The following is an 88,078-nucleotide window of genomic DNA, read 5'->3' as shown; positions in this document are numbered from 1 at the left end:
ATTGTGGATATTCTTTAAGATTTACGGGTGGCGACGCACCTTACAGATACTGTTGCATGAGTTTTGAGAATTAGTATAAAAATGTCCTCACCGTCTGGGCGGTTGCTACAGCATATTCCATGTATTATGCGGTACACACAAGAAGAGAGATCGCCCGTGTAAGGTGCGTCGCCCACGGGGGATCTGCAAGTTTTATCAAATATGAAGCAGATCCGCACCCTACTTATTAACACCACATAATTAAGGCGGATACTGTACTTCATGAACCACCGAATATGCTGTATATAGCCTTTCTCAAAAAGATGAGGTATGACTGAGAGCTTACATAACCAGCCAGACTAAGAGGGCCCAAGCCCAACAACGTACCTCATCTTTCGCTCGAACCGCTATATCTAATTTAAAACCGGGTTTCTGTAGTTGTTAATAGTCATGGAGGCACGGGTTGTCTAGAAACCCGGTTTCTGAGCGGGTGGCTGCTTGCCAAAGCTATGATTTAGAGTAGAAACGGGGTTTTTGAGGTAAAGTGCGTCGGGGACTGGTTAATTGTTAATTATCGATCGAGCGAGTTCTAGGAGCAGGCGCTGTTCGGCGCGGGCGATCGTCCTGCAAGTTTGTTCTACAGCATCGACATTGACTGAAATAGACGAAATCCCCCACCGCACGAAGGATTCAACTGTCTCGGGATACAATGCTGGAGCGTCGCCGCAGATCGAGCAAGGAATGCCCGCGGCCCGGGCCTGAAGGATTAATTGTTCGATCGCCTTCATTACTGCTCGATCGCGCCCGTTAAAACCACCTGCTACCTGTTCGGAGTTGCGGTGAATGCCTAACAGAAATTGAGTGAAATCGTTGGTGCCGATGGCAATTCCTTGAATTCCTGCTTTTACGTAATCTGGCAATAAAAATAACACCGAAGGAACTTCCGCCATAATCCACAGTTGAAACTCCGCAGGCCGCTTTTTCCAAATAGTTTCTAAGCGCTGGCGACAGTAGATAAACTCCTCAACTGAGCGCACGAAAGGCAAAATTAAATTGACATTTGTATGGCCTGACTCGCAGACTTTTTTAAGTACGCACAGTTCCCAATCAAATAATTCCGGTTCAAAGCTATAACTGAAACTGCCGTGAGCGCCTGATTCGCGCAAATCGAGAGAGCGATAAAATATCGGTCGCGGCCAAACTGCAGCAGCAAATAAACTGAGGCAATCCGCCATGCGCGAGACAAATTCCGATTCGCGACCGTCTTGCAGCCAAACTTTGGGGTTTTGACAGTCCAACGCTTCCAATGCCATTAATTCCGATCGCAGCAATCCGATGCCGTCTATTGGCAGATTTTTGAGGCGGTCGATCGAACTTGTTTGGCTGACATTAACTAGCAGTTGAGTCGCCGTTGGTGATCCCCAAACATATTCGGCAGACTCAGACCGTCGAGATTTAGGCCCGGAATTGGACGATCGCTCTGAGGTTGAAAATTGGTGGTTGGCTATTGACATTTTTGCTGCAGCACTGTAACTATCTGCATTTTTTTCTGTTTCCCGAAGTCGGCCGCTGTCTGCTGTCTCGATCGCATCCTGGTGGGCGAGGGCAAAAACTTCTCCGCTATCGCCGTCTACCAACACCGAATCGCCCGAGGCGATCGCCCGAGTGGCCCCGGCAACTCCCACAACGGCGGGAATCCCCAATTCTCTCGCTAAAATGGCGCCGTGGCCTGTTAAGCCTCCTTGTTCCGCAACTACCCCAGCAGCAATTTTCAGCCAAGGCAGCCAATTCGGCTCAATAGTCCGGGCTACCAAAATGCCTCCGGCTAAGAATTCTGCGTTTTCTGGGTGGGAATTACTCATAACTTGGGCAATTGCTTCGGCTTTTCCTGATGCTGCAGCCAAACCTCTTAGTATCGCAGGATTTCTGGCTGGGGCGATCGAGTTTGGGTTCGGGAGGGCGATCGGATTTTCCCGTACCGACGCGATTTTTTCCCCTTTCAAAAGACGAATTTGAGTGAAATAAAACTGCGGTTCGCCGCTGTTTGCTGTCTGGTCGATCGTCCACTCCAAGATTAAATCCGAGTCAAATTCTGCGATCGCTTTTCTGCTCAATTCAATGATTTTTTGCAGTTGCGATTCGTCTAAAACATATTCAGTTTGTGTTTTCTCTTCCAGGGCCAAAACTTCCACGCAACTGCCAGGAAAATCAGGAATTAGAAATGCAGGCTCGGGAATTGGGAAAGCAGCCCAATTGCCAGTCTGTGGTTTTTTTTTCGGTTCTCCCTCGCCAGCTTTGAGATTATAGGCTAATGTTTTGTAACCGAGTCGCTGGAATTTAACCGCGCCTGTTTCCGGCTGCACTTGATAGTAATCGGGGATGATTTCTCCCCTAGCGAGGGACATTCCCAAACCGTAGGTGGCTTGGATTTCCCACGGTGCGCCCGCGTTAGTTTTTACCTCGCCCGAGGCGATCGCTCCTTGAAGCGGCTGCACCAAAACTGCGGGATTGATTTGCTGTACCTGCAGGCCGCACCGCTGCCAGTAAAATAGACTTCGGGCTCTGAACAGTTCTGCCCAAGCTCGTTTGAGTCCGGCCCCAATTGCTTCTGGTTCTGCCCGTACTGCCTGAGATTCCAGGATTCCGGCTGTTTTCGGGTTCCAGGAAGTCAGGGAAGGGCGAAAAATTAAGGCTTTGGAGTCTGAGTTGAGTTGACAAACAGCAGACTCTAGGGTGGAGAGCAGTGAATCTGGCAGTTTACCGGCGAGGATTTGGTGGCGGATGCTGCGGGCGATCGATTGTAGTTGTCTGGGTTCATCGACATTCAAGTGCAGGGAAGAGTGCGGCCAGTCAGCAAACAGCGGTTCTAGGCAGTCGATCGACTCTAAAAACTGCCAGAATGTGGTAGCCGGCACGACAAAACCCGGTACAACGGGATGATTTTTCTGGAGCAAATAGCTCAAGTAAAATGCTTTTTCTCCCACTGCATCTCGGTCTGAAGGTTGAATTTTGTCTAACCAGTAGAGGTTTTTCACGCTGCGAGCCTGTCCGTGGAAACAGATTGAATGTGATAGTTTTTCCCATTAATCACTTACCACAATTTTAGGATGAACAAGCGACAATGGACGGGATTAGTCAAATCTTTTCTCAATTTATTTCTTAAGTCTAACTGCCCTCTTTGTCAGCGACCGGCCGCCGGAGAGTTTTGTCCGTACTGTCACAAGCAACTTCAGCGATGTCAGTTAGCAGATCCCGGTCGATTTTGGCATTCACAGCAGCGTGTTTTTGTGTGGGGTGAGTACGGCGGGGCTCTCAAACGGGCGATCGCTGCTTTGAAATATGACGGCAATCCGCAATTAGCCAAACCTCTCGGCGGCTGGCTGGCCGAAGCTTGGTTGAGTTTTCCCGAATTAGCTACAGACAATTTAACAGTTGTACCGATTCCCATGCACCAAGAAAAGCTCAAAGAGCGCGGTTTTAACCAGGCGGAACTTTTGGCTGAAAGTTTTTGCGAGCTGACTGGTTTGCCTTTGCAGCGGCACGGTTTGGATCGGGTGAAAAATACTCAGCCTTTATTCGCTCTGACAGCACAGCAGCGGCAAGCGGAAATGGAAAATGCTTTAATTTTGGGGAAAGATTTTCGCCGCAGGCTCCCGCGCGATCGAGTGCTGTTAGTTGATGATATTTACACTAGCGGTATTACGGTTAAGTCGGCAACTAAAATATTGAAACAGTCGGGAATTTCGGTTTATGGAACTGTGGCACTTGCAACTCCGAATAAGATTAATCGGTAAGCTGTGACTGGCTTTAATTTTAAACAGGTTTGTAGTGAGGACTAAAGTCATCGCTACAAACTTATAATATCAATTCCGGCTGCGCCGGAATGACATAGAGGACACGGCAGTGCCGTTTCTTGCGCGCCAGATTAATTGTAGGGACTTAGGCACTGCCGTGTCCCGATCTCGGGTAATATTAATTCCGATGCAACCGGAATTGTTATAACAAGATTTTTTGGGAATAAATAACGAACAGCGAAGACGCGAAGTCCGCGAAGGAAGAGAAAGAAGAGAGAGAGTTTAGGCGGAAAGTGGGAATTGGTTGCTGATGTTCCACCGGCTGCCGTCGTGAAGCAGCAAAGTTAATGTTGAAGCGGTAAACTGAAAGTGGAGCGATCGATCTTTAAATTCCAACCAAGCAGCATCAAAATTTGGCTCGGTTAAATCGCTAAATGCTACTGTCATGTGCGGTACAAATGGGCGAAGTGGAGAACGCCGATCGACAATTCCGAAATTTGCTTCGATATAACTCATCAAATCTTTTTGAATTTCCAGCAATGCCGGCGATTTGACAACATCAACGTAAATGACGCGGGGGGCGAAAGCAGCAAAACCGGAGAGAGTAACGGGAATTGACAGCCGGTTTGCAGAAAACTGGTTCAAACTTTCCTCTAATTTGGGAACATCGTCTGCTAAGCATTCAAAAGGAGGTAGCAGGGTGACGTGCGGCGGCGAATTCAAAGCACGGCTGCTGTTGTAGTGTTCCGCAAAATATAGTTTAATCTCAGTAATGTGCTGTTCAATATCGTCCGGCGGCACTAAAGCAATAAAAAATCGCTGTTTTGACTGGTTCATAGGATAACATCGCAGTGAGGAAGAAATGGCGGAGTATGGAAAATCGAGTATTTACTCAAGGCTTGTACCAAAAACTCCATTCCCAATCTACAATCCAAAATCCAAAATCTAAAATCTAAAATTTAAAATGCCTTGGTTTGTCAAAATTGAGCAAGGAATTGTCGAAAAGCCTGTCTTTGACCAATACGTGCCAGCTCACAGAGCTTATGTCCGAGAGTTGATTTCTAAAGGACACCGAGCGAAAACTGGCTACTGGGCGCGGCGGGGCGGCGGTATGTTGCTGTTTGAGGCGGGTTCGATGGATGAGGCGAAGGCGATCGTCGCTGAAGACCCGCTGGTGAAGAACGGTTGCGTTATTTATGAAATTTATCACTGGTGTGTGGTTGAAGAATAAATAACTGTGTTATACTCACAAATGAACTGGACCCACGCGATTCCAACGCCCAAATCTTGTCAGGACCGGAAGGTAGCAGCAACACGGGATGCTTGTAATAGGCGTGGTCTCCGGTTCACCCTGTTTTATGAGGTGTAGTTCCTATGCCTGGTTTCGGAGATATTTTACAGAAAGCAGTGTACCTTGGTGTCGGGCTAGCTTCCTATGCTGGTGAAAAAGCTGGCAGCAAGTTAACTGAATTACGCACTGAAGCCCAAAAGCTAGCAGATGAATTAGTCAAGCGTGGCGAGATGTCAACGGAAGAAGCTCGTCGCTTTGTTGACGATATGGTACAACAGGCTCAGCAGCAGCCCCCTGTAGCATCGGCTGGGAACGAAAAACCCGCTGAACCTCGGCGGATTGAAATTGTTTCTGAGGAAGAAGATGTTTCGGCAAAAGATGCTAAAGAAACCAGCGGCGTAGACAAGCTCCGCGAACAGGTGCAGAATTTACAAGACGAATTGCGGCGGCTGAAGCTGGATTGAGCTAGAAAAAGCTCGCTGAGCAAAGCACGAAGGGAACTCAGGATAATAGTCTTGAGTTCCCTTTTTGAATATCTGTCCTGTTAAACTTGACCGGATATTCGGCAATAGGTAATAGAATTGAAAGTAGGTGCGATCGCTTCGCATGAGGCTGGCTCCACCTATGTGTAAAATATTTTGCAATAGCAAGCTCTCAAATTCATGGAAGATTGGTCTAAAGATTTTTTTGGAGTAATGGAAAATGCTGTTTCTGAAGTAGAGCATTTTTTCAGCGAAATGGGCGAAGAGTTTGTCGAAATGCTGGACGTTTTGGCAAAAATGTCGGAAGACTTTACAGAACAAGTACAAAATAATCTGATTAACGACATTGACGGTTATTTCAATGAATTTGACGGTTTATTTAATGAATTTCTCGAACCGATAATTGAAATTTGCCGGGACTTTGACCCGGAGTTTGATGAGATAGATTTGTCAATGGTGACTTATGTAGACCCTTCGCCGACGCAGCAGCCGGCTTGTCGCGGTTGTAGCAACTATCACGGTCAAGTTTACGGAGGAAATTTGTTGGTTTGTGCGATGCACCCTACTGGTGTGGAATCGGAGAGTTGCGCTGATTGGGAAGCTGACAGCGATATGAATTTTTAATGTCGGAGTTGAGTTTTTGAGGGGTTAATTGTTTATGGTAACGTCAATTCAGTCTCCGTCAAAGATTTCTCTCGAAGAGTTTCTGCTGCTTCCAGAAACTAAGCCGGCTAGCGAGTATGTTGACGGTCAAATTTATCAAAAAGCTATGCCGCAAGGAAAACACAGCACGTTGCAAATCAAATTTTCATCAGCTATTAATCAAGTTGGTAAACCGCAAAAGTTAGCTTTTGCTTTTCCTGAATTGCGCTGCACTTTTGGGGGAGGTGCTGTTGTTCCCGATTTAGCAGTATTTGAGTGGTCGCGCATTCCTCTGAATTCTCAGGGAGAAATTGAAAATAGGTTTGAAATTGTGCCGGATTGGACAATTGAGATTTTATCGCCGGATCAAAATCCAACTCGGGTCATTAATAATATTTTGTTTTGCTTAAATCACAATGCTAAACTGGGTTGGTTGATTGACCCGGCAGAAAAATTAGTTCTGGTTTTTAAACCGCAGCAGCAACCAGAGGCGAAGGAGAATCAGGATATTTTACCTGTGCTCGATGTGCTGTCAGGTTTGCAAATGTCGGCGGATGATTTGTTTGGGTTGTTAAGTTTTAATTAGAAATGAGTTACAGTTGAGTATAGGGAATATTGCATCTAACGGCATTTAAAGGTGAATCGCTCAACGGCTAATAATTCGCAATTTGGGTTTCCGAAAATGCCGCCATCGCTGCAATTACGACAGTATCAGCGAGTGGCGGTTGCTAATTGGTTTGCGAATCAGGGACGCGGTACGCTGAAGATGGCGACGGGTAGCGGCAAGACGATTACTGCGCTGGCGATCGCCACTGAATTATACAATAAAATTAACCTGCAAGTCCTGCTCGTAATTTGCCCTTACTGCCACCTGGTGAATCAGTGGGCGCGCGAATCGGAGAAATTTGGTTTAAAACCTATTTTGGCTTTTGATAGCGCCCGCAGTTGGCAGAATAAGCTGGCTGCGGGTTTGTATGAAGTGCGATCGGGCGAGCGGCTGTTTCTGACGATTATCACTACTAATGCTACCTTAATGGGAGATAGTTTGCGATCGCAACTGCGCTATTTCCCAGAAAAAACCCTGATTATTGGAGACGAAGTTCACAACTTAGGCGCGCCCCGTTTAGGACAAAGTTTGCCGCGCAATATTGGACTGCGGCTCGCCCTTTCCGCCACCCCAGAAAGGCATTTCGACGAACAGGGAACCGAAGCTATTTTAGATTATTTCGGCCCAGTGTTGCAGCCGGAACTCACCTTAGCCGACGCCATCCGCCAAAAAGCATTAGTACATTATTTATACTATCCAATTTTAGTAGAATTGACCGAATCCGAAACCCGCAAATATTCCCGCTTAACTCAAAAGATTGGCTGGGCGCTTTGGGGCGATGAAAAAGTAGAAGAGAACGATGCTTTAACGACTTTATTAATGCAGCGAGCTAGGTTAATTGGAGCGGCGGCTAATAAATTAACAGCTTTGCGAGAATTAATGATCCACCGTCTCGACACAAGCCATACTTTATTTTACTGCGGCGACGGTGCGATCGAAGGAGGTGCGCGCCGAAATAACAACCGCCAACTAACAGAAACCGCGAAGTTATTGGGTTCAGAATTAGGCTACCGAGTTAATACTTATACGGCGGCAACTCCTTTAGCAGAAAGAGAACGATTGCGCCAGCAATTTGAGAGTGGAGAATTGCAAGGTTTGGTAGCAATTCGGTGTTTGGATGAAGGCGTTGATATTCCGGCAATTCGAAATGCTGTAATTTTAGCAAGCAGCAGCAATCCGCGCCAGTTTATTCAGCGCCGGGGACGCATTTTGCGGCCGCATCCGGGGAAGGAAAGGGCAACTTTATTTGACATGATAGTTTTGCCTCCAGATTTGGGTCGTGAAACCTTAGAAGTCGAGCGCAATTTGCTGCGAAAAGAGTTGAAGCGGTTCTTGGAATTTGCCGATTTAGCCGACAATGCTGGAGAAGCCAGGGTGAAATTGCTGCAAATTCAGAGACGGTACGGGCTATTAGATATTTGACATTTATTAAGGTTCGGTTTATGTTTGAGAATATAGAATTATTCGATCGCAGTTTGAGTTGCTAGTTTTAAACTTACGCAACTGGCACACTGAAATCCAATTGTAGGGTGCGTCAGACGAAGTTATAGAGCGATTATTCAGGCTTTTGGTTCTGACGCACCTTACTCTATATGTCAGTTGCGTAAGTCCTATAATTTTTAAATTTTGCGAAAAGATGTGAGGTAAAATTTGATGGAAAATTTGATGGAAAATTTGATAGAAAATCCGAGCGCGACATTTAGATACGGAAACAGCGCAACTCCGACAATAGCAACAGAAATTTTAGCAGAAAAGCGTTCTGCTTATCAAACTCATCAGGAATTGAGCGACGTACAGCAACCAATTACTAGCGCGCCGCCCGAAGTCCGACAAATTATCGAGCGGGTATTGGAACTTGAAAAAGATAAATTGTACATGAGGGCTCCCCGCTATATTAGCGATGACATTTTGAAAATTATTAAGGAAGCAATTGTATGAAGTTAATTTCTATTACTCTCTGCAATTTTCGGCAATTTTACGGCAAAACTCCCGAAATTAAGCTGGCTTGGGGCGAGCTTAATATTACAGTAATTCACGGTAATAACGGTGCTGGAAAAACTGCCTTGATGAATGCCTTTACGTGGGGACTTTACGGAAATCTGAGCGCGGGTTTTACGGAAGAACAATCAGTAAATAAACGCGCTATTGCGGAAGCAAAACTGGGCAAACGAGTACCTTGTTGGGTGGAAATCGTGTTTGAACACGACAGCAAGCGCTACCAAGTAAGGCGCAGTTGCCATGCTTACAAAAGTCAAAATAGTGTCGAACACAGCAAAGGCGAATTGTTTATGCAGGTAGCAAAAGATGACGGCCGCTGGATGCTACCGCCCCAGCATCCTGATGATATTATCGGACGAATTTTGCCGGAAAGTTTGCATCAATATTTCTTTTTTGACGGGGAGCGAATCGAGCAAATTGTCCGCCACGATAAGAAAGCAGAAATTGCTGAAGCTACTAAGGAATTGCTGGGAGTAGAGGTGCTGAATCGCTCGATTAGACATTTGGGAGATGCCAGAAAGTCTCTAGAAACAGATTTAAGAATGATTGGCAGTTCCGAAATTAAGAAACTTTTGAAAGAGAAGCAAAAATCTCAAAAAGAGGCAGAACAATTTTTGCAAAGGAAAATAGAAATTGAGCAAGAATTGATTCATCAAGGCGAGTTAAGAAAAGTAGTTAACGGTGATTTGCTGCTACTGGGCGGTGCCGCCGAATTGCAAAATTTGCGAGACGAATTGGAAAAGCAGCGCCATTTATTTAAGCAACAAATTTCACAAGCTACAGATGCTCTAAAACGCTCAATATCTATGCGCGGTTACGCGGTATTTCTGTCAGATGCGGCGGCTGAATTTGAAGTTATTGTCGGGGGTTTACGAGAATGTGGCTCGTTGCTTTCGGGGATTCAGCGGCCGTTTTTGGAAGAGTTATTAGCGCAGCAGCGGTGTCTCTGCGGTGCGGAATTAGTGGAGGGTTCTGAAGCTCGCCAACAGGTTAGCGGTTGGATGGATAAGGCGGGTGTTGGCGATGTGGAAGAAACAACTATTCGGATTAGCGATCGGGTAAATGAAATTGATAGGCAAGTAGCTGATTTTTGGGAGGAAATTGACCGACAGCAAGGCAATATCAGCCGCGACAGAACCGAACTTTCTCGGGTGGAAAATCAGCTAGACGATATTCACAACAAGCTGCGAAATTTTCCTGACGGCGATGTCAGCCGCTTGCAAAAGCGCTTGGATGAAATTGAGGCAAAAATTGGCGATTTGCACCGGGAAACAGGCTCTAACCAGCAGCAGATTGAGAGTTTGAATGTGCAGGTGTCGGCTTTGGACAAGCAAATCGACAAGCAGCAACTGAACGAGCAAAGGCAAGTATTAGCCCAGCGCCGGATTGCTGCGACTCAGGATGCGATCGATCGCCTAACTGAAGTGCGATCGCGCTTAGAAAAACAGTTTTGTTCTCAGTTAGAAAAGCGGGTACAAGATATTTTCAGTCAAATTTCGTTTACTCCTTATATACCCAAATTGAGCGATAAATACGAACTGACGCTAGTAGAAAATACGTCTGGGAAAGAATCTTTGGTTGCCGCTTCTACAGGAGAAAATCAAATTCTCAGTTTGTCGTTTATAGGCGGAATTATTGACGGCGTGCGGGAGTGGAGTCAAAAGAATACTTTGATGGGCCCGGATAGCAGTACGTTTCCAATTGTGATGGATTCTCCATTTGGCAGTTTGGACGAGATTTATCGCAAGCAAATCGCGAACAAGCTGCCAAAGTTGGCGAATCAATTGGTAGTTTTGGTAACAAAAACTCAGTGGCGCGGAGAAGTTGCTCAAGAGATGGAAAGTTCTATTGGTAGGGAATACGTGCTGGTGTACAATTCTCCGAAAGCTGATTGCGAAGAAGATGCGATCGAACTTGGCGGGACGCGCTATTCTTTAGTTAAGCGCAGTCCAAATGAATTTGAATATACGGAAATTGTAGAGGTGGATTATGACTTCTAATTCGGCAATTACGCAGGTTTTGGAAACGGATATTTGGGTGAAGGCGACGTGGGAAGAGTTTCTGAATTTTGCTGAGGATTCAGCATGGGAAAAGGGCAAGTTTTATTACTATCAAGAACACATGAGGGTAGAACTGTCACCAGTAGTGCCATTGCACGGGTGTCAAAATTCGCTCGTTTCCTATGTAATTATTCTTTTTGCCACCTTAAGAAATATCCGAGTAGTTCAGTTTACTAATACCAGTTTTCGCAAAGCAGGTATTGGCGAGTTTCAACCTGATTTGGCTTACTATATCGGTTCAGATTTAAAAGTGCCTCCTGATGACAGCAATTCAACTGTTGATTTGAATGAATACGATCCGCCTAATTTGGTAATAGAAATTGGGGCATCTTCTTTTAACGATGATTTAGGCAGTAAGCGGTTGCTTTACGAAAATGCAGGAATAGGTGAATATTGGGTGGATCGTGCAAACACGCGGGAGGTTTTTGCATTTGCGATTAATAACGGAGGTAGCGGGAGAATTAAAGAGTCGCGGGTTTTACCGGGGCTGGAAATCCGGTTGGTTGAGGAAGCTTTGAATCGGAGTCAAACGCAAGATGATGGGGAAATTAATCGCTGGTTGATTCAAACTTTTAGTCAAGGTTGAAGGGAGTTTGACGTGAAAAAAGAGTATCATAAGTTGGTGCGCGATCGCATTCCTGAAATTATTCGCCAAAGCGGGAATGAATGCGAGGTTGTAATTTTGTCGGATGCAGAATACCGTCAAGCTTTGCGGCAGAAATTGATTGAGGAAGCGGGGGAAGCGGCGGAGGCCCACGAGGAAGATTTAGTGGCGGAATTGGCGGATTTGTATGAGGTGATAGATGCGGTGATGGCGAGTTTTGGCATTTCGGGCGATCGACTTTTGGCGGAACAAATGAAGCGGCGGGAAGCAAGAGGAGGTTTTGCACAAAAAATTATGTTGTTGCGGACATTCTGAAAATTATCTGCGTTAATCTGTGTTTATCTGCCTCTAATCTGCGGTTACTCTATCAATCAAATTACTCAGTTAAAAATTACATATTAATCCCAATGGCTGCTAACAAAATTAGAATTGCTAAAGATAAAGCGGAGTTAGTCAAATCATTAACTTTATCGGATAACAACACTGGCCCTTTCCAGACTTACGCCGATGTCATCGCTTTCGCCGCATCTTTGGGAAAACAGCGAAAAAAACGATCGCCTTTGGGGGAAATTTCTAAACGAGAACCGGGTGCGATAGATGTTGATATCTTTGTATCGAGGGGTTACGATATGGCGATTAAATTAATTGCGATCGCCGAAACCAAAAATCCTCAAATTCTCTCCCATCTCGACGAAAAATTGGAAGCAGAACGCTTGCAAATTTTTGAAGAATATGCTAATGGCGGACTGGAAATATTGCGAGAAGAGTTGCGGGGTGCGGCGGATTATACCGATCGCCTGTTGTTGGTTTTGATTTCAGAAAGAGACAACCAAAATCGGTCAAATGAAGAATTTGATTTAAGCAAGTTTTTATTTTAATAGGTTCCCAATGAAGCACATTCCGAAAGATATAATCAAGAGATGCTTAAAGGCATCTGCAAAATTTCTTGCTTACAGTTACTCAGGATTTATTATCTGCTATTTCCTTCTCAAACTAATCTTTTGGGATCGACTGTGGATTATTGCCTTAATTAGCACTTTTAGCCCCTTAATTTTCTTCCCAACTTTCTTGCTTCCCATCGTCGGATTGTTAATTATCAAAAAAAGATGGTTCACTATTATTTCTGCGATCGCCTGCATTATCCTAATAAGTTGGCTGCACGTCAAATACTTTTCTCCCGCACCCATCAACATCACAAATTCGCAGCCCAGCATCAAAATTTTATCCCATAACCTCAGTTGGTATAAAACTCAGTCACCTACTTTACTAAAACTGATTCACCAGCAAAAACCCGATATTATCTTTTTACAAGAAATCGTTAAGAAACATACCGAAAGAGCTTTCACCTGGTTAAAAGCAGACTACCCCTATCAAATTGGAACTCACCCTGTAGGAATTCTCAGTAAATACCCAATTGTATCCAGCGAAATACTGCACTTAGCCGACCATCCAGAAACGCAGCAGCGGGCAATTATTAAATTTAACGAACAAGAAGTAGTGATTTATAATATGCAAGCTACCGGGCCGTGGTTGAGCAGAGTTAAAAAATTGCGTTTTCTCAAAATTCCAGTTTACAAATATGACAAACGATCGCCTGAAATTCAAGACTTAGTGCAGCGAGTTGAGCGAGAAACTCTGCCAGTAATTGTCGCGGGGGATTTTAATATGACAGACGAAACTCAAGACTATGACAGGGTGCAGAAAGTCATGCAAGATTCTTTCCGAAAATCGGGATGGGGGTTTGGTTTTACCTGGCCTCACGGTTGGGAACTTAAATTCTTGGTAAAAAACTCGAATTGGAAATTAAACTATCCCCTTTGCCGGATTGATTATATTTGGTATTCAAAGCATTGGGGTGCTAAATCGAGTTCGGTTTTGGAGGCAACCGAGTCCGATCATTTGCCTGTAGGAGCCGAACTTATTTTGTTAAAAGAAGCCAGATTGTGAGAATTGGTCTATACTATTAAAAACCAGAGGCAAACCCCATGCAAATTACCCTCACCCAGGGTGGATTAATTGTCATCCTAGAAATAGGTACGTAGTTGGGCTTTAGCCCTCTTTATATATACGTCTAAAGAGGGCTAAAGCCCAACTACGTACCTTTATTAATTAATATAACAGTTGCGTCCCAGACGCGAGCTTTGAGCGGTGCTTTCTGTCGTTTCAGTTTTCTTCTCCTCACAATAAAACCACCCTGCATGCAAATTACCCTCACCATCCCCGATCACTTAGAACAGCAGCTTCTTCAGAAAGCTAGCCAACTCAACTTGCCGATCGAAACCCTGATTTTGCAATCCCTGGGTCAACTATTTCAAGAAGACGAAGACGAGCTATCTAAAGAAGATATCCTCAACAGCCTCCGAATTGCGCTTCAGGAAGTAGAAGACGGCAAAGTTCACCCGATCGCAGAACTTTGGGATGGTATTGATGTCTGAACCACCCAGCATCCAGGTTCTGTTTGCCGATCGATATCAACCTATCTAAATGGGAAGGTAAACTTGGCTGCGATCGCGCTCTGTAATATTTTTCTAGAGACAAAAATTGCTCAAAGTGATAATAGAAATATGCAATTTTCCTTAAGCTATATGTTAAGATAAGTATTAGGTGGAGTGATTAACCCCAATGCCTACTGCTGCTCAGCTAGAGAGTTTATATCGCATCAGTTATCAACTGACCTACACGATGCTTCAGCCTATACATCTGATTTGTGTTGACGATCGCACTCGTAACGTATACATATTGGCTGGGTACGATGAAGAGCTTGAGTTCCAAATTTTACCCAATGGGGAGTTTGCTGATGAGCCAAGTTAACTATAACGCCATGTCGAATACTGAATTGAAACAGTATTTTCTTAAACATCGTGGAAATCGAGCCGCTTTTCAGGCGTACTTAGACAGAATCAATCAGCATCCGCTGAGGATTATTGCAAGTCCCGGCGATCCAGATTTTGATGATAAAGTTCAAGCTGCAATCCGTCGCAAATTAGAAGCGGCAAGAAGTCGCAGCAGTTAGCCATCTAACAAGTCAAATACAGCCGGCGCTTAAAAGTTCGTGATAAATTGCCGAAGCTATGTGCAGGCGAACAAAGTATTGGGGTGCTAAATCGAGTTTGGTTTTAGAGGCAAAAGAGTCCGATCGTTCGCCTGTAGAAGCCAAACTCATTTTATTGAGAGCGGCCCGATGGTGAGAATTGGTCTATACTATAAAAAGTAGCGGCCATTTGGGGGATGGGGGATTGAGCTTGAAAGATTTAGCGATTCAAGATGAGTACCGGAGCGATCGCTGCGATCTAATCCAAGAATTCTACATTCCCTGTTTAGAAAATGCTACAATCTACAGCCGAGCAGTAGGTTTTTTTTCCAGCACTTCGATGGCAGCCGCTGCGAGAGGACTGACAGCATTGATTCGAGAGGGCGGCAAGATGCAGCTCGTGGCTTCTCCACATTTGTCCCCAGAAGATGCGGAGGCGATCGTGCAAGGAATGCGACAAAAAGAAGAAGTTATTGTCAGTGCTGTTCTGCGAGAATTAGATAAAGAATTTGAGGGAATTGTTAGAGATCGCTGGGCTTGTTTGGCTTGGTTATTGAGTCAAAACATCCTCGAAATAAAATTAGCTGTTACTAAAGAGATTCGCCACCAAGGAATTTATCACGAAAAATTAGGGATATTTGCCGATGCCGAAAACAATATCGTTGCTTTCACGGGTTCGGCCAACGAAAGCTCAACTGCTTTAATTGATAATTTTGAATGCATTGATGTCTTTTGTTCTTGGCATCCGGGAGTTAAAGAACGCGCCTTAAAAAAAGCCGAAAATTTTCAGAAATTGTGGAAAAATGAGACGCAGAATGTGGAAATAATCGAGTTTCCCGAAGCGGCGGCGCGATCGCTGTTGCGGCTGTGTCCCGATCGACCTCCTGCACTCGAACCTGAAATCAAAAAGACCAGAAAATCTAGGAGGTTGGCTGAACAGGGGAGTAGTTACAGTCATAATAACGACATAGTTAATCAAACAGAGTCTCAAACTTCCAGCTTTCATACATTGGATAATTTTCTAAAAGTAGAGTTAAAGTCTCGGCAAGTTGATGCACTCAACGCTTGGCTATTGACCCGCAGTTGCGGAATTTTAGCTATGGCAACTGGGGCTGGAAAAACGATAACAGGGTTAGCGTGTGCAGCCAGCATTGAAAATATTAATGTTATTGTTATTGGCGCTCCAACAAACGAAATCGTACAGCAATGGGTTGATGAATTGGCAAATAGGACAACATTCCGCTCCCCATTAATTGCTACAGGCACTGCAACACTCTGGATGGAATCACTTTTCAGGAAACTCCGTTTGGCAAACAGCCGAGAGTCGTTGTGCGAACTACTTCCTATTATAGTGGTGGGTACCTACAGCGAACTTTCAAAATCCAAGGTAACTACTCTAATTGCTGATGCTGGAGGTTTACCACCTCGTTCTTTGCTAATTGCTGATGAAGTTCACGCTACAGGTGGAGCTATCTACAGACGCATTCTAAGAGATGACTTCCAGTATCGCCTCGGTCTGTCTGCTACTCCAATTCGTGCTTACGATGAAGAAGGAACAGAATTAGTGCTGGAATATTTCGGCGGCATTGTCTATGAATTTACATTAGAACAGGCGATCGAGGCGGGCATTCTGTGCGAGTATGATTACCACGTATATATTACCCCGTTAACTGGTAGTGAATACGCTAAATTTACCAACTTAACAACCAAGATAGGTCGTTTACTCAATAACAAAGAAGAAGATGCGATCGCTCAAGCAAAACGTCTGACTATTCAGCGCTCTCGTATCATCAAATCTGCTGCATCAAAACTCACGGCCCTCGGTCGCATTATCACTGATTATCCACCGCGCAGAGGCATGATTTACTGTGCTGATATCGCACAAGCTACTGAGGTAAGTCATCTGCTGACCCAGCGCGGGTTCCGCATTGCACGATATTCCTCAGATGATGTTAATCGCAAACATCTCTTATCTGAATTTGCCCGCGGCAACTTTGATGCCCTCGTTGCTGTAAAATGCTTAGATGAAGGAATAGATATCCCAGAGGCTGACCTTGCCATTATCCTGGCAAGCGACACATCTGAACGGCAGTTTATCCAGCGACGCGGCAGAGTTCTCCGCGTTGCACCTAAAAAAGCGATCGCAAAAGTTGTCGATGTTGTTGTCGTTCCTCCACTAGGTGATTCGTTAGTCGAACTGATTAAATCTGAAATTAAACGGGTAACTCAGTTTGCCCGTGCTGCACGCAATCGGATGTCACTCATCACAAAACTTGTAGATGAGCTTGCACCCTATGGAATCACCCATTCAGATTTAATGTAGGAAATAAGGGAGAACAAATGGAAGAAAAGCTGCAGGAACTGGTCGCTAAATATAAAATTCCGGAAAAATTACTAAAAGAGGCTATTCAGCAGGAAAAAGAAAAGGTTGTCTTGCAAAAGCGCAGGATGGCTCCTGTTTTAGTAGCAATGATTGAACGGTACGCTGACTTACCAAATTCATCAATTGAGAATGATAATTATGGCCCTTAAGCTTAAAAGTATCCGTCTTAAAAACTGGAAGTGCTATCAAAATGAGGAAATCGAATTCAACCTCGATACCCAACAGCAAATTTGGATAGTTTTCGGTCAGAATGGATTTGGTAAGACATCTATTCTAGAAGCGATCCAATGGTGTCTCTACGGGGGTGATGAACTTAAGTCCTCGGCATTACTTGATAGTTTTAATCGTATTGTCCTGAAGAAAGACCCTAATCTAGAACTCTCAGTACAACTCAAATTTGAGCGCAACGGCGATATTTATGACATTAGTCGTACCGCTAAGAGATCGGTGCGCGGAACAACTGCTTCTGCTCAAACAAATGAAGCCATTGTCCAGAAAAACGGTATTAATCAAGGTGATTCTCGGGAACGCATTGAGGAACTTTTGCCCAGATCGTGTAAGGATTTCTTTTTTTTCGATGGCGTGGAAATAAAACGTTATGCCCAACGCCTCCATACGAAAGAAACCCGGGATGCGATCGAGCGAATTCTGGGCATCCCTGAGTTAAGAAACCTGCGTGAAGATGCAGAACGCGCGCTGCGATTAATTGAAAAAAAGCTGAAGGACGCAGCCTCAGTTAACGAGTCACTCACTCAAGTAACGAGCGAATTAGAAGATGTTCAAGAAAAGATCGAGCTTAAACAAGAGCAATTCCAAAGGGCCAAGGAGGAGTATCAGGCTGCGATCGAGATTTGCAAGGATGCTGAAGAACGAGCAAGTCAGATTGAAGAGTTGCGCGACAAGTTAAAAGATATGAAGAATTTGGAGAGCAACAAATTCCGCAAACAGGAAGATTGGAGCGAAGCAAAAAAGCTAGTTGAAACGGCTTTAGAACAAGCACCTATCCCACTCATGCTTGAATTTGTTCGCGGAGTTGCAGAGGATATGCAAAGCACCACAATGATTACCGCACGACGTTCAGGTTCTGTTTCCCAACTTAGGGAAATACTGGAATCTGAGGCCTGCGTGTGCGGTCGCTGTATCGATGAAAGTTCGCGTCAATATATCCTTCAGGAACTTCAACGATTGGAAACGATCGGTGCCAGTCGGACTAAAGATGCCTTGCAGCAGGACGATTTGCGCGATCGCCTCGTGACCCTTTCCCGCTTTCAAACTCCCAACTTCGACTCACTTTTGTTGAGACGCGATCGCTTGCGCGATGAACTCGATGAAATTGAGCAAGCAGCCTATCGCTTGAAAAAAGAAACACAGGGATTAAATCAGGAAGAAGCGCAAGAAATTTGGAAAAAAGTTGGCGAAGCTAAACAAATAGTTAGAGAAAAGCAAGAGAAAATAGAGCGTTTTAAGCGGGATATCGATAGTTTGTTGCAACAAGAAAACGAGCTGCGTCGGGAGATGGAGGAATTAGCCAGTTGCAACGAAGAAACTGCTAATCTCGCTCGCCAAGTTACTCTTGCTGATGGTCTTCATCAGGCAGCAAAGGAGTTGATAGAGTGGCGCATCACAGAGCGTAAGAAAACAATTGAAGAACAGACATCCAAGATCCATCGCAGCGTTACCAACAAGCCGGAGGAGTACGTAGGAGTAGAAATTAGGGAAGACTATACGCTAGGTATAAAAAATGCAAATGGTGAAATTCTCAATCCAGAAACCTTAAGTGCAGGCGAAAAAGAAGCGCTTGCATTTGCCTTTATTGCTGGATTGAATCTAGAATCAGGTACGGCTGCACCATTAATTATGGATACGCCATTTGGTCATCTTGATACCGACCATCAGAAAAACTTGATTAATGCACTTCCCGATATTCCATCACAGGTCATAGTCCTAGCAACAGACCGCGATTTTCCAGATTACTTGTTACAAGGTGTGCGACCTCACATTGCTGGTATTCTGAAAATCAGGCGTCTGGATGCGACAGAAGATGCTTCTACTTTGGAGGTGGCAGAATGAAACATATAGACCCTCAAGCAACAATTCGCCCGACTCCAGAAGCAAAGGGTTATCTGGACGCACTCAAAAATAACGACGCATTCGGTCGCATGGTAGATGCTTATGTCTTTGCAGCAGCTTACGCCCTCAAAAATAATGTGGAGATTTCCTCAGTTCTACCTCGCGGTCGTCAGGATCTAGTCTATATGCGTATCGTAGACGAAGATGTTCGCCTTGCACTTGAAGCGGGAGTCCATACTGTTCTAAAACGCAATGGTAAGCCGGAACCGAAAGACAGCCGGGAAGTTTTGGACATTGTAACGCAATACGCCGAAGCAGGACTAAAGTTGTTGAAAGAAAGATGGCTTGGAAAAACTGGTCTTCAAATCCAAGATGATATCCGTAAAATTATTAGCCAATAGTTCACGGATGTACTAGAGCTTCCCTGCTAGCTAAGCACCGGCGGCAATCCTACCTCTTGCGGCTGCACAAACCTGCCATTAAAACTAATAGCTTTATCCTCAAAAGTCCTCGCTTCCGCTACCGCCTGCCGCAAATGAGCTCGCTCCATATCGTCCTGAATTCCCCCTACCAAATATACAATTAACTTCGTAGCTAAATCCCTTCCAGAAACTAGCATTCGCTTTTTGTTCGGATCGTACAAAATCCCGTACCACGCAGACTCAGGATTGTCCATGTGGCTAAATCCTTCATCGACATCGTACCTGCGGAGTTTGTCGAAAATAGATTTCAGGGAAAGTTTCTTTCTAAATACAAGAATTCCCAAAGCATTCGCTAAAGCAACTTGACCGACAGGACGGAACAAAATATTTCCCTCGCCCCCTGGCTTTTCAAAACTAAATCGGCGCAATTCTGCCGTTTCTTCGCCGCTTTCAATTCTTTGATAGCTGGGTAAAGTTGCTAAATGATCGAACAATTTTTTAAACTCTTCAATTCCCTCTTTCAGTTCTTCATCTTCGGGACGCATGGGAATTAAACCTTTTCGTTCCGGCTTCCAATGAGGAAATTTGTATTCTAAATACCGTTCGGACATATCTTGCAGCGCTTGCAATGTGGTTAAGACAGTTGATTTTGCTGCGACTGTGGCGCTGTCCCAATTGACGCGGGGGTTTCTGTCATCTTGTTCTTTTAATAAGGGATGGGTGACGGCAATTTTTCGGGCTGCGATCGCAAATCCGTTATCCTCGTTCAATAATGCTAGCTGGCCCTGACTCAGCGTTACCGCCATTAGGTTAACGTGCACAAAGATCGATCGCACGCGCCGTTGTGCTTGCTGCCGCGTTTCCCCCGCAACCGCCGCCGGAATAAACTCAATTCCGATTTTTTCGTGAGCTAATTTATACACTGTTTCGGGGTCAATTTGATACTCTTCTGCTAAATCTTCCAGAGTAATTGCAGCGCCGACAGGTTTTTTATTTTTGTTGTATCTTTGCAAGATTCCGGTTTTAATTAAACTCATTAAACCTTGAACTCCCATCAGCCGATGCTGGCCGTCTAAGGCAAAAATTGAGACTTTTTGAGAGACATTTAAAAGCCCTAAGTTCTCGTTTTTATCAAAGGATGTAAATTCAGCAGCCGATTTAGTTGCTACGCCATTTTTATCCCATTCCTCGGCTAGAGGATTATCTACCCACGGAGGACTGACGACTACTAAAACTGCGGGGAATTTGTGCGATTTTCGGGCTGCTAAATATTGAGTTAGGGCGGCTTGGCGCGACCAATCTAAGGGACGCTGGATAATTTCGTCAATGGTTTCGTCGTCGCGGACGATGTTGTTGGTTTGGAGGTCGAATTTTTGGCGGAAAAGCGGCATCTGGGAGGCGAAACGGACGCGAGAGTCTAACCATTCTAGGGTGACTGAACCGATGTATGCTTCGCTGTTTCCCATCTGGGTTTTTTGTACGAAAATGCGATCGTCCTTTCCTAAATAATTATCTAATAAAAGTGCGATTTCCTGTCTGTCGCTATTTTCTTTTTCTAAAATTTTTATAGCGAGGTCATCCGCTGGGTTGGTGTTCATCGGCGGTTTTTATATAATTAGGCTATTTTTTCAAAAAATATCATATATTAAAGTTTATGTCAACACTTGTTTTTAAAAAAACATTGTGAAATACTTAAGTTATGCCCTCATAGCCCACCTTATTACCATAAAACTTGCAAAAAGTCAATAAATATTAATACTTAATTCCCATGCTCCATGCCCCATGCTCCATGCCCCATGCCCCATTCCCAATGCCCCATTCTAAAATATGTCTACTCCTTCTTTTGAATACATTTTGCCGGTAATTCGGGGCATTCAAGCGGGCCGCGAATATTACGTGTCGATGTGTCCGGTGCGTTTTTTGCCGAAATTGTTTCCCTTTGAATCTGAAGATTTGCCGCCGTCTATGCGGGCGAAACGCGCGCTTAACAAAGCTAGGATTCCCGAAATAGCTGATTATTTTGTCAAGAATCCTACCAATTATACTTGTGGGGCAATTGCTGCTTCGATTGATGCGGATATTACTTTTGAAGCAGTGGGAAATGAGGCCGAAGAACGGAAAATCGGTCGCTTGCGAGTGCCGATGGATGCTAAGTTTACTATTAATGACGGACAGCATCGGCGCGCGGCTTTTGAGATGGCTTTGAGGGAAAATCCGCAGTTGGGATATGAGACGGTGGCGCTGATTTTGTTTCTCGATATTGGGTTGGAAAAATCGCAGCAGATGTTTGCTGATTTGAACGGTTTTCAAGTTCCTTTGGAGGCGTCGCTAAGTCTACTTTACAACCACCGGGACGATCGCGCTTTTGTGGTGAAGGCGGTTGTTAAGCAGGTTGAGGTTTTCCGGTGTTTGACTGAGATGGAGAGGGGGAGTTTGAACGGGCGATCGCACAAATTGTTTGCGCTGAGTGCGATCGATCGTGCTATTATGGCTTTGCTGTCTAATATTGAGGGCAGCGAACAGGCAAAACCCTCTGGTTCTCGCAGCAAAAAAGAACAGAAAGAGGAAGAAGTTGCTCAAAAAATACAACTGGCGGTTAGTTATTGGAATGCGGTTTGCAGTTTTATTCCAGATTGGCAATTAGTTCTGCACAAGCAAGTTGCGGCGGGGGAAATGCGCCGGGATTGCGTACACTGTCACAGTGTTGTGCTTGAGAGTTTGGGGGAAGTTGGGGCGGCTTTGCGATCGGTTTTTCCTGAGAGTTGGGAGGAACGTTTGAGCCTTTTGCAGCAGGTTGATTGGTCGATTTCTAATCCTGATTGGGAGGGTGGGATTTTGTTGAAAGGCGGGATTTCTAAGTCGAGGGCGAGTGTTAGTTGGATGACTGATTATTTGAAGATGAAGTTGGGTTTGGAAACCGCAGATACAGCACAGGCGGGACGCCCGTGCCACGCTAAAAACTAGCTGTGAGTTTAATTAAAATAGCGTCGAAACGGTTCTGCAAGAATCCCCAAGATTTGGTCTAGCTGAGTAATAAAATATTCAGTCAAATCAATTTTTAACAACTGATTTTCTAGAATTAGGAATTTCCAGTTTGTACCCGTTGAAACTGCTCCATAAATTGCGGATTGTTCTTGCCCTTTGCGCGCATTAAATATTTGAGCTGCTGCCATCTGAGCCGCACACTGTCCCAAGCCTATTCTAATATCGTTGTCTTTTGCTTCCACCAATGTCAAGACTGGGGCAGTTACCAATGATTGATTGCTCGATGCGCTGAGGAGAAAGTCACAAGCCCCGGTTAATCCTTTGCTCTCTTCTACGTTAAATGTGTTGCCGGAAAAGTAGCCAATTTTGTTGTTAAAAGTGCGGCGTATTTCGAGTAGAATGGGAGTGAGGATTAATTCCGATCGAGCTTTTTTGGTGCTGATACTTGAGGCTAAGTCTAAAGCTTCGTCTAGAGTTTGTTTGAGGCGTTCTGAAGGTGCGAGGGGGGTGATTTGGCTGAATAAGTGGGGAATGTCTTCAACGGTTAGATCCAGGGTTGAGACGGCTTGGTCGATCGTTTTGAAGTCGCTGTAGGACATATTTGATCTGGGGGAGGGATGGATGTGAGAACCGCAGATGCACGCAGATGAACGCCGATAATATTAGTTAAATCCATCCTAACTCGGCTTTTGCTGCCTCGACCGCCATTTTTACAGCACTAGCACTTGCTGTTATTTTATAGGAGGCTCTTGGATTATTAAGGTTGGAGTTAGATAAAACAACATTTCCCTCCCAAATACGGCTTTGTCTAGACCAATCCAGTTGTGCCACTTCCGATACTTTTTCAGTATCAAAATCTTGGCTGCTATCTGTGTCATAGGTATAGTATAGCAACCGACCTAAAACTTCTAGCCCTACACTTCTACCTAAGATACAGTATTCCTTAAAATGATTCACATCTTCAACTGTCAAATTTTCAACGCTGGTTTCACAAATATGTCTAGTCTGACTACATTCGGAAAAGAAATTGTTAAGACATCTAGCCAGAATACTTGAGGATTCAGCAACGTCATAATCTTTGAGTTCATCAATTGGGCCGTCAGTAAACGCGCAACTAACCAATTTGGCTATGAAATTAGTTGTGTATATAAGTTTCCTTTTACTGTCGGGATTAGTTTTGATTTTATCGGTCTTTCCCTTAAACATTAACACTTTCTCAAGTAAGTTTTTGGTAATACCAACCACACCTTCAAACTCACCGAATGATAAAAGCAATGATTTATCCAGTTGTTTTGTCTGCGCCATATCTCGGAAATCCGTCTGACACTGCTTAAAATCTCCCTCTAAAACCAGCGTAATAGGGAAATTATTATCACCTATTAACTCCCCGTCAGCACTTTCAATTAACTCGTGAATAGCGCGCTTCCGATGCTGTCCATCAGTAATATCTAACTTAACGTTACGAGGAATAACTACTAGACAAATTCCCCGACCTAATTCTATAATTTCAATTTTTTGAGGAGCGACATTTGCTGTCAGTGTCCCCAAAATCCAGCGTTGATCATTTCTAGCGCGTTTAAGAATATATTGTTTTACTTCCTCAGCATGACCCTTTACCTCTGGGCGATTTTTACCAGAATCAGGATCGTTGCCAGTTGAGGGTTTTGCCAGGAGGAGAGTAGGCAAGTCATCAGCCGGGATATTGATTTGCACCATTTTCCGCTGCCCCTGCTGAAAAGTTAGCCCTGGATAGCACCTTTTCTCGTGGTGCTTGGCAAAATAAGGCGATAGAACCTCGTCAAGTCGCTGGCTCGAATCTCTCTCTGGGTAGTTGTTTTCAGACATAATGGGGGTAAAAGCTTATTTAATTATTATAACTTTTTTGATGGTACGTGAACCAGGGATGCTATTGTGCAAAAAGGCCAATAACAAAAAAAACATGGCTCAGTATGCTAGCAAGCATATTGTATCATAAAAATTAAATATTAGCAAGATAGGAGTTTTAGAACATGATAGAAATTCAGCAGATGTCATTATTTGAACCGCGAACTGTTAAGGAGTTACTCGAAGAGATAAAAGAGCTAACTAAAGAAATTCAAGAATTATACTGCTCAGACGCTATACCTTGGTTAATCGGTTGGAGTGGCGGGAAAGATAGCACCGCAGTATTGCAGCTTATCTGGAACGCGATCGCAGCACTTCCGATCGAGAAACGCACAAAAACTATCCATGTAATTACAACTGATACTTTCGCTGAAAATCCAATTATTTCGGCTTGGGTACGTAAATCTTTAACTAAGCTCAAGATACTTGCTCAAGAGCAAAAAATGCCTGTTTCTCCGCATCTGCTTCATCCAGAGGTGAAAGAAACATTCTGGGTATGCTTAATTGGTAAAGGCTATCCAGCGCCTCGCAATGGATTTCGGTGGTGTACAGATAGGATGAAAATTCAGCCGGTAAATCAATTTATCCGAGATTTAGTTCGAGTACATGGTGAAACTATTGTTGTTTTGGGTACTCGCAAGGCTGAAAGCAGTAAACGTGCAGCAACAATGAAAAAGTATGAAGCAGGTAGATTGCGCGATCGCCTCAGTCCTAATGCTCGCTTACCTAACTCTTTAATTTATACCCCTATTGAGGATTGGCGTGATGATGAAGTTTGGCTGTACCTAATGCAGTGGGACAATCCTTGGGGAAATAACAATAAAGATTTATTTGCTATGTATCGAGGTGCAACAGCAGATAATGAATGTCCTTTAGTTGTCGATACTTCTACCCCTAGCTGTGGCGATTCTCGCTTTGGGTGCTGGGTGTGTACAATGGTTGACAAAGATAAATCAATGGAGGCAATGATTCAAAACGATGAAGAAAAAGAATGGATGCAGCCTCTCCTTGATATTCGCAACGAATTAGATATAAAAGACGATCGCCCAAAAAGAGACTTCCGCCGCATTTACGGTAGAGTAGAACTGTTTGAACGCAACATGGGCGACGACACAACCTCCGTCGAACCCATCCCAGGGCCCTACACCAAATTCTGGCGAGAACACTGGCTGAGACGAGTCCTGGAAGCACAAACCCACGTCCGCAAAACCGCACCCCTAGAAATGCGCGATATCACCTTAATTACCCCAGAAGAACTTAGCGAAATCCGCCGCATTTGGCTGGAAGAAAAGCATGAATTTGACGACTCTTTGCCCCGGATTTACGAAGAAGTCACGGGCGAACCTTTTGAAGATTCCCGTCCCGCCGCTGAAAGAAAACTCCTCGGTAGCGACGAATGGGCTGCGATCGAAGAGATTTGCAGCGAGGACAAAATGCACCTCGAATTGATGGCAAAACTCCTGGATACAGAACGCCAATACTACACCAAGCCCCGCCGTACAGGCATTTACGGCGATTTGGACAAATGCTTTGAAACCAGTTCGCGATCGAAGGAAGAAGCAATTGGCAACGCCCACTATCAACGCAATTTAAAAAAAGCGGTGGAAGATATTAAAGCAAATCCGACGGAAAACATTCAGCAATTCAAAGATGCGATCGCCCAAACCAACAGTTCCGCCAAAAACGATACCGTTGATATTGCCAAACTTAAAAAAGAATTGGAAAGCAACAACAATCAAAGTAGGCAGCTATCTTGGGCAGACATCAAATTTTCTACTCCCGATGTAGGAGATAAAAATAGCAAAGATTAGGTCAATAATGTCGATCGGGCGATCGGGCTTTGGGGCATCGGGCTTTGGGGCGATCGGGCTTTGGGTCGATCGGGCTAACCCGAAGATCCGCCGGGGATTGAAATCCCCGTCTCATAGCGAAAGTCGGTTAAAACCGACTGAAGGGTGAAATTCAACGATCGCCAATTTCAGTCCTCTAGATCGCACTTTGGGGCGATCGGGCTAACCCGAAGATCCGCCGGGGATTGAAATCCCCGTCTCACAGCCAAAGTCGGTTAAAACCGACTGAAGAACCAAATCAAACCATCGCCGATTTCAGTCCTCTTCAAGAGGACTTCAGCTATGAGACAGGGATTTCAATCCCTGTCGGACTCTCGGATCATGGGACTCCCCGATCGACCCCGATCTAACTCTCGGATTTGGTCACAAAATGATAAATTAACCTAAAAAATTAGGAGGAAAAATATTTATGGCAATGTGGCGGCTGTACTATCATTTAGTTTGGGCAACAAAAGAGCGACAGCCTCTCATATCTCCCGCAAAAGAAACTGAACTTTACTCTTATATCACCGGCAAAGCAGACACCCTTAATTGCATCCTTCATGCGATCGGCGGCACAGAAAATCACATCCACTTAATAGTTTCCATTCCTCCGACCCAATCGATCGCTGAATTCGTTAAAAATATTAAAGGTAGCAGCAGCCGTTATCTCAATCAAACTTTGCAAAATCCCAATAAATTTTCGTGGCAAGAAGGATACGGAGTATTTTCTTTAGGACAAAAACAACTAGACTCAGCAGTCGCTTATGTGATAAATCAAAAGAAACATCACTTGCAAAAAACCACAAATTCGCATTTAGAACAAATCACGGATCAAGACAATCCACCCACCCGGTGGCACCCGAATTCGGCAGAGAATTAATTGAAAAACATTGGCAGACTCTCGGACTCGCGGGTTCTCCAGCTATTGCGTTTACATACCCGATCCGCCGGGGATTGAAATCCCCGTCTCATAGCAAAAGTCGGTTAAAACCGACTAAAAACCCAGATTTAACAGTCACAAACTTCAGTCCTCTGAAGAGGACTTCAGCTATGAGACAGGGATTTCAATCCCTGTCGGACTATCGGACTCACAGACCGACTAAAAACCCAGATTTAACAGTCACAAACTTCAGTCCTCTTTAAGAGGACTTTAGCTATGAGACAGGGATTTCAATCCCTGTCGTACTGGGGGACTCACAGATCGACCCCGGACAGTCGGATACGCCGATCGCACCCACCAACTTTCATCCCATCTCAACAACATCTACAATGCAATTCCTCGAACTCGTCCTCAAAAACTTCGGCCCCTATGCAGGCACCCAAACCATCAATCTCCGCCCCGAAAAAGATGGAAATCCCTGCCCAGTCATTTTATTTGGCGGCATGAATGGCGGCGGCAAAACCACCCTCATGGACGCCATTCGCCTCGCCCTCTACGGTGGCCGCGCGCAATGTTCTACCAGAGGCAATTTAAGCTACAGCGACTTTCTCAATCAATGCGTCAACCGCCACACTCCCCCATTAGAAGATACCCGCGTCGAACTAACATTTGAACAAGTCCAAGACGACAAATTAACTCAATTCAAAATAGTTAGATACTGGAAAAAATTAGATATCAAAGACAATTTAAGCATTCTCATCTACAGCGAGATTGTAAGCGATTGGTGGTCGGACAAAGCAATTACTAACACTTGGGACGAATACATCGAAACCCTTTTGCCCGTCGGAATATCCAACCTATTTCTGTTTGACGGCGAACAAGTAAAAGAACTCGCCGAACTCGAAACACCGCCAGAGTTTGTCGTCGGGGCGATTAAATCTCTTTTAGGTTTAGAATTAGCAGAACGCCTCGCCGTCGATTTAGAAATATTAGCCGGCCGCAAGCGGAAAGAAATTGCTGGCAAAAAAGACTTGGCTGCTTTAGAGAAAATCGAAGAAACTTTTAAGAAAATTAGTGATGAAATAGACTCAGCTAAGCAAGAACAAGCCAGCTTTAAAAACGAATTAGATAAAGCTCAAAAAAATCAGCAACAAGCATCAGAAAAGTTTATTTATGAAGGCGGGAAAATTGCCGCCGATCGCAGTCAACTAGACAGACAACTAAACGACTACAGAAATCAGGCAGACAAAACCCGTCAAGCCATGATGGAATTGGCGTCAAATACGCTACCACTAGCCTTAATTTCGCCCTTGCTAAGTGAAGCAAAAACGCAAGCAGAAACAGAAGCCACCCAGCAGCAAGCAAAGATTGCCCAAAATGTTATCAAACAAAGAAGCGATCGCCTCCTCAACTATATCGCGGAAATCTCGTTGCATCCCCAACAACTAGATAAAATTCAAGACTTCATCCGCCAAGAAAACCAAGAACTCGAACAGCTAGCGGGAACAGACGCCCCGCCCTGGATGAACGCCGACAACAACAGCATCCAGCAACTAGAAAACCTCCTCAGCTACCAAATCAAAGCCCAGCAAATTCTAGCCCGCGACCAAATAGAAGAAATCAAAAGCATAGAAGCAGAAATCGACTTTACAGACAGACAACTCGCAGCCGCAGCTTCCCCCGAAGCCTACGAAAAACTAGAAGATGAGGTCAGGAAAGCCCAAAAGGCAGTCGCTATCGCAGCCGCAGCCTGTGAATCAGCCAACCGCCGCGTCGATGAATTAGAGAGAGAATTAGCCAAAAACCAAAAAGAACTAGAAAGCTACAGCAGCGAATACATCACCATCAGAAACAGCCAACACGTCATCGCTTCGATCGCCAAAGCCCAAGCCACCCTGAAACTCTTTAAAGAAAAACTCACCGTCAAAAAACTCAACAAACTCGAAATAGAAATTACCGACTGTTTTCGCTACCTGTTGCACAAAACCGACCTCGTGCACAGAGTTGCGATCGACACTCAAACATTTAGCCTCTCCATTTACGATCCAGAAGGCAAACCGGTACCCAAACACCGACTTTCTGCCGGGGAAAAACAATTGCTGGCTATCGCCTTTTTGTGGGGATTGGCTAGAGTATCCGGGAGACAATTGCCAGTCGCGATCGACACTCCCTTGGGCCGCCTCGACTCCTCCCACAGAAACAATCTAGTCGAACGCTATTTCCCCTCTGCCAGCCACCAAGTCATCCTGCTTTCTACCGACACGGAAATTAGAAAAGTAGAATACGAAAAACTCCAAGAATTAGAGGCGATCGCCCACTGCTACCTCCTCAAATACGACTCCGCCAAACACCAAACCACCGTCGAAAAAGGTTACTTCTGGGAATAAAAATTCGCCCTAAAAAATAGCGCAACCCCCTTGACTTTGCTGGGGAGTTGCGGTAGTATATATAGCATAATGGGATGGTTGCGAAAATTTTATTTTTCCCACCATCCCATTATTAAGGATAAATCCTACTACAATCACAATACCAAAAAAAACCGATTTAATCAAGTCGCGCCGTGTAAAAAAATGTTAATTATTTCCAGTTATCTAGAGGCTTTGCTTCCGCAATATTAACACTTTTTACAATATACCAAACAATCTCAAACTCATGGAACCACCAGTCGATCGCATCCGCCTGTCCCAAACAGGCAAAGACCAACTATCAAAACTGAAACGATCGACCAAAATCGATCAGTGGAATATTCTATGCAGGTGGGGATTTTGCCGATCGCTCGCCGAACCCAGCATCCCATCCCCAGTACCAATTCCCAGCGACAGCAACGTCGAATTAAGCTGGGATGTCTTCGGCGGCGACATGGCTGATATCCTGATAATGGCCCTCAAGCAGCGGTGTCACCAAGACAATTTAGGCACAGAAAAAGAAACTCTAGCCAAACAGTTTCGCCTGCACTTGCACCGAGGGATTGGTTATTTAGCAGGCGATCCGAATATTAAGAAAATCGAAGACTTGGTGGCGATCGCCCTATCGCCTGAAAAATTAACAAATTAACTGATTGTTGACAGTTGACAGTTGACAGTTGACAGTTGACAGTTGACAGTTGTTATTGGTTATTAGCAGGCCCAAGCGAGCAACAAATAAATAACAAATAACCAATAACCAATAACCAATGACTTCTTACTTCAGTAAAAGCGGGAAAAAATGCCCCACGGGCCCTTGGCCTTCCCCAATATCCAAAGCATATTTGAGAGCATTAGTAACATAATCCTTAGCCAATGTCACCGCTGTAAACAAATCTTTCCCCAAAGCCAAATTAGCGGCGATCGCAGCACTCAAAGTACAACCAGTCCCGTGAGTATTCCCAGTATCAACATTTTCAGTCTTCAACACATCCAACCGCGTACCGTCAAACCAAACATCAATTCCCCGCAAATCCCCCTTCATCCCGCCGCCCTTCACCAAAACCGCCTTCGCCCCCAAACTGTGAATTCTCTCCGCAGCCGATCGCATATCGTCAACAGAATCAATCTCCAAACCGCTCAAAATAGTCGCCTCAAAGCGATTCGGAGTCACCACAGCAGCCATTGGAATCAAAACATCCTGCAAAAATGCGATCGCCCCGTCATCAATCAATCGAGCGCCCGATCGTGAAACCATCACCGGATCGACAACCAAATTCCCTATTCCCAAAGCTTCCACCTGTGAAACCACCGCCGCCATAATTTCCCGGTTCAACAGCATCCCAGTCTTCACAGCGTGCACCCCAATATCCCCCACTACCGCCTCAATTTGAGCCGCCACAGCCTCAGCAGACAAAGCATCAACTCGCATCACCCCCAAAGTATTTTGAGCCGTCACGCAAGTCAAAGCACTCGTACCGTGCACGCAGTGAAACGCAAAAGTCCGCAAATCCGCCTGAATCCCGGCCCCGCCGCCACTGTCAGATCCAGCCACAGTCAAAGCCACAGGAATCCTCGATTTAATCATCTTTTTTCAACCGCAGATAAACACAGACACATCCCAATAATATCTGTGGCACGGGCGTCCCGCCTGTGCTTCCCCGTGGCACGGGCGTCCCGCCTGTGCTTCCGAAGGGGTTAAAATTCCCAAACAAAATTAGCTATGATTAAACCAAATGTAAAGAATTATTGCAAACAACAGTGAAACTCACCCGCATCGACCTCAACTCTTGGATCTTCCACATCGCCGGTCAAACCATCCTCGTCGATCCCTGGCTGGTCGATCCGCTCGTATTTTACGGTCAACCCTGGCTGTTCACCGCCTACCACAACACCCCCGTCGCCTTCACTCCCAGCAGCTTACCGCCGATCGATCTCATCCTGATTTCCCAAGGATTAGACGACCACTGCCACAGACCAACACTCGAACAGCTCGATCGCACAATTCCCGCGATCGCCTCACCCACCGCCGCCAAAGTCCTCAGCAGTTTAGGCTACACTAATATCACATCTTTAGCTAATTGGCAAGAATTTAATTATCAAGAAAAGTTACAAATAACCGCCGTACCCGGAGCCGAAGTCCAGCCCGGACAAGAAGAAAACGGCTACTTCCTCAAAGACTTAACCAGCGGCGAGACACTTTACTACGAACCGCACTTACCGCCATTAGACAAGGTTAAACAGAAAATAGACACCGTAGACGTAGCGATCGCCCCAGTCATCGGTCAAATCTTCCCCTTCCTCGGACAAGTCATCATCGGCCCTTCGGAAGCCCTGAAGCTTGCCCAAACCGTAAAGCCTAGGTTTTTCGTGCCGACAGCGGCGGGAGACATCCGAGCTACGGGTATTTTACCAAAGTTAGTGCGATCTGTCGGCAGCATCCCCGAATTCCGCGATTTACTAGCAAAATCGGGACTCTCCACCCAAATCCTCGAACCCGAACCAGGCCAAACCTTGGAGATTTTAGATTTTAGATTTTAGATTTTAGATTTTTTAGATTTTGATTTGAGATGCTCGATATTTTAGATTTTTTAGATGGGAGATTGGAGATTCAATGCCAAATCCCCAATCTAAAATCCAAAATCCCCAATCTAAAATCCCAAAATCCCCAATCTAAAATCTAAAATCTAAAATCTAAAATCATCTTGGCGGGCGACGGTTACGCAAAAACTCAGGAATATCCAATCCCAAATCCTGCGGCGGTTTCGTTTTCGGATCGGGCGTCTGTTGAGCAGGAGTTGTCGGTACAGTTGCAGCCCGCCAAGGAGCATTAACATTTTGCGTCCGCCCAGGAGCCGGAGGCGACGGAACTTCTCCCGAAAAACCCGTAGCGATCACAGTAATCTTAATTTCGCCCTGAAGCCGCTCGTCAATCACCGCTCCAAAAATAATATTGGCATTCGGATCGACAACCTCGTAAATAGTCTCAGCCGCCGCATTCACCTCGTGCAGCGTCATGTCAGTACCGCCGGTGATGTTAAACACCACACCTCTAGCGCCCTCAATAGAGGAAGCTTCCAGCAGAGGCGAAGAAATAGCCTGCATCGCAGCCTCCCTAGCCCGCGACTTGCCCGAACCCACGCCGATGCCCATCAAAGCCGAACCCGCATCTGCCATTACTGCCCGCACGTCAGCAAAGTCAACATTCACCAAACCGGGAATAGTAATAATGTCAGAAATACCCTGAACCCCTTGGCGCAGGATATCGTCAGCAACTCGAAAAGCTTCTTGCACCGGCATTTGTTCGGAAATCACCGACAGCAGCTTGTCGTTAGGAATCACGATCAGCGTATCCACCCGGGTTTGCAAAGCCGCAATCCCTTCCTCAGCTTGGCTGGTGCGCCGCCGTCCCTCAAACGTAAAAGGCCGCGTCACTATGCCCACAGTCAAAGCGCCCATTTCCTTAGCCACCTCAGCCACGATCGGAGCCGCGCCCGTGCCCGTACCGCCGCCCATGCCGGCCGTGATAAACACCAAATCCGCGTGATTCAAAGCATTAGCAACCTCGTCGCGAGATTCTTCCGCTGCCTTTTGACCGATCGCCGGATTGCCCCCCGCGCCCAAACCGCGCGTCAACTTCTGTCCGACTTGCAAGCGTTTCGGAGCATTTGAGAGAACCAGAGCTTGGGAATCTGTATTCACGCACCAAAACTCGACGCCAGAAACCTCGCTAGCAATCATCCGGTTAACGGCGTTGCCGCCACCGCCGCCGACGCCAATTACTTTGATTTTGGCAGCACTGCTGGGCATTATGTCTTTGGGATTGACCATAGGATCGATATCAATACTATCTACATTTACATAACCAGACTTGCGTCTAAACGGATTGGCGGAATCTGCAGCCACCGGAAAATTTTTTACTTCTTCCGAAGGGGGACTGTCTTGGTCAGACCCCTGTCTATTATTAAGCTTCATTAGAGTCGGGGATAGTAGATTACAGCTTGTTAACTAAACGCCAATTCACAATCAACTATAGGCTAAGTTGCGCGAAAAACTAACACTGGTAGATGCTTAATGTTAGCAATCTCGGATTTGGTCGGCCTCGCTAGCCCAGACCTCGCTTGACGCCATCAAAGTGCTTGACCCCATCAACGCACTTGTACGCCACGCAGAAGGAAAAAAAAGGGATACGAGCCCTTCCCCAATCGGTATTGAAAGAAAAATCTGATTGTTTTTTCCAGACGGGGAGGGGTATCAAAAAACTCTCCTTATTTCAAGCCCTGCGTATTCCTCGTGAGGGGCAAAAATTCTGCCTGTCGATCGATACCTTCTACCTTCTGTTGACAGACGATCAATTCTGGGCGCGAGTGGGTGCGGGAGTGGAACTCTCCAAACTCGGGGGGAGTTCTGGCAAATGGACGATCGGGGAAGCAGGATTTTTCAAGTCAATGTAGGCTATTTTGCTTGAATCTAGCTGTTTTGGCAATTGTCGCATTCGGTCTAAAACCTTAAGTTGCTCGCTCGTCTTGGAACTGTACGGCCCTAAGTGTACGGTACCGATCTCTGTTTTCAAGATCAAGTTGTTCGGGTCTTGCCAATTAATCTCAAACACTTTCACCGTCAAGCCGCTGAGTCCTTCGTAAAACTTCGGCCAAGAGGCGCGATACTGTTCCAAAGGCCCGATGACTTTTAAAGTGGGCAAAGAACGCTGAGGCTGCGTTCCCGGAATGCTGCCGGGCCCGATCGAACTATTCTGCGATCGCACAGCAGCAGTATAGCTCTCCGACGGCATCCAACCTCCGCGAGCGTCCAGCCACCCCACTTTTTCCTTGTCGCTGTTCGATCTCAACACCGCCGTCGGCTGCGCCACCGCCACCGGCAGCCGTTCTGCCACTTCTACAGTCAAACTCGGCGGAAACAAGTTGCGAGTCACCTTCGCTTTAGCGATCGGCCCCGTTGACTCCAGCTTTTCGGCCAGGGCCTGCGGTTGAATCCCCCACAGCGACTGCGGGTAAGACAGCGGCACCAAAGACCGCACCGCCTTATCCGACAGCCACTGATTGCCCTCCACCTTCACTTGTTCCGATCGGGCAATCAACCAAGCCGGCTGAGCAATCCACCACAGCAAACCCCCGGCCATTGCGCTCGCTGCCAGCATTTGCCACACAACAGCCGCCAATCGAGCGCGCCTCTGCTGCCGCAACTTTTGGCGCCTGCGCCCTAACTCTGTTTGAGAAACCGCTCCAAAACTAGCCATTTACCTATTGAGAATTTAATAATGAACGATTAGCACAAATTCAAAACTGTTTAATCTCGCGCACCGCAGCCCCGTTCTCCCCTACTATTTAAACAGATCCCCGCAAATTTACCCAGACTCCTGCCAAGATCGGTAAAATCACTGATCCCGCTAGGCAATTAAAAATTCTTAATTAAAAATTCCCAATTCCAACACCGGAAAAGCCCATTAGCAGAGCAAGGTTGTTAGGGTATTTAGGGCATTACCCCACAGGGCAAAAGATTACAAATCAAACTAAACTCAATCAAAGAAAGTTTAGACTTTCGATTAACTTTTTTAACTTTTAGTCGGCTTCAATTGTGATCGCACTCGAATTAGACAGATTTTATAAAGCCTGCAACCCGAGCAAAACCCTTGTCGCGGGAGACCCAGGAGATTATCAATACTACATTGATTTTGGTTCCGTGCGCGGCGGCAAAATCATTGAATCTTTACAGCGAACCATTACCCGGATCTCCCCCGACCAGCCAACCTGTCAGCTATTCACAGGACATATTGGGTGCGGCAAATCTACGGAATTGTTTCGACTGAAAGCTGAGCTAGAGCAAGAGGGTTTTTGCGTTGTCTACTTCGAGTCTTCCCAAGACTTAGACATGGGGGATGTAGACATCAGCGATATTTTGCTGAGCATTGCGCGCCAAGTCAGCGAAACTATGGAATCCGCTAAAATCAAACTCAGACCGAGCTATTTTACAAATCTGTTTGCAGAAGTGGCAGAATTTTTGCAGACTCCCATAGATTTGTCAGCGGAAGCGGAATTATCTGTAGGCATTGCTAAAGTTACTGCTAAAACTAAAGACTCTCCCAAACTGCGATCGCAACTCAGGCAATACCTCGAACCCCGCACCAACAGCATCTTGCAGTCCATCAACGAAGAACTCCTCAACAAAGCTAACGCCGAACTCAAGCACCAAGGGAAAAAAGGGCTCGCAGTCATCGTTGACAACCTCGATCGCCTCGACGCCTCCCTCAAACCCAGCGGACGCACCCAGCCAGAATACCTGTTTTTAGACCGCGGCGAACAGTTGAAAAAACTTAATTGCCATGTCGTCTACACAATTCCCCTGACTTTGATTTTTTCCAACGACTTTGGCCGCCTCGCCAGTCGATTTGGAGTCAAACCCAAGGTGATGCCGATGGTACCGGTGCAAATGCGATCGGGCGACGACCACTCCGAAGGAATGGCACTGCTGCGACAGTTAGTATTGGCTAGAGCTTTCCCCACAGTTGCTCCCCTTCAACGCATCGATTTGATTTCCAAAGTCTTTGACTCACCCGAAACTTTAGACCGACTCTGCCGGATTAGCGGCGGTCACGTTCGCAATCTCCTGATGCTTTTGTATAGCTGTTTGCAGCACGAAGACCCCCCCTTCTCTCGCGAATGTCTTGAAAGCGTCATTCAAGAATACCGCGATGACCTTTTAGGAGCTATCAATGACACGGAATGGGAACTGCTGTTTCAAGTCGTAAACCGACAAAGTGTAACTGGCGAAGAAGATTCTCAAATCTTGTTGCGAAGTATGTTTGTCTTTGAATACCGCGATCTAGAAGGTCGCTGGTTTGGCATCAATCCAGCCCTAGCAGAAACCAGAAAATATCAGGAGTGGCAGCAGCGCAGTCACCAAAAATAGTTGGGATTTTATGAGATTGCTTCGCGATTCCCCAATCTTTTCGCGACAAGTGAATTAGAAACTCTTTAACTGAAAATTCACCGCTCAAAACTCCGAACTCCTAGAATCGAATACACCACGCAGTCAGCGGCTTTTGCCGCTGGCTAATTTTTGTTGAATGTTGGCTGCACGCCGCTGATGCTATTGCCCAGAAAAATTTGCCACCACCAAGGACTTTCCCCAATCTCTACTCTCATATCTGCAATACCAGACCCCCTATGTTGGTTTTTATCTGTTGCTCTCAGCCTCCAATAATCCATCTTAGACGACATTTTTTTGCTATTTTACTGAATTGATGCTACAGATATATCTGAGCTGTTTACTAATAGCTAGCTGCCGCTATTATTCATAAATTTAGCGGTCGGCTATTTACGGTCTGCTGCTATTTATATGTAGCCGACAAAAAAAATATTAGGCCGCTTGAAATTTTACTGTCAAGTCTCGCATTCTCTGAGATTGAGAGGTATGATATTTTTACATTGAATTTAATGACTGTGTAAATATTCATAAAAAAAGTACGGAAAAATACGTATTTCTACTGATATAAAGCGCCCGATAGAGACGGGTATCTCTAAGTAGATACGATTTCAGTCACGATCGGCGAGCGTTAGGTAATTGATTTCTGCAAAAGGGGTGCACGCATGACCGATCTAATTAAGCTACAAGAAACTGCCAGCTACAACGAGCGATCGCTCAAAACTCTAGTAAGAGCGATCGCAATGTCTCAACAGCAATTCTCGCTAATTTTGGTGCGCTGCAACTACGAGCAGTTGCGGCAGCAAATAGCGCAGCGGCTGCGAGAAACGTCCGCAGTTCCAATTCAAGATATCGTCCTGCCAGCAGGAGTCAAAACCCTTTACACTACCCTGCGGGCAAACAGGTTCCCGATCGGGTCTTCGCCTGTCGGTGCCGGCTCGGCTTTGATGGTATTCGGTTTAGAAACAGTAGTAGCGATCGACGAACTGATGGCCTCTACCAATCAAGTGCGAGACGAATTTCGCAAAAATTTTTCCTGCCCGGTGGTTTTGTGGGTAACAGATGACATCGTAACCAAAATGATTCGTCTGGCGCCGGATTTCAAAAGTTGGGCCGCCGCCACAATTAAATTTGAAATGGCCGTTGACGAATTAATTAATTTCCTCGCTCGGCGGGCCGATACTATATTTAAAGTAGGCGAACTCAATCAAGAACTCCGCAGCAGCACCGCCGGCACCCTCCCTAGTTTTGGCACCTGCGAAACCGATTGGGAAAAACGCGCCCTAGAGCGCGAAATCAGCCCCGGAGAACGCTTTCTCACTTTTAACTCAGGGCCCCAAAACAGACGACAATCAGATATCCGCTCCTATTCGCCATTGAGTCCGGGCAATACCCTTGATTTGGCGATCGGCTCTTTGTCGCGCCGAGAACTAGAATTAGCTTTAAGAGATTTACAAAATCGCGGTCAAGAATTAGAACCCGCCCTCAAAGCCAGCCTGCAATTCGTTCTCGGTCGAGATTACTATGTCAGCGACCAAACCGAAACTGCCTTAATTCACTACCAAGAAAGTTTAGCATTTTGGCAGCAGCAAACCGGCAACTGGGAACTCGCCAACTGGGAACATTCCGAAAACCGACAAACTCTCTCCTCCTCATTGTCGAATCCTGTCCCCAACATCCTATTTGTAGAAAGAGAAGGCATAGTGCTGTTTCACATAGCCCTGTGTCACCGATTGCAAGCAGCCAGAAATCCGGTAGCCAACCGCCAGCACTGGGAACAAGCTTGGATTAGCCTGGAACAATCTAGAAACGCTTTCTCCCTTGCCTCGCGCCCCGAATTGGTAGCTGAGGTGACAGCACACCTCGGAGAAGTGCTGCAGCGCCTGAAAGCTTGGGGAGAGTTGCAAGCATTAGCTGAAAATTCTTTGCAGTTGCACTTCACTTACGGTACTCCCAGCCAACTAGCTCAAGATTACGGCTTTTTGGCTGAAGTTGCCCTGCAACAGTCGAGGTGGAGTCAAGCCCGCCAGCTAGCCGAGTTGGCTTTAGCAATTTTGGATCAAACGCCTAACGATTTGAGATTGCTGATTGAAGATTTGAGATTGGGGTTTGAGGGAAATTATCCAGAAATTGTGGGTACTAACGAGTCAAGTAACGATCCAAAATCTAAAATCCAACATCCCAAATCCGACAGAAGTTCGTATCTTTTACTGCTAGCCCGAAGTTTGCGGCAGCTTGACCAGTGGGAAGCGGCGGTTCATTCTTTGGAGTTGGCTCAAGCTCAAAGCGAGCCGAAGTACGACCCCCGACTTTACATCGATATTTTGACGGAACTGCAAGCGGTTTATTTCGAGCAGGGAGAGTATCTCAAAGCTTTTCGGATTAAAAAAACCCAGCGGTCGATCGAATATCAATACGGATTTAGAGCTTTTATCGGAGCCAGCCAATTGCAGCAGCAGCGACAAGCCGTCAATCCTTCGGGGCCCTCAGCTCAAAATCAAGCCGCCATCGCAGCGTCTATGACAGCTTACTCGCGCCAAACAGATATCAATAACTTGCTAGAAAGAATTAGCAGGGACGATCGTAAATTAACTATTATTCACGGGCCCAGCGGAGTTGGGAAAAGTTCTCTAGTCAATGCCGGCTTAGTACCAGCTTTGAAAAATATTACTCCGGGCGCGCGCGATACATTGCCCGTAGTAGTCAAGGTTTACACCGACTGGTTGGTGGACTTAGAAAAAGCTTTGAACGGCGCACTGTACGACAAACAAGCCGAAGAGGAAGGGAAATTAATCTCCAAAGGAGTACAGGAAATTCACAAAAAAAGTTGCTCGGTTATCCCCGATCGCAGCTCGGAAATCTCCTCTTTTATTATAGAGCAGTTGCGCGAAAATGCCGCAAATAATTTGTTGACGGTTCTGATATTCGATCAATTTGAAGAGTTTTTCTTTGTTTCGACTTCGGTGGCACAAAGACAACTTTTTTATAATTTTTTGCGCTTGTTTTTGAACCTGCCTTACGTCAAGATAATTCTGTGCTTGCGCGAAGATTATTTGCACTACTTACTGGATTGCGATCGCTTCCCAAACCTTGACGCTATTAACAATAATATTCTCGACAAAAGCATCCGCTACCAACTCCGCAGTTTTTCTATCAAAGATGCGCGGGCTGTCATCGGACACTTAACGGAACGGGCGGAATTTTATTTAGAACCGGCACTGATCGATGCCTTCGTGGAAGATTTAGCAGACGAACTGCAAGAAGTGCGACCGATCGAATTGCAGGTAGTGGGAGCGCAACTGCAAGAAGAAGGTATTACCAGTTTAGCACAATACCAGCAATTGGGGGACAATCCCAAAGCGGAATTAGTGAAGCGATCGCTCGAAAGAGTCATTTCTGACTGCGGGCTGGTTAACGAAGATGCAGCGTGGAAAATCTTGTTTTCCCTGACAGATGAAAGAGGCGTTAGACTGATAAAAACCAAACACGAACTCTCGTTAGTGACAGGCCAGCAGCCAGCAGATGCCCGCGAAACCGAATTATCGGCGATCGGCAGAAACCGAATTTCCCTACAGCGACAGTTCGCAAAAGACCCAGAAAGCCGACAAAAGAAAACCGACAACCTCGACTTAATTTTAGACATTTTAGTCGGTCACGGTTTGCTATTTCTGCTGCGGGAAGCCCCAGAAGACCGCTATCAATTGGTACACGACTATTTAGTGCGGCCGATCCGCCAAAGATTCGGTTTAGAAGCCAGACTTCACAAAGCAGAAGCGGACAAAAAAATGAGTCAAGCACAGCTCTACCGAGCCAATACTTTTCTCAAACAACTGCTGGGAGTAGCAGTAATCGGCGTACTGCTGCTGACCAGTTCCACGATCGCCGCCGTAAACTTTTGGTGGCGCGCTGTCGGTCAAAAACAGCTAGCTGTCGCTCAAACTCAGCGAGCCGAAATCAGTACCCTCACAGCAGCTTCAGAAGCCCTTTATTTCTCAAACAACAAATTTGATGCCATGATGGAAAGTTTGAGAGCCGGGAGACAGTGGAGACAAATCGAACACTCTCAAGAAATGCACACTCTCAAAGACACCGAAATTCTGATTTCTGCTGCCCTCCAGCAGGCAGTTTATGGCGTCAAAGAACGCAACCGCTTGGAGGGACACGGCGATGTAGTTTGGGGTCTCAGTTTCAGTCCTGACGGCCAAACAATAGCTTCTTCAAGCGTAGATAAAACCGTCAAACTTTGGCGTCGCGACGGCAGTTTGCTGGCAACTTTCAAAGGTCACACTAACAGCGTCTCCTCTGTCGCGTTCAGTCCCGACAACAAAACCATCGCCTCGGCAAGTTTAGATAAAACTGTCAAGATTTGGCAAACAGACGGCACTTTGCTAGCAACTTTCAAAGGTCACGCTGATAGCGTTACCAGCGTTGCTTTTAGCCCGGACGGGGAGACGATCGCCAGTGCATCTAGAGACAAAACTATCAAACTTTGGAAAACCGACGGTACGCTGCTGCGAACGATCGAACAACTCGCTCCCGTAAATTGGCTCAGCTTCAGCCGCGACGGCCAAATAATCGCTGTGGCGAGCGATGACGGTACTGTGAAACTGTGGAGTTCTGACGGTAAGTTAATCGCTAATTTGTGGCACAGCGAAAACAGAAAACCCTCGAAAGTTTACACCGTCAGTTTCTCCCCCGACGGTACACTGCTTGCCAGTGCCGGTGAAGACACAACGGTGAAAATCTGGAGCATCGCTGCACTAAAATACCCAGCAACAGAAAATTCAACACGAGCAAATAAAGCTGAACTGCTAACAACTTTGCGGGGACACAGCAAGTGGGTATTTGGTGTCAGTTTCTCTCCCGACGGTCAAACACTGGCTTCTGGAGGTGCAGACGGGACTGTCAAACTCTGGAGTCTGGCTGGTGTTGGCGACAAACGCCCAACCGATGCTAGCAACATTCAACCGGAGAACCGCTTGCTGAGAACTTTTGAGGGACACGCCGATCGAGTTACTCAGGTGAGTTTTAGCCCGGACGGCAAAACCCTCGCTTCGGCAAGTTTTGACAAAACACTCAGGCTGTGGCGGCTCGATGACGTGCCGCTCAAAACCCTCGACGGACACCAAAACCGGGTGCAAAGCGTTACTTTCAGCCCCGACGGCCAAAGGCTCGCTTCTGCTTCTACGGACAAAACTATCAAACTCTGGAGCCGCACGGGAGTTTTGCTCGAAACCTTGGAAGGACACACTCAGAGAGTCGCCAGCGTCAGTTTCAGCCCCGACGGCCAGCTACTTGCTTCTGGGAGTTACGACAAAACGGTGAAAATCTGGAATCTGAAAGAAGATGGGATAAATAATATTCTCTCTTGTCCTTCGGCTCCCCTGTTCCCCTGTTCGCCTTCTGTGCTGTTCACTCTCGACGGCCACGCCGACAGCGTGATGAGCGTGAGTTTTAGCCCCGACAGCGAAATTGTCGCTTCGGCGAGCAAGGACAAGACTGTTAAACTCTGGACGAGAAACGGCAGGTTGATTAAAACTTTGACGGGACACAAAGGCTGGGTGACTGGGGTGACTTTCAGTCCCGACGGAGAAATGCTGGCTTCTGCAAGCGACGACGGTACTGTCAAACTCTGGAATCGGGACGGTGGTTTGCTGAGAACTTTTGAAGGGGCTCACAACAGTTTTGTGTTGGGGGTTGCTTTTAGCCCTGACGGGAAAATGCTGGCTTCGGCTGGTTACGACAATTCGGTGAAGCTGTGGAAGGTGGACGGGACTTTGGTGGCGACGCTGCTGAAGGGTTCTAGCGACAGCGTGACTAGCGTGAGTTTTAGCCCGGATGGTTTGTTGGTTGCTTCGGGCAGTTACGATCGTAAGGTGAAGCTGTGGAGTCGCAGCGGGACTTTGCTGAAAACTTTGACGGGTCACAAGGATAGCGTGATGAGCGTGAGTTTTAGCCCGGATGGGAAGGTTCTGGCTTCTGCAGGCCGGGATAATCGGGTGATTTTGTGGAATTTGGATCTTGACGATTTGCTGGTGAGGGGCTGCGATTGGGTGGGGGATTATTTGAGGACTAATCCTAATGTGAGCGATCGCGATCGGCGCCTCTGCGACGGGGTGGCGGCAAAACCAAATCGATTTTAGATTTTAGATTTTAGATTTTAGATTTTCGATTGGGGAATTCAGTCGATTTTAGATTTTAGATTTTAGATTTTCGATTGGGGAATTCAGTCGATTTTCGATTTTCGATTTTCGATTGGGGGATTCAGTCGATTTTCGATTTTAGATGTTACTCACCCCCTTGAGGAGCTCGATCGCTAATTTCTCCCCCTCTCCCCCTCTTCCCCTCTCCCTCTCCCCCTCTCCCCCTCTCCCCCTCCCCCCTTTCTCAAAAACTATTTTTTCCTTCCCCTTGCTCTCGGCTTCCTGTAAAGTAAATAATTGTAAAGAAATATGAGTTTTCTCTTATCCTCTGGTTAAGACCGCCAGCTAGCATTCACAATTAAGACCCGGATTACAAGTTCCTATGTCACAGTTTTTCTCGCGAAAATTTCTAGCCTCTGTTGCCGCATTTTTTCTGGCTTTGTCGGTGTGGACGATCGCACCTGCGGCCCACGCTTTCAACAATCCCGATTTGTTGCCCTCAACTCAGACGCCGATCATTGATTTAGCTAAAGCCCTCACAGATATTGAAGAAGAGGGTTTGGCAAAAAATTTAAAGGCTTTTGAAGCTGAAACCGGCTGGAAACTGCGAGTGCTGACTCAGTACGATCGCACGCCCGGTTTGGCTGTCAAAAGTTATTGGGGACTAGATAACAAGAGTGTGTTGCTAGTTGCTGACCCCCGAGGCGGCAATTTGCTCAATTTTAATGTGGGCGACTCGCTGTATCCGCTGCTGCCGCGCACTTTTTGGGTGGAACTGCAAACCCGCTACGGTAATCAATTTTTTGTGCGGGACAATGGCGAAGATCGAGCGATTATTGAATCTTTGGAGTCGATCGAAGGCTGTTTGCGCCAGGGCGGGTGCCGCGTGGTTCCGGGTTTGCCGAGGGAACAGTGGGTTCTGACGTTAATTACGTCGGTGGTTGGCGGCGTCATCTGCGGGTTTGCTGCTCAGCCTCGGAAGCCGGGACAAGTTGTGGCTTGGCAGTGGGCGCTGATTTTTTCGCCGCTGTGGGGCATTCTGTTTTTCGCTTTCGGACTTGGGCCGGTGGTGACTAGGACTTCTGACTGGTTGCCTGTGGTTCGGAATGTGTCCGGTTTTGCGATCGGAGCTTTGGTGGCATTCCTAACTCCGGTGCTGGGCAAATCTTCTTCGTCGTCGGAAACTTAGTTGCCAGTCAACACTCAACAGTCAACACTCAACAGTCAACACTCAACAGTCATCAGTCAACAGTCATCAGTTATCAGTCAACGAATTGACTAAAAGCTGGTAAGCTGATACCTGACAACTCAGAGGCGACAGCTATCCAACAAATGGAATGGCACGTAAGCGATGCCCAGAGTCTGGGATTAATCGATAACGAAATTGGCGACCACGGTTTTTCAGCCGCGGAGTACGAAATAGTCCGCCGCGTGATCTATGCGACTGCTGATTTTGAGTACAAGTCTTTAATTAGTTTTTCCGATCAGGCTTTGCAAGCCGGGGCGGCAGCTTTGGCTGCTCGGACTACGATCGTGGTAGATGTGCCGATGGTGCAGGTGGGCATTACGCCCCTGATCCAAAATACCTTTGCGAATCCGGTTTACTGTTCGATGGAGGCTTTGACGCGCCCTCAAAAGGAAAGGACGCGGGCGGCTTGGGGGATTGAAACTTTGGCAAGACGCTATCCTGAAGGGATTTTTGTGGTGGGCCAGGCTCAAACTGCTTTGTCGGCGATCGTGGATTTGATTGAAGCTGAGGAAATTCGACCGGCTTTGGTGATTGGGACTCCTTCTGGGTTTGTGGGGGTTGACGTGGCTAAGTCGCGGCTGCACGATTCGATGATTCCTCACATTCGGATTGAGGGCCGCAAGGGCTCTGCGGTGGTGGCTGTGGCTATTGTTAACGGGTTGGTGGATTTGGCTTGGCAGGCTTACGGCCAAGAGGGGAACAGTTGACGATTTTGTGTGCTATTGGCGCGGATGGGTGGGTGTAAAAAATCGGGTGGTAATAAAGTGGCTGAATCTGTCTCTGAGCAAGGCTTTGATTGCCACTTTCAGGCATCGGTAAGTCCCTAATTGAAGAGTGAATGAGCCAACAGCGCGGCTTGAGTTCGATCGCGCAAATTTAACCGACTCAAAATATTCGTTACATAGTTCTTTACCGTGTTTTCCGACAAAAATAAGGTTTGAGCAATTTCTCGGTTGTTCGCGCCCGAGGCTATTAAACGCAACACTTCTAATTCTCTGGGCGTGAGTTGCTCTAATTCTGGCGGAGAAACAACCGTCGGATTAGTTACAGCAGGAGTCATCAGGGCTTTCTCAAACAATCCCGGGCCGAGTTGCGTGTGTCCTTTATAAACAGCGCGAATCGCTAACGCAAGTTCCTCGGGTTCGGTATCTTTGAGCAAGTAGCCTTTTGCGCCCAGCCGCATTGCTTGGCTGACATATTCATCGTCATCAAATGTGGTTAAAACCAGCACTTTTGTATCGGGATAAGATTTAGATATCGCCCCGGTTGCTGCTACGCCATCCATCACGGGCATCCGAATATCCATCAGCACAATGTCGGGCTGTAGGATGGGAATTTGGGCGATCGCCTCCTGTCCGTTTTCAGCTTCACCAATTACCTGCATATCAGCATAGCATTCCAGGATACTCTTGATTCCTCGGCGAATAATATGCCGATCGTCCACTAGCAAAATCCGAATCATTTAGCAATCCTCATATTAATTAGCGTGGGGAAACAATCTATTAGAACTCTTCAATAATTATTGTGGAACAGGCATCTTGCCTGTTCAAGATTGGCTTTTCTTGGGATGTCTATTTTTAATAAAGTTTTTTAGGGCGGGCAAGATGCCCACCCCACAATAAATTGATTCTTTGTGGAACAGGCATCTTGCCTGTTCATTACAACATCTCGGTTTCAACCGCCGAGTTTTATACCGAGTTCTATATGTTTTGAGAGGGCAAAGAAACCGAAATCCGGCAACCGTTTTCAGACTTGCTGTAAATCGCAAATTGACCGCCGACAGCGGCCACTCGTTCGCGCATTCCCTGGAGTCCGAATCCAGTGGTATTTTGTGCAGGATCGAAGCCTTTGCCGTTGTCAGCAACCGACAAATAAATCTGTCCTGCGTGTTGCTGCAACCCAACTGTCACCATCGTTGCATCAGCGTGTTTGTGAATATTTGTGAGCGATTCTTGCACAATTCTGTAAAGTGTTGTATTGATTTCCTGAGATAGCAGAACTGGTAAGCGAATCGAGTTGGAAACTTCGATCGCAGTCATGCGCTGAAAGTCTTGGAGAAGTTTGTCGATCGCACTTTCGAGCGACAATCCTTGCAAAGGATTCGATCGCAACACCGAAACAGATTTGCGAATTTCTAACAAAGCTTCCGATCCGAGTTGTTTCGCCTGTTTCAGAAACGCCAGCGCTTTCTCATCCTCCGATTTCCAAAACAATAGGGCATTATTGAGCTGAATGGTTTGAGCCGCGAGGGTGTGTCCGAGTCCGTCATGGATTTCGCGGGCAATCCGATTGCGTTCCTGCAAAGTTGCCTGGTCTTCAATTCGCAGTGCATAATGGCGGAGTTGTTCGTGAGTTACGGCTAATTTATCGTGAGCGATTTCTAATTGCTCTCGGCTTTGGCGTTCCGCAATCAACGCATTAATTAACAATAAAGCGAACACTAATGTCAAGCCAAATAATAACACATTGCTAAATCGCCATTCCCAAACAGTTGCAATGACTTTTTCAGGTAAAATAGGTTTTAATAACAGTAGCGAGCTATAGGACAGCAGGGCTAAACCCAATACTGTCACCTGCCCCGGCTGGCGGAAGATCAGACAACTACGCATCAGCAGCACGAGAAAAAGCAAAAAGCTCGATCGGCTCGATAACCCTTCCTGGACAATTGGCAGCAAAATCAAGCCAAATTCTAGGGCTGTAAATAAAATTTTTCTACCTAACCGAACTGTTGGCAAACGCAACCCGATCGCGCCGAAAAGTGCGATCGCGCCAACCCGTAACAGCAGCGACCAGAGCGACTGAAACGGATGCAGCACTTCCATCAAGGCTGCCGTCGCCAGCAGCAGCCACTCCAAATAAAGCAACAAACGAAAGGACGGATAGGTCAAGCGAATCATAGAACTTTTCCCCATCAAAAGCTGGAGCGATTCAAGCAAGGTCGCTGACCTAATTGTAGAAGGTATCTTGGAGTCAAAAAACACGTTACCCCCTTATGTTCAGAAGGAAGTTCGGCAACGCGCAGTGAATCGGGATTTAACGGATGAATGTTGAGGGAATTGGTCATTGAGCAATTCTCCCACTCTCCCATTCTCCCACTCTCCCGCTCTCCCGCTCTTCCCGCGCTCCCTTTTTGCCATAACAGACAAGTTATGTGTAGCATCTTAGCGAATCTGCCAACGATCGCGCTAGAGCCTTTTCGGCTGATTTTGGCATTTGGGACTAGGAAAAAAGTCACAACTGCAAAGTGCTTTTTGACTGGTCAAGTTAGGAGTCTTGGGTCATGCGCTGGCTGATTTTAACCGATAAGATTTGGTGGTGAAGGTTAATTAGGCGCAGTAAATAGAGATTCCCTACAAAAGCGCAAGGATTTTGAGCGCAATAGTGCTATTACCTTGCACTGATTGGGTTGAGAAAAATTCACATGGCTACTTACTACGGCACCCCTGGAAACGACAGCCTTACTGGTGGACAAGAGGCAGACACTCTATATGGCTATATTTTTATAGCCCCAGACTTCCAGTCTGTGGGCAATTTGCGACACAAGGGATGCTCCCAAAGGCTCAGCCGTAACCAGCCGAAGGCGTCGTTTCTGTGAGCTAGTAGCGCCCTGTTTCCAGATACCAATCCAGACAGCCGCGCATCCAGGAGCGCAAACCTGATATGTAGCGTTGGAGCTCGGCATCTACCTCAGCTCCAAAAGATGGTAGCTGCGCCGACAACTCAATAAAGGTTCGCACCTCAGCATCGTGAATTTCAGCAGCGCGTTCGATCGCCTCTAGAAAAGGGATCTGGTATTCGTGCTGTAGAATCAGGACTAGATTGTGAGTCTGCCCTTCCCGGATTTCTTTTTCGACAGAGAAGATGTCGTTTGCCCAGGCGAAAACATTGTTTGCAGCCAACTCTAGCCGCTTCACAATCGGGAGTTCGATTACTTCAGGCGGGAGCGCGATCCGATCGACTATCTGAATAAAGTCAAAATAGGCATAAACCCCAATTTGAAGCGCACGCATTTTCATGTAGGTCACCAGATTTGGCGTAATCCCCTGCGTGTGGTTTAGAGCTTCCCAGCGCACGGCTTGGAGTCCCTCTTCCATATCCCTAGCGAAACGAAGCATCAACTCTGGCGTTGCATTGAGGAACTGGTGTAGCCTCTGCCAGATATCTTGCAATGTGAGCGCTGCTGGCGTATCGCTGTCGGTGAGTGAGGCCCCTTTCAAAATATCGACAAGCCGAGCGTGCTCAAGTTCCAATCGTTCTAGTTGCTTGCTAGTTCCAGCCTCCTCAAATTGATCGTCAGCGATAAAACCCCAGACCAAAAAATCATTAAAAATCTCTAGGGCTTCAAGAGAGGCATGGGGGTGCGTCAGTGCAGCCAGCTCCTGAAAGTTTGCTGCACACAAGATTTGGTAGGCTGATTCATCTGGGAAAAAGTTGAAGAACCGCACCCATTCAATGGTGTGCTGTCCAGCCGCATCGGCATACTGATTCCTGGCTGAAGGAAACGGACAGTAAAGATCGGGGTATTTGATTTCAAGCATCAGCTATATTTAAAAAAACGGACTCTTTATAAAAATCTAGGGAGACTCATGGTGTTCCCAGGGAATGATAACCTGACAGGATTTTGAACTATCAGGATTAAACCTCCCGATTTTTGTACATTAACTTCTCACCGACACTCAAGCGCTCTCAAAAAAAATCGGGGAATTTTTGAGCCGACCTTACGGCGTTGCTGAATACAGATATGAATTCAAGATTTCCCAATTGCTATGGGCCAAGTATGGTGAGTTTTGTAACTTCGGAGAAAAGTTGATTCATACCGTAAATCAGCAACGCCCTTTTCCCCATCAAAAGCTGGAGCGATTCAAGCAAGGTCGCTGACCTAATTGTAGAAGGTATCTTGGAGTCAAAAAACACGTTACCCCCTTATGTTCAGAAGGAAGTTCGGCAACGCGCAGTGAATCGGGATTTAACGGATGAATGTTGAGGGAATTGGTCATTGAGCAATTCTCCCACTCTCCCATTCTCCCACTCTCCCGCTCTCCCGCTCTTCCCGCGCTCCCTTTTTGCCATAACAGACAAGTTATGTGTAGCATCTTAGCGAATCTGCCAACGATCGCGCTAGAGCCTTTTCGGCTGATTTTGGCATTTGGGACTAGGAAAAAAGTCACAACTGCAAAGTGCTTTTTGACTGGTCAAGTTAGGAGTCTTGGGTCATGCGCTGGCTGATTTTAACCGATAAGATTTGGTGGTGAAGGTTAATTAGGCGCAGTAAATCATGAAAAGAACAACGATCGCACCAGCATTTCTCCTCGTCGGTGTACTTTTGGTAGGCGGTTTGTCTGCTTGTACGCAATCCAATGCCTCCGAAGCTACCCAACCTGACACGACGGCGACCAATCCAGTAAGTTCCGACCAAGCGAAGGCGGATTCAGTTTCCACTCAAACTGCTCAACCTGTCGCGGCGACTGCAACTCCAAGTTCAGCGCAACCGAAGGCAACGGATGCAGAACGCGCACAGAAACGCGAGGAACTTCGCAAACAAGTCGAAGCGGTGTTGACGCCCGAGCAGGTACAACAGTTAGAAACTAAAGTCAAGGGAGGTGAAAAAATGCGGAAAGCTTTGTCCGAGCTAAATCTCACCGCCGAACAAAAGACAAAAATTAAAGAAATTCTCAAGACTGCTTATCCTCGGGGGCAAAAGCAGTCTCACACAAATTCGCAATAACGTTCTGATGGGGCAACTTGCAGGGCGAAACTGATACAAAACTTGCGCGGGTTCTCCGGCATAATCCACAAGAAAATTGATGTGTTGTGGAACAGGCATCTTGCCTGTTCTTGAGAATGATAAATGATACAAGATGTTAGTTACAACTGAGATGTTGCTCACCTTTTGCACCATTGTCAATAAGCCTTTTATGAACAGGCAAGATGCCTGTCCCACAAGAAAATTAATCTGCTGTAGAACAGGCCGGAGAGCCTGTTTTTGAGAATAGTGCAAGATGTTAGTTACAAAGGAGGTTTGTGATGATCGAGGAAATTATTAGTGAAAGTCGGAATGGCACTCGCCCTAAAGTTTCTGACGAAAATCTGAAGCTGAACGAGCAACCGACGCACAACGTAGAAATTGTTAGTGAAACTCCAAAAGAAGCTCTCCGTGAAGTTTTTCAGGAAGCTCCAACATTGCCGGAGAGCGAACCGGCGGACAGTGTTGCAGCCAAACAACCGACGGAAAAGGTGCTGGCGAAAGGGCCGATTGCGCTGTTTCTGCTGGGGTTGCTGCTGGTGGGTGGGTTGGGATTTGTGGTTTGGCAGCGATCGACCGCTCCTAAAGCGGAGAAACCGAGCCGCAGCGGTAGACTCCAAGTGACTCCGGTGACAGTGGCAACAGTGACGAAAAAAACGGTTCCGATACAGTTGCAAGCGATCGGCAACGTGCAATCGAGTTCTACTGTCTCGGTGACAGCACAAGCTAGCGGGCGGATTACAGGAGTTTATTTCAAGAAAGGACAAGAAGTTAAGAAAGGACAACTGCTGTTTTCGATCGACGATCGCTCTCAAACTGCCTCGATCCAGCAAGCTCAAGGAATCGTAGCAAAAAGCCAAGCACAGGTGCAACAAGCCACAGCCAACCTTTCTAAAGACCAAGGAGTTGTCGAACAAGCCAGAGCAACCCTGGACAAAGACCGAGGAATTGTCGAGCAAGCCAAAGCGACCCTGGAAAAAGACCAAGGAGCAGTCCAGCAAGCCAGAATGACTCTTGCTAAAGACAAAGGAGTCGTCGAACAAGCCAGAATGACCCTGGAAAAAGACCAAGGTGCAGTCAAGCAAGCGATCGCCACTTTGACCAAGGATCGAGCTCAAGCACAATATGCCGAAGCACAAAGTCAACGGTACGCCGAGCTCTACAAACAAGGAGTAATCAGTCAAGATCAAGCCCAGCAATACGCTACCAGCAGCCGAGCCACCGCAGCAACGGTCGATCTTGACCAGCAAGCGATCGCCAATGCTGAAACTGCGGTAAAGAGCGATCGCATCGGGATCGCCAATGCTGAGGCAGTCGTCAGAGGTGATGAAGTGGCGATCGCCAATGCTGAGACGGCGGTGAAAAGCGATTTGGTAGGGATTGAGAATGCTGAGACGGCGGTGAAAAGCGATTTAGTGGGGATTGAGAATGCTCGGGCTGTCGTGGAGGGCGATCGGGCTGCGATCGAGGGTTCTCAAGCTGGGTTGAGTGCAGACGGCGGTGCCTTGAAAAATGCTCAGGTGCAATCATCCTATACCAAGGTCTATGCGCCGATCGACGGGCGTGCCGGAAATATTCTAGTGACAATCGGCAATGTGGTGCAACCAAGCACCGACAAACCCTTGGTGACAATCTCCACAATTAATCCAATTCAAGTTGCCTTTTCGGTGCCTGAATCCAACCTCCCAGACATCCAAAAATACGCAGACAACGGCAAACTTAAAGTTGATGTCACCTTTGCCGGAAACAATCGTCCGATATCGGGAACCTTGTCATTTGTGAACAATACGGTTGACAATGCCACAGGCTCAATTCAACTGATTGGCGACTTTAATAACGCAGATGGCAAACTTTTCCCCGGTCAATTTGTTAGCACAACTCTAACATTAAGTCAACAACCAAATGCGATTGTTGTTCCCTCACAAGCTGTACAGACAGGGCCGAACGGACAATTCGTGTTTGTCGCCCAAGAAGACGATACAGTGGAAAATGTGCCTGTAGTTGTCAGCAATACAATCAACGGCTTAACTGTCATCCAAAAAGGTGTGGATGCGGGTGATGAAGTTGTCACCGACGGACAAGCAAATCTGGTTGATGGTAGCAAGATTCGCATTAAAACCGCAGCGGATGCTAAAGATAATTCAGATAGCACTAAAGGCAATAACAATTCAGACACATCTGGAGCCAAAGAAACTGGTGTAAAATCTGGCGGCGACTCTAATTCATCGGGAAATCAGTCATGGAAATCGCGCAAAAATCCCTAGGGCGATCGTATCGATTTTAGATTTTAGATTTTAGATTTTAGATTGACCCCACGGATAAATGCGGGGGCTTGAGGATTTTCGATTTGAGATTTTGGATTGATTCCACGGATCGATCGCGTGGCGGGTACCACCTTTGAAATTCTTGGTCAAAAGGCCCGATGCCCGATGCCCCATGCCCGATGCCCGATGCCCAATTCCCAATGCCCAATGCCCAATGCCCAATGCCCAAGAGTACCTCATTTACCAGAGAAAGGTTTATAACTAATGAATCTCTCAGAACCGTTTATTCGCCGTCCAATTATGACCACCTTGGTGATGGCGGCAATTCTGATTTTTGGTTGGATGAGTTATCGCTTACTGCCGATTAGCGATTTGCCAAACGTCGATTATCCCACGATTCAAGTCAGCGCTTCCCGGCCCGGCGCTAGCCCGGAAACGATGGCTGCATCGGTGGCGCGGCCGCTAGAAAAGCAATTTTCCAGCATTGCCGGACTCGATACGCTAACCTCAACGAGTACCAGCGGCAAAACTCAAATTACGCTTCAGTTCAATCTCAGCCACAGTATTGACGATGCGGCGCAAGATGTGGAATCGGCAATTTCCTCGGCATCCGGCCAAATGCCCAACGACTTGCCAAATCCGCCTACCTACAGCAAAGTCAACCCTGCCGACGGGCCGATTCTTTACCTTTATCTCACTTCCCCAACCCTGCCGCTTTCTGAGGTTGATAAATACGCACAAACCTATCTAGCGCAAAAGCTATCGACAATCGGCGGTGTGGCGCAAGTGCAGATTTACGGTTCTCAAAAATATGCTGCTAGAATTCAACTCGATCCGCAACAGTTAGCAACGCGGCAAATTGGCATCGATCGAGTGCAAACGGCGATCGAACAAGGAAACGTCAACTTGCCCACAGGAAGCCTTTCCGGCAGCCATAAAAACTTTACGGTGCAAACAAACGGACAGCTTCAGGATGCAGCAGCATTCCGCCGTTTGATTGTGACTTACAAAAATGGACAGCCTATTTATCTCGAACAATTAGGGCGAGTGATTGACAGCGTAGAAAATACTCAACTTGCTAGTTGGTATAACAACGATCGCGCAATTATCCTCACGATTCAAAGACAGCCGGGCACGAATACTGTAGAAGTTGTAGAGACGATTCAAAAATTACTGCCCAACTTAAAAACTCAGATTCCGAGTTCGATCGAGCTTGGGGTGATGTACGATGCGTCTCAATCGATTCGCGATTCGGTTGACGACGTTCGGTTTACGCTCGTTTTGACGATCGCCCTAGTCATCTTAGTAATCTTCGTATTTTTACGCAATCTTTCTGCAACAGTCATTCCCAGTTTAGCGCTGCCGGTTTCGCTGATCGCAACCTTTGGCATCATGCACTTATTGGACTACTCGCTAGATAACTTGTCGATGATGGCCCTGACGCTATCCGTCGGCTTTGTGGTCGATGATGCGATCGTCATGCTCGAAAACATCGTCCGCCACATAGAAGAAGGAGAAAGCCCGCGAGAAGCGGCGCTAAACGGGTCTAGGGAAATCGGCTTTACGATTTTATCGATGACGCTTTCCTTGGTGGCGGTGTTTATTCCGATGTTATTTATGAGCGAGTTGTTGGGGCGCTTGTTTCATGAATTTGCAGTGACGATTGCAGTTTCAATTATGGTTTCAGGCTTTGTATCTTTGAGCTTGACACCGATGTTGTGCAGCCGTTTTTTGCGCCCGGTAAATCACGCCAATCAAAGCCGGCTTTATCGAGCTTCCGAGTATGTATTCGATGTATTTTTGAATTTGTACGATTGGAGCCTCAAGAAAGTTTTAAAATATCACCGCACCACGATGATTTTGTCATTCGCAATGGTGTTTGTCACAGTTGGACTATTTATCGCGGTTCCCAAAGGCTTTATTCCCAGCCAAGACACCGGACAAATCACGGGCATTACTCAAGCTGCACAAGATGCCTCTTTTGATGAATTAGTGCGCCACCAGCAAGCAGTTGTCAGGGCAATTCGCCAAGATCCGAACGTGGAAGCAGTCAACTCGAATATCGGGGCAGGAGCGAGTGCAAATGGCGGCGGGGCGGCAGTTGCCGGAAATTCGGGAAGCTTGTTTATTCGGCTGAAACCGCGATCGCAGCGGCAGATGGGAGCCGATGAAATTGTGCAGAATTTGCGATCGCAACTAGCAGAGATTCCCGGCATTCAAGTCTTCTTGCAAAATCCTCCGGCAATCCCGCTGGGCACTCAACAAAGCACAGGATTGTATCAACTCGCGCTGCAAAGTTCTGACGTTCTACCGCTGCGGGAGTACGTGCCGCAACTGGTTGACAAAATGAAAGCAATGCCAGAAATTCAGGATGTGAACAGCGATTTGCAGATGACTTCTCAAATCAAAGTTGATATCGATCGCGACAAAGCCTCAGCATTAGGAATTACAGCTCAACAAATCGAAAACACCTTGAGAAATGCCTACGGCGCTTACCAAGTTTCAACGATTTACGGTGCAAGCAACGAGTATCAAGTTATTTTGGAACTAGAACCAAAGTATCAAAAAGACCCCAATGCTTTGATGCAGCTTTACATCGCGACAACAAGCAGTAATTCGAGCGATGATTCTGGCGGTCAAACACAAGTACCGCTAGCAACGTTTGCCAAAATCACTCCGGGAACTGCACCGTTAATTGTCAACCACGTCGGGCGGATGAATGCTGCGACAATTTCCTACAACCTCGCTCCTGGGGTGGCGCTGGGAACGGCAAATAGTGCGATCGACAAAATCGTGAAATCGGTAATTCCTGACAGCATTTCTACCAATTATAAGGGTGCGAGCCAAGTATTTCAAAGTTCGCTGCCGAGTTTGGGTATCCTGTTGGCGATCGCAATTCTCGTCATCTATTTGATTCTCGGTATTTTGTACGAAGATTTCATCCATCCGATTACAATTCTGTCGGGATTGCCTTCGGCGGGATTTGGCGCATTATTAACGCTGATGTTGTTTGGCGTTGAGCTCAACGTTTATTCATTCATCGGTATCATCTTGCTGGTAGGGATTGTTAAGAAAAACGGCATTATGATGGTGGATTTTGCGATCGAAGCCCAGCGCAACGACGGCAAAAAACCAGCGGAAGCAATCTATCAAGCGTGTTTAGTGCGCTTTCGGCCGATTATGATGACTACAATGGCAGCTTTAATGGGAACATTGCCGATCGCCCTAGGAGTTGGTGCGGGTTCGGAATCTCGCCGCCCGTTAGGAATTGCCGTTGTCGGCGGACTTTTGTTTTCACAAGTTTTGACACTGTATCTCACGCCCGTATTTTACATCTACATGGAATCGTGGCGGAAAAAGCTCAATGAGGTGAAGTTTCGGCAAGTTTTTTCATTTAAATGAGGACGGTAAAATAACCGTTCTAAGTTTGTAGTAAATGAGATGTTATACCAATGTCAATAAGTCTTTATGAGCGGGCAGGATGCCCAACTCCTACTCCCCACAAGAAATACAATCTTTGTGGAACAGGCATCTTGCCTGTTCTTGAAAAGCGGGCAGGATGCCCACCCATAAGAAAAGCAATCTTTGTGGAACAGGCATCTTGCCTGTTCTTGAAAATCGCAAGATGCCCATTCCACAAAACTTAATTTTCTTGTGGAACGAGAACGGGCAAGATGCCCATTCCACAAAACTTAATTTTCTTGTGGAACGAGAACGGGCAAGATGCCCGTTCCTAAACAAGGAGCACAGCAAACAGATTAAATAACCTGTGTAGGTTGGGTTGAGGAACGAAACCCAAAGCCCTGGGAATGTTGGGTTTCATGCTTCAACCCAACCTACGGAAATCAATGTTATTTAATTCTCATTCCTTACCCTAAAATATATGAACCTTTCAGAAATCTTTATCCGCCGCCCCGTAATGACCGCACTGGTCACAATCGGCATTCTAATCTTCGGTTTGATGAGTTATTTCCTGCTACCAATTAGCGCGCTGCCTCACGTTGAATATCCATTTGTCAGCGTCTCTGCTAGCTTACCCGGTGCAACCCCCGAAACAATGTCATCCTCAGTCGCCGCGCCGCTAGAAAGACAGTTTACGGAAATAGCTGGTCTCAATTCGTTTAACTCCACCAGTTCCACCGGTAGCGCGAATATTTCCCTACAATTCGACTTCAGCCGCAGTGTGAATTCTGCTGCTAAAGACGTACAAGCTGCGATCGCCGCCGCCGCAGGTTCATTGCCATCAGGAATGCCCAAACCGCCAACCTACCGCAAAGTTAACCCTTCAGTTGCGCCGGTTCTATACCTTTATTTGTACTCAAAAACCCTGCCAATTGCAGATGTAGATGAAGCCGCAGAAGTGACGATCGCACAACCCATTTCTGCGATCGACGGTGTGGCGCAAGTGCAGGTTTACGGGCAGAAACAATATGCAGTGCGGATTCAACTCGATCCGCGAGAATTGACCTCCAGGGGAATCGGATTAGATCAAGTTAGAACCGCAGTTACGCAAGGAAATGTAAACTTGCCAACCGGAAGCCTTTCTGGCGATAACAAAAGCTATTTAATTCAGGTAAACGGTCAATTGAACCGTGCAGCAGAATATCGATCGCTGATCGTTGCTTACAAAAATGGCGCAGCAGTGAGGCTGCAAGATTTAGGAAACGTGATTGACGACGTGCAGAACAACAAAGTCTTGAATTTATATACCGATAAAAACGTTACAAATCAACCTGCAATCTTGCTGGCCGTGCAGCCTCAACCGGATGCAAATACTGTCGAAATTGTCGATTCGATCGTGCAAATGTTACCCGCCCTCAAACAACAAATTCCCCAATCGATCGAAATGGGAATTATGTACGATCGCTCTCAATCAATTCGGGCTTCTGTAGATGATGTGAAGTTCTCCTTAGTTTTGTCGGTGTGTCTGGTTGTCTTAGTAATTTTTCTATTTTTGCGGAACTTCACAGCGACGTTAATTCCAAGTTTAGCTTTGCCTGTGGCGATTATCGGCACGTTTGCGGTGATGTATCAGTTGGGATACTCGTTAGATAACCTGTCTCTGATGGCGCTGACGCTTTCAGTGGGGTTTGTGGTGGATGATGCGATCGTAGTTCTCGAAAATATTGTCCGCCACCAAGAAATGGGAGAAGCACCGCTGGAAGCAGCATTAAAAGGCTCGAAAGAAATTGGTTTTACTATTCTCTCAATGACGCTTTCATTGGTCGCCGTGTTTATTCCGATCATGTTTATGGGCGGGTTGATCGGTCGGTTATTCCACGAATTTGCTGTGACTATTTCTGTGGCAATTTTGGTGTCGGGATTTGTTTCTCTGAGCCTCACGCCGATGTTGTGCAGTCGATTTCTCAAATCGTCCCACCAAAACCAACAAAACCGCTTCTACCACCTTTCTGAGCGGGGATTCGAGCTGCTGCTGCAAGGATATGAATGGACGCTAAAACCTGTTTTGAAATACCGTTTCGTAACGCTGATTGCTTCTGTAATTCTGCTGGTGTTTACGGCTTATCTGTTCGTTCTGGTTCCGAAAGGCTTTATTCCGACTGAAGACACCGGACAACTGATGGCTAACACAAAAGGAGCGCAAGATATTTCGTTTGAAGATATGCTGCTTCACCAACAAAAAGTCGTTGATATTATTCGGAAAGATCCAAACATCGCAGCGTTGAACTCAACCGTAGGTGCGAGCGGCCCGAACGCATCCGCGAACAACGGACGCATCACAATTAGGCTCAAACCGCGATCGCAGCGCCGCCTCAGTGCCGACGAAATCATCCAACAACTCACTCCTAAATTGCGCGGAATTCCCGGCATTCAAGCTTTTTTACGCTCTCCTGCTGCGATTCCGATCGGCGGTCAACAAACAAATTCACAATATCAGTTTACGGTGCAAAGTTTAGACTTGCAAGCGCTGCGTCAAGCGGTGCCGGAATTGTTAGCTAAAATCAAAACGCTACCGGGATTGCGCGGTGTGGATAGCGATTTGCAACTGAGCACGCCTCAGCTTCAAGTTAAAGTCGATCGCGACAAAGCCGCAACCGTCGGAGTTAGCGCTCAACAAGTGCAGAAAACTCTCAGCGCTGCTTACGGTTCGGGACAGGTTTCGACGATTTATACCCCCAACAATCAATTTACTGTTGTGTTAGAACTCAAGCCTGAGTATCAGCGCGATCCGAGTGCTTTGTCGATGCTTTACGTGCGATCGAACACCGGACAAATGATATCGCTAAGTGCGATCGCAAATGTCACCCAAACAGTCGGCCCGCTAACCGTCAATCACCTAACCGGATTGCCCTCTGCTACAATCTCCTTTGACACTCTCCCAGGCACATCGCTGAGTCAAGCAACCGCAGCTATCGAGAAAGTTGCAAAGGATGTTTTGCCGCCGTCAGTGACAACAAGTTTCCAAGGTGCAGCACAGGTTTTCAACCAATCTTTTAACGATCTCGGTTGGTTGTTGCTAGTTTCTATTCTGGTGATTTATTTAATTCTCGGCATTTTGTACGAGGATTTCATTCACCCGCTGACAATTTTGTCAGGTTTGCCGTCAGCCGGATTTGGTGCACTGTTAACGCTGGTAATCTTTCAGGTTGAACTAAATCTCTATTCGTTTATCGGGATTATTCTGCTGGTGGGAATTGTCAAGAAAAACGGTATCATGCTGGTAGATTTTGCGATCGAGAAACAGCGCCAAGAAGGCAGAAGCGCGTTTGAGGCCATTTACGAAGCCTGCATCGTCCGCTTCCGTCCGATTATGATGACCACGATGGCGGCTTTAATTGGGACTTTGCCGATCGCCCTGGGAGTTGGTAGCGGTTCGGAATCGCGCCGCCCGTTGGGAATTGCGATCGTCGGTGGATTGCTGTTTTCGCAAGTTTTAACGCTGTATCTTACTCCGGTATTTTACACTTATATGGAAGCGTGGCGCAAACGGCTAGGTCAACCAAAAATGAAGCTTTCTGAATTTTTCTGGCGTCCGAAAACTCGACCTTCGAGCCGAAATTAATCCCAAATCCGCGTTAAAAACTTCTTTTTTATACTGGGCGGTTTCAACCGAAGAATACAATCTTGAACGTGGATTAGGGACTCTGTTTTATTAATTAATAATCAGCGGGCGATCGCCTTTTTACATCTCTGCTTTGATTCGTGCGATCGCGGTCTTTTTTCCTGCCTTTTTTAATTTGCTGGCTCATCTCGATAAACAAATCCCTGCGTAAATAAGGATAGTCGCTCACCCACACGTCGCGGCTGGGAATGTAAATATCTGAAACTTTGGTAATCCGGCCCAAATCTTCTTGATTTGACATGATTAACATTAAAGCAGCTTGGCCGGGGGCAATTCCTTGGTGGTCTTTCTGCAAGGGAGCTCGGAGTGTAGTAGTAAATCCGGTTTTGTCGCCAACTTCTAAATTAATTCGCGGTTCTAAGTTATCAACAATTACGAGTTGTCCTTTTTGATTGACAGTTTCCTCTTGACTTGTAACTTCATCTGTGATATAAATATCCAAAACTCGTCCTTGCCAAAAACCGCAATACTTATATTTACGGCATTCTGCATTCCGCAAACTCGCCCACAAAATTGGCCCCCACAGCCAATACAAACCTGCAATCAATCCGGTAATTAAAACTAGCGGCCCGACATCGGAACCTGCGAAGTTGTAGAGGATAAGTAGGAAGACTACAGCTACCGCAGATATTAACATTCGCCTCAAAAAATCGGGCGGTTTTCCCCAGATATATTTGTATTGCGCTCCCGTGGCGACGGCAGGAATTAGTTCTTTAAAGGTTTCGCTGGTTAAGGGAATTAGCATAGGAAGTTCTTGGTTAGTGGTTGTTGGTTATTGGTTATTGGTTATTAGTTGGTTATTGGTTATTAGTTGGTTATTGGTTGTTGGTTATTTGTTGTTAGATCGTGTCCGGGTAATCGCTGATAATTATTGTGTAGTGCGAGCGATCGGAGCTCGCGCTCCCTCGCGCTCCGATCGCTCGCACTGTATTCTCAATGCCCAATGCCCAATGCCCAATGCCCAATTCCCAATTCCCAATTACCTAGAGTATCTTTTCCAGGCCGTAAACGAGCGATCGCAATTCAAGCACTTTGCGTATAGACAACAACACTCCCGGCATATAACAAGCTCGATCGCTCGTATCGTGTCGTAAAGTGTAAACTTGACCGGGGCCGCCAAAAATGACCTCTTGGTGGGCAATTAAACCGGGCAAACGAATGCTGTGAATGCGAATCCCTTCATCCGCCAAAGAACCCCGAGCTCCAGGCAATTTTTCAGTTTCCTCAACTTCGGGAGGATTGAAAGTTTTTCCCATTTCTGCTAGCATTTGAGCAGTTTGAATAGCGGTGCCGCTGGGAGCGTCGGCTTTTTGATTGTGGTGCAGCTCGATAATTTCTACGTGTTCAAAATACTGAGATGCCGTGACAGCGGCCTGTTGGAGCAAAACCATGCCGATCGAGAAATTGGGTACGATCAAACAGCCGATGCTGGCTTTGTCAGCGAATTTAGCTAAGTCTTGAATTTGCTCGCTGCTCAAGCCAGTAGTGCCGACTACCGGGCGAATACCGTAAGCTATGGCCGATCGCACGTTTTCATAAACTGACGAAGGGTGCGTAAAATCTACCATCACGCCTAACTGCTTTTCCTGAGATGCTAATACCAGCATTCCTTGCAAGTCGTCAGTGACAGGAACTTCCAGAGTACCGCATCCTGCTAATTCCCCCGCATCGGCGTTCAGGCACTCAGGAGAGCGGTCTACAGCCCCGAATAGCGTCAGGTCATCAGCAGTTGCGATCGCCTTAATTACTTCGCGGCCCATCTTGCCTGCTGCACCGTTGACAATCACCGGAATCGGAAGTTGATTCGTCATAATCTCAAAAATATCCTGAAATTTCGATCGACTAAATTTTAACGCTTGTGGAAATTTGGGGAAACGGGGGAATAAAAGACAGGACTTGTCGGTAAATCTTGAGAAACCCGGTTTCCCATCCCAGAAATACTTTGCCAAATCGAGTAATTAGCTTAAATAAACTCGGTTTCGGCAAAAGTTCTGAAAAAATTACATTCAATCTCATAATAAGCTCAATTCTGTAAGAACAGACTTGTGCGAAGCGAATTTGCACCGATATATTTTTGCTGTGACTGCCCAATTCTCTCGAAATCTTCGTTCTGTACTGTCTGTCGCAACTGGCCTCGATCTGAGTTCTCAAGGCTGGCGGCTCAGGATTTTGCCTGCAATGCTTGCGGGTGCGACTGTAACGCTGCTGAATATGGGAGTTCGGCAGTTGGGAGGGCTGCAAAACTGGGAATTGGGGGGTTTTGACTCGTTAGTGCGCTTGCAGCCAGATTCGGGCCCCGATCCGCGGCTGCTGGTAGTGGGAATTTCTGAGGGCGATATTCAAGCTCTGGGGAGATTTCCGATTTCCGACGAGGCGATCGCTCAAACCTTGACAAAACTGCAAAAGTACCAACCAAAAGTCATCGGTTTGGACTTGTACCGGGATTTACCTCAACCACCGGGACATCAACAATTGCTGGCTCAATTGAAAGCCCCAAATGTGGTGGCGATCGCCAAATTGAGCGATTCAGAAAGTCCGGGAGTGCCGGCGCCTCCGGGGATACCGCCCAATCGGGTTGGTTTTAACGACTTCGTGCTCGATACTGACGGCGTTGTACGCCGCAATTTACTTTCAGTCTCGCAAGCACAGAAGACTCATGCTTTCTCGTTTTCTATGCAAGTGGCTTTGTTGTATCTCAAAGACAGACTGCTGCCGAAAAATAGCCCTATTAATCCCAAACAAATGAACTGGGGAAAAGCAGAATTTGTGCCTTTAACTTCTGACAGCGGCGGCTATGCAAATATTGACGCCAGAGGCTACCAAATTCTGCTCAAATATCGGTCTGCCAAGCAGGTGGCGCGACAAGTCACTATCAGACAGGTATTGAAGGGGGAAGTTGACCCGAGTTGGGTAAAGGACAAGATCGTGCTGATCGGGACGACTGCACCTAGCACCAGAGACGTGTTTCTGACGCCCTACAGTCCCGTTAAAAAGCAAAGTCCGAAAATGCCGGGGGTGCTGCTGCACGCGCAAATGCTCAGCCAAATATTGAGTGCAGTTTTGGATGGGCGATCGCTGTTTTGGATGTGGCCGGAATGGGCGGAAATTTTGTGGAACGTTGCTTGGGCGATGGTTGGCGGGGTTGTGGCTTGGCGGATTCAGCACCCTGGGAGGGCGGGATTGGTTGGGGTTGCGGCGTTGATGGGTCTGTTGGCGATTAGTTTTGGGATTTTTACTGGGGGTGGGTGGGTGCCGCTGGTGTCGCCGGCTTTGGGTTTGGTGGTGACTGGTGGGGGCGTCAGCGCTTACAGGAAGCTTTACGATGCTTTTCACGATTCTCTGACGGGTTTGCCCAACCGGGATTTGTTTGTGGATTGCCTGGGGCGGGCGATCGCCAATACTAGGGGCCGCCGCAGCTATCTGTTTGCGGTGCTGTTTTTGGATTTAGACAGGTTTAAGGTGATTAATGATTCTTTGGGTCATTTGGCGGGGGACGAACTGCTGATGTCGGTGGTGCTGCGGTTGAGGGCAAGTATTGGTCGCGGGGATACTGTGGCGCGGGTGGGGGGTGACGATTTTGCGATTTTGGTGAGGAATGTTGATGTTGGCAGTGCGGTGGATTTGGCCGATCGAATTCACCAAGCTTTAATTGTACCTTTTGAGTTGAAGGGGCAAGAGGTGTTTGTGACGGCGAGCATCGGGATTGCCATCGGGGGCGAACCCGCTGCTACTGTGAGGGAACAGCCGGAACACTTGCTGCGCGACGCCCACACGGCGATGTACCGGGCGAAGGCTTTGGGAACGGGAAGGTATCAGGTGTTTAATGCTTCGATGCACGCTTTGGCGGTGGAGAGGTTGCAGTTGGAGACTGATTTGCGGATGGCCCTCAAGCGTCAGGAGTTTTTGGTGCACTACCAGCCTTTTGTATCTTTGGCAAGCGGGAGGATTATTGGGTTTGAGGCTTTGGTACGCTGGCAGCACCCGCTGCGGGGCTTGATTTCGCCAGTGAAGTTTATTCCGGTGGCTGAGGAAACGGGGGCCATTGTGCCGCTGGGCGAGTGGGTGCTGGAGGAGGCTTGCCGGCAGTTGCGGCTGTGGGAGGAAATGTTTGATTTCGATCGACCTTTGATTATGAGTGTAAATTTATCTGGGAAGCAGTTTGCTCAACCGGATTTGGTCGATCGCCTGAAGGCTATTTTGAGGGCAACGGGTTTGAGTGCCGAGAGTTTGAAGTTGGAGATTACTGAGAGTGTGGTGATGGATGATGTGGAGTCGGCGATCGCGGTTTTGAAGCAGATGAAAGGGTTAAATGTCAAGTTGGGAATTGATGATTTTGGCACTGGTTATTCGTCGTTGAGTTATTTGAGTCGGTTTCCTACGGATACTTTGAAGGTTGATAAGTCGTTTGTGGGGCGGATGGAGCTCGAAAGCGAGGGGGAGAATGTGGCGATCGTGCGGACGATTGTGGCGCTGGCTCACGCTTTGGGTATGGATGTGATTGCTGAGGGTGTGGAGACGGCGGCGCAGTTGGCTAAGTTAAGGTCGATCGGCTGCGAATACGGTCAGGGTTATTTTTTTTCTAAGCCTTTACCGAGGGATGAGGCTACTGCTTTGATGGCTTCTCGACCGCAGTGGTAGTTGTGGGTTATTAGTTATTAGTTATTGGTTATTGGTTATTGGTTGTTGGTTATTGGTTGTTGGTTATTAGTTATTGGTTATTGGTTATTGGTTATTGGTTATTGGTTATTGGTTATTCGTAGGGTGCGTCCGCTCGTTTTTTTTTTCGGGATAATTGATGATTTAAGAGCTGACGCACCATCGATCGCACCATCTTCTCATCTAAGACATTCACTGGTAGCCAGAAACCGGGTTTTTTTCCGAAAAAACTGTATCAATGCCTTGAATCCAGGTAAAAAACCCGGTTTCTTTGATATGGATGCGTCCTGGACATAAAATTTGATAATTTTTGTTATTATGGGGTGTAGTAGTTGACTCAAATAGGTGACTCAACATCATGAATATCTCCTTAACTCCTGAACTAGAGCAGTTTGTTCAGTCAACAGTCAAAAACGGTAGGTACTCATCAGCTTCTGAAGTAGTATGGGCGGCATTACGATTGCTAAAAGAACGGGAAATTTTAGTTGTTTTGAATCCGATTTCCTCCGACGAGAAGCAGAAACCCAGCTATGATTTCTCTGATTTAGTAGGCAGATTAACTTGGCAGGGAGATGCAGTAACAATGCAGAGGAATTTACGCGATGAGTGGTAATCGCTATGTGTTGGATACGATGCGATTGTTGCGCTTCAAGGGAATATTCAACTCATTGAATTACTTAAAGATGCTGATTGGCTTGGAGTTTCAGTCATTAGCCAAATTGAGTTTCTGGTATTTCCTGGGCTGACTCAAGACGATCGTCAGATTTTTGAGCAGTTTCTGCAACGAGTGGAGGTTCTTGGTTTAGTGGCGATGGATGGTGTTTTGATTGATAAGATCGTTGAAATTCGCCAGCAACATCGCTTGAAATTACCGGATGCGGTGATTGCAGCAATGGCAATCCAAAATTCAGCAAGTTTGGTGACGGCAGATCGAGAGTTTGGAAAGGTAACGATTTTAACGGTAATTAATTGGTAGCGATTGCCATCGATCGAGAAAAAGAAGTAAAGGGCGATCGCACTTTTTGACTAATGGTAAAGGGGCGATCGCCCTTTCTTGAGAAAGAGGAATAAAGGGCGATCGCTAATTTGTGCTTACAAAAGGGCGATCGCCCTCCTCATCCCCATTCATGCTATCGCCCTTCCCATCCCAAAAGACCGATCGCCCTTGCCATATAGCCAAAAATAGCCAAAAAGCGATCTCGCTTTTTAACTTATTCCAAAGGGGCGATCGCTTATCTGCGCTTACAAGGAAGGCGAGCGTGCTATAGTTGGCTAAATTTCCCGATCTTGAGCCAGAGGAGGCAGAGGAATCGGCGCGATGAGCTGCTAATCTCAACGATGCTATAATAGATAGGAGTTACGCATGACCTCAATTAGTATGTTTTTATAGGGAAATGAGATGAACGCTAAAGAATTACTCCTTAAGGAAGTAGAGAATATTCCAGAATTTATATTAGAAGAAGTTTGGAATTTCCTGCAATTCCTAAAATTAAAATACAATAAAGATAAGTTAGAAGCAAGCCTGCTCAGTGAATCTTCTTTGGAAAAAGACTGGTTAAAGTTAGAAGAGGATGAAGCATGGCAGAATTTGTAAAAGGTGATGTAATAGTTGTTCCGTTCCCATTTTCAGATTTAACACAAGCCAAGCGCCGACCCGCTTTAGTTATAGCAACTTTGGCCGGAGACGATCTAATTCTTTGTCAGATTACTAGCCAGAAAATCGCCGATCGCTATGCTATTACCCTTCAAAGTAGTGATTTTAGTGAGGGTGGACTTAACCAAACTAGCAACATTAGACCTAATCGCTTGTTTACCGCAGATCGAGAAATTATACTTTATAAAGCCGGTCAGCTTAAAACTGAGAAGTTAAACGAGGCGATCGCTAAGATCGTTGAAATTATTCAGCAGTAATTTTCTATTGTCAAGCGTTCCCTCTGCTTAAAATGCTGTTTGACTAGATTGTGTTGTGCGATCGTCTGCGCGTTGAGAAAAAGAGATAAAGTGCGATCGCACTTTTTGACTAAGGGTAAAGGGGCGATCGGCTTTGGTTGAGAAAAAGGAGTAAAGGGCGATCGCTAATTTGTGCTTACAAAAGGGCGATCGCTCTTTGAGTATGGCTATTTTGATGATAGCGATCAATCTTTCTACTGGCTAAAAAGGCTACGGTAACTCTCCTAAACGGTAAGCTTTGGCTCGCTGTCCGTTCCAATAAATATATCCTCCTTCAAAGTCAGTGCGTTTGCCACCATTCCAGTCATATTCCCGACGAGTGGGGAAGCCTAACCAACCGCCCGAACCGTTGGGAGAGCTATATTGCTCATACTCCCGCTGTAAATCACGCCAAAGGGCAACCGCGCCATACTTTTGAGACCAATGGATACTGCCCCATTCGTAATCTTTCCCTATTCCTGTTGTGCCTGCGGGAGCAGCAGAGGTGGTTCCTGCATTGAAATAGGTATTATTTCTGGGATTTCCCAATAAACCCTTAGTCTGTTGATATTCGTTTTCGATATCTAATTGCCATTTGGGAGTTTGTCGCCAAGATGGCTGTTGACCTGGTTGTAAAGTTTCTGTCTTTGCGTCAGTGGTTCGGAAGGCAATACGACCACCTTCAAAATCCGCAAAAATGGTGTCTCCATCAATGTATTCCCGCTTGATTGGAGCTCCTAACCAGTGATTGTGACCACCAATATTGATGTAGTAAGCACCGACGCTTCCCCAGGTAGCAACTCGATTCCCGTTATTCCAATGGTAGTAAAGCCTTGCTTTACCATTCTCACCAGCAAATTCTTGTAAGGCTAGGGGTGAGCCTTTGCTGCTGGTGCCACCTTTTTCGTCAGAGCGGGGATAGCCGAGATATGCCCAACCACCACCAGGAAGGTTTGCGCCAACAGGACCACCCACATTTTTGTACTCTTTGAGAATTTCTCCCCATACCACGTAAGCTTGACTTTGACCATCTTCGAGCATGATCAAAACTTCATTATTATTTGAGTCGAGGAAGCGTTGTGTCCAGCCATTCCCCCAGCGATAAGCATCACCTTGAGCTTTGAGTCCGCGACCTTGACCATTGACGCGGTTGTAGGCATCTATAAACAGGTTCGGTGCGCGTGAGCCACGACCGATCGGATTTTCTAGTGGTTTTGATATACCACTGACTAGCAAAGAGTACGCTTGTGTGAAGGAATTACCCGAATGATTAACATTAATCGTGTAAGTTCCAGCCATAGGTGCATCAATTAGTACCTGCTCGATATTATCGACGTTGTTACGGGTGGTGCGAACTGCTGGCGCTGAGGGATTATTTGGGTCGAGCGTCCAAGGACGAAATACTTGACCATTTGGTGCGGTTATCGATAAATCAAGATCGTTGACAAGTACACGAGTCTTTTCATCTAACCCATTACCATGTGGAGTTCCTGGTGGATCTGTCCATACGAGCGTAGCTTTTAGCGAGCCACTACCATTAGATGTAATCTGATAGCTTTGTTGAGAACCTGTGTATGTGTTTTCTATTAGACGATCAGTTACTTGATTTTTGGCATTAGTCAAGAACGTCGCAGCAGCAGCCCCATCAACAACGCCCCATCCGTAGGTATAATCTGGTCCTTTGTTGCCAGCATCGAAAGCTGTATGAGTTATTACACCTTTGAGTGTGGCACTACGAGGAGATGTACCGTAGAGGTTTTTGTAGTGTTGAGTTAGTAACGTGGCTGTTCCTGTTACGTTTGGTGTTGCCATAGACGTACCGCTATAAGATGCGTATGCCGTATTGGAACTAGCTAATGTTGAATAGACACCTACTCCATTACCGACGACATCAACCTTGAGTCGCCCATCATCCGTTGGTCCCCAGTTAGAGAAAGATGACATCACAACGTTACTGCTGTTATAGGGGTCGGCTGTAATTGCGTTGATCGCACCAACTACTAAAGTGTTTTTGGCTATTGCGCCCTTCGCAGATAGAGTATCATAACCAGTATTTCCGCCATCTTTACCAGGAGCATTTGTAACACCACTGTTGGGGATTTTATACCAACCTTGTCCTTGCCAATTGGGAATATTCCCTGGATTTGATGAGAAGTAAGTTACATAAGTGTTGTTTTTAGCTATATTGCCAAAAGCGCCCCCGCGATCGTTACCCGCAGCCCATATACTTAGCAAATTAGGGTTGTTCTGGAGTAGCTGATCTAACTCTTTAGAATCTTGACCGTACTTCCCAAAACCTTCAGCTTCAGAAAATCGCGATCGATCTCCAAACCAACTATCAATCTTGCCGTAAACACCAATTCCAGACCAATCCGGTCTAGAATCCCAGCCTATTATGCTGCCATAAGAATGGTTAGATAAAGTCAACCCTGTCTTAGCAGCGGCTTCTAATTCTTGTAAATCGTTGTTCCAATCATAGCTACGGATATTAACTTGATTAGCCATACCGCGAGCTTCAGAATTAACCCCAGTAGCTCCTATTGTTCCGGCAACATGGGTAGCATGATCGCTAAAATTTGAGGCTGCATCGCTAATTGCAACACGAGAGCCAAACTCTTGATGCGTATTGCGGACTTTTGCTTCATCCCATACACCAACAGTTACACCAGAACCATTTAGGTTTAGCCCTAAACCTCCACCTGACCAAAGTTGGTCAGCATTAGTTGTATCAGCAGCGTTCCGATTAGAAAAACCCCCAATCAAATTTAACTTATCTGGACTAGGCCCTCCCAGGAACCAAATATCATCAGTAAGTTTAATAGGCTCTGGTAAAAAGCCCATTTCTGGAGTGATTTTAATTACAGGTTCCTGAACTTCAGGTTCATCATCTTTAGGTGGTTCTACTGGCAATAATTCCGGTTGAGTAGCTTTTGCCAAAGTCAAAGCCGCCGCCATATTCAACAACCCTGCACCCGTCTCTTCATCCCAATTAGGCTCTTTCAAATCAGTGGCAGTATCCTTGATAATTTGAATCACTTGGCGATAGCTCAACTGCGGATTCGCCGCCCAAACTTGCGAAACAGCACCCGTGACTTTCGCAGTCGCCACCGAAGTCCCCGCCATCGCACCTACGCCATCGCCAGTAGTGGACAACACTGGATTTTCCACTGTCCCCCCATCGGCCAAAATATCTAAACCGGCACCGTAGCTAGAATAGTCCGATCGATCGTAAGCTTTAGAAAGTGCAATTTCATCATTAATTCGTTCCGCCGCACCGACAGTAATAATGTTGTCAAATTCCTGGGAAGCTTGACCCAAAACTGACATCACACCGCCATCGTTACCAGCCGCAACTACCAGCAATACGTTATGCTGGCGCGCATATTCGATCGCAGCCCTTTCCTCCGGCGTAAATTCGTAGCGAGTAGTAACGCTACCGTCAGGATTGATTTGAGTTAAATCTAAACTAAGGTTGACAACTGCATTCGGTTGATTCGACTCGATCGCAGCATTGACAAATTCAACCAAAGATTCCGCCCACTGTCCAGAACCGATCGCACGCCCCACCCACAAAGGCGCTTTATCGTTCACTCCATCAATACCCACACCGTTATTTTGAGTTGCGCCAATAATCCCTAAAATGTGCGTACCGTGTTCGTTACCTTCACCTGTGACGAGTAAGGGGTTAAAATCATTAGAAACGCGATCGCGCCCTAAAATAATCCGTGAATAGTCAATATCAGGATTATTACCGCTGAAACCCGTATCAATTACACCCACTAACGGCTGATTTGCTACAGGAAACTCAAACTGTACAGTTTGAATAGGTTCGACTGGTTTAGGTTCGACTTTCACTACCATATCTTCCAGCCGCGAAATCAACGCCCCTGTATTATCCGAAATAGGAGTCGATCCAGTTTGCTCCCTCAACTTCTCAGTCATGGCTTCTAAACGAGCAATCAAAGTGCGATCGATCGCATTTTCGGCAACAACATCAGCACCACCCAAATTACTCAAACGTTGTTTAATGCTTTCCAACCGCGCAATCCAATCAGCATTGACATTATTATTGTTGTGTGCTACTTCGTCATTAACTGGTTGAGTCACCGCAGGAGTCGAATTATCCTCAGTTGGTTTTGCAACTGTTGGAGAAATTGGCAATAACTCTTTTGGTGCAGCATCATTAACACCCGCAGTCTCAGTCTGAGTAACTATCTCTTTTTTCTGCGACTCTACAGCAATATTCGTACCTACAACTGGCACAGTCTCCGCTGCTAGCGGCGGCACAACCGCTGGAGTTTCTTTACTCTCAACCGCCACTGTTGGCTGACTTTCCTTCACCGACTCTATAGGATTTGCGGCTACAACAACTTGAGGAGTTTCAGTTTTCTCTACCTCAGTTACTAAAGCCTGCTTCGATTCCTCTTTCGCCTTGGTTTCCGCTGGCAAAACTTCGGGTTTAGTCTCTACCTTTGTCAGAGTTTCCGCTGGCAAAACTTCCGGCTTTGTTTCTACTTTCGCCTGACTTTCCGCTGGCAAAACTTCCGGCTTTGTTTCTACTTTCTCAGTTGGTATCGTTGCAGCAACTTCCGTCTCAGTAGTAGATTTAGCTGGCAAAGTTGGTGTCGCTGGTGTTTCGGTAACTCGGTCTTTTACCTCAGTTGTCGCTGGGGGAACAGGTGTTTTTTCAACGGGTAAGTTTTCAGTCGAATCCGCCACAGTATCTTTGCCAGCAGTTGGTGTAGTCGCACCTGTTGTCGGATTTGTATCTACCTTGTCGGTGGTTTCAACCTGAGTCGAATCACCAGAATTATTCGCAGTATCTTTGACTTCTTCCTCAGTCGTCACCGCTGGAATAGTAGGCTTTGTATCTACTTTATCGGTGGTTTCAACCTGAGTCAAATCACTAGAATTATTCGCAGTATCTTTGACTTCTTCCTCAGTCGTCACCGCTGGAGTAGTAGGCTTGGCATCTACCTTATCCGTTGATACAACCTTGGTTGCATCAGTAGTATTTGTGTCAGCATTTGCGACAGGCGCTGGAGTTTTTGGAGTCTCTTTATCTGAAGTTGATGGATTCAGAATTTCAGTTTCTAAATCATCAAGTAAATCTGATAATTCAGCATCTACAGTTGGTTTTGGTTCCGGGGTAATGTAAGGTTTGGCATAAGCAATAACGGCCTTACCCAAATCTGTTTTTCGCCAATCTTTATCCGGGTTAATCACAGTATCGAGCAAAGCAGCTCTTCCAGTCGCACCCCGCACCTGGAAAATGATATCATTGTAATCCCTGTCAGTCCCCGAATCTAACCGCATATCCTCCATGACAAAGGTATTACCTTCTCCCGTGACATCGGCAATTTGACCAAAGTGAAATCCCTCTACAGGATTCGCCATTGCCATAGAAAATAAAGGACGTCGATCGCCCCCAACAGTCGGATTATCAAACACAGACTTTACACTACCGTTGGGTATCAACATCACCCCATATTTACCCCCAGCAGTTACTGCAAAACTCTTGACTCCTAAGTAGACTCCTTCGTTGGCATTACTCTCTCCTAACAAACCGGCAAACCGCGCACCTTCTGTAGCATCATCAATGACTACATGACCTTTCACAGAGTTACTTAAAGAACGCGCTGCTACTTCTTTAATGAATGCTTCCGAACCAGGTTCAAATTTATCTAAATCGTCTAAACTGAAAATTGCTAACTCACCTTGGAACATCCCACCATCAAATGTGTAGTCTACACTGATGCGACCAGTTTCATCCGTAGTAAAAACTCCCGATGTAAAGGGAGAAATTAACTTTTTGTCTGTAGTCGGTTCTGGTTCTTTTTTGGTTTCAGTTGTTGCTACGGTAGTAGTTGAATTCTCTTTCTTTGTTTCTTCCCCGTTGCTGGTGTCAGTATTTTTTTCGTCCCCTGGCTTGCTGGCATCTGGGGAAGTAGCAATTAAAGTTTCGCCTGTTTTTGGTTGTTGAGTGGCAATTGTTTCGCCTGCAACTGCATCTGTTTTGGCGGCGACTGTGCTATTTGGATTGTTTGTGGCAGCAATTCCGCTGGGTTCTTCGGCGGTTGAAATTGCCGAATCGGTTGGTTTGTCGGGTGCGATTTCCCCCGCTGATGTAGTCTCTTCACTTGGCAGTTTTTCGCTAGCCAATTCAGTCGCTGTAACAGGTTTCTCCGGTTCAGGTGTGAGAGTTATTTCGGAGGCGGTTGTGACTGGTTTTTCGGTAGTTGTTGATGTTGGTTCGACCGCAGATTCAGTCGCTGCTAGAGGTTTTTCCGGTTCTGATGTGAGAGTTGTTTCGGATGCGATTGTGACTGGTTTCTCGGTAGTTGTTGATGTTGGTTCAACCGCAGATTCAATCGCTGCGACAGGTTTTTTCGGTTCAGATGTGAGAGTTGTTTCGGAGTCGGTTGTGACTGGTTTTTCGGTAGTTGTTGATGTTATTTCTGCGGTGACAGTCTTGTCATCAACAGCAGTTCCTGTAATTACATCTTTGTTTGCAGTGGGTTTTTCCGAAGTTGCGGCGCTGTTTGAAGGAAGTGGAGAATCTGATGTTGCACCGGTGAGGGTGTCTGCGTCGGATGATTGTTGAGTGCTAGTTGGTGCTAAATTCAGCGTGTATTTGATGTCGCCAGTGATTTGCAAAATTTTGACTGAATAGTCTCCGGCTAGTAAGCTGTCAACACTAATTGTTTCTGCATCGGTTCCCGCGTTGGTGGAACTGTAAAGTGTTGCGCCAGTAGAGTTTAATAAAAATACATCGGCATTCCCGCTCAAACCGTCGATCGACAATTGGAAATTTCCCGGACTGTTGATGTTAAATTTGTAAATGTCAAAAATATTTGTAGTGTCAACACTACCTGTGTAGCTTGTGCTGTCAGTCAATGCCCCGATGTTAAGTTCAGTCATGCTACCCCTGAAAAATAGTTGCTTGAAAATGCTCTTAATTATCTATCTGGGGGAACTTGAGGTTTTTATGCGAAGCGCGGTGAATCTTTACATAAGTTTACATTAGGGTTGCCGATCGCCCAAAATTTGCAATCTACCCGCATTTAATTTACTGGTGATTTTGCTTAAAACTCTTGTGGGGTGGGCATCCTGCCCGCCCCAAAGGTGCAATTTAAATACAGAAAAGCTTAGTTGCACTTCACTGCGGAAACAGCAAAGTGCGTGAATGTCAACAGTCACACGCCACCAGTCAAAGATTTCTCGCCCTCACGCACCCTACAACTGCGATCGCCCGCAATCGATCGCCCCAGACAATCCCTTATCCCCTACAATAAACAAGCAATTATTATATTTTGAGTTATCCTGTGAGTCCTACTGCCGAAGTCAGCAATAACCTGAATGCGGGTGCTGTGCCAACCGCTACCGCAGCCCGCCGCGCTGTTTTTCCCTTCACTGCGATTGTTGGCCAGGAGGAGATGAAACTGGCGCTGCTGTTGAATGTCATCGATCCCAAAATTGGCGGGGTGATGATTATGGGCGATCGAGGTACTGGCAAATCTACCACAATCCGCGCCCTCACTGACTTGCTGCCAGAAATTGAGGTGGTGGCTGACGATCCTTTTAACAGTCATCCCACCGATCCGGATTTGATGAGCGACGAGGTGCGCGATCGCACTTTATCTCAAACTGAGATTAAAATCGCCCGCAAAAAAGTCCAAATGGTAGATTTACCCTTGGGCGCGACCGAAGACCGAGTTTGCGGTACGATCGACATTGAAAAAGCTTTGTCGGAAGGCGTAAAAGCTTTTGAACCCGGCCTTTTAGCTAAAGCCAACCGCGGCATTCTTTACGTCGATGAAGTCAATTTGCTCGACGATCATTTAGTCGATGTTTTGCTCGACTCGGCCGCCAGCGGTTGGAATACTGTTGAAAGAGAAGGCATTTCGATCCGTCACCCGGCTAAGTTTATTCTCATCGGTTCCGGGAATCCAGAAGAAGGAGAATTGCGGCCGCAGTTGCTCGACAGATTCGGGATGCACGCAGAAATTCGGACTGTGAAAGACCCCAATTTAAGAGTGGAAATTGTCGAACAGCGATCGAGTTTTGACCAAAATCCGCCGGAGTTTCTCGCGAAATATCAGCACGAACAAGATGATATGCAGCAGAAGTTGGTGGAAGCTCAGGAAAGGTTGAAATCGGTAACTATCGATCGAGATTTGCGAGTAAAAATCTCCCAAGTTTGCGCGGAATTGGACGTAGACGGGCTGCGGGGCGATTTGGTCACAAATCGCGCGGCGAAAGCTTTCACGGCTTTGGAATGCCGCACAGAGGTGACTGTGGACGATATTCGCCGGGTGATGACTCTGTGTTTGCGGCACCGATTGCGGAAAGACCCGCTAGAATCAATAGATTCGGGCTATAAAGTGACTAAAGTGTTCGATCGGGTATTCGGCCTGGAAACCAGTTCTTAGTAACTCACATCTTGCACCATTCTCGCTTAACAGGCTTTCCGGCCTGTTCCACAAAGAGTAAATTTTCTTGTGGAACAGGCCGGAAAGCCTGTTCATAAAAGGCTGATAAGGACTAAAGTCCTTACTACGAACAGAAACACCAACTATTTTAGGAAACAAGTATATTAGTCATCAGAGTGTAGAAATAAAACTAAAAATCAATGACGGTAACTGATGACTAATCGCCCATGAAAAAGATAATTTTAGGATTAGATCCGGGCTTAGCAAGCCTCGGATACGGCGCAATTTCCTGTCAAATTGTCCCCGGAAAAGAAGATGAAAATGTTGTTTCCATGATTGATTGCGGCGTAATTAAAACAACGCCAAAACAGGAAATGGGACAGCGCCTCAAAACAATTTACGAGGATTTGCACGCCGTAATTGAACAGGTAAAACCAGATTTAGCAGTAGCAGAAAAACTGTTCTTTTACAAAATGGGAAATACCATACTGGTAGCGCAAGCGCGGGGCGTTTTGACACTGGTATTGGCGCAGTGTGGAGTGCCGCTGTTCGAGTTTACGCCAGCGCAAATCAAACAAGCTTTAACAGGGCGCGGGAATGCTGATAAATCCGAAGTGCAAGATGCCGTAGCGCGGGAGTTGGAGTTGGGTTATATTCCGAAACCGGATGATGCGGCGGATGCTTTGGCGGTGGCTTTGACTGGTTGGTACGATGATGATATTTGTCCGAAAAAAATCCCATTGGAAACCGTAAAAATTTAATCTAATCTTCAGTCCGCGCAGGCGGACTTTGTTTTTGTAGAAGCGATTTCAATCGCCGATTCCCATTGCCGATTCCTAATTCCCATTCAAACCATCGGCAAATTCAACACAAATCCGGGCAACACATCTTCTCCCGACAAACTAACCGGAAACTGTACAATCTCTACCTCGCTAGCAGCCCGATAAATTTCCACTTGTCCGTCTTGTGGATTAATCAGCCAACCCAAGCGCAAGCCGCTGTTCAGATATTCCTGCATTTTCTCCTGAAGCGGCCTTAGCGAGTCTGTGCGCGATCGTAATTCTATGACAAAATCAGGACAAATTGGCGGGAATTTCTCTTGTTGTTCTTCTGTTAAAGCCGACCATCTTTCTAAACTAACCCAAGCTGCGTCGGGAGAGCGATCGCCATTATTAGGCAACCGAAAAATTGTTGAAGAACTAAACACCCTCCCTAGCTGCGTTTGCTGATTCCATATCCAAACTAAACCAATTAAACCCGCTTCTCGATTGCCGCTGACTCCGCCTACTGGTGACATAATAATGATTTCTCCTTTAGCTGTCCGTTCAAATTGCCAATCTCGATTCATCTGGCACAAACGGTAAAACTGTTCGTCTGTTAGTTCGACAGTATCTAAGTTTAAAGTAACGGTTGTCATTTTTCCTAACTCCCTAGAAATATGAGTTCTGCAAACCTATTTTAGCGCCACTTTTTGTCAATGACAGACGAACTAATCTAATTTAACATCAGTCGTATAGCACTTAAGCTTTTAGACGGGTTTAAGCCCCAGGTGGACTAGAGTGCAAATGCCAGATATCGATCGCATTTAACATCAGTCCTCTGAAAGAGGACTTAAGCTATGAGACGGGGGTTTAAACCCCCGTCGGAGTATTGCGCGAGTGCCAGATATCAGTTAAAACAAAAATTAAATTCGATCGCCCAATCCCAACCTCAAAAAAAAATGCTATAATATCACCTTTAATTGCTAAACTTGTCCAGCCAGCAGAGAACACAGGAAAATAATATGGTGATTATTACCTCACAACAAATTGCCCAATTTCGCTCGCAATTAGCCGAATACCCCGAAGCCCTAAAAGCCCTCGATGAAATCGAAGATTGCGAAGGTAACATCGAAGATGCAGCGATATCTCTAGCAATTCAAGCCGGACAAGAACCGAATATATCAGAAAATTGGTTAGACGGATTGGCCAAAAGATGCCGCGTTGCTATCTGCAAATCAGAGGTTAAAGAAGAGTTGACAAACGGACAATTGAATGCAGCATTTAGAGATTTAGTGGCAGCAAAAACTTGCCCGGAAATATTGGTGACTTCGGTGATTATTTATGTATTTAAAACAGGGGTGAATGATTTTTGCGAGCCTCTCGAATATCAACTGTAAAGCCATCGATGCAGTTAAGATCGCCCCTATTTCATAAAACATCATACTCAATCTGGGTTAAAAAACCCCCTTTATTCTCAGTCCCCGCGGGCGGACTTCGTTTGACTGTTGAGCGATTTCAATCGCCAAATCTTAGGGATTTTTAGCGCGGATTTTGTATAAAACATGATAAAGCGAGGCGATCGCACTTTTGCTCTACCCTTGTGCACTGCTGTACCCAGCAGGCACGAAATCCGGCGACAAAGCCAAAGATTTTCCCAGCAAACGAGCAAGTTGCACTAAAAAATTAGCAGTATCTTTGTCACCTTCGCGGGCCATTGAAGCCGATATCTGGATTAGCATTTGCACAAATCCCGCATCAATTAAATCGGAACAGGAACTCAAAACCTCTGGTTCTTGGCCGTTGGGACAGGTAAGCACTCGCTCGATTAAGTTCAAATAAGCCTCTTGACGTTCTGGATTCATTTTGGGAGGATCTGTACAGTAAATAATTTATTATTACGTTTAAGTCTGTCCTGTCAATCAGGCGATCGAATATGCGATCCCCGTCTTTCCTCTAGAAACTCCATTCAGTCGGGAATAGACAGAAGCTTAAAGAAAATCTTAAGTTTCTAAATGCTAGTTTAGTCGAGGTAAAGTGGGCCTCGGCGCACGCTAGGATTCAAGGTAAGGTGCGCCGAGGCTCACCCTACGATTCAAGGGAATTAAGAATATACAAAATGAAAATAGGAATATTTTTAGGGAATTTAGGAAATCCCGCCATCTACTATCCCAAACTAGCCAAGATTACCGGCGGTGTCACAGCCAGTATTTTGCTGTGCCAATTATTTCAATGGCAATCTGAACTAAAACATTCTGAATGGCTAACAACTAACTGCGATGAGATTGAAGCAGTTACTGGTTTAAATTCCGAAGAACAAGAATTAGCCATAAGTCAACTCAAAAGTCGATCGCTCATCAAAGCAAAATCAATTAATTACCACATATACACCTTAGAACTCTGGGCAGATTTTGACGCATTCGAGGCAGAAATAAATAATCATTTCACAGCCAACCCTGAAGATATCATAACACAAACTCTCCCCAAAAGCCTCAATTATCCTGTAGACATAGTTGCCGATAATTCCCAATCGAATCAGAGCATTAAAACCGACAAATTCTTCGGTCAACCCCGCCAGCAAATAGCCGTTGCTGTCACCCCAAATTACCGATTTAGCGGCCCTTGGAACTCCCAAGAACAACTGCACAACTTTCAGCGAGCTTTAGAAGCATATGCTCAAGAACGCAACTTAGGATTCGGCAATCCTTCGGGATGGGCATTTAAAATTATTGACAGCATGACAAAAGGCTTAACCTCGACTTTTTGGGAGGAATTTATCGCCGGAATCCCTTTAGGAGAAAGTCAGAAAGTCAAGCGGGATTGGGAAATCGAGCCGGAAGTGCCTTATCCTGCATTTGAAGAAGAGCGAATTCAGTATTACGTCCACAAAGGAGAACCGTTAGAAGCAGCAGTCTCCAGAGCTCGTGCTGACTTGAGAAACCCGGTTTTGGGGAAAGATTTGTGGGAGGGATTTTTGCGAAAGTGCGATCGCCTTGCTGATGATGCACTCAAAGCCAAACAGCAGGGCGTTGACACACCATATCTGCCCTCTTCCTTCAACGAAAAACCGCAAATCACCAAGGATAGCGTAATGCGGAAATTAGGGGCGATCGCGCTTCCATTGGCCTTAAATCAATCCACATCTGAAACAATTGCTAAACCGCCAAAACTAGAACAAAAAGAGCCGCCAACCGCCGCCGAAATACCCAGTATTTCCTCTTTGCAAAAAGCTTACAACACTCCTCTCGGTCGAAGTATAATTGAAAAACAAATCGCTGCAAATCCAGACTGGGGCTACGAAATAGTAGACGGTGAAATAGTCGAATCTATCCCTTTTTAGTAACATTCCTAGACGCAACCGGCGCAATTAGTAGGGTGCGTCAGTTGGGAAAACCTATTTTTTCTACTAAACTCAAGACTGACGCACCATACAAGCTAAGCAGATATGAAACGAATTAGCGATATCAATCCGCTGGGGAAAGAGCGACCTAATCCTTCTGAGGAAGAGAGGGAAAAACTGCGGCAGGAAAGGTTGCAGCGAGAAAGAGATGAAGGATATCAAATGTTAGTTGAACTCTGCAATTTAGGCGAATATGACATGGCCCAGCAGTTGGCAAATCGACAGTTTAATTGGGGTTATGAAATATTTGATGGGATTGTGATGGAAAGGATAGATTAGGTTCGCAGTTATCCCATTTGTCACTTTCATGGGCGGGCAAGATGCCCGCCCCACAAAAAAATTTAATATGTCGTGGAACAGGCATCTTGCCTGTTCCTAATAATGGTACAAATTGACTATCATAATCTCTATGTTATAATTATAACTAAAACTTAAATAACTATTTAACTATGACGACAACTATTAATGCCAAAAATATAACGCTCGGTGAAGTCAGTCAAATTTTGAAATTCCAAGAGCAGCTTAATAATGACACGTACACAACCTTTTTGTCCTTAGAATCTTTGACAGAGATAGAACAGTTAGAACTCGCCCAAATTCGCAGCGATTTTCGCGAATACCTCTCAGTGGAAAGAGTCTCTGAAGGACTGGTACAAGCTTTAACTACGTTTCCCTTAATGCGATTGGCTGGCTTCTACCGCGGCCCAATCAAGATGAGTCTAGAACAAGATATTGCTAATATCACTATAGAAGATGAAGACACAACGATTACAGGCAGATTTGACATTTTAGCAATCAATAAAGAGAAACAAATCGCCACTGACATACCATTTTGGATTTTAGTAGTAGAATCTAAAAATAGTCTAATTGCTCCCCGCGCTGGTTGGCCCCAACTCCTAACTTACGCCTGTAAAAGTTTAGAATATCAAGAGTTTGTTTGGGGATTGGCAACTAGCGGAGAGTTTTATCAGTTTGTCAATATCCGCAGAGGAAATCCTCCAACCTATCAGCTAATGCCATTTTTGACTTTGATGGAGCCCGAACCTTCAATTTTGTTGCTGCAAGTTTTAAAGGCTATTTGTAAGCTATAAAAAATGAGGCCGGGAACATTCCCCGCCTCAAATCTTATACCACATCCCCCTTTCTTTATTCTTCAGTCCGCGTAGGCGGACTTCGTTTGTCTAGCTGCGATTTCAATCGCCTTTCATAAAAGGGGAAAGGGTAACTTTTTAGTAGCCTCTGGTGTTCGGCTTGTGCACGATGAAGCTGAGCACTTGGCATTGCTTCACGTTGTCAAAACCCATGACGCGGATGTAGCAACCAGGATTGTCTTGACGGCAAGCTTGAACTTCTGCCATGATTTCTTGGACGCTGCGAGCACCAAACAAAGGCAACTTCCACAAAGTCCAGTAGCGCATTTCAGCAGCAGAGGTTTCGTTGAATTCTACGCCGGGAATGTAGCCTTGATCCAGGATGTACTGGAGTTGCTTGGCAATTTGCGCGTCTGTCAGCGGGGGCAAATAGGACAGAGTTTCGTAACGACGCTCTTTAGGTAAAGTCTTCATTTTTTGTATCTCTAAGGTGTGTGTTCGATCGCACTTGTCGATCGATTAACTCGACAAATTATCCAGATTCGGTTCAGAATCTATTGATGTTTCAGGATTACTGATAGAAACAGACCAATTAAGTTGCGTAATTCGCTCTAAATGCTGGCGTCTGTGTTCCATATTCGCCTGTTGAATGCCAGTACAAACCATTTCTGGCAAAAATTCCGTCACATCGTGAGCCAGATACTCTCGCACAGTCATGATCCGAAATCCTAAATCTTGATTTTCCCTCAGCAATTCTTGAATGTAAGCTTCTCCATCTTGGATTTTGCCCTTAGTGGAAAAGTCGTTCAACCAGATTGCCAGAGGAGGATTGGTTTCGCTCAACTGAGCGACCACAATCCGCACGGATTGATAGGTTAGGTAACTTGCCAGCACCTTAGCGGTGTCTTTCGCAACTTGTTTGAGATCCATTTTTGACCCCAGCTCCCTCAAATTTGAGATTTTGGATTTTAGATTTTGGATGCAAACTTACTGGTAAATCTTCTTCAAAGATAAAGACTTCGCAGCAAGTTTGCGACCTAAAACCTAAAATCTCAAACCCAAAATCATCAAACGGTATCCATTGCCTCGAACTCAAACTTGATTTCTTTCCAGAGTTCGCAAGCAACAGCCAATTCAGGGCTCCATTTGCAAGCTTCGCGAATGATGTCTCCGCCTTCGCGCATCAAGTTGCGGCCTTCGTTACGAGCTTGGACGCAAGCTTCCAAAGCAACGCGGTTAGCTGTTGCACCAGGTGCGTTGCCCCAAGGGTGGCCCAAGGTGCCGCCGCCGAACTGCAAGCAGGAGTCGTCGCCGAAGATTTCAACCAAGGCTGGCATGTGCCAGATGTGGATACCGCCGGAAGCAACTGGCATGACACCAGGCATGGAGGCCCAATCTTGGGTGAAGTAGATACCGCGAGCGCGGTCTTCTTCGATGTGGTCTTCGCGCATCAAGTCTACGAAGCCCATCGTGATGCCTTTTTCGCCTTCGAGTTTGCCCACAACTGTACCGGAGTGCAGGTGGTCGCCGCCGGACATCCGCAAGCACTTGGCAAGTACGCGGAAGTGGATACCGTGGTTCTTTTGACGGTCGATTACGGCGTGCATGGCGCGGTGAATGTGCAACAGAATACCGTTGCGGCGGCACCATTTGGCCAAGGTGGTGTTTGCAGTGAAACCACCTGTCAGGTAGTCGTGCATGATGATGGGGGTTTTGATTTCCTTAGCGAACTCAGCCCGCTCCATCATTTCTTCGCAGGTGGGGGCAGTTACGTTGAGGTAGTGACCCTTGACTTCGCCGGTTTCTGCTTGAGCTTTTTCAATAGCTTCTTGAACGAACAAGAAACGATCGCGCCAGCGCATGAACGGTTGCGAGTTGATGTTTTCGTCGTCTTTGGTGAAGTCCAAACCGCCGCGCAGAACTTCGTAAACGGCACGGCCGTAGTTCTTAGCAGACAGACCCAATTTGGGCTTAATTGTACAACCCAGCAAAGGACGACCGTACTTGTTCAATTTGTCCCGCTCAACGGTAATACCGTGAGGAGGGCCTTGGAAAGTTTTCAGGTAAGCAATGGGAATCCGCAAGTCTTCCAACCGCAGAGCGCGCAGAGCTTTGAAACCGAACACGTTACCGACCAAAGAGGTCAGCAAGTTGGTGACTGAACCTTCTTCAAACAAATCCAAAGGATAGGCAATGAAGCAGATGTACTGGTTGTCTTCACCGCGAACTGGCTCGATGTCGTAGCAGCGGCCTTTGTAGCGGTCGAGGTCGGTCAGGAGGTCAGTCCAAACAGTCGTCCATGTACCAGTCGAAGATTCAGCAGCCACAGCAGCTCCAGCTTCTTCTGGGGGAACTCCCGGCTGCGGTGTGACGCGGAATGCAGCCAAAACATCTGTATCTTTGGGGGTGTAGTCTGGCGTGTAATACGTTAGTTTATAGTCTTGAACTCCGGCTTTATACCCAGCCTTTGATTGAGTTTGGGTTTGCGCGTAAGCCATATCTCGCTTCCTAGTATTCGCTTAATTTTTTTGCCCGATCGCAGGCTTTTAGTAATATATCAATAAAGTGACGCTCTCAAATTTTAATATTCTTTTAATCATCATAAGTATTATTTATTTGGCTTTACATTAGGAAAATATTTGTAACATATCTTATAAAACGCAAGCAGCGAAGGATGCAGGAGGAAAGGCTGGGGATCGAGGAGATTTTGGATTTTAGATTTTAGATTTTAGATTGAGGAAACAGGAAAGATTAGTCATAAATACTTAATTTTATGGTGGAGATCGATTAAATTTGAGATTGTAAATTTTAGGTTGGGGGGAGGAAAAGTTAGTTATAAATACTTAATTTTAGGGTAGGAGATCGAGCTCAACTGCAATCGAGTATGCAATTCTTTAATTGAAAATCCCGTGGGGGCCAAGAAACCGGGTTTATGGGAAAAATTTGGGTGTATTAACGAGAAATATAGCAAGAAACCGGGTTTCTGAGGTTGTAAAGCCCGATCGCGCCAACTCTGGCACAATCGAAAATCCAAAATCCCGTGGGTGGGCGAGAAACCGGGTTTCTACGAAAAATTGGTGCTAAACGAGAAATATAGCAAGAAACCCGGTTTCTGAGGTTGCTGCGATCGCGCCAACTCTCCCAAAATCCACAATCTAAAATCTAAAATCTAAAATCTAAAATCGATTGACTCTCAGACCGCCAACTCAAAAATCGACAGCATAGCACATAATATGGACAGGACTTGTGCCGCAACCTTGTTTCTCAAACCAAATCCGTCGTTACAGCAATTTAACCTCGGTGAAAACCTGGTTTCTGCCTTAGCTGTGCGTAAGTCTACTATGGATATTTAGCCCCATTTTTACTCTGGTTGTGCCTCACCCCCCTTCAAAAGCCGTCCACTGCATCAATCCAGATTGCCCAAGGCCCTACCCTCAGACTTGGGGCAACAATTTTTGTCATAGTTGCGGGGCTCCACTGCGGCTAAAAAATCGCTACGTGCCTCTACAAGGCCTCGGTTCCGGGGGTTTTGCAGCGATTTTCACAGTTTGGGACGCAGAAACTCAAACCGAGCGCGTCCTGAAAGTGTTGCTCGAAACTTCCCCGAAAGCGCTGAAACTGTTCGAGCAAGAAGCTTGGGTTTTGGCACTTTTGCGGCACCCGGGCGTCCCTAGAGTCGAGCCTGACGGTTATTTTCACATCCAAACGCAAAATTTTGCAGGCGGGGATGGAAATGCTGCGGCGAGGCGGCTGCCTTGTTTGGTAATGGAAAAGATTCACGGCAAAACTTTAGAAGAGGTTCTCCACGAGCACCCTGAAGGATGTCCGCAGGAATGGGTGTTTAGTTGGCTGAGTCAAGCTGTGGAAATTTTAGAGGAGTTGCACAGGTGTCAAATTATTCACCGCGACATTAAACCCTCAAATTTGATGCTGCGAGACCCGGAATCGCCACAAGTTTTGCTTAACAAGGGTTTGGGCGGACTGCAATTGGTGGCGATCGACTTTGGGGGAGTTAAACAAATGGGCGGTGTCGAACGGGTAGGGAAAGATTCTCCGAGTTCGACGCGGTTGATTTCGCCCGGGTACAGTCCCCCGGAACAAATTGCGGGAGGCGGTGTGGTGCCGGCGACGGATTTTTATGCGCTGGGGCGGACTTGCATTCATTTGCTGACGGGGAAGTATCCGGCGGAAATTGAAGATCCGATGACGGGGGAGTTGCGGTGGCGCCACATCGTATCTGTGAGTCGGGATTTTGCGAATTTGTTGGACGATATGGTGCGATCGAACGTGCAGCAGCGTCCGGCTTCCGCTGCGGATGTTCGGGCGCGTTTGCAGGAGATTTATGCTAGGAGTAATGGCAAAATCGCGATCGCCCCTGCGGGTCAAGCTATTTTAGAATTCTGCAGGCAAGTAGCGGTGGCGGGGGCGCAAAAAACTGTCAGCCTGACTGGTTTTGTGTTTGGGGCGATCGCCCAAATCGTGGTAGCTTCTCTGGATACTAGCTGGGAAATGGTGCTCGGCGGCATCGGGGGAAGTGCGGGGGCGATCGGCGGTTTGGTTTTGGGCTATGCTTCGCCTATAGGCCCGGAAATTGCCAGTTTTGTTAATTTAGGTTTGCACCAATTAATGCCCAACATGACTTTAGATGTCGGGCCGGAAGTTGTGCTGTTTGCGTTTGCGGGGTTGGGAACTGCGGTAGGTTTGACGGATGCGGGGGGTTTTCGCCAGCACAAACAGTATTGGCTGTCAGCAATGATGGGAGTTCAAGGCTATTTGTTAGCAGGTTTGTGCTGGTTGGAAGCAACAACTTCTAGCGGCGTGCAGGGGGTTATTTTGGGTGCTTTTGCGATCGCCACTTTAACGATCGGAATGGGTTTGCGGAGCCATCAATTAGTTCATGCTTTGGTGGTAGCTGTTTGTGCTACAGGACTGTTTTTGTTTCTGAATGCTTTGAGCATTTTTCCGGGAAGTTTCTTCGGGATTTTGTCACTGTCTAACGCTACCTTCGGCTGGCTGCAAGTTTGGGGTACTGTGGCATTTTTTGGTTTGTTGGGAAGTGCGATCGGGCTTTGTTTGGGAGTCAGTCATTATTTGGTTGTGCCTTTGTTAAGGTGGTTGGGTTGGCGGTAGGAATAAATACCAAATCTGTATGCTAATCAAGTCATTATCACTTAAGTCCGTCTCAAGATTTTCAATGGTTTGTACTTTGGCGATCGCCCTTGTGTTCGGTGGGGCAAATTTAGCCAAAGCCGAATCGCGCGATCGAGCTGTCGATCGATTAACAGATTTATTGTTCTACAAAGTTAATCCTGAACTCAACAATCGCAAACTGCAAGCGGGCGATCGCGACTATATCCGTGAATGGCAAAGATTGCGCGCAGAAATCGATCCGCGAGTTAAGTCAGCACCAGAAGTCTGCAATAGCCCCGGCCCCGGAGATACAGGATGGGAATTCACGGTAATTAACGGTCAAACCTACGAGCAGACCTACGATCGCCTTGCAGATATAATTTTTTATAGCCGTCACCCTCAAATTACGGGACAGCAAATTCATAAAGGCGATCGAGCCAGCAGCAATGAATGGTTGGCAATTCGACGCGAGATGTATATTTCCAATTGTGGACTGTGAAACTCGATCGCATCACATTCAAGCATTGATGGAGGACAAATCTGCATGAATTACAGAAAAATGATGGCTCTGTTGCTGCTAGCATTAATTGGAGTCTGTGCCGGCTCTTCTACGAAAGCTTCAAATACTGCCAAAACAGCACAGGAATCTGTAGCAATCTCGAATGCAGGCGTTGCAAAATTTGAGAATGATTCTTGTGGGGTAGGCGTCCCGCCTGCTTTGAAAATACAGCGGACGGGCGGGACGCCCATCCCACAAAACAATCAAAATCATCCCGCAATTTTGCAACGCCACAATGCGAGTTCTGACTTTTGGACAACCCAAAACGATGTTAGAGTCGATCGACATTCGATCGCAAATGTCAAAGTCTCGCAAATCGAGAGTCCGAGAAAATCGGCGCCTGTATCGTGTTCGCTAGAGGAATACCGAAGCTTTTTCGGGGACTTTGTTAGAGGCTACGACTATCAAAACAAAGAGATACGCAATACCTATACTTGGTCGGATATCCAAATCCGAGATTATCAAAATCCCAGCAAGCTTTTAAAGGTGATCGGTAAGCAAAACTACGATGATTTTAGAATTGGCTTAATCGACTATTCGTACATCTATGTGGACTCTTCGACAAAAAAACTTAGCCTCCGCGAGCAACTGAAGAATAAACTGAAGATAAATGTCAAAAAGATCGATCGCCAAACATTCCGCGTAGATTATGTGAAAGCCGAGTTTGGTATAGATATGGAAGCAGAAGATAACAATGGCGATCTCATCCGCACTTATGGAGAACCCGGTGCTTATATTTTTGAGCATCGCAATGGATGTTGGAATTTGACGCAAGATTTGCGATCGCCAGTTCGATCGGGGACAGCACCCAAATGAGCGATCGGTAAAAAATCCGGTATATCTACGGAGACAAAAAAACTATTGTGGGGCGGGCATCTTACCTGCCCAAAAATCTACAATTTAGGTGCTAGAAAGCTTATAATCATCCATAAGATTAAATAATAGCCTCAGAGTGCCATGTCAAAAATATTACTAGAATCTTTTCGGACAGCCTATGCAAATATGGAGTTATCGCCGCTGATAACTCCGAAAGAAGTGGAAAACTTCCGAGTAGAATACGGGACGGAAGTCCTCGAACAATTAGAGCAATTAGTCGAAGATGACCCTTCCGGTAGGGGTAAAATTATTTTTAGCGGACATCGCGGTTGCGGCAAGTCTACACTGTTGGCGGAGTTTTGCCGCCAGATGGACGATCGCTATTTTACCGTCTTTTTCTCGATTTCCGACTTGATTGAAATGTCGGATGTCAATCATATCAATATCTTGTTTGCGATCGCTGTTCAGTTGATGGATGCAGCCGAAAAACAGGAAATTCCCATCAAAGAATCAATTAAAGAATCATTTTATAACTGGTTTGCCACTAAAACTAAAACTAAAATTGACGAATTGGGCGCAAGCGGATCGGTCGGTTTTAACTTGTTTAAGATGATTACAGGCAAGTTAAAAGCTGATGCGACGATTCGTGAAGAAATTAAACAAGAATTTATTCGCAAAGTTTCTGACTTGGTGGCGACAATTAACGAGATTGCTGCCGTAGTTCAAGAAGGCGCGCAAAAAGACATAATTGTAGTGATTGATGACCTGGATAAGTTGGATTTAGGTGTCGTTCGCCAAGTTTATCAAGAACATATCAAAGCGCTGTTTCTGCCGAATTTTAGGATGATTTTAACAACTCCTATTTCGGCGCTGCGAGATGTCTCTTTAGCCGCTACCGTGGAAACGGAAACTAACGATCAAATCGTGTTCATGCCAGTCACAAAGCTGTTTAAACGCGGCGAAAGCCGAAATGCTGGTGCTGTTGCAATGGCGGAACCGGCGGCGAGATTGAAAGAGATTTTAGCTAAACGTTTGGGAAGCGAATTGATCGAACCGGAAACACTCGATCGCGTTGTCGCATACAGCGGTGGAGTATTGCGAGAATTGATTAGAATTGCTAACGAATGCTGCCGCATTTGTTTGCGGTTGGTGCGGCGGAATCCAGAAGCTGCGGTTGAAATTAATGCTGAGGTGTTTGAGGAAGCGATTAATAAATTGCGGATCGATTTCGATACCCGTTTGGGAACGACTGATTATGAGATGTTGATTGCAACTTACAGAGATTTTAAACCTGCTGACCCGAAAGCACAAGGGTTTTTGGACTTGCTGCACGGGTTGTATGTTTTGGAGTATCGCAATGCTGTTTTGTGGTACGACATTCACCCGATCGTGCTAGAATTGTTAAAGCAGCGGGATGATTTTCCGCGTTAATAATTTCTTTTATACTCGGCGGTTGAAGCGTCGATTCAAACGGCGGTTGAAACCGCTTCTACACAAACAAAGTCCGCCTGCGCGGACTAAGGTAATGTCTGAGTCCAAAGTCGATCCCCCCTAACCCCCCTTAATAAGGGGGGGACAAGAGTATTCTCAAAATCCCCCTTAATAAGGGGGGGACAAGAGTATTCTCAAAGTCCCCCTTATTAAGGGGGATTTAGGGGGATCGAGACTTCGATACAAATGACAATCAATTATGTCGGATCTCAACAGTCAAAACCAAGATAATTATGAAGATTTACTCGTGTCAATTGAAGCGGGTAAAGATATTCTCAACTTGCTAATCGCTGTTTGCGATGATAGCGACTGTCGCGATCGCCTGATTTCCGATTATGAAGCACAACTCGAACCGGATATCCGCCGCTATCGCGTAGAATTGGCGAGAGGTGAACCGAGTTTGCGATCGGCGATCGCCAATTTAGTCGAACAAGAAGCATATTTGCAGCAGCGCGGAAAAGCCGCGATCACCGTGACGGGTGTGGAAAAACTGCGGTTTTTTAAACAATTTGGCGAAAGTCGATCGGAACAACAAGTGTTTTTTGGTTATTTGCAATGGACGCGGGAAGCATTGCGGGAGTTTCCGTTTTCGATTGTCTTGTGGGTGACGCGACAAATTGAAATTCTGATTAGTAATGAGTCTCCTGATTTTTGGAGTTGGCGGAAAGGTGTGTTTCGCTTTGATACGAAAAAAACTGCGGCTGTTCCCAAAACTGAATTTGAACCGTTTCGAGCCCTAGTTGCAGAGGACGATCGCGAACCGCCGAGTTTGATTCCGCTGGAAGATTTGCAGGATTTAATCGCGCAAACGGAACAAAAAAAAGGACTCCAAGACCCCAGTTTGGCAAGTCTTTATGCCAGTATGGGGAAGATTTATGACAGAAGGATTAAGTCGGGAGAGTGCGAAAATTTTCAGCAAGAGTATGAATTGGCGATCGAGTATTTTAAAAAGGCGATCGCCCTTCAACAAGAGTTAGATGTGGAAGCGCAATTATCCAGTAGTTTGAGTTACCTCGCCGCACTTTATCAATCCCAAGGCAGGTAC

At 46.2% G+C, this 88,078-nt stretch carries 73 protein-coding genes, 1 other RNA gene and 1 pseudogene; 52 read left to right on the top strand and 23 right to left on the bottom strand.

The window, feature by feature from the left end; genetic code table 11:
• Positions 1-539: 539 nt before the first annotated feature.
• Complete coding sequence (locus QUA56_RS07515) at positions 540-3,014, bottom strand: putative PEP-binding protein (protein ID WP_333355251.1); 2,475 nt, start codon at positions 3,012-3,014, stop codon at positions 540-542.
• 72 nt (positions 3,015-3,086) lie between these two features.
• Here QUA56_RS07515 and QUA56_RS07510 point away from each other — a divergent pair, with 72 nt between their 5' ends.
• A complete protein-coding gene (locus QUA56_RS07510; RefSeq protein ID WP_333355248.1) occupies positions 3,087-3,773 on the top strand; it encodes a ComF family protein in 687 nt (228 codons plus the stop codon).
• A 282-nt stretch (positions 3,774-4,055) separates the two neighbouring features.
• On the opposite strand, the gene QUA56_RS07505 is transcribed toward QUA56_RS07510, so the two are convergent.
• Positions 4,056-4,610, bottom strand: a complete 555-nt coding sequence (locus tag QUA56_RS07505; protein ID WP_333355245.1) for a 2'-5' RNA ligase family protein — start codon at positions 4,608-4,610, stop codon at positions 4,056-4,058.
• 127 nt (positions 4,611-4,737) lie between these two features.
• On the opposite strand from QUA56_RS07505, the gene QUA56_RS07500 reads away from it, so the two are divergent.
• The 15 genes from QUA56_RS07500 (at position 4,738) to QUA56_RS07430 (ending at position 14,470) form a co-directional block, all read left to right on the top strand.
• The gene (locus tag QUA56_RS07500; RefSeq protein ID WP_015179070.1) at positions 4,738-5,004 is read left to right on the top strand and encodes a YciI family protein; all 267 of its coding nucleotides are present in this window, start codon (positions 4,738-4,740) and stop codon (positions 5,002-5,004) included.
• A 23-nt stretch (positions 5,005-5,027) separates the two neighbouring features.
• Positions 5,028-5,124, top strand: an RNA gene (ffs, locus tag QUA56_RS07495) — signal recognition particle sRNA small type.
• Positions 5,125-5,147: 23 nt separating this feature from the next.
• Positions 5,148-5,528 carry a phasin-related domain-containing protein gene (locus tag QUA56_RS07490; RefSeq protein WP_333355244.1) on the top strand — a complete coding sequence of 127 codons (381 nt, stop codon included), beginning with the start codon at positions 5,148-5,150 and terminating at the stop codon, positions 5,526-5,528.
• 198 nt (positions 5,529-5,726) lie between these two features.
• A complete protein-coding gene (locus tag QUA56_RS07485; RefSeq protein ID WP_333355241.1) occupies positions 5,727-6,170 on the top strand; it encodes a hypothetical protein in 444 nt (147 codons plus the stop codon).
• A 34-nt stretch (positions 6,171-6,204) separates the two neighbouring features.
• On the top strand, positions 6,205-6,774 hold the full coding sequence (locus QUA56_RS07480) for a Uma2 family endonuclease (RefSeq protein WP_333355238.1): 570 nt from the start codon (positions 6,205-6,207) through the stop codon (positions 6,772-6,774).
• Between the two features lie 96 nt (positions 6,775-6,870).
• Entirely contained in the window at positions 6,871-8,217 is a 1,347-nt protein-coding gene (locus tag QUA56_RS07475; protein WP_333355269.1) for a DNA phosphorothioation system restriction enzyme, read from the top strand.
• A gap of 231 nt (positions 8,218-8,448) precedes the next feature.
• A complete protein-coding gene (locus QUA56_RS07470) occupies positions 8,449-8,733 on the top strand; it encodes a hypothetical protein (RefSeq protein ID WP_445242880.1) in 285 nt (94 codons plus the stop codon).
• On the top strand, positions 8,730-10,793 hold the full coding sequence (locus tag QUA56_RS07465; protein ID WP_333355235.1) for an AAA family ATPase: 2,064 nt from the start codon (positions 8,730-8,732) through the stop codon (positions 10,791-10,793). The genes QUA56_RS07470 and QUA56_RS07465 overlap by 4 nt, the downstream gene beginning before the upstream one ends.
• Entirely contained in the window at positions 10,783-11,439 is a 657-nt protein-coding gene (locus QUA56_RS07460) for a Uma2 family endonuclease (protein WP_333355231.1), read from the top strand. Before QUA56_RS07465 ends, QUA56_RS07460 begins: the two co-directional genes overlap by 11 nt.
• 12 nt (positions 11,440-11,451) lie before the next feature.
• Positions 11,452-11,772, top strand: a complete 321-nt coding sequence (locus QUA56_RS07455; protein WP_333355228.1) for a nucleoside triphosphate pyrophosphohydrolase — start codon at positions 11,452-11,454, stop codon at positions 11,770-11,772.
• Between the two features lie 92 nt (positions 11,773-11,864).
• The gene (locus QUA56_RS07450; protein ID WP_333355225.1) at positions 11,865-12,335 is read left to right on the top strand and encodes a DNA phosphorothioation-associated protein 4; all 471 of its coding nucleotides are present in this window, start codon (positions 11,865-11,867) and stop codon (positions 12,333-12,335) included.
• Positions 12,336-12,345: 10 nt separating this feature from the next.
• Entirely contained in the window at positions 12,346-13,404 is a 1,059-nt protein-coding gene (locus tag QUA56_RS07445; RefSeq protein ID WP_333355222.1) for an endonuclease/exonuclease/phosphatase family protein, read from the top strand.
• Between the two features lie 251 nt (positions 13,405-13,655).
• Entirely contained in the window at positions 13,656-13,892 is a 237-nt protein-coding gene (locus QUA56_RS07440; protein WP_242723690.1) for a hypothetical protein, read from the top strand.
• Positions 13,893-14,079: 187 nt separating this feature from the next.
• On the top strand, positions 14,080-14,268 hold the full coding sequence (locus QUA56_RS07435) for a DUF6888 family protein (protein WP_333077086.1): 189 nt from the start codon (positions 14,080-14,082) through the stop codon (positions 14,266-14,268).
• Positions 14,269-14,278: 10 nt separating this feature from the next.
• Positions 14,279-14,470, top strand: a complete 192-nt coding sequence (locus tag QUA56_RS07430) for a DUF6887 family protein (protein WP_333355221.1) — start codon at positions 14,279-14,281, stop codon at positions 14,468-14,470.
• 12 nt (positions 14,471-14,482) lie between these two features.
• Here QUA56_RS07430 and QUA56_RS07425 read toward each other — a convergent pair whose 3' ends face one another.
• Positions 14,483-14,620: a hypothetical protein gene (locus QUA56_RS07425; RefSeq protein WP_333355218.1), complete on the bottom strand. Its 138-nt coding sequence runs from the start codon at positions 14,618-14,620 to the stop codon at positions 14,483-14,485.
• A 79-nt stretch (positions 14,621-14,699) separates the two neighbouring features.
• Between QUA56_RS07425 and QUA56_RS07420 the strand changes: the two genes are divergently transcribed.
• Genes QUA56_RS07420 through QUA56_RS07405 form a run of 4 tightly spaced genes read left to right on the top strand, consistent with a single transcriptional unit; the run spans position 14,700 to position 19,342 of the window.
• Positions 14,700-16,811, top strand: a complete 2,112-nt coding sequence (locus QUA56_RS07420) for a helicase-related protein (RefSeq protein WP_333355215.1) — start codon at positions 14,700-14,702, stop codon at positions 16,809-16,811.
• A gap of 17 nt (positions 16,812-16,828) precedes the next feature.
• Positions 16,829-17,020: a hypothetical protein gene (locus QUA56_RS07415; RefSeq protein ID WP_333355212.1), complete on the top strand. Its 192-nt coding sequence runs from the start codon at positions 16,829-16,831 to the stop codon at positions 17,018-17,020.
• Positions 17,010-18,941, top strand: coding sequence for an AAA family ATPase (locus QUA56_RS07410; protein WP_333355209.1), 1,932 nt, complete (start codon positions 17,010-17,012; stop codon positions 18,939-18,941). Before QUA56_RS07415 ends, QUA56_RS07410 begins: the two co-directional genes overlap by 11 nt.
• Positions 18,938-19,342, top strand: coding sequence for a hypothetical protein (locus QUA56_RS07405; protein WP_333355207.1), 405 nt, complete (start codon positions 18,938-18,940; stop codon positions 19,340-19,342). Before QUA56_RS07410 ends, QUA56_RS07405 begins: the two co-directional genes overlap by 4 nt.
• A gap of 26 nt (positions 19,343-19,368) precedes the next feature.
• Here QUA56_RS07405 and QUA56_RS07400 read toward each other — a convergent pair whose 3' ends face one another.
• Positions 19,369-20,961, bottom strand: a complete 1,593-nt coding sequence (locus QUA56_RS07400) for a DGQHR domain-containing protein (RefSeq protein WP_333355204.1) — start codon at positions 20,959-20,961, stop codon at positions 19,369-19,371.
• Positions 20,962-21,190: 229 nt separating this feature from the next.
• On the opposite strand from QUA56_RS07400, the gene dndB reads away from it, so the two are divergent.
• Positions 21,191-22,327: a DNA sulfur modification protein DndB gene (gene dndB / locus QUA56_RS07395; protein WP_333355201.1), complete on the top strand. Its 1,137-nt coding sequence runs from the start codon at positions 21,191-21,193 to the stop codon at positions 22,325-22,327.
• Positions 22,328-22,335: 8 nt separating this feature from the next.
• Here the strand turns inward: dndB and QUA56_RS07390 are convergent, their stop codons facing one another.
• Both QUA56_RS07390 and QUA56_RS07385 read right to left on the bottom strand, forming a co-directional pair.
• Entirely contained in the window at positions 22,336-22,947 is a 612-nt protein-coding gene (locus QUA56_RS07390; RefSeq protein ID WP_333355198.1) for a hypothetical protein, read from the bottom strand.
• Positions 22,948-23,014: 67 nt separating this feature from the next.
• Positions 23,015-24,193, bottom strand: a complete 1,179-nt coding sequence (locus QUA56_RS07385; RefSeq protein WP_333355196.1) for a DNA sulfur modification protein DndB — start codon at positions 24,191-24,193, stop codon at positions 23,015-23,017.
• A 164-nt stretch (positions 24,194-24,357) separates the two neighbouring features.
• Here QUA56_RS07385 and dndC point away from each other — a divergent pair, with 164 nt between their 5' ends.
• The 4 genes from dndC to dndE all read left to right on the top strand — a co-directional run bounded on the left by dndC (position 24,358) and on the right by dndE (position 29,998).
• On the top strand, positions 24,358-26,043 hold the full coding sequence (gene dndC / locus QUA56_RS07380) for a DNA phosphorothioation system sulfurtransferase DndC (RefSeq protein ID WP_333355193.1): 1,686 nt from the start codon (positions 24,358-24,360) through the stop codon (positions 26,041-26,043).
• Positions 26,044-26,491: 448 nt separating this feature from the next.
• A complete protein-coding gene (tnpA, locus tag QUA56_RS07375; protein ID WP_333355191.1) occupies positions 26,492-26,944 on the top strand; it encodes an IS200/IS605 family transposase in 453 nt (150 codons plus the stop codon).
• A 389-nt stretch (positions 26,945-27,333) separates the two neighbouring features.
• The gene (gene dndD / locus QUA56_RS07370) at positions 27,334-29,331 is read left to right on the top strand and encodes a DNA sulfur modification protein DndD (protein ID WP_333355188.1); all 1,998 of its coding nucleotides are present in this window, start codon (positions 27,334-27,336) and stop codon (positions 29,329-29,331) included.
• A gap of 265 nt (positions 29,332-29,596) precedes the next feature.
• Positions 29,597-29,998 (top strand): DNA sulfur modification protein DndE, encoded by a 402-nt coding sequence (gene dndE / locus QUA56_RS07365; RefSeq protein WP_333355185.1) that lies wholly within the window; start codon positions 29,597-29,599, stop codon positions 29,996-29,998.
• 126 nt (positions 29,999-30,124) lie between these two features.
• Here dndE and thiD read toward each other — a convergent pair whose 3' ends face one another.
• A complete protein-coding gene (gene thiD / locus QUA56_RS07360; protein ID WP_333355183.1) occupies positions 30,125-30,934 on the bottom strand; it encodes a bifunctional hydroxymethylpyrimidine kinase/phosphomethylpyrimidine kinase in 810 nt (269 codons plus the stop codon).
• Positions 30,935-31,107: 173 nt separating this feature from the next.
• Here thiD and QUA56_RS07355 point away from each other — a divergent pair, with 173 nt between their 5' ends.
• Positions 31,108-31,887: an MBL fold metallo-hydrolase gene (locus tag QUA56_RS07355; RefSeq protein ID WP_333355180.1), complete on the top strand. Its 780-nt coding sequence runs from the start codon at positions 31,108-31,110 to the stop codon at positions 31,885-31,887.
• A 159-nt stretch (positions 31,888-32,046) separates the two neighbouring features.
• On the opposite strand, the gene ftsZ is transcribed toward QUA56_RS07355, so the two are convergent.
• Both ftsZ and QUA56_RS07345 read right to left on the bottom strand, forming a co-directional pair.
• Positions 32,047-33,321, bottom strand: coding sequence for a cell division protein FtsZ (ftsZ, locus tag QUA56_RS07350; protein WP_333355177.1), 1,275 nt, complete (start codon positions 33,319-33,321; stop codon positions 32,047-32,049).
• 376 nt (positions 33,322-33,697) lie between these two features.
• On the bottom strand, positions 33,698-34,603 hold the full coding sequence (locus QUA56_RS07345; RefSeq protein WP_333355174.1) for an FtsQ-type POTRA domain-containing protein: 906 nt from the start codon (positions 34,601-34,603) through the stop codon (positions 33,698-33,700).
• A 338-nt stretch (positions 34,604-34,941) separates the two neighbouring features.
• On the opposite strand from QUA56_RS07345, the gene QUA56_RS07340 reads away from it, so the two are divergent.
• A complete protein-coding gene (locus tag QUA56_RS07340) occupies positions 34,942-36,273 on the top strand; it encodes a P-loop NTPase fold protein (RefSeq protein ID WP_333355172.1) in 1,332 nt (443 codons plus the stop codon).
• Between the two features lie 143 nt (positions 36,274-36,416).
• Here the strand turns inward: QUA56_RS07340 and QUA56_RS07335 are convergent, their stop codons facing one another.
• The gene (locus tag QUA56_RS07335; RefSeq protein WP_333355167.1) at positions 36,417-36,584 is read right to left on the bottom strand and encodes a hypothetical protein; all 168 of its coding nucleotides are present in this window, start codon (positions 36,582-36,584) and stop codon (positions 36,417-36,419) included.
• Positions 36,585-36,953: 369 nt separating this feature from the next.
• Between QUA56_RS07335 and QUA56_RS07330 the strand changes: the two genes are divergently transcribed.
• The 3 genes from QUA56_RS07330 (at position 36,954) to QUA56_RS07320 (ending at position 44,387) form a co-directional block, all read left to right on the top strand.
• Complete coding sequence (locus QUA56_RS07330) at positions 36,954-42,431, top strand: WD40 domain-containing protein (RefSeq protein WP_333355164.1); 5,478 nt, start codon at positions 36,954-36,956, stop codon at positions 42,429-42,431.
• 382 nt (positions 42,432-42,813) lie between these two features.
• Positions 42,814-43,620, top strand: coding sequence for a TPM domain-containing protein (locus QUA56_RS07325; RefSeq protein ID WP_333355161.1), 807 nt, complete (start codon positions 42,814-42,816; stop codon positions 43,618-43,620).
• A 143-nt stretch (positions 43,621-43,763) separates the two neighbouring features.
• Positions 43,764-44,387 carry a precorrin-8X methylmutase gene (locus tag QUA56_RS07320; RefSeq protein WP_333355157.1) on the top strand — a complete coding sequence of 208 codons (624 nt, stop codon included), beginning with the start codon at positions 43,764-43,766 and terminating at the stop codon, positions 44,385-44,387.
• A 116-nt stretch (positions 44,388-44,503) separates the two neighbouring features.
• On the opposite strand, the gene QUA56_RS07315 is transcribed toward QUA56_RS07320, so the two are convergent.
• Both QUA56_RS07315 and QUA56_RS07310 read right to left on the bottom strand, forming a co-directional pair.
• Positions 44,504-45,142, bottom strand: a complete 639-nt coding sequence (locus QUA56_RS07315; protein WP_333355155.1) for a response regulator transcription factor — start codon at positions 45,140-45,142, stop codon at positions 44,504-44,506.
• A gap of 238 nt (positions 45,143-45,380) precedes the next feature.
• Positions 45,381-46,577, bottom strand: coding sequence for a sensor histidine kinase (locus QUA56_RS07310; protein ID WP_333355152.1), 1,197 nt, complete (start codon positions 46,575-46,577; stop codon positions 45,381-45,383).
• A 524-nt stretch (positions 46,578-47,101) separates the two neighbouring features.
• Between QUA56_RS07310 and QUA56_RS36760 the strand changes: the two genes are divergently transcribed.
• Positions 47,102-47,275 carry a hypothetical protein gene (locus QUA56_RS36760; RefSeq protein ID WP_445242879.1) on the top strand — a complete coding sequence of 58 codons (174 nt, stop codon included), beginning with the start codon at positions 47,102-47,104 and terminating at the stop codon, positions 47,273-47,275.
• Position 47,276: 1 nt separating this feature from the next.
• On the opposite strand, the gene QUA56_RS07305 is transcribed toward QUA56_RS36760, so the two are convergent.
• On the bottom strand, positions 47,277-48,218 hold the full coding sequence (locus QUA56_RS07305) for a terpene synthase family protein (protein WP_333355149.1): 942 nt from the start codon (positions 48,216-48,218) through the stop codon (positions 47,277-47,279).
• A gap of 737 nt (positions 48,219-48,955) precedes the next feature.
• Between QUA56_RS07305 and QUA56_RS07300 the strand changes: the two genes are divergently transcribed.
• From QUA56_RS07300 to QUA56_RS07285, 4 genes are all read left to right on the top strand, one after another.
• Positions 48,956-49,405 (top strand): hypothetical protein, encoded by a 450-nt coding sequence (locus tag QUA56_RS07300; RefSeq protein WP_333355146.1) that lies wholly within the window; start codon positions 48,956-48,958, stop codon positions 49,403-49,405.
• Positions 49,406-49,704: 299 nt separating this feature from the next.
• Complete coding sequence (locus QUA56_RS07295) at positions 49,705-51,687, top strand: efflux RND transporter periplasmic adaptor subunit (RefSeq protein WP_333355143.1); 1,983 nt, start codon at positions 49,705-49,707, stop codon at positions 51,685-51,687.
• A gap of 264 nt (positions 51,688-51,951) precedes the next feature.
• Positions 51,952-55,089, top strand: a complete 3,138-nt coding sequence (locus QUA56_RS07290; protein ID WP_333355139.1) for an efflux RND transporter permease subunit — start codon at positions 51,952-51,954, stop codon at positions 55,087-55,089.
• Between the two features lie 481 nt (positions 55,090-55,570).
• Positions 55,571-58,711, top strand: a complete 3,141-nt coding sequence (locus tag QUA56_RS07285) for an efflux RND transporter permease subunit (RefSeq protein WP_333355136.1) — start codon at positions 55,571-55,573, stop codon at positions 58,709-58,711.
• Positions 58,712-58,805: 94 nt separating this feature from the next.
• Here QUA56_RS07285 and QUA56_RS07280 read toward each other — a convergent pair whose 3' ends face one another.
• The 3 genes from QUA56_RS07280 to QUA56_RS07270 all read right to left on the bottom strand — a co-directional run bounded on the left by QUA56_RS07280 (position 58,806) and on the right by QUA56_RS07270 (position 60,787).
• On the bottom strand, positions 58,806-59,516 hold the full coding sequence (locus QUA56_RS07280) for a phosphate ABC transporter permease (protein ID WP_333355133.1): 711 nt from the start codon (positions 59,514-59,516) through the stop codon (positions 58,806-58,808).
• A 238-nt stretch (positions 59,517-59,754) separates the two neighbouring features.
• Positions 59,755-60,582 carry a 4-hydroxy-tetrahydrodipicolinate reductase gene (gene dapB, locus QUA56_RS07275; protein WP_333355129.1) on the bottom strand — a complete coding sequence of 276 codons (828 nt, stop codon included), beginning with the start codon at positions 60,580-60,582 and terminating at the stop codon, positions 59,755-59,757.
• 31 nt (positions 60,583-60,613) lie between these two features.
• Positions 60,614-60,787 (bottom strand): hypothetical protein, encoded by a 174-nt coding sequence (locus QUA56_RS07270; RefSeq protein WP_333355126.1) that lies wholly within the window; start codon positions 60,785-60,787, stop codon positions 60,614-60,616.
• 162 nt (positions 60,788-60,949) lie between these two features.
• Here QUA56_RS07270 and QUA56_RS07265 point away from each other — a divergent pair, with 162 nt between their 5' ends.
• From QUA56_RS07265 to QUA56_RS07240, 6 genes are all read left to right on the top strand, one after another.
• Positions 60,950-63,409: an EAL domain-containing protein gene (locus QUA56_RS07265; protein WP_445242881.1), complete on the top strand. Its 2,460-nt coding sequence runs from the start codon at positions 60,950-60,952 to the stop codon at positions 63,407-63,409.
• A gap of 376 nt (positions 63,410-63,785) precedes the next feature.
• Positions 63,786-64,040, top strand: a complete 255-nt coding sequence (locus QUA56_RS07260) for a type II toxin-antitoxin system ParD family antitoxin (protein ID WP_333355121.1) — start codon at positions 63,786-63,788, stop codon at positions 64,038-64,040.
• A gap of 24 nt (positions 64,041-64,064) precedes the next feature.
• Complete coding sequence (locus tag QUA56_RS07255) at positions 64,065-64,403, top strand: type II toxin-antitoxin system VapC family toxin (protein WP_333355265.1); 339 nt, start codon at positions 64,065-64,067, stop codon at positions 64,401-64,403.
• A gap of 78 nt (positions 64,404-64,481) precedes the next feature.
• On the top strand, positions 64,482-64,613 hold the full coding sequence (locus QUA56_RS07250; RefSeq protein WP_333355118.1) for a hypothetical protein: 132 nt from the start codon (positions 64,482-64,484) through the stop codon (positions 64,611-64,613).
• Between the two features lie 213 nt (positions 64,614-64,826).
• On the top strand, positions 64,827-65,021 hold the full coding sequence (locus QUA56_RS07245; protein ID WP_194012388.1) for a DUF2281 domain-containing protein: 195 nt from the start codon (positions 64,827-64,829) through the stop codon (positions 65,019-65,021).
• A complete protein-coding gene (locus QUA56_RS07240; RefSeq protein ID WP_333355115.1) occupies positions 65,006-65,338 on the top strand; it encodes a type II toxin-antitoxin system PemK/MazF family toxin in 333 nt (110 codons plus the stop codon). Before QUA56_RS07245 ends, QUA56_RS07240 begins: the two co-directional genes overlap by 16 nt.
• Before the next feature lie 27 nt (positions 65,339-65,365).
• On the opposite strand, the gene QUA56_RS07235 is transcribed toward QUA56_RS07240, so the two are convergent.
• On the bottom strand, positions 65,366-65,566 hold the full coding sequence (locus QUA56_RS07235) for a hypothetical protein (RefSeq protein WP_333355112.1): 201 nt from the start codon (positions 65,564-65,566) through the stop codon (positions 65,366-65,368).
• Positions 65,567-65,587: 21 nt separating this feature from the next.
• On the bottom strand, positions 65,588-72,277 hold the full coding sequence (locus QUA56_RS07230) for a S8 family serine peptidase (RefSeq protein WP_333355109.1): 6,690 nt from the start codon (positions 72,275-72,277) through the stop codon (positions 65,588-65,590).
• 404 nt (positions 72,278-72,681) lie between these two features.
• Between QUA56_RS07230 and bchI the strand changes: the two genes are divergently transcribed.
• On the top strand, positions 72,682-73,788 hold the full coding sequence (gene bchI / locus QUA56_RS07225; protein WP_445242878.1) for a magnesium chelatase ATPase subunit I: 1,107 nt from the start codon (positions 72,682-72,684) through the stop codon (positions 73,786-73,788).
• 227 nt (positions 73,789-74,015) lie between these two features.
• On the top strand, positions 74,016-74,549 hold the full coding sequence (gene ruvC / locus QUA56_RS07220; protein ID WP_333355107.1) for a crossover junction endodeoxyribonuclease RuvC: 534 nt from the start codon (positions 74,016-74,018) through the stop codon (positions 74,547-74,549).
• An 86-nt stretch (positions 74,550-74,635) separates the two neighbouring features.
• Here ruvC and QUA56_RS07215 read toward each other — a convergent pair whose 3' ends face one another.
• Positions 74,636-75,205, bottom strand: coding sequence for a Uma2 family endonuclease (locus tag QUA56_RS07215; RefSeq protein ID WP_333355104.1), 570 nt, complete (start codon positions 75,203-75,205; stop codon positions 74,636-74,638).
• Positions 75,206-75,571: 366 nt separating this feature from the next.
• Between QUA56_RS07215 and QUA56_RS07210 the strand changes: the two genes are divergently transcribed.
• Positions 75,572-75,946, top strand: coding sequence for a hypothetical protein (locus tag QUA56_RS07210; RefSeq protein WP_333355101.1), 375 nt, complete (start codon positions 75,572-75,574; stop codon positions 75,944-75,946).
• 195 nt (positions 75,947-76,141) lie between these two features.
• On the opposite strand, the gene QUA56_RS07205 is transcribed toward QUA56_RS07210, so the two are convergent.
• On the bottom strand, positions 76,142-76,411 hold the full coding sequence (locus QUA56_RS07205; RefSeq protein ID WP_333355098.1) for a hypothetical protein: 270 nt from the start codon (positions 76,409-76,411) through the stop codon (positions 76,142-76,144).
• A gap of 254 nt (positions 76,412-76,665) precedes the next feature.
• Here QUA56_RS07205 and QUA56_RS07200 point away from each other — a divergent pair, with 254 nt between their 5' ends.
• The 3 genes from QUA56_RS07200 to QUA56_RS07190 all read left to right on the top strand — a co-directional run bounded on the left by QUA56_RS07200 (position 76,666) and on the right by QUA56_RS07190 (position 79,037).
• Positions 76,666-77,886, top strand: a complete 1,221-nt coding sequence (locus tag QUA56_RS07200; protein ID WP_333355095.1) for a hypothetical protein — start codon at positions 76,666-76,668, stop codon at positions 77,884-77,886.
• A 105-nt stretch (positions 77,887-77,991) separates the two neighbouring features.
• The gene (locus tag QUA56_RS07195) at positions 77,992-78,225 is read left to right on the top strand and encodes a hypothetical protein (protein WP_333355092.1); all 234 of its coding nucleotides are present in this window, start codon (positions 77,992-77,994) and stop codon (positions 78,223-78,225) included.
• Positions 78,226-78,395: 170 nt separating this feature from the next.
• Complete coding sequence (locus QUA56_RS07190; RefSeq protein ID WP_333355090.1) at positions 78,396-79,037, top strand: restriction endonuclease subunit R; 642 nt, start codon at positions 78,396-78,398, stop codon at positions 79,035-79,037.
• A 138-nt stretch (positions 79,038-79,175) separates the two neighbouring features.
• Here QUA56_RS07190 and QUA56_RS07185 read toward each other — a convergent pair whose 3' ends face one another.
• From QUA56_RS07185 to QUA56_RS07175, 3 genes are all read right to left on the bottom strand, one after another.
• Complete coding sequence (locus tag QUA56_RS07185) at positions 79,176-79,511, bottom strand: ribulose bisphosphate carboxylase small subunit (protein WP_333355087.1); 336 nt, start codon at positions 79,509-79,511, stop codon at positions 79,176-79,178.
• A 45-nt stretch (positions 79,512-79,556) separates the two neighbouring features.
• Positions 79,557-79,967 carry a RuBisCO chaperone RbcX gene (gene rcbX / locus QUA56_RS07180; protein ID WP_333355084.1) on the bottom strand — a complete coding sequence of 137 codons (411 nt, stop codon included), beginning with the start codon at positions 79,965-79,967 and terminating at the stop codon, positions 79,557-79,559.
• Between the two features lie 137 nt (positions 79,968-80,104).
• Entirely contained in the window at positions 80,105-81,535 is a 1,431-nt protein-coding gene (locus QUA56_RS07175; RefSeq protein WP_333355082.1) for a form I ribulose bisphosphate carboxylase large subunit, read from the bottom strand.
• A gap of 874 nt (positions 81,536-82,409) precedes the next feature.
• Here QUA56_RS07175 and QUA56_RS07170 point away from each other — a divergent pair.
• The 5 genes and pseudogenes from QUA56_RS07170 to QUA56_RS07150 all read left to right on the top strand — a co-directional run.
• Entirely contained in the window at positions 82,410-84,167 is a 1,758-nt protein-coding gene (locus tag QUA56_RS07170) for a serine/threonine-protein kinase (protein WP_333355079.1), read from the top strand.
• A 64-nt stretch (positions 84,168-84,231) separates the two neighbouring features.
• The gene (locus QUA56_RS07165) at positions 84,232-84,666 is read left to right on the top strand and encodes a hypothetical protein (protein ID WP_333355076.1); all 435 of its coding nucleotides are present in this window, start codon (positions 84,232-84,234) and stop codon (positions 84,664-84,666) included.
• Positions 84,667-84,711: 45 nt separating this feature from the next.
• Complete coding sequence (locus QUA56_RS07160; RefSeq protein WP_333355072.1) at positions 84,712-85,542, top strand: hypothetical protein; 831 nt, start codon at positions 84,712-84,714, stop codon at positions 85,540-85,542.
• Between the two features lie 141 nt (positions 85,543-85,683).
• On the top strand, positions 85,684-86,973 hold the full coding sequence (locus QUA56_RS07155; protein WP_333355069.1) for an ATP-binding protein: 1,290 nt from the start codon (positions 85,684-85,686) through the stop codon (positions 86,971-86,973).
• A 259-nt stretch (positions 86,974-87,232) separates the two neighbouring features.
• Positions 87,233-88,078 (top strand): annotated as a pseudogene (locus QUA56_RS07150) (tetratricopeptide repeat protein); the annotation flags it as partial.

The organism is Microcoleus sp. N3A4, from assembly GCF_036701805.1.
Taxonomy (GTDB): domain Bacteria; phylum Cyanobacteriota; class Cyanobacteriia; order Cyanobacteriales; family Microcoleaceae; genus Microcoleus.
Note: the sequence above shows the minus strand (reverse complement) of the source record. Positions and strands in the feature narration are given on the sequence as shown.

What these genes read in the sequence shown, in the direction of transcription:
- QUA56_RS07185 (WP_333355087.1), bottom strand. Translation starts at nt 79,511, where the DNA reads ATGAAGACTTTACCTAAAGAGCGTCGTTACGAAACTCTGTCCTATTTG.
- QUA56_RS07320 (WP_333355157.1), top strand. Translation starts at nt 43,764, where the DNA reads ATGGAATGGCACGTAAGCGATGCCCAGAGTCTGGGATTAATCGATAAC.
- QUA56_RS07190 (WP_333355090.1), top strand. Translation starts at nt 78,396, where the DNA reads ATGACGACAACTATTAATGCCAAAAATATAACGCTCGGTGAAGTCAGT.
- QUA56_RS07160 (WP_333355072.1), top strand. Translation starts at nt 84,712, where the DNA reads ATGAATTACAGAAAAATGATGGCTCTGTTGCTGCTAGCATTAATTGGA.
- QUA56_RS07195 (WP_333355092.1), top strand. Translation starts at nt 77,992, where the DNA reads ATGAAACGAATTAGCGATATCAATCCGCTGGGGAAAGAGCGACCTAAT.
- QUA56_RS07280 (WP_333355133.1), bottom strand. Translation starts at nt 59,516, where the DNA reads ATGCTAATTCCCTTAACCAGCGAAACCTTTAAAGAACTAATTCCTGCC.
- QUA56_RS07430 (WP_333355221.1), top strand. Translation starts at nt 14,279, where the DNA reads ATGTCGAATACTGAATTGAAACAGTATTTTCTTAAACATCGTGGAAAT.
- QUA56_RS07260 (WP_333355121.1), top strand. Translation starts at nt 63,786, where the DNA reads ATGAATATCTCCTTAACTCCTGAACTAGAGCAGTTTGTTCAGTCAACA.
- QUA56_RS07510 (WP_333355248.1), top strand. Translation starts at nt 3,087, where the DNA reads ATGAACAAGCGACAATGGACGGGATTAGTCAAATCTTTTCTCAATTTA.
- QUA56_RS07465 (WP_333355235.1), top strand. Translation starts at nt 8,730, where the DNA reads ATGAAGTTAATTTCTATTACTCTCTGCAATTTTCGGCAATTTTACGGC.
- QUA56_RS07315 (WP_333355155.1), bottom strand. Translation starts at nt 45,142, where the DNA reads ATGATTCGGATTTTGCTAGTGGACGATCGGCATATTATTCGCCGAGGA.
- QUA56_RS07475 (WP_333355269.1), top strand. Translation starts at nt 6,871, where the DNA reads ATGCCGCCATCGCTGCAATTACGACAGTATCAGCGAGTGGCGGTTGCT.
- thiD (WP_333355183.1), bottom strand. Translation starts at nt 30,934, where the DNA reads ATGATTAAATCGAGGATTCCTGTGGCTTTGACTGTGGCTGGATCTGAC.
- rcbX (WP_333355084.1), bottom strand. Translation starts at nt 79,967, where the DNA reads ATGGATCTCAAACAAGTTGCGAAAGACACCGCTAAGGTGCTGGCAAGT.
- QUA56_RS07270 (WP_333355126.1), bottom strand. Translation starts at nt 60,787, where the DNA reads ATGAGATTGAATGTAATTTTTTCAGAACTTTTGCCGAAACCGAGTTTA.
- QUA56_RS07450 (WP_333355225.1), top strand. Translation starts at nt 11,865, where the DNA reads ATGGCTGCTAACAAAATTAGAATTGCTAAAGATAAAGCGGAGTTAGTC.
- QUA56_RS07490 (WP_333355244.1), top strand. Translation starts at nt 5,148, where the DNA reads ATGCCTGGTTTCGGAGATATTTTACAGAAAGCAGTGTACCTTGGTGTC.
- QUA56_RS07300 (WP_333355146.1), top strand. Translation starts at nt 48,956, where the DNA reads ATGAAAAGAACAACGATCGCACCAGCATTTCTCCTCGTCGGTGTACTT.
- QUA56_RS07410 (WP_333355209.1), top strand. Translation starts at nt 17,010, where the DNA reads ATGGCCCTTAAGCTTAAAAGTATCCGTCTTAAAAACTGGAAGTGCTAT.
- dndE (WP_333355185.1), top strand. Translation starts at nt 29,597, where the DNA reads ATGGAACCACCAGTCGATCGCATCCGCCTGTCCCAAACAGGCAAAGAC.
- dndB (WP_333355201.1), top strand. Translation starts at nt 21,191, where the DNA reads ATGTCTACTCCTTCTTTTGAATACATTTTGCCGGTAATTCGGGGCATT.
- QUA56_RS07240 (WP_333355115.1), top strand. Translation starts at nt 65,006, where the DNA reads ATGGCAGAATTTGTAAAAGGTGATGTAATAGTTGTTCCGTTCCCATTT.
- QUA56_RS07310 (WP_333355152.1), bottom strand. Translation starts at nt 46,577, where the DNA reads ATGATTCGCTTGACCTATCCGTCCTTTCGTTTGTTGCTTTATTTGGAG.
- QUA56_RS07500 (WP_015179070.1), top strand. Translation starts at nt 4,738, where the DNA reads ATGCCTTGGTTTGTCAAAATTGAGCAAGGAATTGTCGAAAAGCCTGTC.
- dndD (WP_333355188.1), top strand. Translation starts at nt 27,334, where the DNA reads ATGCAATTCCTCGAACTCGTCCTCAAAAACTTCGGCCCCTATGCAGGC.
- QUA56_RS07295 (WP_333355143.1), top strand. Translation starts at nt 49,705, where the DNA reads ATGATCGAGGAAATTATTAGTGAAAGTCGGAATGGCACTCGCCCTAAA.
- tnpA (WP_333355191.1), top strand. Translation starts at nt 26,492, where the DNA reads ATGGCAATGTGGCGGCTGTACTATCATTTAGTTTGGGCAACAAAAGAG.
- QUA56_RS07400 (WP_333355204.1), bottom strand. Translation starts at nt 20,961, where the DNA reads ATGAACACCAACCCAGCGGATGACCTCGCTATAAAAATTTTAGAAAAA.
- QUA56_RS07245 (WP_194012388.1), top strand. Translation starts at nt 64,827, where the DNA reads ATGAACGCTAAAGAATTACTCCTTAAGGAAGTAGAGAATATTCCAGAA.
- QUA56_RS07165 (WP_333355076.1), top strand. Translation starts at nt 84,232, where the DNA reads ATGGTTTGTACTTTGGCGATCGCCCTTGTGTTCGGTGGGGCAAATTTA.
- QUA56_RS07210 (WP_333355101.1), top strand. Translation starts at nt 75,572, where the DNA reads ATGGTGATTATTACCTCACAACAAATTGCCCAATTTCGCTCGCAATTA.
- QUA56_RS07445 (WP_333355222.1), top strand. Translation starts at nt 12,346, where the DNA reads ATGAAGCACATTCCGAAAGATATAATCAAGAGATGCTTAAAGGCATCT.
- QUA56_RS07200 (WP_333355095.1), top strand. Translation starts at nt 76,666, where the DNA reads ATGAAAATAGGAATATTTTTAGGGAATTTAGGAAATCCCGCCATCTAC.
- QUA56_RS07175 (WP_333355082.1), bottom strand. Translation starts at nt 81,535, where the DNA reads ATGGCTTACGCGCAAACCCAAACTCAATCAAAGGCTGGGTATAAAGCC.
- QUA56_RS07440 (WP_242723690.1), top strand. Translation starts at nt 13,656, where the DNA reads ATGCAAATTACCCTCACCATCCCCGATCACTTAGAACAGCAGCTTCTT.
- QUA56_RS07485 (WP_333355241.1), top strand. Translation starts at nt 5,727, where the DNA reads ATGGAAGATTGGTCTAAAGATTTTTTTGGAGTAATGGAAAATGCTGTT.
- QUA56_RS07435 (WP_333077086.1), top strand. Translation starts at nt 14,080, where the DNA reads ATGCCTACTGCTGCTCAGCTAGAGAGTTTATATCGCATCAGTTATCAA.
- QUA56_RS07385 (WP_333355196.1), bottom strand. Translation starts at nt 24,193, where the DNA reads ATGTCTGAAAACAACTACCCAGAGAGAGATTCGAGCCAGCGACTTGAC.
- QUA56_RS07290 (WP_333355139.1), top strand. Translation starts at nt 51,952, where the DNA reads ATGAATCTCTCAGAACCGTTTATTCGCCGTCCAATTATGACCACCTTG.
- ftsZ (WP_333355177.1), bottom strand. Translation starts at nt 33,321, where the DNA reads ATGAAGCTTAATAATAGACAGGGGTCTGACCAAGACAGTCCCCCTTCG.
- QUA56_RS07155 (WP_333355069.1), top strand. Translation starts at nt 85,684, where the DNA reads ATGTCAAAAATATTACTAGAATCTTTTCGGACAGCCTATGCAAATATG.
- QUA56_RS07460 (WP_333355231.1), top strand. Translation starts at nt 10,783, where the DNA reads ATGACTTCTAATTCGGCAATTACGCAGGTTTTGGAAACGGATATTTGG.
- QUA56_RS07425 (WP_333355218.1), bottom strand. Translation starts at nt 14,620, where the DNA reads ATGAGTTTGGCTTCTACAGGCGAACGATCGGACTCTTTTGCCTCTAAA.
- QUA56_RS07345 (WP_333355174.1), bottom strand. Translation starts at nt 34,603, where the DNA reads ATGGCTAGTTTTGGAGCGGTTTCTCAAACAGAGTTAGGGCGCAGGCGC.
- dapB (WP_333355129.1), bottom strand. Translation starts at nt 60,582, where the DNA reads ATGACGAATCAACTTCCGATTCCGGTGATTGTCAACGGTGCAGCAGGC.
- QUA56_RS07325 (WP_333355161.1), top strand. Translation starts at nt 42,814, where the DNA reads ATGTCACAGTTTTTCTCGCGAAAATTTCTAGCCTCTGTTGCCGCATTT.
- QUA56_RS07205 (WP_333355098.1), bottom strand. Translation starts at nt 76,411, where the DNA reads ATGAATCCAGAACGTCAAGAGGCTTATTTGAACTTAATCGAGCGAGTG.
- QUA56_RS07285 (WP_333355136.1), top strand. Translation starts at nt 55,571, where the DNA reads ATGAACCTTTCAGAAATCTTTATCCGCCGCCCCGTAATGACCGCACTG.
- ruvC (WP_333355107.1), top strand. Translation starts at nt 74,016, where the DNA reads ATGAAAAAGATAATTTTAGGATTAGATCCGGGCTTAGCAAGCCTCGGA.
- QUA56_RS07230 (WP_333355109.1), bottom strand. Translation starts at nt 72,277, where the DNA reads ATGACTGAACTTAACATCGGGGCATTGACTGACAGCACAAGCTACACA.
- dndC (WP_333355193.1), top strand. Translation starts at nt 24,358, where the DNA reads ATGATAGAAATTCAGCAGATGTCATTATTTGAACCGCGAACTGTTAAG.
- QUA56_RS36760 (WP_445242879.1), top strand. Translation starts at nt 47,102, where the DNA reads ATGGCTACTTACTACGGCACCCCTGGAAACGACAGCCTTACTGGTGGA.
- QUA56_RS07480 (WP_333355238.1), top strand. Translation starts at nt 6,205, where the DNA reads ATGGTAACGTCAATTCAGTCTCCGTCAAAGATTTCTCTCGAAGAGTTT.
- QUA56_RS07405 (WP_333355207.1), top strand. Translation starts at nt 18,938, where the DNA reads ATGAAACATATAGACCCTCAAGCAACAATTCGCCCGACTCCAGAAGCA.
- QUA56_RS07470 (WP_445242880.1), top strand. Translation starts at nt 8,449, where the DNA reads ATGGAAAATTTGATGGAAAATTTGATAGAAAATCCGAGCGCGACATTT.
- QUA56_RS07505 (WP_333355245.1), bottom strand. Translation starts at nt 4,610, where the DNA reads ATGAACCAGTCAAAACAGCGATTTTTTATTGCTTTAGTGCCGCCGGAC.
- QUA56_RS07215 (WP_333355104.1), bottom strand. Translation starts at nt 75,205, where the DNA reads ATGACAACCGTTACTTTAAACTTAGATACTGTCGAACTAACAGACGAA.
- QUA56_RS07415 (WP_333355212.1), top strand. Translation starts at nt 16,829, where the DNA reads ATGGAAGAAAAGCTGCAGGAACTGGTCGCTAAATATAAAATTCCGGAA.
- QUA56_RS07390 (WP_333355198.1), bottom strand. Translation starts at nt 22,947, where the DNA reads ATGTCCTACAGCGACTTCAAAACGATCGACCAAGCCGTCTCAACCCTG.
- QUA56_RS07335 (WP_333355167.1), bottom strand. Translation starts at nt 36,584, where the DNA reads ATGTCGTCTAAGATGGATTATTGGAGGCTGAGAGCAACAGATAAAAAC.
- QUA56_RS07305 (WP_333355149.1), bottom strand. Translation starts at nt 48,218, where the DNA reads ATGCTTGAAATCAAATACCCCGATCTTTACTGTCCGTTTCCTTCAGCC.
- QUA56_RS07265 (WP_445242881.1), top strand. Translation starts at nt 60,950, where the DNA reads ATGCTTGCGGGTGCGACTGTAACGCTGCTGAATATGGGAGTTCGGCAG.
- QUA56_RS07330 (WP_333355164.1), top strand. Translation starts at nt 36,954, where the DNA reads ATGACCGATCTAATTAAGCTACAAGAAACTGCCAGCTACAACGAGCGA.